This window comes from Hyphomonas sp. CY54-11-8 (assembly GCF_000682735.1).
Classification (GTDB): Bacteria; Pseudomonadota; Alphaproteobacteria; order Caulobacterales; family Hyphomonadaceae; genus Hyphomonas.
On record NZ_AWFD01000037.1, the window covers coordinates 1 to 113992 of the forward strand.

111 protein-coding genes and 1 other RNA gene (1 of these 112 cut by a window edge) are annotated in these 113992 nt (G+C 62.0%); 59 read left to right on the forward strand and 53 right to left on the reverse strand.

Translation table 11 applies throughout. The annotated features are described in order from the left end of the window. Positions 1–283 precede the first annotated feature (283 nt). The 3 genes from ahcY to metK are packed head-to-tail and all read left to right on the forward strand — an operon-like array spanning position 284 to position 3760. A complete protein-coding gene (gene ahcY, locus HY17_RS17095; protein ID WP_034768926.1) occupies positions 284–1678 on the forward strand; it encodes an adenosylhomocysteinase in 1395 nt (464 codons plus the stop codon). 20 nt (positions 1679–1698) lie between these two features. Then, positions 1699–2559: a formyltetrahydrofolate deformylase gene (purU, locus tag HY17_RS17100; protein WP_034768927.1), complete on the forward strand. Its 861-nt coding sequence runs from the start codon at positions 1699–1701 to the stop codon at positions 2557–2559. Positions 2560–2578: 19 nt separating this feature from the next. Further along, positions 2579–3760 carry a methionine adenosyltransferase gene (gene metK, locus HY17_RS17105; RefSeq protein WP_034768928.1) on the forward strand — a complete coding sequence of 394 codons (1182 nt, stop codon included), beginning with the start codon at positions 2579–2581 and terminating at the stop codon, positions 3758–3760. Positions 3761–3765: 5 nt separating this feature from the next. On the opposite strand, the gene HY17_RS17110 is transcribed toward metK, so the two are convergent. The 8 genes from HY17_RS17110 to glmS form a co-directional block, all read right to left on the reverse strand. After that, on the reverse strand, positions 3766–4182 hold the full coding sequence (locus tag HY17_RS17110; RefSeq protein WP_034768929.1) for a hypothetical protein: 417 nt from the start codon (positions 4180–4182) through the stop codon (positions 3766–3768). 2 nt (positions 4183–4184) lie between these two features. Beyond that, positions 4185–6680 carry a S8 family peptidase gene (locus HY17_RS17115; RefSeq protein ID WP_155843667.1) on the reverse strand — a complete coding sequence of 832 codons (2496 nt, stop codon included), beginning with the start codon at positions 6678–6680 and terminating at the stop codon, positions 4185–4187. Between the two features lie 110 nt (positions 6681–6790). Continuing rightward, complete coding sequence (locus HY17_RS17120; RefSeq protein WP_034768931.1) at positions 6791–7717, reverse strand: hypothetical protein; 927 nt, start codon at positions 7715–7717, stop codon at positions 6791–6793. A gap of 32 nt (positions 7718–7749) precedes the next feature. Next, positions 7750–8619: a glucose-1-phosphate thymidylyltransferase RfbA gene (rfbA, locus tag HY17_RS17125; protein WP_034768932.1), complete on the reverse strand. Its 870-nt coding sequence runs from the start codon at positions 8617–8619 to the stop codon at positions 7750–7752. Beyond that, on the reverse strand, positions 8616–9500 hold the full coding sequence (rfbD, locus tag HY17_RS17130; protein WP_034768933.1) for a dTDP-4-dehydrorhamnose reductase: 885 nt from the start codon (positions 9498–9500) through the stop codon (positions 8616–8618). The genes rfbA and rfbD overlap by 4 nt, the downstream gene beginning before the upstream one ends. Further along, complete coding sequence (gene rfbB, locus HY17_RS17135; protein ID WP_034768934.1) at positions 9497–10549, reverse strand: dTDP-glucose 4,6-dehydratase; 1053 nt, start codon at positions 10547–10549, stop codon at positions 9497–9499. Before rfbB ends, rfbD begins: the two co-directional genes overlap by 4 nt. Next, on the reverse strand, positions 10546–11121 hold the full coding sequence (rfbC, locus tag HY17_RS17140; protein ID WP_034768936.1) for a dTDP-4-dehydrorhamnose 3,5-epimerase: 576 nt from the start codon (positions 11119–11121) through the stop codon (positions 10546–10548). The genes rfbB and rfbC overlap by 4 nt, the downstream gene beginning before the upstream one ends. An 81-nt stretch (positions 11122–11202) precedes the next feature. Then, positions 11203–13029 carry a glutamine--fructose-6-phosphate transaminase (isomerizing) gene (gene glmS / locus HY17_RS17145; RefSeq protein ID WP_034768939.1) on the reverse strand — a complete coding sequence of 609 codons (1827 nt, stop codon included), beginning with the start codon at positions 13027–13029 and terminating at the stop codon, positions 11203–11205. 311 nt (positions 13030–13340) lie between these two features. Between glmS and cysD the strand changes: the two genes are divergently transcribed. From cysD to HY17_RS17180, 7 genes are all read left to right on the forward strand, one after another. Continuing rightward, the gene (cysD, locus tag HY17_RS17150; RefSeq protein ID WP_034768941.1) at positions 13341–14243 is read left to right on the forward strand and encodes a sulfate adenylyltransferase subunit CysD; all 903 of its coding nucleotides are present in this window, start codon (positions 13341–13343) and stop codon (positions 14241–14243) included. Then, positions 14243–16150: a sulfate adenylyltransferase subunit CysN gene (gene cysN / locus HY17_RS17155; protein ID WP_034768943.1), complete on the forward strand. Its 1908-nt coding sequence runs from the start codon at positions 14243–14245 to the stop codon at positions 16148–16150. The genes cysD and cysN overlap by 1 nt, the downstream gene beginning before the upstream one ends. 54 nt (positions 16151–16204) lie before the next feature. Then, a complete protein-coding gene (locus HY17_RS17160) occupies positions 16205–17263 on the forward strand; it encodes a mannose-1-phosphate guanylyltransferase (protein ID WP_065383367.1) in 1059 nt (352 codons plus the stop codon). A gap of 84 nt (positions 17264–17347) precedes the next feature. Then, complete coding sequence (locus HY17_RS17165; protein WP_034768945.1) at positions 17348–19003, forward strand: NAD(P)/FAD-dependent oxidoreductase; 1656 nt, start codon at positions 17348–17350, stop codon at positions 19001–19003. Positions 19004–19121: 118 nt separating this feature from the next. Continuing rightward, a complete protein-coding gene (locus HY17_RS17170) occupies positions 19122–20636 on the forward strand; it encodes an acetyl-CoA acetyltransferase (RefSeq protein ID WP_034768947.1) in 1515 nt (504 codons plus the stop codon). 69 nt (positions 20637–20705) lie between these two features. After that, entirely contained in the window at positions 20706–21716 is a 1011-nt protein-coding gene (locus tag HY17_RS17175; RefSeq protein WP_034768957.1) for an NAD(P)H-dependent glycerol-3-phosphate dehydrogenase, read from the forward strand. 78 nt (positions 21717–21794) lie between these two features. Next, complete coding sequence (locus tag HY17_RS17180) at positions 21795–22631, forward strand: enoyl-CoA hydratase-related protein (RefSeq protein WP_034768958.1); 837 nt, start codon at positions 21795–21797, stop codon at positions 22629–22631. A 16-nt stretch (positions 22632–22647) separates the two neighbouring features. Here the strand turns inward: HY17_RS17180 and HY17_RS17185 are convergent, their stop codons facing one another. Continuing rightward, a complete protein-coding gene (locus HY17_RS17185; RefSeq protein ID WP_051600262.1) occupies positions 22648–23151 on the reverse strand; it encodes an Lrp/AsnC family transcriptional regulator in 504 nt (167 codons plus the stop codon). 175 nt (positions 23152–23326) lie between these two features. Here HY17_RS17185 and HY17_RS17190 point away from each other — a divergent pair, with 175 nt between their 5' ends. After that, the gene (locus HY17_RS17190) at positions 23327–25714 is read left to right on the forward strand and encodes a transketolase (RefSeq protein ID WP_034768960.1); all 2388 of its coding nucleotides are present in this window, start codon (positions 23327–23329) and stop codon (positions 25712–25714) included. 6 nt (positions 25715–25720) lie between these two features. Here HY17_RS17190 and HY17_RS17195 read toward each other — a convergent pair whose 3' ends face one another. The 3 genes from HY17_RS17195 to HY17_RS17205 form a co-directional block, all read right to left on the reverse strand. Next, the gene (locus tag HY17_RS17195; RefSeq protein WP_034768962.1) at positions 25721–26632 is read right to left on the reverse strand and encodes an MBL fold metallo-hydrolase; all 912 of its coding nucleotides are present in this window, start codon (positions 26630–26632) and stop codon (positions 25721–25723) included. 35 nt (positions 26633–26667) lie between these two features. Beyond that, a complete protein-coding gene (locus HY17_RS17200) occupies positions 26668–27606 on the reverse strand; it encodes a hypothetical protein (RefSeq protein ID WP_034768964.1) in 939 nt (312 codons plus the stop codon). Positions 27607–27740: 134 nt separating this feature from the next. Then, positions 27741–28151 carry a TIGR01244 family sulfur transferase gene (locus tag HY17_RS17205; RefSeq protein WP_034768966.1) on the reverse strand — a complete coding sequence of 137 codons (411 nt, stop codon included), beginning with the start codon at positions 28149–28151 and terminating at the stop codon, positions 27741–27743. Positions 28152–28283: 132 nt separating this feature from the next. Between HY17_RS17205 and HY17_RS17210 the strand changes: the two genes are divergently transcribed. Beyond that, the gene (locus tag HY17_RS17210; RefSeq protein ID WP_233348858.1) at positions 28284–29255 is read left to right on the forward strand and encodes an ABC transporter permease; all 972 of its coding nucleotides are present in this window, start codon (positions 28284–28286) and stop codon (positions 29253–29255) included. Then, entirely contained in the window at positions 29255–30166 is a 912-nt protein-coding gene (locus HY17_RS17215; protein ID WP_034768968.1) for an ABC transporter permease subunit, read from the forward strand. The genes HY17_RS17210 and HY17_RS17215 overlap by 1 nt, the downstream gene beginning before the upstream one ends. On the opposite strand, the gene HY17_RS17220 is transcribed toward HY17_RS17215, so the two are convergent. Next, a complete protein-coding gene (locus tag HY17_RS17220) occupies positions 30163–30570 on the reverse strand; it encodes a hypothetical protein (RefSeq protein WP_051600295.1) in 408 nt (135 codons plus the stop codon). The two genes, HY17_RS17215 and HY17_RS17220, sit on opposite strands and share 4 nt — an antisense overlap. Before the next feature lie 95 nt (positions 30571–30665). Between HY17_RS17220 and HY17_RS17225 the strand changes: the two genes are divergently transcribed. From HY17_RS17225 to HY17_RS17235, 3 genes are all read left to right on the forward strand, one after another. Next, on the forward strand, positions 30666–31487 hold the full coding sequence (locus HY17_RS17225; protein ID WP_034768969.1) for a LysR family transcriptional regulator: 822 nt from the start codon (positions 30666–30668) through the stop codon (positions 31485–31487). Between the two features lie 160 nt (positions 31488–31647). Then, positions 31648–32856, forward strand: coding sequence for a potassium/proton antiporter (locus HY17_RS17230; RefSeq protein WP_034768971.1), 1209 nt, complete (start codon positions 31648–31650; stop codon positions 32854–32856). 98 nt (positions 32857–32954) lie between these two features. Continuing rightward, complete coding sequence (locus HY17_RS17235; RefSeq protein WP_051600263.1) at positions 32955–33812, forward strand: alpha/beta fold hydrolase; 858 nt, start codon at positions 32955–32957, stop codon at positions 33810–33812. Here HY17_RS17235 and HY17_RS17240 read toward each other — a convergent pair. After that, complete coding sequence (locus tag HY17_RS17240; RefSeq protein ID WP_051600264.1) at positions 33809–34675, reverse strand: DUF1499 domain-containing protein; 867 nt, start codon at positions 34673–34675, stop codon at positions 33809–33811. The genes HY17_RS17235 and HY17_RS17240 overlap by 4 nt on opposite strands. Positions 34676–34961: 286 nt before the next feature. On the opposite strand from HY17_RS17240, the gene HY17_RS17245 reads away from it, so the two are divergent. Together HY17_RS17245 and HY17_RS19715 are read left to right on the forward strand one after the other, a co-directional pair. After that, a complete protein-coding gene (locus tag HY17_RS17245) occupies positions 34962–35318 on the forward strand; it encodes a hypothetical protein (protein WP_034768973.1) in 357 nt (118 codons plus the stop codon). 110 nt (positions 35319–35428) lie between these two features. Further along, positions 35429–35845 carry a cytochrome c gene (locus HY17_RS19715; RefSeq protein ID WP_065383368.1) on the forward strand — a complete coding sequence of 139 codons (417 nt, stop codon included), beginning with the start codon at positions 35429–35431 and terminating at the stop codon, positions 35843–35845. A 31-nt stretch (positions 35846–35876) separates the two neighbouring features. Here the strand turns inward: HY17_RS19715 and HY17_RS17255 are convergent, their stop codons facing one another. Further along, the gene (locus HY17_RS17255; protein WP_034768975.1) at positions 35877–36650 is read right to left on the reverse strand and encodes an SDR family NAD(P)-dependent oxidoreductase; all 774 of its coding nucleotides are present in this window, start codon (positions 36648–36650) and stop codon (positions 35877–35879) included. A 5-nt stretch (positions 36651–36655) separates the two neighbouring features. Next, entirely contained in the window at positions 36656–38281 is a 1626-nt protein-coding gene (locus HY17_RS17260) for a long-chain-fatty-acid--CoA ligase (protein WP_034768976.1), read from the reverse strand. Between the two features lie 100 nt (positions 38282–38381). Here HY17_RS17260 and HY17_RS17265 point away from each other — a divergent pair, with 100 nt between their 5' ends. Continuing rightward, positions 38382–39320 carry a glycerophosphodiester phosphodiesterase family protein gene (locus HY17_RS17265; RefSeq protein ID WP_034768977.1) on the forward strand — a complete coding sequence of 313 codons (939 nt, stop codon included), beginning with the start codon at positions 38382–38384 and terminating at the stop codon, positions 39318–39320. On the opposite strand, the gene HY17_RS17270 is transcribed toward HY17_RS17265, so the two are convergent. Then, positions 39317–39694 carry a DUF4345 domain-containing protein gene (locus HY17_RS17270; protein ID WP_034768978.1) on the reverse strand — a complete coding sequence of 126 codons (378 nt, stop codon included), beginning with the start codon at positions 39692–39694 and terminating at the stop codon, positions 39317–39319. The genes HY17_RS17265 and HY17_RS17270 overlap by 4 nt on opposite strands. Positions 39695–39979: 285 nt before the next feature. Here HY17_RS17270 and HY17_RS17275 point away from each other — a divergent pair, with 285 nt between their 5' ends. Beyond that, the gene (locus HY17_RS17275) at positions 39980–40432 is read left to right on the forward strand and encodes a glyoxalase superfamily protein (RefSeq protein WP_034769249.1); all 453 of its coding nucleotides are present in this window, start codon (positions 39980–39982) and stop codon (positions 40430–40432) included. Then, positions 40432–40863 carry a DUF1330 domain-containing protein gene (locus HY17_RS17280; RefSeq protein WP_034768979.1) on the forward strand — a complete coding sequence of 144 codons (432 nt, stop codon included), beginning with the start codon at positions 40432–40434 and terminating at the stop codon, positions 40861–40863. Before HY17_RS17275 ends, HY17_RS17280 begins: the two co-directional genes overlap by 1 nt. Here HY17_RS17280 and pdxH read toward each other — a convergent pair. Next, positions 40854–41525 (reverse strand): pyridoxamine 5'-phosphate oxidase, encoded by a 672-nt coding sequence (gene pdxH / locus HY17_RS17285; protein WP_034768981.1) that lies wholly within the window; start codon positions 41523–41525, stop codon positions 40854–40856. The two genes, HY17_RS17280 and pdxH, sit on opposite strands and share 10 nt — an antisense overlap. A 210-nt stretch (positions 41526–41735) precedes the next feature. Between pdxH and HY17_RS17290 the strand changes: the two genes are divergently transcribed. Together HY17_RS17290 and aroC are read left to right on the forward strand one after the other, a co-directional pair. Beyond that, positions 41736–42716, forward strand: coding sequence for a malate dehydrogenase (locus HY17_RS17290; RefSeq protein WP_034768983.1), 981 nt, complete (start codon positions 41736–41738; stop codon positions 42714–42716). 26 nt (positions 42717–42742) lie between these two features. After that, positions 42743–43846: a chorismate synthase gene (gene aroC / locus HY17_RS17295; RefSeq protein ID WP_034768985.1), complete on the forward strand. Its 1104-nt coding sequence runs from the start codon at positions 42743–42745 to the stop codon at positions 43844–43846. Positions 43847–43916: 70 nt separating this feature from the next. Here the strand turns inward: aroC and HY17_RS17300 are convergent, their stop codons facing one another. Both HY17_RS17300 and HY17_RS17305 read right to left on the reverse strand, forming a co-directional pair. After that, positions 43917–44414 carry a porin family protein gene (locus HY17_RS17300; protein WP_034768995.1) on the reverse strand — a complete coding sequence of 166 codons (498 nt, stop codon included), beginning with the start codon at positions 44412–44414 and terminating at the stop codon, positions 43917–43919. 239 nt (positions 44415–44653) lie between these two features. Further along, entirely contained in the window at positions 44654–45727 is a 1074-nt protein-coding gene (locus HY17_RS17305) for a class I SAM-dependent methyltransferase (RefSeq protein WP_034768997.1), read from the reverse strand. Between the two features lie 119 nt (positions 45728–45846). Between HY17_RS17305 and HY17_RS17310 the strand changes: the two genes are divergently transcribed. Beyond that, a complete protein-coding gene (locus tag HY17_RS17310; RefSeq protein WP_034768999.1) occupies positions 45847–46596 on the forward strand; it encodes a glycine zipper domain-containing protein in 750 nt (249 codons plus the stop codon). Here the strand turns inward: HY17_RS17310 and HY17_RS17315 are convergent. After that, positions 46590–47321: a TlyA family RNA methyltransferase gene (locus HY17_RS17315; RefSeq protein WP_034769001.1), complete on the reverse strand. Its 732-nt coding sequence runs from the start codon at positions 47319–47321 to the stop codon at positions 46590–46592. The two genes, HY17_RS17310 and HY17_RS17315, sit on opposite strands and share 7 nt — an antisense overlap. 67 nt (positions 47322–47388) lie before the next feature. On the opposite strand from HY17_RS17315, the gene HY17_RS17320 reads away from it, so the two are divergent. Continuing rightward, positions 47389–48036, forward strand: a complete 648-nt coding sequence (locus HY17_RS17320) for a superoxide dismutase family protein (protein ID WP_197020307.1) — start codon at positions 47389–47391, stop codon at positions 48034–48036. On the opposite strand, the gene HY17_RS17325 is transcribed toward HY17_RS17320, so the two are convergent. After that, positions 48029–48916 (reverse strand): aminoglycoside phosphotransferase family protein, encoded by an 888-nt coding sequence (locus tag HY17_RS17325; RefSeq protein ID WP_034769003.1) that lies wholly within the window; start codon positions 48914–48916, stop codon positions 48029–48031. The genes HY17_RS17320 and HY17_RS17325 overlap by 8 nt on opposite strands. A gap of 84 nt (positions 48917–49000) precedes the next feature. Here HY17_RS17325 and HY17_RS17330 point away from each other — a divergent pair, with 84 nt between their 5' ends. The 4 genes from HY17_RS17330 to HY17_RS17345 all read left to right on the forward strand — a co-directional run bounded on the left by HY17_RS17330 (position 49001) and on the right by HY17_RS17345 (position 56045). After that, positions 49001–50539 carry an amidase family protein gene (locus tag HY17_RS17330; protein WP_034769005.1) on the forward strand — a complete coding sequence of 513 codons (1539 nt, stop codon included), beginning with the start codon at positions 49001–49003 and terminating at the stop codon, positions 50537–50539. Between the two features lie 12 nt (positions 50540–50551). Continuing rightward, the gene (locus HY17_RS17335) at positions 50552–51541 is read left to right on the forward strand and encodes a zinc transporter ZntB (RefSeq protein WP_034769007.1); all 990 of its coding nucleotides are present in this window, start codon (positions 50552–50554) and stop codon (positions 51539–51541) included. Between the two features lie 185 nt (positions 51542–51726). Then, the gene (locus tag HY17_RS17340; protein ID WP_034769009.1) at positions 51727–52803 is read left to right on the forward strand and encodes an efflux RND transporter periplasmic adaptor subunit; all 1077 of its coding nucleotides are present in this window, start codon (positions 51727–51729) and stop codon (positions 52801–52803) included. Beyond that, positions 52800–56045 carry an efflux RND transporter permease subunit gene (locus HY17_RS17345; RefSeq protein ID WP_034769011.1) on the forward strand — a complete coding sequence of 1082 codons (3246 nt, stop codon included), beginning with the start codon at positions 52800–52802 and terminating at the stop codon, positions 56043–56045. Before HY17_RS17340 ends, HY17_RS17345 begins: the two co-directional genes overlap by 4 nt. Positions 56046–56219: 174 nt before the next feature. Here HY17_RS17345 and HY17_RS17350 read toward each other — a convergent pair whose 3' ends face one another. Beyond that, the gene (locus HY17_RS17350; RefSeq protein ID WP_034769012.1) at positions 56220–58562 is read right to left on the reverse strand and encodes an ATP-dependent helicase; all 2343 of its coding nucleotides are present in this window, start codon (positions 58560–58562) and stop codon (positions 56220–56222) included. Between the two features lie 122 nt (positions 58563–58684). Between HY17_RS17350 and HY17_RS17355 the strand changes: the two genes are divergently transcribed. Further along, a complete protein-coding gene (locus HY17_RS17355; RefSeq protein ID WP_034769014.1) occupies positions 58685–59191 on the forward strand; it encodes a cupin domain-containing protein in 507 nt (168 codons plus the stop codon). Positions 59192–59495: 304 nt separating this feature from the next. On the opposite strand, the gene HY17_RS17360 is transcribed toward HY17_RS17355, so the two are convergent. Beyond that, on the reverse strand, positions 59496–60602 hold the full coding sequence (locus HY17_RS17360; protein WP_034769017.1) for an NADH:flavin oxidoreductase: 1107 nt from the start codon (positions 60600–60602) through the stop codon (positions 59496–59498). Positions 60603–60729: 127 nt separating this feature from the next. Continuing rightward, positions 60730–61218: a DUF3291 domain-containing protein gene (locus HY17_RS17365; RefSeq protein WP_034769019.1), complete on the reverse strand. Its 489-nt coding sequence runs from the start codon at positions 61216–61218 to the stop codon at positions 60730–60732. A 176-nt stretch (positions 61219–61394) separates the two neighbouring features. Between HY17_RS17365 and HY17_RS17370 the strand changes: the two genes are divergently transcribed. Next, positions 61395–62441: a hypothetical protein gene (locus HY17_RS17370; RefSeq protein ID WP_034769021.1), complete on the forward strand. Its 1047-nt coding sequence runs from the start codon at positions 61395–61397 to the stop codon at positions 62439–62441. A 3-nt stretch (positions 62442–62444) separates the two neighbouring features. Here the strand turns inward: HY17_RS17370 and HY17_RS20640 are convergent, their stop codons facing one another. From HY17_RS20640 to fumC, 7 genes are all read right to left on the reverse strand, one after another. Continuing rightward, on the reverse strand, positions 62445–62570 hold the full coding sequence (locus tag HY17_RS20640; RefSeq protein WP_255342777.1) for a hypothetical protein: 126 nt from the start codon (positions 62568–62570) through the stop codon (positions 62445–62447). A gap of 70 nt (positions 62571–62640) precedes the next feature. Beyond that, on the reverse strand, positions 62641–62835 hold the full coding sequence (locus HY17_RS17375; RefSeq protein ID WP_034769023.1) for a DUF4169 family protein: 195 nt from the start codon (positions 62833–62835) through the stop codon (positions 62641–62643). A 9-nt stretch (positions 62836–62844) separates the two neighbouring features. Further along, entirely contained in the window at positions 62845–63435 is a 591-nt protein-coding gene (locus HY17_RS17380; protein WP_051600266.1) for a GNAT family N-acetyltransferase, read from the reverse strand. A 3-nt stretch (positions 63436–63438) separates the two neighbouring features. Continuing rightward, positions 63439–63735, reverse strand: coding sequence for a hypothetical protein (locus tag HY17_RS17385; RefSeq protein ID WP_034769254.1), 297 nt, complete (start codon positions 63733–63735; stop codon positions 63439–63441). Between the two features lie 99 nt (positions 63736–63834). Then, entirely contained in the window at positions 63835–65472 is a 1638-nt protein-coding gene (locus HY17_RS17390) for a SulP family inorganic anion transporter (protein WP_034769025.1), read from the reverse strand. A gap of 116 nt (positions 65473–65588) precedes the next feature. Next, positions 65589–66398 (reverse strand): SDR family oxidoreductase, encoded by an 810-nt coding sequence (locus HY17_RS17395; protein ID WP_175354521.1) that lies wholly within the window; start codon positions 66396–66398, stop codon positions 65589–65591. A 91-nt stretch (positions 66399–66489) separates the two neighbouring features. Next, entirely contained in the window at positions 66490–67884 is a 1395-nt protein-coding gene (gene fumC / locus HY17_RS17400; RefSeq protein WP_034769026.1) for a class II fumarate hydratase, read from the reverse strand. A gap of 175 nt (positions 67885–68059) precedes the next feature. Here fumC and HY17_RS17405 point away from each other — a divergent pair, with 175 nt between their 5' ends. Both HY17_RS17405 and HY17_RS17410 read left to right on the forward strand, forming a co-directional pair. Continuing rightward, complete coding sequence (locus HY17_RS17405) at positions 68060–68377, forward strand: ribosomal protein L7/L12 (RefSeq protein WP_034769028.1); 318 nt, start codon at positions 68060–68062, stop codon at positions 68375–68377. Continuing rightward, the gene (locus HY17_RS17410; RefSeq protein WP_034769030.1) at positions 68374–68733 is read left to right on the forward strand and encodes a RusA family crossover junction endodeoxyribonuclease; all 360 of its coding nucleotides are present in this window, start codon (positions 68374–68376) and stop codon (positions 68731–68733) included. The genes HY17_RS17405 and HY17_RS17410 overlap by 4 nt, the downstream gene beginning before the upstream one ends. A gap of 9 nt (positions 68734–68742) precedes the next feature. On the opposite strand, the gene HY17_RS17415 is transcribed toward HY17_RS17410, so the two are convergent. Then, a complete protein-coding gene (locus HY17_RS17415) occupies positions 68743–69765 on the reverse strand; it encodes a GSU2403 family nucleotidyltransferase fold protein (RefSeq protein ID WP_034769032.1) in 1023 nt (340 codons plus the stop codon). 89 nt (positions 69766–69854) lie between these two features. Continuing rightward, positions 69855–70379, reverse strand: a complete 525-nt coding sequence (locus tag HY17_RS17420; protein WP_034769034.1) for a DsrE family protein — start codon at positions 70377–70379, stop codon at positions 69855–69857. 118 nt (positions 70380–70497) lie between these two features. Between HY17_RS17420 and hemN the strand changes: the two genes are divergently transcribed. After that, positions 70498–71847 (forward strand): oxygen-independent coproporphyrinogen III oxidase, encoded by a 1350-nt coding sequence (gene hemN / locus HY17_RS17425; protein ID WP_034769036.1) that lies wholly within the window; start codon positions 70498–70500, stop codon positions 71845–71847. A 140-nt stretch (positions 71848–71987) separates the two neighbouring features. Here the strand turns inward: hemN and fghA are convergent, their stop codons facing one another. Continuing rightward, complete coding sequence (gene fghA, locus HY17_RS17430; RefSeq protein WP_034769039.1) at positions 71988–72833, reverse strand: S-formylglutathione hydrolase; 846 nt, start codon at positions 72831–72833, stop codon at positions 71988–71990. Between the two features lie 160 nt (positions 72834–72993). Between fghA and HY17_RS17435 the strand changes: the two genes are divergently transcribed. Both HY17_RS17435 and HY17_RS17440 read left to right on the forward strand, forming a co-directional pair. Further along, positions 72994–74085 carry a glutathione S-transferase family protein gene (locus tag HY17_RS17435; RefSeq protein ID WP_034769041.1) on the forward strand — a complete coding sequence of 364 codons (1092 nt, stop codon included), beginning with the start codon at positions 72994–72996 and terminating at the stop codon, positions 74083–74085. A 97-nt stretch (positions 74086–74182) separates the two neighbouring features. Beyond that, positions 74183–74560: a rhodanese-like domain-containing protein gene (locus tag HY17_RS17440; protein WP_051600268.1), complete on the forward strand. Its 378-nt coding sequence runs from the start codon at positions 74183–74185 to the stop codon at positions 74558–74560. Here HY17_RS17440 and HY17_RS17445 read toward each other — a convergent pair whose 3' ends face one another. The 8 genes from HY17_RS17445 to HY17_RS17480 all read right to left on the reverse strand — a co-directional run bounded on the left by HY17_RS17445 (position 74561) and on the right by HY17_RS17480 (position 79896). Further along, positions 74561–74872, reverse strand: coding sequence for a hypothetical protein (locus HY17_RS17445; RefSeq protein WP_034769043.1), 312 nt, complete (start codon positions 74870–74872; stop codon positions 74561–74563). It abuts the gene before it with no gap. 13 nt (positions 74873–74885) lie between these two features. Next, entirely contained in the window at positions 74886–75377 is a 492-nt protein-coding gene (locus HY17_RS17450; protein WP_034769260.1) for a RidA family protein, read from the reverse strand. 17 nt (positions 75378–75394) lie between these two features. Then, entirely contained in the window at positions 75395–75712 is a 318-nt protein-coding gene (locus HY17_RS19720; protein ID WP_051600270.1) for a hypothetical protein, read from the reverse strand. Between the two features lie 129 nt (positions 75713–75841). Further along, on the reverse strand, positions 75842–76219 hold the full coding sequence (locus HY17_RS17460; RefSeq protein WP_034769045.1) for a VOC family protein: 378 nt from the start codon (positions 76217–76219) through the stop codon (positions 75842–75844). Between the two features lie 83 nt (positions 76220–76302). Continuing rightward, the gene (locus tag HY17_RS19725; protein ID WP_175354522.1) at positions 76303–77469 is read right to left on the reverse strand and encodes an acyltransferase; all 1167 of its coding nucleotides are present in this window, start codon (positions 77467–77469) and stop codon (positions 76303–76305) included. Positions 77470–77745: 276 nt separating this feature from the next. After that, a complete protein-coding gene (locus HY17_RS17470; RefSeq protein WP_051600272.1) occupies positions 77746–78270 on the reverse strand; it encodes a DUF1993 domain-containing protein in 525 nt (174 codons plus the stop codon). A 22-nt stretch (positions 78271–78292) separates the two neighbouring features. Next, the gene (locus HY17_RS19730; protein WP_051600273.1) at positions 78293–78790 is read right to left on the reverse strand and encodes a thioredoxin family protein; all 498 of its coding nucleotides are present in this window, start codon (positions 78788–78790) and stop codon (positions 78293–78295) included. After that, on the reverse strand, positions 78790–79896 hold the full coding sequence (locus HY17_RS17480) for an S-(hydroxymethyl)glutathione dehydrogenase/class III alcohol dehydrogenase (RefSeq protein ID WP_034769047.1): 1107 nt from the start codon (positions 79894–79896) through the stop codon (positions 78790–78792). Before HY17_RS17480 ends, HY17_RS19730 begins: the two co-directional genes overlap by 1 nt. 180 nt (positions 79897–80076) lie before the next feature. On the opposite strand from HY17_RS17480, the gene dapB reads away from it, so the two are divergent. The 7 genes from dapB (at position 80077) to HY17_RS17510 (ending at position 85105) form a co-directional block, all read left to right on the forward strand. Beyond that, entirely contained in the window at positions 80077–80913 is an 837-nt protein-coding gene (gene dapB, locus HY17_RS17485) for a 4-hydroxy-tetrahydrodipicolinate reductase (RefSeq protein ID WP_034769049.1), read from the forward strand. A 92-nt stretch (positions 80914–81005) separates the two neighbouring features. Continuing rightward, the gene (locus HY17_RS17490; protein ID WP_034769051.1) at positions 81006–81410 is read left to right on the forward strand and encodes a PTS sugar transporter subunit IIA; all 405 of its coding nucleotides are present in this window, start codon (positions 81006–81008) and stop codon (positions 81408–81410) included. A 23-nt stretch (positions 81411–81433) separates the two neighbouring features. Next, positions 81434–81727, forward strand: a complete 294-nt coding sequence (locus HY17_RS17495; RefSeq protein WP_034769054.1) for an HPr family phosphocarrier protein — start codon at positions 81434–81436, stop codon at positions 81725–81727. A 61-nt stretch (positions 81728–81788) separates the two neighbouring features. Beyond that, entirely contained in the window at positions 81789–83480 is a 1692-nt protein-coding gene (locus HY17_RS17500) for a M20/M25/M40 family metallo-hydrolase (protein WP_081813215.1), read from the forward strand. A 36-nt stretch (positions 83481–83516) separates the two neighbouring features. Next, positions 83517–83880, forward strand: a transfer-messenger RNA (tmRNA) gene (gene ssrA, locus HY17_RS20070). 93 nt (positions 83881–83973) lie between these two features. Beyond that, the gene (locus HY17_RS17505) at positions 83974–84618 is read left to right on the forward strand and encodes a DUF5671 domain-containing protein (RefSeq protein ID WP_034769056.1); all 645 of its coding nucleotides are present in this window, start codon (positions 83974–83976) and stop codon (positions 84616–84618) included. After that, positions 84608–85105 carry a hypothetical protein gene (locus HY17_RS17510; protein WP_139069003.1) on the forward strand — a complete coding sequence of 166 codons (498 nt, stop codon included), beginning with the start codon at positions 84608–84610 and terminating at the stop codon, positions 85103–85105. The genes HY17_RS17505 and HY17_RS17510 overlap by 11 nt, the downstream gene beginning before the upstream one ends. 5 nt (positions 85106–85110) lie before the next feature. On the opposite strand, the gene HY17_RS17515 is transcribed toward HY17_RS17510, so the two are convergent. After that, the gene (locus HY17_RS17515; RefSeq protein WP_034769060.1) at positions 85111–85782 is read right to left on the reverse strand and encodes a glutathione S-transferase family protein; all 672 of its coding nucleotides are present in this window, start codon (positions 85780–85782) and stop codon (positions 85111–85113) included. A gap of 189 nt (positions 85783–85971) precedes the next feature. Between HY17_RS17515 and HY17_RS17520 the strand changes: the two genes are divergently transcribed. After that, entirely contained in the window at positions 85972–86982 is a 1011-nt protein-coding gene (locus HY17_RS17520; protein WP_034769273.1) for an LLM class flavin-dependent oxidoreductase, read from the forward strand. On the opposite strand, the gene HY17_RS17525 is transcribed toward HY17_RS17520, so the two are convergent. Together HY17_RS17525 and HY17_RS17530 are read right to left on the reverse strand one after the other, a co-directional pair. Next, the gene (locus tag HY17_RS17525) at positions 86979–87404 is read right to left on the reverse strand and encodes a hypothetical protein (protein ID WP_034769062.1); all 426 of its coding nucleotides are present in this window, start codon (positions 87402–87404) and stop codon (positions 86979–86981) included. The genes HY17_RS17520 and HY17_RS17525 overlap by 4 nt on opposite strands. 390 nt (positions 87405–87794) lie before the next feature. Continuing rightward, entirely contained in the window at positions 87795–88526 is a 732-nt protein-coding gene (locus HY17_RS17530) for an endonuclease/exonuclease/phosphatase family protein (protein WP_197020308.1), read from the reverse strand. A 62-nt stretch (positions 88527–88588) separates the two neighbouring features. On the opposite strand from HY17_RS17530, the gene cls reads away from it, so the two are divergent. After that, the gene (cls, locus tag HY17_RS17535) at positions 88589–90052 is read left to right on the forward strand and encodes a cardiolipin synthase (protein WP_034769064.1); all 1464 of its coding nucleotides are present in this window, start codon (positions 88589–88591) and stop codon (positions 90050–90052) included. 10 nt (positions 90053–90062) lie between these two features. Here the strand turns inward: cls and HY17_RS17540 are convergent, their stop codons facing one another. Continuing rightward, positions 90063–91301, reverse strand: coding sequence for an aspartate aminotransferase family protein (locus tag HY17_RS17540; protein ID WP_034769066.1), 1239 nt, complete (start codon positions 91299–91301; stop codon positions 90063–90065). A gap of 129 nt (positions 91302–91430) precedes the next feature. Between HY17_RS17540 and HY17_RS17545 the strand changes: the two genes are divergently transcribed. From HY17_RS17545 to HY17_RS17595, 11 genes are all read left to right on the forward strand, one after another. Next, on the forward strand, positions 91431–91613 hold the full coding sequence (locus HY17_RS17545) for a hypothetical protein (RefSeq protein ID WP_034769068.1): 183 nt from the start codon (positions 91431–91433) through the stop codon (positions 91611–91613). A 177-nt stretch (positions 91614–91790) separates the two neighbouring features. After that, positions 91791–92264: an SspB family protein gene (locus HY17_RS17550; protein WP_034769070.1), complete on the forward strand. Its 474-nt coding sequence runs from the start codon at positions 91791–91793 to the stop codon at positions 92262–92264. A 9-nt stretch (positions 92265–92273) separates the two neighbouring features. Further along, positions 92274–92732 carry a PaaI family thioesterase gene (locus HY17_RS17555; RefSeq protein WP_034769072.1) on the forward strand — a complete coding sequence of 153 codons (459 nt, stop codon included), beginning with the start codon at positions 92274–92276 and terminating at the stop codon, positions 92730–92732. After that, positions 92729–93160: a PaaI family thioesterase gene (locus HY17_RS17560; protein ID WP_034769074.1), complete on the forward strand. Its 432-nt coding sequence runs from the start codon at positions 92729–92731 to the stop codon at positions 93158–93160. The genes HY17_RS17555 and HY17_RS17560 overlap by 4 nt, the downstream gene beginning before the upstream one ends. A 72-nt stretch (positions 93161–93232) precedes the next feature. Continuing rightward, positions 93233–94462, forward strand: coding sequence for a cytochrome P450 (locus HY17_RS17565; RefSeq protein WP_034769076.1), 1230 nt, complete (start codon positions 93233–93235; stop codon positions 94460–94462). A 5-nt stretch (positions 94463–94467) separates the two neighbouring features. Continuing rightward, positions 94468–95295, forward strand: coding sequence for a class I SAM-dependent methyltransferase (locus tag HY17_RS17570; protein WP_034769078.1), 828 nt, complete (start codon positions 94468–94470; stop codon positions 95293–95295). 131 nt (positions 95296–95426) lie between these two features. Then, entirely contained in the window at positions 95427–97493 is a 2067-nt protein-coding gene (locus tag HY17_RS17575; protein WP_051600299.1) for a DEAD/DEAH box helicase, read from the forward strand. 179 nt (positions 97494–97672) lie between these two features. After that, positions 97673–100099 carry a DNA topoisomerase (ATP-hydrolyzing) subunit B gene (gyrB, locus tag HY17_RS17580; protein WP_034769080.1) on the forward strand — a complete coding sequence of 809 codons (2427 nt, stop codon included), beginning with the start codon at positions 97673–97675 and terminating at the stop codon, positions 100097–100099. 271 nt (positions 100100–100370) lie between these two features. Continuing rightward, entirely contained in the window at positions 100371–100553 is a 183-nt protein-coding gene (locus tag HY17_RS20310; protein WP_034769083.1) for a DUF3008 family protein, read from the forward strand. A gap of 120 nt (positions 100554–100673) precedes the next feature. Next, positions 100674–101369 carry a pirin family protein gene (locus HY17_RS17590; RefSeq protein WP_034769085.1) on the forward strand — a complete coding sequence of 232 codons (696 nt, stop codon included), beginning with the start codon at positions 100674–100676 and terminating at the stop codon, positions 101367–101369. Between the two features lie 78 nt (positions 101370–101447). Next, positions 101448–101933 (forward strand): hypothetical protein, encoded by a 486-nt coding sequence (locus HY17_RS17595; protein ID WP_034769087.1) that lies wholly within the window; start codon positions 101448–101450, stop codon positions 101931–101933. Between the two features lie 13 nt (positions 101934–101946). Here the strand turns inward: HY17_RS17595 and HY17_RS17600 are convergent, their stop codons facing one another. From HY17_RS17600 to queC, 3 genes are read right to left on the reverse strand one after another with little or no spacing between them, the layout of a single operon-like run. Then, entirely contained in the window at positions 101947–102366 is a 420-nt protein-coding gene (locus HY17_RS17600; RefSeq protein WP_051600274.1) for a 6-carboxytetrahydropterin synthase, read from the reverse strand. Then, entirely contained in the window at positions 102321–102968 is a 648-nt protein-coding gene (gene queE / locus HY17_RS17605) for a 7-carboxy-7-deazaguanine synthase (RefSeq protein ID WP_034769091.1), read from the reverse strand. Before queE ends, HY17_RS17600 begins: the two co-directional genes overlap by 46 nt. After that, positions 102965–103684 (reverse strand): 7-cyano-7-deazaguanine synthase QueC, encoded by a 720-nt coding sequence (gene queC / locus HY17_RS17610; RefSeq protein ID WP_034769093.1) that lies wholly within the window; start codon positions 103682–103684, stop codon positions 102965–102967. Before queC ends, queE begins: the two co-directional genes overlap by 4 nt. A 230-nt stretch (positions 103685–103914) precedes the next feature. Here queC and HY17_RS17615 point away from each other — a divergent pair, with 230 nt between their 5' ends. The 3 genes from HY17_RS17615 to HY17_RS17625 all read left to right on the forward strand — a co-directional run bounded on the left by HY17_RS17615 (position 103915) and on the right by HY17_RS17625 (position 110886). Further along, positions 103915–106491, forward strand: coding sequence for a TonB-dependent receptor (locus HY17_RS17615; RefSeq protein WP_051600275.1), 2577 nt, complete (start codon positions 103915–103917; stop codon positions 106489–106491). Positions 106492–106714: 223 nt separating this feature from the next. Further along, positions 106715–109624 (forward strand): TonB-dependent receptor, encoded by a 2910-nt coding sequence (locus HY17_RS17620; RefSeq protein WP_034769095.1) that lies wholly within the window; start codon positions 106715–106717, stop codon positions 109622–109624. A 125-nt stretch (positions 109625–109749) separates the two neighbouring features. Beyond that, a complete protein-coding gene (locus HY17_RS17625) occupies positions 109750–110886 on the forward strand; it encodes a PQQ-dependent sugar dehydrogenase (protein WP_051600276.1) in 1137 nt (378 codons plus the stop codon). Positions 110887–110892: 6 nt separating this feature from the next. On the opposite strand, the gene recR is transcribed toward HY17_RS17625, so the two are convergent. The 3 genes from recR to ctrA form a co-directional block, all read right to left on the reverse strand. Next, on the reverse strand, positions 110893–111501 hold the full coding sequence (recR, locus tag HY17_RS17630) for a recombination mediator RecR (RefSeq protein WP_034769097.1): 609 nt from the start codon (positions 111499–111501) through the stop codon (positions 110893–110895). 81 nt (positions 111502–111582) lie between these two features. After that, positions 111583–112977 carry a hypothetical protein gene (locus tag HY17_RS17635; RefSeq protein ID WP_034769099.1) on the reverse strand — a complete coding sequence of 465 codons (1395 nt, stop codon included), beginning with the start codon at positions 112975–112977 and terminating at the stop codon, positions 111583–111585. Between the two features lie 350 nt (positions 112978–113327). Continuing rightward, on the reverse strand, positions 113328–113992 hold the 3' portion of the coding sequence (gene ctrA, locus HY17_RS17640) for a response regulator transcription factor CtrA (protein ID WP_034769101.1). It continues 49 nt past the right edge of the window; the window shows 665 of its 714 coding nt (coding positions 50–714); its start codon lies beyond the right edge, outside the window; its stop codon occupies positions 113328–113330.

The window sequence follows — 113992 nt, forward strand, 5'->3', positions numbered from 1 at the left end:
CCAACCGCCGACTCTAACTCTACGGTTGGACTAGTCCGATTGGGCAAGCCACCCTCGCGGTTGCGGTCACCGCCGGAGTCGCGGGCGGCTTCCGCAAGGCGGCTGACTAAGCCCGGCAGCATTCCTTCTCCTGTTTTGACCGCGCCGGCCCCCTTCTTCGGAGGTCTATTCATGGTTTTATTCATGGTGTTTTGGCCGCCCGGCGCACCTTCGGCCGCGCATGCGCGTTGCCTTTTGCCACGCTGCATGCTAGGCGCGCACAAACACATAAAGGAATGTTGATATGGTGAAGACGTACCACGTCAAGGACATCACCCTCGCAGACTTCGGACGCAAGGAAATCGCGATCGCCGAGACGGAAATGCCGGGCCTGATGGCTGCGCGCGAAGAGTTCGGCGCCGAGCAGCCGCTGAAAGGCGCCAAGATTGCCGGCTCGCTGCACATGACCATCCAGACCGCTGTCCTGATCCAGACGCTCGAAGCCCTCGGCGCCGAAGTTCAGTGGGTCTCCTGTAATATCTACTCCACACAAGACCACGCCGCCGCCGCGATCGCCGCCAATGGCACGCCGGTCTGGGCCTATAAGGGCGAGACGCTGGTGGAGTATTGGGATTACACCGACCGCCTGTTCCACTGGCATGACGGCACCGCCCCGAACCTGATCCTCGATGATGGCGGCGACGCGACGCTCTACCTCGTCCTTGGCGAAAAGGCTGAAGCCGACCCATCCATTCTGGACAAGCCGTCTTCCGAGGAAGAGACCGCCCTGTTCGCCCAGATCAAGAAGCGGATGGAAGCCTCCCCCGGCTGGTTCGCCAAGACGAAAGCCGGCATCAAGGGCGTCTCCGAAGAGACGACCACAGGCGTCAACCGCTTGTATCAAATGGAAAAACGCGGCGAGCTGCCCTTCCCGGCGATCAACGTCAACGACTCTGTCACCAAGTCGAAATTCGACAACAAGTATGGCTGTAAAGAGAGCCTCGTCGACGCGATCCGCCGCGGTACCGACGTTATGATGGCCGGCAAGAAGGCCTTCGTCGCCGGCTATGGCGATGTCGGCAAGGGCTCTGCCGCCTCGCTCTCAGGCTCCGGCGCACGCGTCTCGGTTTCCGAGATCGACCCGATTTGCGCGCTGCAGGCGGCGATGGACGGCTACGAAGTCCTCACGATGGAACAGGCTGCGCCGAAGTTCGACATCTTCGTCACCACGACAGGCAACAAGGACATCATCACCGTCGACCACATGCGCGCCATGAAGGACATGGCCATCGTCTGCAATATCGGCCACTTCGACAACGAAATTCAGGTCGAAGGCCTGCGCAATTTCGAATGGACGAACATCAAGCCGCAGGTCGACATGATCACCTTCCCGGACGGGAAACGTATCATCCTCCTGTCCGAAGGCCGCCTTGTGAACCTCGGCAACGCCACGGGCCACCCGTCCTTCGTGATGTCGGCCTCGTTCACCAACCAGACGCTCGCCCAGATCGAACTGTGGACGCGCGGCCACGAATACGAGAACAAGGTCTACACCCTGCCCAAGCATCTGGATGAGAAGGTCGCCATGCTGCACCTTGAAAAACTTGGCGTTCAGCTGACCGAACTGTCCCGTGAACAGGCCGACTATATCGGCGTGAACACGGTCGGTCCGTTCAAGCCTGAACACTATCGCTACTAGGGCCCGGACGGGGACGCAGCATGACATCCGGCGACCACATTCTGACTTTGTCCTGCCCGGACCGGGTGGGCATCGTCGCAACGCTGGCACGGCTCATGGAAGCGCATGAGTGCTTCATCGCGTCCTCGCGTACCTTTGGCGACACCGAGTCCGGGCAGTTCTTTGCCCGGCTCGTGTTTCGCGCACCGGAAGGCGGAACAGTGCCGCTCAGCCTGCTCGGCGATATCGAGGAAGCCGCCGAAGAGCTGGAAGCCGACTGGAGCGTCGCCCCGGTAAGCCAGCGCATGAAAACGCTCCTGCTCGTCTCCCAGTCGGACCATTGCGCCAACACGCTGCTTTATGCTTCCCGCCGGAAGGAACTGCCGATCGACGTGGTTGGCATCGTTTCGAACCATGACACGCTGAAGGACCAGTTCGCCCATTTCGGCCTGCCCTGGTTCCACATCCCGGTCACCTCAACCACCAAGCCGGAAGCCGAAGCGCGCCTGTTCAACGTGATCGAGGAAACCGGCGCGGACCTCATCGTGCTCGCCCGCTACATGCAGGTGTTGAGCGACAATGCCTGCCGGGAACTTGAGGGGCGGTGCATCAATATCCACCACTCCTTCCTACCCAGCTTCAAGGGCGCCCGCCCCTATCACCAGGCCCACGCCCGCGGCGTGAAGGTGATCGGCGCGACCGCCCATTATGTCACGGCAGACCTGGATGAAGGCCCGATCATCACCCAGGTCACCGAAACCATCGACCACACCTACACACCCGCCGACATGATCGAGACCGGCCGCCATCTGGAGGGCACAGCCCTCTTGCGCGCCGTCAAAGCGCATGCAGAGCATCGCGTCTTCAGCCATGCCGGACGCACCATCGTCTTCGCCAGATAAGCCTTCAGAGGAAACTGCCATGAAACTTTCCAGCCACGAATTCACCTCCGAAAGTGTATCGGAAGGGCATCCCGACAAGGTCGCAGACCAGGTTTCTGATGCGGTTGTCGACCTGTTTCTGGCAAAGGACCCGACGGCCAAGGTCGCCGTGGAAACCCTGACCACGACCAACAAGATCGTGCTGGCAGGCGAAGTCCGCACCAACAATGGCGCGGTGGTCACCGAAGACGAAATGAACGAGGCCGCCCGCGCTGTGGTGAAGCGGATCGGTTACGAGCAGGAAGGCTTCCACTGGCAGAACCTGAGCATCGACAATCTCGTCCACGGCCAGTCCGCCGAAATCGCCCAGGGCGTTGAAGCGGGCCAGGGCCTGTTCAAGGAAGAAGGCGCCGGTGACCAGGGCATCATGTTCGGTTACGCAACCAACGAGACGCCGGAGCTGATGCCAGCGACGCTGGTCTACTCTCACCAGATCCTGCAGAAACTGGCTGCGCTGCGCCATTCCGGCGCGCGCCCGCAGCTGGAACCGGACGCGAAGAGCCAGGTCACGCTTCAGTATGAAGGCTCCCAGCCGGTTGGCGTGAACGCAATCGTCGTCTCCCACCAGCACGGCAAGGATGTCAGCCAGGACGAACTGCGCGAAATCATCCGCCCGGTCGTGCAGGAGGTGCTCCCCGAGGGCTGGTTCCCGCCGGAAGACAAGTTCTATGTGAACCCGACAGGCAGCTTCTACATCGGTGGACCGGACGGCGACGCAGGCCTCACTGGCCGCAAGATCATCGTAGACACCTATGGCGGGGCCGCCCCGCATGGCGGCGGGGCCTTCTCCGGTAAGGATCCGTCGAAAGTCGACCGTTCGGCTGCCTATGCCACGCGCTATCTTGCCAAGAACGTCGTCGCTGCCGGCCTTGCCGACCGCTGCACGATCCAGGTCAGCTACGCCATCGGCGTATCACAGCCACTGTCGATCTATGTCGATACCCACGGCACCGGCAAAGCGGATGAAGTCCGGATCGCGAAAACCCTGCGGGAACTGTTCGATCTGTCGCCGAAAGGCATTCGCACGCATCTTCAGCTGAACCGTCCGATCTACAGCCCGAGCGCAGCTTACGGCCATTTCGGCCGGCAGCCCGGCGACAATGGCGCCTTCAGCTGGGAAAAGACGGACCTGACGTCAGAGCTGGTGCGCCTCATCAACTAGGCGGCCTACTGCACGATCATCACATCATCGATGGTGGCGACCTCGCTGCCCCGGCACAGGATGCTTATCTTTGCCGGCAGCGGCGCGGGCGCCATCTGGCGATAGCCGACGGTACCCGGCACAGCAGACCCGCCGGGTTTCAGGTCCAGGATCAGCCCCTGTGCTGCTGGCATATCCAGCGGTGTCAGGAACCAGCTGTCCTTGCTGTCCACGCGCAGCATAACGATCATTTTGGTCGGTTCACTGCCGATCGACGGCATCCGATTCACCCAGGCTTCGGCCTTGGTCACGGCCGGGCAGGACGGCGCAAACTCTGTTTCGGCAACAGCGTCAGGTTCGCCCTGGTCATTCGCTACTTGTGGCCAGAAGCACTGGCATCCGGCCAGTATGCCGAAGCAAGCCAGCGTGGCGGCAGCACGCATGACTACCAGTCCGTTGAAAGCCTGAACCACAGGGCACTCTCCTCTTCCGCGCCAGCGATATGGTTCGGCGATGTCGACACAACGGCCGCTGCCTCTCCGGTCCAGCTTTCTGCCAGCTGGAAGCCATAGCGCGTCTCGAAGTCGACCTGCCGTCCACTGGGCGTCAGGCCCGCATTGACTGTCTGATGGATCAGTGCGCCGCGGACATCGATTCCCACCGGCGCGTTGAGCGCGATGGACCCTGTCTCGGCCCGCCATGGCTGAGCAACGATCAGGCTGAGTCGCCCCGGTCCGGCAGGCCGGCTGGCGCCAAGGGACCAGCGGCTGGTCCAGACATCACTCACGTTTACGCCCGGCAAGTCCACGCTCGCCATCTCAACCCCGGACGACAGTGTCCAGCGCCGCCCTGCCAGCCATGCACCTTCCAGCGCATAGGCGGTCATCTGTGTCTGGTCTTCCGCGCCGAAGCGTTCCTGTACCGATCCGCCAAGCGCGGTGTTCACGTCTTCCACAAAGGTCGCGCCGAAACGGTAGGACCAGCGCGGCTTGTCCCGGCCGAACCGGAAGCCTGACTGGCTGCGGCCGCTCTGCTCCGCCGAGAAGAAATCCATCACAAGGCCCTGCCCCAGATGGTGGCTGAACTTCGCCCAGGCACCGCCGGTGGAAAAAGCGTTCCCCACGCCCGGTTCGTTCAGCAGCGACACGTCCGGCGCAAGCCGGGTGAGCGATCCGCCCCGGCCGACTTCCACCTCATTGGCGCCGAAGCTGTAGCGCATCTGGAAGGTCGATTGCGGGTCTTCCTGGTAAGGTGCTGTCGGGTCGTCATAGAGGCGCGCCTGCGTCCAGTTGAAGGACAAATTGCCGGCCCGCACCGAATGGGTCTCGCCCGCAGCCCAGTCAGCTCGGGTCTGAAAGTTCACCATCCGGGCACCGGCCAGGCCATCCGGCAGCTGGGCGGAGACAGCGTCGGCATCCAACACGAAGCCACGTTCATATTTGTCCTGGAAGACAAGACCATTCAGCGCGCCTGAATTTGTCGCCCAGTCCCCGAACGCGCCGCCACTTGGCGCAAGCACCGTCCCGATGGAAACCTTCTCCGCGCCGAAATCCAGCGTCTGTTGTCCCTGTGGGGAAAAGGCCTGGGCAAGATTGAGAGTACCAACACCGGATACCTCATCAGCACCGGCGCCTGCCGCCGTACCCGTGATCGGATCGAGCGCCGTATCGACATAGTCATCGGCCGTATCCAGCAGGATCTGCAGCGCGACTTCAGGCTTGTCCTTCAGGTTCGGAAAGGTCTGCAGCATCAGTGCCAGGGCGCCCGCAACGTAGGGCGCCGAGAAGGACGTTCCGGATACGCTGTAATAGTCACCAATCGTGTCGGCATCGTTCGTCAAGTCGCCCGGAAAGACGATGTCATCGTCGGGTCCTGTGGTAACGACGCGCTCTCCCGGAGCCAGGATGTAATAGTTTTTCGCGTCATTTCCCGCACGGTTCGAGAAATCGGATATCTTCATGTAATCCGGATTGGGGTCGGTAACCGTCGGCTCCACAATGTTCAGAGACCCCACCGCCACGACCCGGCCGAGCGAGGCGGCTTCACCCGCAATATAGGCTGGCTCCGTTGGTTCCGCGCCAACCGCGGGTGTGATGTTCCCCATCCCGTCATCAATGGCGGGCGCTGCTTCGTTGCCAGCCGAAATAACCACCAGGACTCCCGCCGCAGCAGCAGCGCGAACAGCATTTTCAAGATCCTGATTGGCATCGATCTCGCCCCCCAGCGACATGTTGATGACGCTGGCACCCTGATCCACCGCATACTGGATGGCGCGCACAAGAGCGGAGTCACTGAAATTGCAGCCTTCATCTGCGCCTGTCAGGGCGCAGCTGCCGGGGCTGTCGGCACGGATCGAGATGATCGAGGATTCAAAAGCGATACCCTGAATGCCCGAGCCTTCGTCGATCACCGTCGTATAGTCGTCCTGACGGCGCGCCGCGACAACACCGCTCACCATCGTACCGTGCCCGCCCGTATCGATGTCGTCAGGCTGACGGGTGATCGTGACCGGATCCCCGTTCGTATCGTAACCGCTGCAGGCCGTGTCCGCACAAACATCGAAAGTCTGCACGATCGCACCCTGCAGATCCGGGTGGTCGTCGATTGTGCCGGTATCGATGACAGCGACCTTGATGCCGGTCCCGGTCGCACCAATGGCGTAAGCCGCTGACGCCCCGATGACCGGCAACCCGGCCGTCTGCTGGTATTCGCGCGTCTCGAAAGCGGATGCCGGAGCGATCTCGCTCGGAAATGGCGGCGGGGGTGGAGGTGGTGGCGGCGCCGGAGGTGGTGGAGGGGGAGGTGACGTCGGCGTAATGGCCGATCCGCCACCACCGCCGCCCCCGCTGGCACATGCCCCGAGAAGGCCGAGCGCCGGGCCGGCCAGCGCCACAATCATGGCGGCTTTCAGGTAGCGCGACCTCTGTGTCCTCAATTGCATGGCCTTAGACCTCCGGCTTGGGCACCTATCCCAGGAATTCGCTGTTATGATGCCGCGTCATCCTGCCCTGACAATCGTGAACGGAACACCAACGCGCCATGGGTAGCAAATCACGAAAATTCCACGCGTTCCTGCGAAAAATGGAACAGTGACCGGGCTTCTTCATCAATCGAGTCGCCGGGCACGTTCAGCAATTGGTGCATCGCGTTCTTTCGGTCTTTTAGCGCATGATCGAAATCCTGCTCGATCAGCCTGTCGACCCCCGTCCGGACCATCGCATCGCGCACTTCCATGTACAGCGTCAGCGATCCGCCAAGGAACATGGATTCATAGGCAATCTTGCTCGCGATCTTGTCATGAATATCCGTGTACTGGAATTGCCGCTCCATGACCGATTTGCGTTTGCAGATGAAGTCGATTTCATGCCGGTATTGCGGGTGGCGCAGGTACAGGCTCTTCAGGGCGGTCATCTCGCTGTCGATGCGGGTCTGGATTTCGTCCGGCAGTGACTCGCTGAGGATGATAACAATATCGATATCCGACCCCTTCACCATCTCGCCGGAGGCGACGTGCTCGCGTGGCTCATTGTGGGCCAGGAAGTAGGCAAGGTCCCCGGCGATGAAAGCGCACAGCTGGCTGCGCACTTCGCGGCCAAGGCTAACGAACAATTGCTTCATCACCTGCTGGGCCACGCTGATTTTTTCGCGGCTGATTTCGCGGTGCATGTTCGACAGCGTGCCCTGCCGCTCAATCATCTGATCGCGCTGCCCTGGTAGACCGAACAGGGAGAAGGACAGGAAATCCCGCTGGATCGACGGGCTGAGCCGCACCTGGTCTTCGCGCGTAATGTCATAGCGCAGGTAGTAGCTGGCAAAGTGCGACACATGGAATGTGCGGCTGCGATAGCAGGCCTGCCACAGCGCGAGCACCGGAACCTCCGGCATGGCTTCAGCCAGCTCCTTTCCGATCAGCGGACCCTCTGCAGCAATCAGCTGCACAATCCGGCTTTCGATTTCCTGAAGGTCGGGCGTCGCCAATCTCTGCTCCTCTTGTGCAGGCTTGCGCCAGCTTAACCGGGCTGGTCCAGCAGGGACAACAAATAGTCGCGGTATTCATTGTTGAACGCCGCCGCGAGGTCCCGCATCTGGCCATCAGAAATGAGCCCGCGCCGCCAGGCCACCTCCTCGATGCAGGCGACCTTCAACCCCTGGCGTTTTTCAACGGTTTGCACAAAGTGCGATGCTTCCAGCATGCTGTCGAATGTCCCGGCATCAAGCCAGGTGATCCCGCGCGGCAGGCGTACAACGTTCAGATCCCCCCGCTCCAGATAGGCCTGGTTGACCGACGTGATTTCAAGCTCACCTCGCGCGGACGGTTTCACCGACCGGGCTATCTCCGTCACATCCGGTCCATAAAAATATAACCCGGTCACGGCCCAGTTCGCACGCGGGTGGGCCGGCTTTTCCTCAATTGACAATGGTTTGCCATCTGCGCCGATTTCAACAATGCCGAACCGCTGCGGATCATTGACCTGGAATGCCATCACCGACGCGCCTGATTTCAGTCCGGCCAATTCCTGCAACATTCCTGTCAGGCCCGCACCATAGAAAATATTGTCTCCGAGCGCGAGCGCGCAGGAATCACCGGCAATGAACGTTTCACCGATCAGGAAGGCTTCGGCGATACCGGCAGCCGTTTCCTGCTCCGCATAGGAAAATTTCACGCCCCATTGCGAGCCATCCCCCAGAAGGGCCTGATATGACGCTGCCTGTCCCTTGGCGCTGATGATCAGGATCTCCGTGATGCCCGCAAGCAGGAAGGTCGAAATCGGATAGTAGATCAACGGCTTGTCATAGATCATCAGCAGGTGTTTCGACACAGCCCGCGTTGCCGGATAAAGGCGGCTGCCCTTCCCCCCTGCCAGAATAATGCCCTTCATTCTTCAGAGAGCTCCTCAATCAATTTGCCGACTGTCTTTTCCAGTCCGATTTTCCAGTCCGGCATTTCAATGCCGAAGACACGGCTCGTTTCCGACATGTCGAGGCGGGCGTTCAAAGGCCTCTTCGCTGGGGTCGGATAATCCGCTGTTTGAACGGGGACGACGTCCGCGAAGGGGCCACCGAGCCGCTGACTGCAATCGAAGATCAGCTTGGCCATCGTTGCGCGGTCCGTCTCCCCCTGCCCGGCCAGATGGTACACACCCCAATCGGAGAAATCCGGCGCCGCCGTCTGCCGGGCCATGTCGAGCAGGCCCGCAGCGAGTGCTGGCGCGTAAGTAGGGCACCCAAACTGATCGCAGACAACAGTCACCGACGAGCGCGTCTGCGCGAGCTTCAACATGGTACGGACAAAATTGTTTCCGAATTCGGAAAAGATCCACGACACCCGCACCACCAGAGATTTCGGCGCTAAATCCCTGACAGCCTGCTCACCTTCCAGTTTGGTGCGTCCATAGGCACCCAGCGGATGAGCCGCATCATCCGGTGCATAGGGCTCAGGCTTGGTGCCGTCGAAGACACAGTCAGTCGACAAATGGATCAGCGGGATCTGTCTTTCGGCACAGGCAGAAGCCAGGTTGCCCGGGCCGGTCACATTCAGGGCGCGCGCCGCTTCCGGCTCGCTTTCCGCGCCATCGACGGATGTGAAAGCCCCTGCATTAATCACGGCGACCGGGTTGGTCGCGTCAAGTGTGCGTGAGAGGGAGGCCGGATCCATCAGGTCTGCTTCCGGCCGGCCGGCGCATAGAACGCCGGATCCACCAATGGACGCCAGGGCCTGAGCCACCTGACCGGTCTTCCCGATGACGAGAACCGGGGTCATCTGACCTGCCCGAGTCGTTGGCCCTGATAGCGTTCTTCGCGGATCGGGCGCCACCAGTCTTCATTGCCCAGATACCAATCCACAGTCGCAGCGAGTCCTGCCTCGAAATCGTGCTCCGGCGCCCAACCCAGCTCACGGTCGATTTTTGCCGGGTCGATCGCATAACGGAAGTCGTGCGCCGGCCGGTCTTCAACAAATTCGATCAAGGCCTCGTGCGGGGCCCCTGCGGGCCGGCGTTCGTCCAGGATCCGGCAAATCGTCCGCACGATCTGCAGATTGGTCCGTTCGGCACCGCCACCGACGCAATAGACTTCACCGGGCACACCTTCCTGCGCCATGAGAGACAGGGCACGGGCATGGTCTTCCACATGCAGCCAGTCCCGTACATTCGCGCCATTGCCATAGATCGGCAGGCGCTTTCCTTCCAGCCCATTCAGGATCATCAGGGGGATGAGCTTTTCCGGGAACTGGCGCGGCCCGTAATTATTCGAGCAGTTCGAGACAACGACCGGGAGGCCGTAAGTGCGCTGCCAGGCCCGCGCGAGGTGGTCCGCGCCAGCCTTGCTGGCAGAATAAGGAGATGACGGGTCATACCGGGTCGTTTCGGTGAACACCCCCTCCGGCCCAAGAGAGCCGAAGACTTCATCCGTAGACACATGAACAAATCGGAAAGCATCCCGCCTGTCATGCTCCAGACCGGACCAGTATTCCCGCGCCGCTTCAAGCATCGCGTAAGTCCCGACAAGATTGGTCGTGATGAAATCGGCAGGTCCATCGATCGAGCGATCCACATGCGTTTCGGCAGCCAGATGAAACACAGCGTCTGGCTCTGAAGCCTTCACGGCATCGCGCATGGCCTGCGCATCGCACACATCTGCCGCAACATGGCGAAACCTGTCATGGGTTTTCAACGCTTCAAGCGTCGCCGGATTGGCTGCGTAGGTCATGCGGTCTATGGCGACCACTTCCGTTTCCGCATCGGACAGCAGAAGATGACACAGCGCCGATCCGATAAAACCGGCGCCGCCTGTCACGACATAGCGCTTCATTTGACGGCTGCCATTGCAGTGCCGGATTTCAGCGCCGACAGGCCGGGCCAGTGACGGTCCCGTTCGGACAGGGTCATGTCACTTGGAGGAAACGGCCACTGAATGCCGAGCTCGGGATCGTCGAACGCCAGTCCGAATTCCGCTTCCGGCGAGTAGTATTCACTGACGCTGTAGATGATCTGTGTGTCGTCCTCGAGCGTGCAGAAGCCGTGCGCAAAACCTGCGGGAACAAATAGCTGGCTGCCGGTCGCGGCTGACAGCTCTACGCTCGTATGCTGGCCGAACGTCGATGATCCCGGACGGATATCCACCACCACATCGAGGAGGCTTCCAGCGATGCACTGTACCAGCTTGGCCTGCGCATGAGGGGCCTTCTGGAAGTGCAGACCTCTCAGCGTGCCTTTGCTTTGGGAGAGGGAATGGTTCGACTGCACGAACTGGCAGTCGATGCCATGAGCCGCGAACTCCGATTGCCGGAATGTTTCAGCGAAGAAGCCGCGCTCGTCACCGATACGCTTCGGATGAACGAGGATAAGCCCTTCCAGTCCGCCGATTTTTTCGAATCTGGCCATACTCTGCCCTGACAACCCGACCGCCCCCGCAGCCCGACTCCGGCTATAGCATGCCCGATTTTGACCGCAACACGCGAAGGGTTACTCGACTGTAACCGATTTGGCGAGGTTTCGGGGCTGATCGACGTCCGTGCCTTTCGCAACTGCGACGTGATAAGCCAGCAACTGCAGGGGGATTGCCGCCAGGATCGGCAAGGTGAAACCGTCCCCGTCCGGCAGGCGGATCACGTGATCGGCGCGGTTACCCGCCAGGGCGATACCGGCATCATCGGAAATCAGAATCACTTTCGCGCCGCGCGCACGGATCTCCTCGACATTGGAAATCGTCTTCTCGAACAGCTCGTCCTTAGGTGCCACGACCACCACTGGCAGTCCCCGCTCGATCAGGGCGATGGGACCGTGCTTGAGTTCGCCGGCGGCATAGCCCTCGGCGTGGATGTAGGACACTTCCTTCAGCTTCAGGGCGCCTTCCAGGGCCAGCGGATAGTACCGCCCCCGGCCCAGGAACAGGACATCTTTGGCCTGCGTCAGCGTCTTCGCGATTTCGGCAACCTGCTCCTGCGATTCCAGTGCCTCGGTTACCTTGCGCGGCAACGCCAGCAGGTTCTTGATTGCAGTCGCTTCATCGCCCGGCAACAGGTGTCCGCGCGCCCGGGCCGCCGCAAGTGCCATGACCGCAAGAACGGACAGCTGCGCCGTGAAAGCCTTGGTTGAAGCCACGCCGATCTCCGGCCCTGCATGGGTCGGCACCACGGCACCTGCCTCGCGCGCGATGGAGCTTTCCGGCACGTTCACGATGGCCACCGCCGTCGTCCCGTTCTGGCGGCAGTAGCGTAATGCGGCCAGCGTGTCGGCCGTCTCGCCCGACTGGCTGACGAACAGCGCCGGGCCGGACTGCGGCAGCACCGGCTGACGGTAGCGGAATTCGGACGCGATATCCGTTTCGAGCGACAGACGCGCCACCTGTTCGAACCAGTACTTCGCGGTGAACGCGGCATAATAGGCCGTGCCGCAGGCAATCGCGACCGCGCGGTCTGCTGCGGTGAAGGACGCCGTCGCCACCGTGCCGATATCCAGCGTACCGGCCACCTGGTCCACATAGGGCATGATGGACCGGGCGATCGACTCCGGCTGCTCGTGGATTTCCTTGAGCATGAAGTGGTCATATTCACCGCGCTCGATCAGCGCATCGTTCACGGCGGAGGTGACGCGCTTGCGGTTCACACGCTCGCCGCGCGCATTGCGGATATCGAAGCTGTCGGGCGTCAGAACGCACCAGTCACCTTCTTCCAGATAGGTGACGTCGCGGGTAAGCGGGGCCAATGCGATGGCGTCGGAACCGAGGTACATCTCGCCTTCGCCATAGCCGAGCACCAGCGGACTGCCCCGCCGGGCCCCCATCATCAGGCCCTCCTGGCCTTCGAAGATGACAGCCAGCGCGAACGCGCCATGCAGCTCAGCCAGTGTGGCTTCGAAGGCATCGACCGGATCTGCCCCGTCGCTGATCTTCTGGTCCAGCAGCTGCGCGATCACTTCGGAATCGGTTTCCGACTCGAATTTGCGGCCGGCAGCCTGGAGCGCGTCCCGCAATTCGCGGAAATTCTCGATGATGCCATTGTGGACGATTGCCACGCCGCCGGACATGTGCGGGTGGGCATTGCTTTCGTTCGGCTGCCCATGCGTGGCCCAGCGTGTGTGCGCGATGCCTGTGGTGGCATTCATCGGGTGTTCGCGGAGCCGTGTTTCGAGATTCACGATCTTTCCGGGCGCACGCCGACGGTCCAGACCGCCTGCGGCCGACACCGCGATTCCGGCACTGTCATAGCCGCGATATTCCAGGCGCTTCAGCCCATCGATCAGCCGATCGGCAACAGGCTCTTTTCCTGAAATCGCAACAATTCCGCACATAATCCACTCCGCTCTTGGCTCAGCGTCTCTTAGATCGCGGCAAAACGGCAGAACAATGAAACTTTGTGAGCAAATGCGACAAGATCTGGCCCCGTATTTGCCGGATCCTCAATACTTCCGGGCAAACCAGCAATCCGAACATGACGGAGGCGAACGCTTTGCCGGCGGGAAATAGCAGTTGGAGGACTGCCTCAATGTGCCAGCGGACCCGTAGAAGATACTCCCATCAGCGCATCTGAATGCTAGATTAAGTTCAAACTTCGCCCTGTCTTTGCATATAGGCCCCAGCAAGTACTACGGAGCCCGATCTTTTGCCCCAACTGACTCACCTCGACAGGCTGGAAGCCGAAAGCCTTCACATCATCCGCGAAGTCGCCGCCGAATGTGAAAACCCGGTGATGCTGTACTCCGTCGGCAAGGATTCGGCGGTGATGCTGCATCTGGCAATGAAGGCGTTCTATCCGTCCCGTCCGCCCTTCCCGCTGATGCATGTGGATACGACGTGGAAGTTCCGCGAGATGATCGAGTTCCGCGATCGTAAGGCCGCCGAGATGGGCATGGACCTGATCGTCCATATCAATGAAGACGGCGTACGCGAAGGCGTTGGCCCCTTCTCGCATGGCTCCGCTGTCCATACCGATGTCATGAAGACCCAGGCGCTGAAACAGGCGCTCGACAAGTACAAATTCTCCGCTGCGTTTGGCGGGGCCAGACGCGATGAGGAAAAGTCGCGCGCCAAGGAACGGATCTTCTCCTTCCGGTCAGCCGAGCATCGCTGGGATCCCAAACGCCAGCGCCCGGAGATATGGAACCTCTACAATACCCGGATCCATCCGGGAGAGAGCATCCGGGTCTTCCCGCTGTCGAACTGGACCGAGCTCGACATCTGGCAATATATCCGCCGCGAAGGCATTGAAATCGTGCCGCTCTACTTTGCTGCCGAACGGCCGGTGGTGAACTGGAACGGCGTGGACATCATGGTGGATGACGACCGGATGCCGGAAGACCTCGCCAAGACGGCGATCCTGAAATCCGTCCGGTTCCGGACGCTCGGCTGCTACCCACTGACCGGCGCTGTCGAAAGCACGGCCACCACGCTTGACGACATCATCCAGGAGATGCTGCTGACCACGACTTCGGAACGGCAGGGCCGCGTCATTGATGTCGACCAGTCGGCGTCCATGGAGAAGAAGAAGCAGGAGGGCTATTTCTGATGCGCCTCACTGACGACCTCATCGCCACCGATATCGGCGCTTATCTCGAAAAGCACGAGAACAAGTCGCTGCTGCGCTTTATCACCTGCGGCTCTGTGGATGATGGCAAGTCCACGCTGATCGGCCGCCTGCTGTACGACTCCAAGATGATCTTCGAGGACCAGCTCGCTTCGCTGGAAGCGGATTCAAAGAAAGTCGGCACACAGGGAGAGAACATCGATTTCGCGCTACTCGTCGACGGCCTCGCCGCTGAACGGGAACAAGGCATCACGATCGACGTCGCCTACCGCTTCTTTGCAACCGATAAGCGCAAATTCATCGTCGCCGACACGCCCGGTCACGAACAGTATACGCGCAATATGGCGACCGGCGCCTCGACGGCAGATGTCGCTATCCTGATGATTGACGCCCGCAAAGGCATCCTCACCCAGACGCGCCGCCATGCCTTCATCACGACGCTGCTTGGCATCCGGCGCCTCGTCCTAGCAGTAAACAAGATGGACCTCGTCGACTATGACGAGACGATCTTCAACGACATTGTCGATGACTTCTACGCCTTCGCTGATGAGCTTGCGACAGATCTCGAAATCCAGCCGATCCCGATGTCGGCACTGGCCGGGATCAACATCACAAGCCGGTCGGATGAAACCGACTGGTACGATGGCCCGGCCCTGATGGAATACCTTGAAAACGTCCCTGTGGGTGACAAGCGCCGCAATGCTTCGTTCCGCATGCCAGTCCAGTGGGTGAACCGTCCGAACCTCGATTTCCGCGGCTTCTCCGGACAGATTGCCTCCGGCACGGTGAAGCCCGGTGACCGGGTGAAATCCATGCCATCCGGCAAGCAATCGACCATCGCGCGGATCGTGACGGCCGACGGCGACCTGCCCGAAGCCGTGGCCGGCCAGTCGGTGACGCTGACGCTGGCGGACGAGATCGACGCCTCACGCGGTGATGCCATCGTCACGGCGGATGATCCGACAGAGGTGTCCGACCAGTTCCAGGTCCGCATCCTTTGGATGAACGAATCTCCGCTCCTTCCGGGCCGGCGCTACCTTCTCAAAGTCGGTGCCAAAACGGTCACCGCGACCGTGAATGCCCCGAAATATGGTATTGATGTCAACACCTTGTCGGATGTTCCCGCAAAGACGCTGGAACTCAACCAGATCGGCGTCACGACGATCTCGCTCGATCAGGCAATCACGTTCGACCCCTACGACGCCAACCGCAATCTCGGCGGCTTCATCCTGATCGACCGGATGAGCAATGATACGGTTGGCCTGGGCCTCATCGACTTTGCCCTGCGCCGTGCATCGAACATCCACTGGCAAGCCATGGATGTGGACCGCGATGCGCTGGCCGAACAGAAAGGGCAGCGGCCCGCCGTCCTCTGGTTCACGGGCCTGTCCGGCTCCGGCAAGTCGACGATTGCCAACGCACTCCAGAAGCGCCTGTTCGCCCTTGGCAAGCACTCTTTCTCTCTCGACGGTGACAATGTCCGTCACGGGCTGAACCGCGACCTCGGCTTTACCGATGCGGACCGAGTGGAAAACATCCGCCGCGTTGCAAATGTGGCCAAGCTGATGTCCGATGCCGGCCTGATCACGCTTGTCTCATTCATCTCCCCCTTCCGGGCCGAACGGCAGATGGCGCGGAACATGATGGCAGACGGTGAGTTCATCGAAATCCATGTCGACACTCCGCTTGACGTGGCAGAGCAAAGAGACGTCAAAGGCCTCTACAAGAAGGCACGTTCAGGAGAGATCAAGAATTTCACCGGCATATCGAGCCCCTATGAAGCGCCCGAGAACCCAGAGCTCCGGATTGACACGGTTGATCGTAGCCCTGATGACGCTGCCGAGGAAATTCTTGACTACCTCCGGGAGAACGGCTTCCTCGGCGCCTGATACCAGGTGCCGGCCGTTGAAATGGCCAGGACTTGGGGCGGCGAAAGGAAGACGATGCGGATTTATCCCGTAATCATGTGCGGCGGCGCAGGGACGCGCCTCTGGCCGGTGTCCGTGCAGGCGCATCCGAAACAGTTCCACCGGCTGGTGACCGACAAGACCGTCTTCCAGGACACCGTGTTACGTCTGACCGGCGAGGATTTTGCGCCGCCCGTGGTTATGTCAAACCAGCGTTATGCCAGCCTCGTCCGCGAGCAGCTGGCAGAAATCGGCGTCGAGCCTGGGGCTGTTATCCTCGAACCGATGGTCCGCAATACAGCTGCCGTCGCCGCCGTCGCAGCGCGCCATGTCGCTGAGCAGGATGCAGAAGGCCTGGTCCTGCTGCTGCCATCGGACCATTTCATCGGCCAGCCAGATGTGTTCATCGCCGCGGTCACCGAGGCTGCCCGGATGGCGAAATCCGGTTACATCACCACGTTCGGCATCAGGCCCGACCGGCCTGAAACGGGCTTCGGCTATATCCAGCGCGGGGACGCCATTGGCGGATCACTTTATGCGGTGACGGAATTCCGGGAGAAGCCGAATCTCGAAACGGCAATGAAGTACATCTCAAATCCGGCCTTCAGCTGGAATGCCGGCATTTTCCTCTTCCCTGCTTCGCTGATGGTCGACGAGTTGGAGACCCACGCGCCGGACATCCTGGACGCCGCCACCGCCGCGCTGGAAGCGGCAAGCGATGTCGACGGGAATATCCTGCTCGATCCGGAATGCTTCGCCGCAGCGCGCTCCACCTCGGTGGACTACGCAGTGATGGAGCAGACCTCCAAAGCGGCCATCTATGCACCGCTGGACTGCCAGTGGAACGACATCGGCACGTGGAGCATGATCGGCTCGATCCGTCAGGGCGACAGCGAAAATCCGCCGATTGCGATTGATTCGGTGGGCTGCACTGTTCTGTCAGACGCGGATCACACGGTCGCGCTGGTCGGTGTGCAGGATCTTTGCGTCATCGTGGAAGGCGGGCGCATCCTGATCACGTCGAAAGACCGGACGCAGGATGTCGGCAAAGTCGTCTCCGCCTTGCGTGAAACAGGCCGTGAAGACCTCCTCTGAACGGGCTGCCCCTGCGTGACCGGCTCCAAAAACTGAATCCTATGCTAAATTCCATCTCGCTGTAGTGCAGCGGGAGGAAAAATCATGCCGGAAGCCAAAGGTGCCGGTGCAGATAAAAAATCTGCCAAAACAATCAACTACGATGCCGTAATTGTCGGCGCCGGATTCGGCGGCATGTATATGCTGCACAAGCTGCGCGGCATGGGATTGAACGCGCATGTCTTTGAGGCCGGCAGCGGCGTCGGAGGCACCTGGTTCTGGAACCGCTATCCCGGTGCCCGTGTGGACATTGAAAGCCAGGAATATTCCTTCTCCTTCTCCAAAGAGCTGGAAGAAGAGTGGCAATGGTCTGAGCGCTACGCGCCTCAGGGCGAATTGCTGGACTATGCCAATCACATCGCGGACCGGTTCGATCTGCGCCGCGATATCAGCTTCAACACCCGTGTTGAGTCCGCACAATACGATGACCAGGCCGGACTATGGCGGATCACGACGGACCAGGGCGACACCATCGAGGCACGCTATTGTGTCATGGCGACCGGGTGCCTCTCGGCAGCCAAGACGCCGGACATTCCGGGCGCCGGAAACTTCAAGGGTGAGACCTATAGCACCGCTACCTGGCCCGAGGACGCCGATCTCTCCGGCAAGCGGGTCGGCATCATCGGCACCGGCTCGTCCGGTATCCAGACCATCACCACCATCGCACCAGTGGTCGGCGAGCTCTACGTCTTCCAGCGTACACCGAATTACAGTGTGCCGGCGCATAACCGTCCGCTGGATCCGGCGGTGCGGGAAGACTGGCTGGCCAACCGTGAGGACTATCGCCAGCAGCAACGGGAATCCGGCATCGGAATCGTGGCGCTGGAAGCGAGCGAAGAGTTGGCGCTGGAACAATCGGAGGAAGACCGCCTTCGTGAATTCGAGCGGCGCTGGGCGAAGGGCGGTTTCTGTGTCGGCGCGCCTTATGCCGATACCGGTGTCGACCCGGCGGCCAACAAGCTGCTGGCAGATTTCGTTGCTGGCAAGGTCCGCGAAATTGTGAAGGATCCGGAGACGGCAGACCTGCTGATCCCCAAGACCTATCCCTTCGGCACGAAGCGCCTGGTCGTCGATACCGGCTATTTCGAAGTCTACAATCAGGACAATGTCCACCTGATCGATCTCAACAAGACACCGATCGAAACCATCACCGAAACCGGCCTTAGCACCAGCGAACGCGATTATGAGTTCGACGTGCTGATCTATGCCATCGGCTTCGATGCCATGACCGGTGCGCTGGAACGGATCGACATCCGGGGCCGGGACGGCCTGAAGCTGAAGGACAAATGGGCAGCCGGTCCGCTGACCTATCTCGGCCTCACCGTGTCCGGCTTCCCGAACATGTTCATGATCACGGGCCCCGGCAGCCCGTCTGTCCTTTCCAACATGATCGTTTCCATCGAGCAGCATGTGGACTGGATCGCGGACTGCATCCACGACATGGGTGAGCGCCAGCTGACTGTCGTGGAAGCAACCCCGGAAGCCGAGGCTGAATGGGTGGCCCATGTGAACGAGGTCGCGTCCGGAACGCTCTACCTGCAGGCCAATTCCTGGTATCTCGGCGCCAACGTCCCCGGCAAGCCGCGCGTGTTCATGCCTTATGTGGGCGGCGTCGGCGTCTACCGCGAAGTCTGCGACGAAGTCGCCGCGAATGACTACAAGGGGTTCACCCTGACCCGCGCGCCTGCGGAAGCGTCCTGAGACCGGCCTGCGGTTTGACCGCAGATTGACCCTAGGGGTTTCCCCGGCGTCCCATCTCGAATCCTGCCTGATCCCGCGATAAGCAGGGATCAGGCATAAATATATTCGGGAGCGAACGATGGCCAAAGGGGATCTTCCTGTTCTTGTCGGCGTAGGCCAAAGCCTCAGCCAGTGGGACGGCTCTGCCGGTCCAGCCGGGGCCCCCTCCCCGCTGTCGCTGATGGTGGACGCTTCCAAGGCGGCGCTTGCCGACACGGGCGCGGCAAGCATCGCAGACGCCGTCGACACGCTCGCCGTGGTCCGGATCTTCGAGGACTCGGTGCGCAACGCCCCGCACCCGCACGGACACAACACGAACCTGCCCGGCACGCTGGCGCGCGACATCGGGGCCTCTCCTGCCAACCTGATCTATGAGACCGTCGGCGGCCAGAGCCCGCAGGCGCTCGTCAACGAAATGGCTGCGAAGGTCTTTGAGGGCGAGATCGAATGCGCCCTGATCTCCGGCTCCGAAGCCAACCGCGCCTCCAAGGGCGCGCGCCGCCATGGCGTGGAGATCAACTGGGCCGACAGCGCCGACGCCGAATATGAAGACCGCGGCACCGGCCCGATGATGCTGAGCCGTGAAGAGATCAAGCACGGCATTGTCGCCCCGGCCTATTTCTACGCCATGTTCGAAAACGCCATCGCCGCCCGCGAAGGCCGCTCGCGCAGCGAACACCGCAAGGCCATGGCGCAGCTGTTCCAGCCCTTCACGGCTGTGGCCGCGCAGAACCCCTGGTCACAGTTCCCGGTGGAGCACTCTGTCGAGTTCCTGTCGACGCCGTCCAAGGCGAACTACGAATATGCCGACCCGTTCCTGAAATGGTTCATCGCGCAGGACGCCGTGAACCAGGGCGCCGCCGCCATCGTGATGAGTTCGTCCAAGGCTGATGAACTCGGCATTGCGGAAGACAAGCGCGTTTACCTGCACGGCGCAGGCGAAGGCTCGGACGATTTCATCTCCGTCCGCCCACGGCTGGATGGCTCCTTCGCGATGGAAGCCGCGATCTCCCGCGCACTGGAACAGTCCGGCAAGACGGCTGCCGACATGGCGCATTTCGACCTCTACTCCTGCTTCCCGTGCGCCGTGTTCTCCTCGACGCAAGCGCTCGGTGTCGACTGGAAAACCGACAAGCGCCCGCTGACGCTGACTGGCGGCCTGCCTTTCTTCGGCGGTCCGGGGAACAATTACTCCCTGCACGGAATTGCAGAGATGGTCGCGAAACTGCGCGGCGACGCCGGCGCCTTTGGCCTGGTCCTCGCCAATGGCGGCTGGATGACCAAGGAAGCCGTCGGCGTCTACTCGACCGCCAAGCCGGCAGAGTTCACACCGGTCGCGCGCTATGCCCGGCCGACCGAAGAAATTGATGTGTGCACAGAGAGCTGCGCCGCGAAACTCGAAACCTTCACCGTCACGCACGGCAAGGAAGGCCCGAACAAGGGCATCATCTTCGCCCGCTTGCCGGATGGCCGCCGCGCGCTCGCCAATGCAAGCCCCGCTGCCCTCACCGTGCTGCGCGAGGATGCCAGCCCCGTTGGCCGCAGCGTGAAGATCACGGTGGAAGGCGAAACCGGCACGTTCGACTTCGCCTGATCACGGCAGTGAACCCGCCTCTGATCTCTGCGGCTTGCCCAGACTGACGGATTCGCCCAAATTCCGGGCATGACAACGCATTTCAAGAAGTTCGGCGTGATCGGCGGCGGGGCCTGGGGCACCGCCATCGCACAGATGCTGACCCGCGAGGGGCAGGATGTGCTGATCTGGTGCCGCGAGACGGATGTGGCAGAGGCGATCAACACCGCGCACGAGAACACCGTGTTCCTGCCCGGCGTGCCGCTCAAGCCTGCCCTGAAAGCGACGAGTGAGCTTGCCGACCTTGCCGGTATGGACGCCGTCTTCGCCGTCGCCCCGGCCCAGCACACGCGTGCCACGCTGAAGGCGCTTAAAGGCACGCTGAAGCCCGGCACGCCGGTCGTGCTCTGCTCCAAAGGGATTGAACTGGCGACCGGCGAGTTCATGACGCAGGTGCTGAAGGACGAACTGCCGGATGCGGTGCCGGCGGTGATGTCCGGCCCGAGCTTTGCCATCGATGTCGCCCAGGGCCTGCCGACAGCAGTGACTTTCGCCATTGAGGACGAAAAGCTTGGCACCGAACTGATCGCCGCAATCTCGACCCCCACTTTCCGGCCCTATCTCGCGCATGACCTGCTGGGCGCCGAAGTCGGCGGCGCGGTGAAGAATGTGCTGGCCATCGCCTGCGGCATTGCCCTCGGCAAAGGCCTCGGCCGTTCGGCCCATGCGGCCCTGATTGCCCGCGGCAGCGCGGAGATGACCCGGCTCGCCCTGAAGCTCGGCGCGGAGCGGGAAACGCTGACAGGCCTCTCGGGCCTCGGTGACCTCGTGCTGACCTGCTCCTCGGAGACCAGCCGCAACATGAGCTGCGGCATGGCACTCGGCAAAGGCGAGTCGCTGGAGAGCATCCTCGGCGCGCGGAATGCGGTGACCGAAGGCGTTGCCACAGCACCAGTGCTCCGGAAGCTGGCGGCGAAGCATGGCGTGGAAATGCCGATTTCAGATGCCGTCGCCGCCGTGATCGAAGGCGAGATCAGCGTGGACGAGGCCATCGTCCGACTCCTGATGCGGCCGAACCGGGCCGAAGCCGTCACCGCCTGACCTTTAAACCTGACCCGCCGTCATGTCTGGCCGGGCCGGGGCCCGCTGCTAAGGTTCCTTCCAAACAGGAGGAAACGCATGGCCTACGAGTGTTTTGAAGTCACCATCGAAGACAAGATCGCCCACATCCGGATGAACCGGCCTGAGGCGCTGAACACGATGAACAAGGCGTTCTGGAATGAACTGCCGGAAATCATCCACGACATCGACAACAATGCCCGCGCGCGGGTGATCGTGATCTCGTCCACCGGCAAGCACTTCTCCGGCGGCATGGACACGACCGTCTTCACCGGCGACCGCGATGCACCCAAGCATGACCGCTACATCATGGCCGAGGCCCTGCGGTCCAACATCAAGCACATCCAGCACAGCTTCAGCTGCATGGAAGAGGCCCGCATGCCGGTTCTGTTCGCGCTGCACGGCGGCGTGATCGGCGGCGCGGTGGACATGATCTCTGCCGGCGACATCCGCTGGTGCACCAAGGACGCCTTCTTCTCCATCATGGAAACCAATATCGCCATGACGGCGGACGTCGGCACCTTCCCGCGCCTTCAGCGCTACATCCCTGAAGGCTGGGTCAAGCAGATGGCCTATACCGGCATGCGCCTGCCTGCCGCCAAGGCGAAGGAAATCGGTCTCGTCAATGACGTCTTCGACACGCATGAAGAGATGATGGAAGCCGTGATGGGTGTCGCGCGCGAGATCGCCGCCAACAGCCCGCTGGCCGTCACTGGCTGCAAGGTGCTGATCAATTATGGCCGCGACCACAACACTGCCGACACGCTGGACTATATCGGCGTCTGGAACGCCGCGATGTTCCCGCCGCCGCACATGGCCGAGGCCTTCAAGGCCCGGATCGAAAAGCGCGATCCGGAATATCCGGAGCTCTCGGAACTGCGCGACACCGCGATGTAGGCCGCGCTGCGGAATCTCACTTCCGCGCCTGGGTCTGATTTGCCTGCACCTGCCGGGAGAGTTCCGGCGGGCGGCGCTTCTGCACCACAGGGCGCAGGGCGAAGCTGGACTTGATGCTGCGCACTTCCGACAGGCCGGCCAGCCGCTCAGTCAGGAAGCGCTCGAACTCGTCCAGCCCGTCCACGGCGATGCGAAGCAGATAATCGTCGTCTCCCGTCATGAGATAGCAATCCATGACTTCAGGCGATTCCTCCATCGTCTTCTCGAAGACGGACAGAGTCTCGCGCTTCTGATCGACCAGAGACACCCAGGTGAAGACCGAGAAGGCGCCGCCCAGCAGCGCCTCTGACAAGTGCGCCTGGTAACCCTGGATCACACCCATCTCTTCCAGTTTGCGAATACGGTTCACCGTCGGCGTCTGCGACAGGCCGACCGCGGAAGACAGATCGGAAATACTGATCCGGCCCTGCTCCGTCAGGGAATCGAGAATTCTGATGTCAATTTTATCCAGAGCAGTCATTTTAACCTCAGAAATAAATATTCATAGGTAAATACATAGCCAGACGACCAAAAGGCAATGTGAATTAGTGGGATTTCCTACGGCACAGATGGTAATCTTCCCAAGCACAATGGCCCGGACACGACAGAACACCCGCCGCGTCCAATGGGCGGTTATGTGGTAAAGGGAAACGGACATGCCGAACGAGCTGGATCATCTGAAAACCCTCGAGCAACGCCTGCTCTGGCTTTCAGCCTGGATGGTGCACAATGCCAATCACCTGCGCCCCAAGGGCGAAGGCGATGTGAAAGTGGGCGGGCACCAGGCCTCCTGCGCGTCGATGGTTTCGATCATGACCGCGCTCTATTTCCACACGCTGCGCCCGGAAGACCGCGTGGCGGTGAAGCCGCACGCCTCGCCTGTCTTCCACGCAATGCAGTACATCATGGGCAACCAGACGCTGGACAAGCTGAAGAGCTTCCGCGGCTATGGCGGCGCGCAGTCCTATCCCAGCCGCACGAAGGACGTGGACGATGTGGACTTCTCCACCGGCTCCGTCGGCCTTGGCGTGGCCGAGACGGCCTTCGCCTCCATCGTGCAGGATTATCTCGCCGCGAAGGACTGGGCGGACGAGCGCCCGCTCGGCCGGATGGTGGCCCTCGTCGGCGATGCGGAGCTGGACGAAGGCAATGTCTATGAGTGCCTTCAGGAAGGCTGGAAGCATGAGCTGCGCAACACCTGGTGGATCATCGACTATAACCGCCAGAGCCTCGATGGCGTAGTGCATGAAGGCCTCTGGGAAAAGATCGAGTCGATCTTCGAGGCTTTCGGCTGGCGCGTCGTTGTGCTGCGTCACGGCGCCTTGCAGCGGGCCGCCTTCGAGGAGCCCGGCGGCGAAGCGCTGAAGGCCTGGATCCAGTCCTGTCCGAATGCGGACTACTCCGCGCTGACCTATCAGGGCGGCGCGGCTTGGCGCAAACGCCTGATGGACGACCTTGGCGATCAGGGCGACGTCTCCGCCCTACTTTCGAAGCGCAGTGACGAGGAGCTGAACGCCCTGATGAACAATCTCGGCGGCCAGTGCCTCGAAACGCTGACCGGGGCGTTCGACAGTGTCACCGACGACCGCCCGACCGTCTTCCTCGCCTACACGATCAAAGGCTGGGGCACGCCGCTGGCAGGCCACAAGGACAATCATGCAGGCCTGATGAACCCGGCCCAGATGGCGGACTTCCAGAGCCACATGGGCGTGCCGGAAGGCGAGGAATGGGAGAAGCTGGCCACCGTCAAAGACAAGGACGCGCTGGAGACTTTCCTCGGCCGCGTCCCCTTCTTCGAGGCGGGCCCGCGCCGCTTCACCGCGCCCAAAGTGGAAAGCCCAGGGCCCATCTTCCTGGATGACCGGACACTCTCCACACAGGCAGGGTTCGGCAAGATCCTCGACACGCTGGCCAAGGGTGAAAGCCAGATTGCAGACCGCATTCTGACGACCTCTCCGGACGTCACTTCCTCGACCAATCTCGGCCCATGGGTGAACCGGCGCTCCCTCTTTGCCCGGACGGAAAAGGAAGACACGTTCCGCCAGCAGCGCATCCCCTCCACGCAGAAATGGCAGTTCTCCCCCGCAGGCCAGCATATCGAGCTCGGTATTGCCGAGATGAACCTGTTCCTGCTGCTCGGCGCGGCGGGCCTGTCCCATTCACTGTTCGGTGAACGCCTCATCCCCATCGGCACGGTCTACGATCCGTTCGTGGCACGCGGCCTCGATGCGCTGAATTATGCCTGCTACCAGGACGCGCGCTTCATCATCGCGGGCACGCCGTCGGGTGTGACGCTGGCGCCGGAGGGCGGCGCGCACCAGTCCATCGGCGCGCAACTGATCGGCATGAGCCAGGACGGCCTTGTCAGCTTCGAACCGGCTTATCTCGACGAGCTCTCCATCATCATGGACTGGAGTTTCGACTATCTCCAGCGCAGCGGCGAGAACGACCCGGACGAACGCACCTGGCTGCGCGACGAAACCGGCGGCTCGGTCTATCTCCGCCTCACCACGCGCCCGCTGGAACAGCTGGACCTCAAGGCGCGGGACGATCAGGCCTTCCGCCAGGGCGTCGTTGACGGCGCTTACTGGCTGCGCGAACCGGGACCAAATTGCGAAGTCGTCATCGCCTATCAGGGCTGTGTTGCCCCGGAAGCCATTGAGGCCGCAGGCCGCATCGGAAACGACCGGCGCGATATCGGCGTGCTGGCGATCACCTCAGCCGACCGATTGAACTCCGGCTGGACGGCGGCGCGCCGGGCGCGTGCCCGCGGCCACCGGGAGGCGACGAGCCAGATCGAACGTCTGATGGCGGACGTTCCACGCGACGCGACGCTGATCACCGTGACCGATGGCCACCCCGCGACACTTGCCTGGATCGGGTCTGTGATGGGTCACCGCACCGCGCCGCTGGGCGTCGAACATTTCGGGCAGACCGGCACGATCGACGATCTCTACCGGCACTTCATGATTGATGCGGATTCCATCGTGGCCGCCGCAAATTATCTTTCGGCAGGAAGACGGATCGGTCTCAGCGTGCGTTAGGCAGGATCAGGCCGCAGAACGCACCAGCTCGAAGTGGGAACGCACGGTCGGCTTTTCGTCCGGTGTGCTCACGCGGCCGGTTTTCACCAGCTCGATCATGTGGCCCAGCACCGACATGGCCGCCGCCGGATGGAGACGCTTGTCGACGTCCTTGTACATCTCTTTCACCATTTCGGGGATGAGGTTCTCCCCTTCGGAAAGATGGTGCAGGATCGCACGTTCACGCTCGCGGCGGTGCTCGGCATATTCGGTGATGAAGTGTTCGACGAAATCCTTGCCCTTCACCGGGTCGCCATGCGTCGGGTAGAGCGAGTCGAACTTCATCCCACGGATCTTCTCAAGGCTGCGCATATAGTCACCCATGTCGCCGTCCGGCGGCGCGACGACTGTGGTGGACCAGCCCATGATATGGTCGCCCGACAGGCAGGCATTCTCTTCGCGCAGGCCGAAGCAGAGATGGTTGCAGGTGTGACCGGGCGTTTCGATGACATCCAGCGTCCAGCCAGGGCCTGAGATGACATCGCCGTCGCCAACCTTCACATCCGGCATGAAGCCGAGATCGTCTGCACTGCCCAGCTCGCCCTTGGCCGTCGGCACACCGCAATTCTTCGCATAGGTCTTGCAGCCTGCCCATTCGGCCAGCGGCTGCGCCAGCGGCGAATGATCGGAGTGGCCATGGCTGACCAGCACATGGGTAACCTTTTCGCCTTCCAGCGCCTTTTTCAGGGCTTCGAAATGCTCTGGCTGCTCCGGCCCCGGATCGAGCACGGCCACTTCACCATGGCCGATAATGTAGACCCCGGTACCGACATAGGTGAACGGGCCGGGATTGTTCGCGATCACGCGGCGGATCAGCGGGGTCATCTGCTGGACGACGCCGTATTCGAATTCGATATCCTTGATATAAGGGATGGCCATGTGCAGTCTCTCGATATTCAGCCTGCAGACATATCCTATCGCCGCTTCGGTGCGAACCGTGTACCGAAGGCCTGCGCCATACGACGGGTCGCTCTCAGCTTGGAACCAAGCTTCAAGGCAACCGGCGGGCCCATGTCGGTCTTGTTCGCATCGACGATATAGAGTCGTCCGCTGTTGCGATCACGTAGACAATCAATGCCGCCCCAGTCCAGTCCCATTTCCTTCGCAAAGCGTTCGATCACGGTGATTTCATCCGCCGTGTAACAATTGCGAGGTTCGTCGAGCAGCACCTCTGCATTCTCGTTTGCAAAACGCCGTTCCAGCGGCCTGCGCTTGCGGAAGACAACGACCGGAGACCCGTTCACGAGGCAGCAGCGGAGGTCTTCCACCAGGCCACCTTCAATCTCGTTGTCGACGAGGACCTGATAACACTTGCCGGGCACCGCCTCGTCCAGCGGCCCCTCCAGAACCCGCCCGTCATGGGCGGCGTTCAGTTCGGATTTTTCCACCATCCGGCCCGTGTAAGTCGTCGGATCAACTGCGAGCGAATAGCCCGCGGCCTTTTCGAAGGCGACGCCGACCTTTGACTTGGACACGTCATGGCATTCGAAATTGACGAGGCGTGCGCCTTCCTTGACGTCCGGCAGCTTGTTGTTCGTTTCGGTACAATCGTCGAACTGCATGACAATGTCGGCCCTGGTGACATCGTCGATCAGCTTCGCACCGGAAACGTGCATCACTGGCCAGATAAAGTACCAGGGGCGTGGCTTGTCCGGGTAGAAAGCGATGGTCGGGCGCTTGTGGCCCTCGATCCGGCGCCAGATGCGCCAGGATTGTGCCGCTCCGTAGAATGCCAGCCAAGTGAAGACGTCGTTGATCAGCGACAAGGTGAGCGGAATGCGGGCACCGGTTTTCTTCACCAGCATCGCGCCGTCATCGTACTTGAAATCGGTCAGCCACAACCGGTCTGTCATTCCGTACTCTCCTGACTGGCGAACAGTACACTTAAGCACGGTTCGCGGCCGGTTTCCTGCCTCGCACGCCGCCAGCTCACTGACAACACACTTAATGCGGCGCATTTGTGATCACCGGCCATACGGAACTGCCCTTAGAGCAGTGATTCGATACTGGAAAGATCGTAGCCCGCACCTGCAGCAGCGTCGACGATTTCCTGCCCGGTGCCCTGACCCGCATGGGTCAGCGCCCAGGCCGTGATGCAGCGCGTTCCGGTGCGGCAATAAGCCAGTACAGGCTGAGGGGCCTCATTGAGGATTCCGCCCATGCGCTCGACGATTTCAGGCGTCGGAGCGCCAGAAAACGGCAGCGCGACGAAGGTCAGCCCAAGCGCTTCAGCCTTCGCCCGGATCGGCCCCATGCGCGGCTGTTCGATGCCGCCTTCCCCGTCCGGCCGGTTGGCAATGATGGTCTTGAAACCGGCTGCAGCGATTTCCTCAACGTCTTTTTCGGAAATTTGCGGAGCAACGGCGAATGCGTCTGTAACGCGGCGAATATCAGCCATTTGGGAGGGTCCTGTCTGTTGAGACGGTCTTGATCGATTCGGATACCTAGCTAAGGAAGGATATCCGTTCTGCCAAGGTTTTGGCGGAACACCTTTTCGCTATGGCCCTGCAACAACGACGGAAATTTGCCCTTGTCCACCCTGCAGCGCGCCCTCAGCCGGATCCCGTGGGGCTACACCGCCCGCCGCCTGCTGATCGCCATTCCCACCATGCTGGCCATCATCACCATGGCCTTCCTGATGATGCGTGCGGCGCCTGGCGGGCCATTTGACGGGGAACGCAAGCTCCCAGCGGCCACCGAGAAGGCCATCGCCGCCAAATTCGGCTTCGACAAGCCTCTGCATGAGCAATATTTCGACTATGTCGGCGGCGTCCTTCAGGGCGATTTCGGCCCCTCCTACAAGACGCTCGGCAAGAGCGTGAATGACCTGATCGCCGACGGCCTGCCCATTTCCCTGGCTATCGGCTCCCTGGCAATGATCCTGGGCATAACACTTGGCACATTGCTGGGCGTATTTGCGGGGCTCAGGCAAAACTCCTCGGCAGATTATGGCGTCATGGGCCTCGCAATGTTCGGAATATCCATTCCGACCTTTGTGACCGGGCCGATCCTGATCCTTATTTTCGCGCTTGGTGCCGGCATATTTGCCGTGGGCGGCCTCGGCACTTACCCCAATATCGGCATGAGCTGGCACAACATGACCCTGCCGGTCATCACGCTGGCCCTGCCGCAGATTGCCATCATCTCCCGCCTGATGCGCGCCTCGATCATCGAGACGATGCGCTCCAACCATATCCGCACCGCCCGCTCCAAGGGCCTGTCAGAGCGCCAGGTGATCGCCCGCCATGCGCTGCCTGCCGCGCTGCTGCCTCTGATCTCCTATGCCGGCCCGGCCATGGCGCGGGTCATGACCGGTTCGGTCGTGATCGAGAAAGTGTTCGGCCTGCCGGGGCTCGGCTCCTACTTCGTCAATGGCGCGCTGAACCGTGACTATACGCTCGTGATGGGCGCGATCATCGTTTACGCCGGCCTGATCGTGATCCTGAACCTCGTCGCCGACATCCTCTACGCGGTGCTCGATCCGAAAGTGAAGTACGACTGATGAGCCAGGCTGACCAGCTTCTCGATCCCACCGGCCGCGTGGAACCTGTGAACCAGGCCATCGCCGGCGGCCGCTCCCTCTGGGATGACGCCCGCGCGCGCCTCTTCCACAACAAGGCCGCTGTGGCCTCCATGTGGGTGCTGGGCGTGCTGGTTGTCATCGCAATCATCGGCCCGATGGTCTGGGTACACGACTATCGCGCGATCTCGGGCGCACGCGCGATTGCCCCGACTTTCGAGAATATGCACATCCTCGGCACGGACCTGCAGGGACGCGACCTGATGGCCCGCCTGATGATCGGCCTGCGCATCTCGCTCATGGTCGGTGTTGTCGCGACCGCGGTCAGCCTCGTCATCGGCGTCACCTGGGGCGCCACCGCCGGTTATCTCGGCGGCCGGGTCGACAATTTCATGATGCGCATCGTGGACGTGCTCTACGCCCTGCCCTTCATCTTCTTCGTCATCCTGCTGCTGACCGTGTTCGAGCGGAACATCTTCCTGATCTTCGCCGCCATCGGCGCGATTGAATGGCTGACCATGGCACGGATCGTTCGCGGCCAGACCCTCGCCATCAAAGGCAAGGAGTTCATCGAGGCCGCCCGCGCCGCCGGTGTCAGCCGCCGCGCGATCATCCTGCGCCACATCCTGCCCAACGTGATCGGCCCTGTGGCCGTTTACGTGACCCTGACCATCCCGGTCGTGATCCTGGCAGAGAGCTTCCTCTCCTTCCTCGGCCTCGGCGTGAATGAGCCGCTGACCTCGCTCGGCGTGCTGATTTCCGATGGCGCGGCGCGGATGGAAGAGAAGCCCTGGATGCTGCTCGCCCCGGCCGGAACGATGGCCGTCACCCTGCTCTGCCTGAACTTCATCGGCGACGGCCTGCGCGACGCGCTGGACCCGAAGGACCGTTAGACGTTCACAATATTTGTCACGGTCTCACGGAAGAAATCCAACATGCCGTCTGTCTCATGTGAGATAATGAACGTAACGCTGGTCACATCGCGCTGTCTTTCACCGTAAAAGAAGCGCTGATTGAAGCGTGTCAGATGCCAGCCATCTCCCAAAGCGAAGACATCAATTCCCAGCGCTTCAGTGCCTTTTGGAAAGACGTCCTGGCTGAGTTGGACCATCACACCCATCAGGGCTTCACGGGAATTTGCCAGCTGCCAGCTCGTATCCGCTTCGTCGCGGAAGTGGTCGATGCGGAAATCGACGTCGTCCGCAATCAGTTCGAAGAGTGACGGATCGCCGGCAGCGAACCTGGAAAGTACCTGCCCAATGGTCGTCTCTGCTGTTTTGGTAAGGGTCGGTTGCATGATCAAAGCTCCTTTCGCTGTGATGCCTTCCATATGCGACCGCGCAGAAGTCTAGGCTATTGCTATTCTATATATGTTTGACATAGTTATTGCCTATGATTGATCTGACCACACTGCGCTACTTCACCAGTGCCTTCGAGACCGGCACCTTCAGCCAGGCCGCCCGCGCAAACGGCGTCAGCCAGCCGACCGTGTCCGCGGCGATCCAGAAACTGGAAGAAACGCTGAGCGCCCCTTTGTTTCAGCGGTCGAAATCCGGCCTGACGCCGACGGCGCTGGCACGCCGGCTCTATTCCGATGCCGAGCAGAGCGTCACCCATCTCTCGACATTGGAAGACCGCCTGCGCGACCTGCCGCAGCAGACCGTCCGCTTTCATTGCGCGCCTGATGTTCTGGTTCACGGGATCGCGCCAGACCTGAGCCGCGTCCGCCGCAAATCCGCGACGTTGACCTTCAGCTTCACCGAAACCGCAGAAGACAGCGATATCGCCTATTTGTCCGAAGCCTGCGTTCCGGGAAATCATGCGTTCATCCCCCTGACGGAAGAACCCTTCTGCGTTGCTGTTGCGCGTTTCCACCCACTCGCCTCCCTGTCCGGGTTGCATCTGGCCGATCTGCAGGAGTATCCGCTGATCCACCGGCCCTATTGCCCGAATGCGGATCATATGCAGCTCGTCCCGTCCCTCGCATCTCCTGTCGCGCAGGCCATGAATGACAGCCAATTGCTGGAGCTGGTGGCGGCCGGGCTCGGCATCGCGTTTGTGCCCCGCTCGCATGGAGACGGGCGTGACGACATCACGGTTTTGCCCCTGCGCGACGTGGAAACAGGCACACGCAAGGTCGGCATCTCGCATCGCAAGACAGCCTTCGCCAAAGGACTGGCTCAGGAGCTGACACTGACCCGTCCGGCGACCTGATAACGCCGGACGCGAAGCGCTGGCCCCGAAAGCGCCCTCAGCTGCAGAATTTTGTGTTCTGCCGGGCACATACTGACCTGAAACACCCCTGACGGGATTGGATTTTTCCTGTGGGTGTCCCATCTCTCCAGTATCCCGAAATCCGAGAGAGGCGGCCCGGTTGGCTCTATTTCTGTTCCTTTGCAGCCTGGTCGTCTTTACCAGCTTTGCCATGATGCCGCTGGCGCGCCGGGCGGGTGCGCCGTTCCTGCTCCTGGCCTTGGTCATCGGCATGCTGCTTGGGGAAGATGGCCCGGGCGGAATACAGTTCAGCAATTTCGGTCTGGCCTTTGATCTGGGCAGTGTGGCGCTCGCGGTCATCCTGTTTGCCGGCGGACTGGAGGCCGAGCGTTCGGTCTTCCGCACGGCGGGCATTCCCGCCATCAGCCTGGCTACGCTCGGTGTACTGATCACGGGCGCCGTGACAGGAATTGCCGCCATCTTCATCCTGAACCTGCCCTGGCTGCAGGGCCTGCTGCTGGGCGCCGCCGTTGCCTCGACAGATGCCGCGGCGACCTTCCTTCTGGTGCAGCAAAGCGGCGTGAACCTGCGCCGGAAACTGCGGGACACGCTGATGCTGGAGTCCGGGATCAACGACCCGATGGCCATTTTCCTCACCGTCTCGCTCACCATGCTGGTCGCAGCCCAGCCTGCAGGCACGGCAACGGACCTTGCCGGTTTTGCCCTCTTCCTCGCCCAGCAGGCCGGGATCGGACTTGTGGCAGGGCTTGGCGGCGGACGGCTCCTCGCCTGGCTGACAGACCGATTGAGCCTGCCAATGGGCACCTATCCGGCGATGACCCTGTCCGGCGCGCTGACCATCTATGCGGGCACCACCCTTCTGGGGGGCAGTGGATTCCTGGCGGTCTACCTCGCCGGGTTTATGCTGAAGGCCTATCTGCGCCGTCCCATCGACCGGATCGAGGATTTCAACGAGGCCTTCCAGTGGCTATGCCAGATGGTGCTGTTCCTGATGCTCGGCCTGCTGGTGACACCGAGCGCGCTGCTCAAGGATTTCTGGCCGGCGATTGCCTGCGCCGGAGTGCTCATGCTGATCGCCCGCCCGCTGGCCGTGTTCGCCAGCGTGAGCTGGATGGGCTTTTCGCTGAAGGAAAATTTGTTCCTCAGCTGGGTGGGCCTGCGCGGAGCGGTGCCGGTACTGCTGGCGATCTATCCCGTCATCGCACCCGGGCCGGTGACCGTCGGCTTCTTCAACATCGTCTTCGTCATCGTCACGGTGTCTCTCATTACACAGGGCTGGACGATTTCCCAGGCGGCGCGCTGGCTGAAGCTCGGCGATACAGCGGAGCCCCAGCCCGCAAAGACCTAGCCCATCCGGGCTTCCGTGGAGAAGCCCGTGACGGCTCCGCCGGCCTCTTGCCTGACCTGTGAAGGCCCGGCACACTCCCCGTAACGGGAGGACAATCCATGCGCCGGAAAACAGCCATCAGCGCTGTCATGCTCAGCCTTGCGCTGACAGCCCAGCCAGCCGCATGCGCCTCCCCGCCAGTGGAGACCGAGATGACAGCCCCCAAGACCCATGCCTTCCAGTCGTTTGACGGCACCACCATCTCCTATCTTGAGCTTGGCGACGGGCCGGTCGTCCTGTTGCTGCACGGCTTCACGGCGAATGCGGACACGAACTGGGTCCGGCCGGGCATTGCGCAGAAGATTGCGGACGCAGGCTATCGCGTCATCGCGCCGGACATGCGCGGCCATGGCGCCTCGCCGGTGCCGGACGATCCCGCCAGCTGGCCGCGTGATGCCATCGCCCGCGACCAGATCGCGCTGATGAAACACCTCGGCGCCGCACCCTATGCCGTGGTCGGCTATTCCATGGGTGCGATCAGCGCGCTGCGCTATGAGCTCCTGACAAGATCCAGCAACCGGCTTGTCCTGGGCGGTGTTGGGGACTCCGTCGCTGATGAGAGAAATTCAAGCCGCAATGACGGCTTCCGGGCGGCCATAGAGTCCGCGATGCGCGGAGAAGATACACCCGGTGCAAAAGCCATCCTCGCGCGGGCGAAAGCCACCGGCGGCACGCTGGAAGGCTATCTCGGCGCGCTGTCGTCCCGGGTCTATACCGGGCGGGACCTGCTGGAGACATTCGACCTGCCCGTCCTGGTGGTCACAGGCGATCAGGATACGGACAATGGATCCGGCGAAGCGCTGGCACAGATCATCTCCGGCGCACGATACCAGCAGGTCACCGGCACCCACGTATCCGCCGTGGGTGACCCGGCGCTGCCGGAGGCGATCATCGCCTTCCTGAATGAAGGGCGCTAGAGCCGCGCTTCGAAATCTTCGAGGAACAGTTTCACACGCTTGGCGTTGGCGCCGAGATCCGACAGGCCGACGCGGCTGACAGAGCGGACATCCACGCGCGAGCCGCCTTCGCCTTCCGGCATCACGCGGATCATCACGTCGTCCTTGAACTCGAACCAGAAGGTCGTGTCGGTGGCTTCGATCCGGCCCTCTTCAGGCTCTGCCGTGACAATGGTCCAGCCCCGGTCGTTCACTGTTTCCAGCGCAGCCTGATAGGCCATGTCGAACGGTACGGCCGGCAGGATCACCGTCTCCAGCTGCGGGTAAGGCGCCGCGACTTCTTTTTTCTGAGTGTCAGGGTCGAACTCGGCCTGTTCCTGCACTTCGGAGACAAGGCGCCCTTCCATGCCCGGCCAGTTGCCTTTGGCACCGTCGGAAATGACGGGGGCTTCCTCGATTTCGTTATAGGCGCCTGTCGAGGCCCGGGCCGAGAGCAGCGCCGGGGTCGGCATGATTGGTTTTGTCCAGTCGGTCTGGATGTCGTGCAGCGGCGGCAAGCGCTTGGCGTTCTCGCCAGCAGCAAACAGGCGTCCCATGGAGAGACCGGACACAAGCAGGGCTGCCAGCGCCAGGATGAAGGGCCGTTTGCGCGGCGCCATGACCAGCGAAACGATGATGGCGATCATGGAGACCGCGAGCGCCGCCATGACGATTTTCGGGCCCCAGCCCATGGTCAGCGTCCCAAAGCCAGTCCGCCAGTCCCAGAGGCCGAGCTTTGTGCCGCCCGCGGCGATGAAGAACCACAAGACTCCGAATATCGCGAAAGCAAGCGCAAAAGCCGAAAACCGGCCGCGCCAGCCGCCATTCTGCGAAATATCTGACATGGGCTTCCCTCTCCCTGTTGGTCTGCCGAGGCATACAGCGCCTATACGGCCTTGTCGCCCTAATTGGATCAAAACTGCGTGAGTTGCGTTCCAGCACCTTCGCCCACAAGCGCCGGTCGCGCTCGGGCAATTCTCCTGATTTCTGAGTGGCCCGGCTCGTGTCGGGGAGAGGCGATGAGGGACTGGCGCAGGAAGTCCGGCCTTTCCGCCGGGCCGTAAACCTTCTCAATTGCCGGAAGGGCGTTTCTCTGAGACACTGAGGCCATATTTAACGGGAGGTATCATAATGCGTAAACTGAGTATCATTCTCATTCCGCTTGCACTCGCCGGGTGCGAAGCGATGGAAATCCGCGAATCCCAGAAGGCACCGCTGTCCCAGCAGATCGACGAGGGCCGCGGGGTTGCCTCTGCCGTCTGCGCCAACTGCCACGGCCTCGACCAGCAGGACGCGCTGCGCGCCGACACGCCGGCCCTGCGCCATGTGCTCAACAATTACGATGCCGACACGCTGCACGACAATTTCGAGGAAGGCCTGAAGGTCGGCCACCCGGACATGCCGCAATTCCATTTCGGCCCGCTCGGCGCCGACGTGCTGCTGACTTACTTGAAGAGCATTCAGGAGCCTGAGCCTGCAGACGGTTGACCGGCTTCACCTGGCTGGAACCACAGCCGGGTGATATCCGTAACATTCACGAATTGCGTTCGGCGTCGCATCGCGCGATCATGGGTTCTTGTCCGGTAAAGGAGAGCGCCATGCGCCGCCTGATCTATGCACTTGTTCCGCTGTCCCTGCCCCTGATGGGCTGCGTGCAAACCTCGCCGTATGAAGCGGAAATCGCCGAGGTGACGGCAGAGGAGAATCTGGGCCTGACCGGCCTGCCCGTCGCCGAGGAGGTCGAGCTCGGCCGCCAGATCGCCTCGTCCCAATGCGCCGATTGCCACGGCATCGACAAGGAAGATCCACGCCGCACCGACGCCCCGGCGCTGCGCTATATCCTCGCCGATTATGACGGCGATGCGCTGGCCGAGGATTTCCGCGACGGCCTGAAAGTCGGCCATCCGGACATGCCGCAATTCCAGTTCGGCCCGAAAAGCACCGACCTCTTGCTGAGCTACCTGATGAGCATTCAGGAGCCGGACCCGTCGATCCACGTGACCGACGAGGGCTGACCGCCTTTACCAAACCCTATTTCGCCATTCCCTACTTCGTCTGACCGCCATCCACCGGCAGGATGGCGCCGGTGATGAAGCTCGCCAGCGGGCTCAGCAAATAAGCGGCGGCAGAGCCGATCTCGTCCGGACGCCCGAAACGCTGCAATGGCACTTCACGGCGGATCCAGCGGTTCCACGCATCGCCGCGCGGGCCAGTGGAGCGCTCTTCCCAGTCCCCGCCTGGGAAGATGATGTTGCCCGGCGCAATCGCATTCACGCGGACGCCCGAAGGCCCCGCCACGCGGGCCAGCTCCTTGGCGAGATGGTTCATCGCCGCCTTCGACGTGCCATAAGTGACCGGCGTACCGAGCGCACCAAGGCCCGCAATGGACGAGAGCATCAGGATCGAGCCCTCTCCGCGCGGCTCCATCTTCCGGAGGCTTGAGCGAGCGAGGCGGAAGGCGCTGTCGAGGTTCTGCTGAAGACCGGCCGTCCAGGTCTCGTCGTCCACCTCATAGCCAGGCGGGCACGGATGCAGGCCGACATTGGCGACAGAGCCCCAGAGCGGATCGAACTCATGCTCGATCGCCTCGACCATCTCGTCGATGGTGCGGCTGTCGCGCAGATCCCCTGCCCGGGCCCAGACCTTGTGCTCACCATATTGGGCCGCGAGGCGGGCGCGCTGGGCTTCCAGCGCCTCCTCCCCGCGCGCCGCCATGGCGACCTTTGCGCCTTCGGCCAGCAAGGCCTCGACAATCCCAAGGCCAATGCCGCGGCTCGCGCCGGCGACAAAGACCACCTTATCTGTCAGGCCGAGATCCATGACGCTTACGCCGTCGGCAGCTTGTAGTCTTCAAACGTCTTGCGCAGGGCCAGCTTGTTGATCTTGCCCGTGGCGCCCAGCGGAATGTCGTCGACAAAGGCGATATCATCCGGGGTCCACCATTTGGCGATCTTGCCCTCCAGCGCCGCGAAGATTTCCTCCTTGGTCGGATTTTCACCTTCGACCGGCTGGATGATCAGAAGCGGACGCTCGTCCCATTTCGGGTGATAGATGCCGATGGCAGCTGCGTTGGCAACTTTCGGATGGCCGACAGCGATGTTCTCGATGTCGATGGAGGAGATCCACTCACCGCCGGACTTGATGACATCCTTGGCGCGGTCGGTGATCTGCATCGTGCCGTATTCGTCCATATTGGCGACGTCGCCGGTATCGAAATAGCCGTCTTCGTCCAGCACATTGCCGCCGGCACCTTTGAAGTAGGCGCCCGCAATGGCAGCGCCGCGCACCAGGAGGCGGCCGGAGGTCTGGCCGTCCCAGGCGAGTTCGTTGCCTTCATCGTCCTCGATCTTCAGCTCCACGCCGAAAGGCGGGCGGCCTTGCTTCAGCTTCTGCTTCATGCGGGTGTCGATGTCGGCATCCACCATGTGCGGCGGCAGCGTGCCCAGCGTGCCGAGCGGCGAGGTTTCCGTCATGCCCCAGGCGTGGACGACGTCGACTTCATAGTCTTCCTCGAAGGCGCGCAGGATCTTCTCCGGCACGGCCGAACCGCCGATGATCACCTTTTTCAGGTGCGGCAGTTTCAGGTCGTTCTGCTGGAGATGCGTCAGCAGCATCAGCCAGACGGTCGGCACGGCAGCGGTGATGGTCACTTTTTCGGTGTCGAGCAGCTCATAGATCGAGGCGCCGTCCATCTGCGCGCCGGGCATCACCATGTTCGCGCCCGTCGCCGGGCAGCTGAAGGTCAGGCCCCAGGCATTGGCGTGGAACATCGGCACCACCGGCAGAACGACATCGTTCGCGCCCATGCCGATGGCATCGCGCTGCATGGTGATCATCGTGTGGAGCACGTTGGAGCGGTGCGAGTAGAGCACGCCTTTCGGGTCGCCCGTCGTGCCGGATGTGTAGCAGAGGCCGCAGGCTGTATCTTCCGGGAAGTCACCCCAGCGCACATTGGTGGAGCGGCCGTCAATCCAGATGTCGAACGGCACGGCGCCCAGCGTGTTTTCCGGCATCGTGTCGGCGCCGGCATAGATGACGAACGACTTCACCGTCGGGATCGTGTCCTTGATGGCCTCGACGACGGGCAGGAAGGTCTTGTCGAAGATCAGCACCTTGTCTTCGGCGTGATTGATGATCCAGGCGATCTGCTCCGGGTGGAGGCGCGGGTTCACCGTGTGCAGCACAGCGCCGATGCCCATCGCGCCATACCAGGACGCCATGTGGCGTTCGGAGTTCCAGCCAAGCGTGGCGACGCGGTCGCCGAGGCCGATGCCTTCATCCTTCAGCGCGGTCGACACTTGCTTCGACATGTCGAACAGGTCGCCATAAGTGATGCGCTCGATGTGCCCTTCCACGCGGCGCGTGACGATCTCACGGGTCGGATTGACCCGTTTGGCATGCTCGAGAATTTTGTTCGTCGTGAGCTGCCAGTCCTGCATCAGGCCTTTCATGCCATGTCCTCCATTTGCGCCTTACGTGGCGTCATTGTGCTCTAGCGGAAGTGTGTGTATGCGCGCGGATGACGCGAGGCAAGGAATTGAGGGTCGCACCATGAAAACTTTTGCATTTTCCGTGATGTCGCTGGCCCTGACGGCCTGCGGCGCAGCTCAGACAGGCCCTCAGCAAGCCGGCGGAGAGACCGCAAATATTTCCTCCACTGCGCTTCCTTTGCCGGAATATTTTGACTGCCTGCGCAAGAATAAGGGGATGGCTATTGCCGCCCATCGCGGCGGGCCAGACGCAGGCTTCCCCGAGAATGCGATCGAAACCTTCCAGCACGGATTCGACAAGGGCATCCGCGTGTTCGAGATCGACATCGCAGAGACCCGCGATGGCGTGCTGACGCTGATGCATGACGACCGGCTGAACCGCACCACGACCGGCTCCGGCTATGTCTCCGACACCGACTGGGAGACGATGAGCGGACTGGAGCTGGAAGACAATGACGGCCGCCGCACCGGCTTCCATCCGCCGAAATTCACCGACGCGCTGCTCTGGGCAAAACAGACCGGCGCCGTGCTGGAACTGGACAAGAAGCCGACCACGAGCTTCCGCAACATCGCTACCGCCGTGAAAGCCGCAGATGCCGTAGAGAATGTGATCTTCATCACCTATAATGACGACCAGGCCGCCGAAGTCGCCGCGATCGACCCGGGCTTGATGATGACCGCCTCCGCCTATGGCGACCGGGATGTGGCGAAGCTGGAAGGCCGCGGCATCGACCGCACCCGCCTGATCGGCTGGACCGGTGTCGACGCGCCGAAACCCTATGCCTGGGAAAGGCTGATGAAGGTTGGCGTCGAGCCGGCTTTCGGCACGCTTGGCCGGCCGGGCGAACGGCTGGATGACGTCTATCTCGCCGATGGCGATGCCAGCGAATACGACGCACTTGCCGCCGACGGGCTCGTCCTGCTCGCCACGGACGAGCCCTATCGCGTGGCTGACCTGATCACCGCCGACGATGTCGGCCGGGAGGCCTGTGGGCGCTAGGCCTTCGCAGCGACCGCGCGCTGCCAGACCACGAAGAGCACCGGCACGACCAGTTCGATGCCCATGCCAACCATCAGGTCCTGAGAGGGCGCGCCCATCGTCATGTAGGAGACGACGCGTCCAAGGCCGCCAATGAAGATCGCCGCGCTGATCAGGAACAGCGTGCGGCCATGTTTCTCAATGGCCGGGATGATTGACCAGAGCAGGAAAGCGACCACAAGGTACATGCCGGAAAAGTACCGGTACTGATTGTCGAGATCGATGGTGACGCCTTCGGGCGACAGGCGCCCTGCCCCGTGCACGAAGCCGAGAATGGCGAACACGACCGGAATGATGGAAAAGACGCCGAGAAAGACCTGCAGGCCACGTTTCATGGATACCCCCTGAGTTAAGACGGCCCGGTCATAAATTGCCATGCCGACTGCCAATTCCTAGCCCGGACCCGCCGGACATGGCAATGATTGACGTTGCGACCCGAAAGGATTATGTGACGCTCCGGGCTCTGGGACGCCCGCCGCTCGCGAGACAAATGTCTTACGGTGAAGATCCCCCGGCGCGAAAGTGTCGCGACGCGTAAAGACGGAACACCGGTCCAGCCGGCAGTCCCGCGGCAAGGCGAGCCCCGCTGATAAGTGACTGCCCGGACAAGGATGATTCCGATGTCTTATCTATCGATCTCAAATCGCGACCAGGCGAAAGCCCGTGCGCGTGAATTGCGGGCAGAACTGGCAGCGGCCGGAACGCCCATCTCTCATTCCGAGGCACTGGAATGCGTCGCGAAAGAACTCGGCTATCGCGACTGGAATACGGCCTCGGCCCGCCTGTCGAACATGCCCGAAGTTGTGTTGCAGGTCGGCGACCAGGTGGCTGGGCGCTACCTGAAGCAGGCGTTTGATGGCCGCGTTCTTGCGGTTCGCGAAATGGCTGGCGGCTCGGCGTTTGAAGTGACGCTGGAATTCGATGACCCGGTGGATGTGGTCGAGTTCGAAAGCTTCTCGGCCTTCCGCAAACGGGTCACCGCGACGGTTTCCTCCGCAGGCGTTTCGTTCTCGAAAACCAGCGATGGCGTGCCGCACCTCGTTGTGGAACGCACTTCGATCGGACTGGTCTGATGGCCTATCTTGCTCCGACGCAGGAACTCGGCCGGCGCTTCGTGATGCGGGGCCTGACCGGGACTGTCATCATGCTGAACCTGATCCGCTTGCGGACAGTCGCCGACTATTCGGACTTTCCGGACCTTGTGCCGGAAAGTCCGATCAGCGGCCGGGCGGCGTATGAACTCTATATCGAGCATACGCTGCCCTATCTTCAGAAAAGCGGCGGACGGCTGGACTTTCTGGCGGAAGGCGGCAGCTGGCTGATCGGCCCGGAAGACGAACGCTGGGACCTTGCCCTTCTGGTACGCCAGAAGGACATGGAGACTTTCTTCGGCTTCGAGCAGGACCCGGACTATATGAAAATCCTCGGCCACCGCACAGCAGCCGTCGAAGATTCACGACTTCTGCCTCTCGCTGAACTGCCGACATCCGCGAATTACGGATAAAGCCGACCGGTCTCCCAGGCATCACCCTTCCGCGCGAACCGTAGCCGGTCGTGCGAGCGGAAGGCCTGATCCTGCCAGAACTCGATCTCGACAGGCGTCAGGCGGAAGCCGCCCCAGAATTTCGGGCGCGGAATATCCGGCCCGTCACCATAGATTTCGGACAGCTCAGCAATGCGCTGTTCGAAAACGGAGCGATCCGGCAACGGGCGCGATTGGTCGGATGCGATGGCGCTGATCCGGCTCTGCGCCGCGCGGGTAGCAAAGTACTCATCCGCCTCGGCGTCGGTGACCCGTTCGACCGTGCCGCGGATGCGGACCTGGCGACGGAGGCTCTTCCAGTGGAAGCCGAGCGCTGCCACCGGGTTCGCCTTCAGCTGCTGGCCCTTGGCGCTTTCAAGATTGGTGAAGAAGACGAAGCCGGCTGGCGTCACTTCCTTCAGCAGTACGACCCGCACATCCGGCATGCCATCAGCGTCCACCGTAGCCAGCGACATCGCGTTGGAATCGTTCAATTCCTTGGCGCGGGCTTCGGCCATCCAGTCATTGAACAGGGCGAACGGATCCGTCACGTTGGGGATCAGCGGCTTGCCCGTCGGGTCCGTGGCATAGTCTGAAGCGCTCGGGCTTGGGGGAATAACGGCCTTGTCGGTGGTACTGGTCATGACGGGAATGTCCCTTTGTGGCGGCCTTTTACGGTCTGAATCTGCTGCCGATATAGGCCATCAGGGGCGGAATGCCCACTGTGACACCTACGTATAAGGGCGGCAGGTAGACTGGTCATCTGCGGCATCCGCGCAGCACGGCTTGCCCTCCGGCGACAAATTCGCCATGTGGAGGCCACAGAATTCAGCTCTGCAAGAAGGACCCTCCCTGTGAAACAGCCTGTCAAAGTTGCCGTCACTGGTGCCGCTGGCCAGATCGGCTACGCCCTCCTCTTCCGCATCGCCGCCGGCGACATGCTTGGACCGGACCAGCCGGTCGACCTGCAGCTGCTCGAAATCACCCCGGCCCTCGGCGCGCTTGAAGGCGTGATCATGGAGCTGAAAGACTGCGCCTTCCCGCTGCTGAACAATATCGTCGCCACCGACGATCCGAACGTTGCCTTCAAGGACGCGGACTTCTGCCTCCTCGTCGGCGCCATGCCGCGCAAGCAAGGCATGGAGCGCAAGGACCTCCTGTCCGCAAACGGCGGCATCTTCGGCCCGCAGGGCAAGGCGATCAACGACCACGCCTCGCGCGATGTAAAAGTGCTCGTCGTCGGCAACCCGGCCAACACCAACGCCCTCATCGCCCAGCAGAACGCACCGGACCTCGATCCGAAGTGCTTCACAGCCATGGTCCGCCTCGACCATAACCGCGCGATGAGCCAGCTGGCCGAGAAGACCGGCACGCACAACACCGACATCAAGAACATCGTGATCTGGGGCAACCACTCGGCCACCCAGTATCCGGACATCCACCACGCCACCGTCAAAGGCGCAGCCGCCAAGCCGATGGTCGACGATGCCTGGTACCAGGACACCTTCATCCCTGACGTGCAGCAGCGCGGTGCGGCCATCATCAAGGCGCGCGGAGCCTCCTCTGCCGCTTCGGCTGCCTCGGCCGCCATCGACCATATGCGCAGCTGGGCGCTCGGCACGCCGGAAGGCGAATGGGTGTCCATGGGCATCCCGTCGGACGGTTCCTACGGCATCGCACCGGGCGTGATCTACGGCTATCCATGCACCTGCAAGGACGGCAAGTACGAGATCGTGCAGGGCCTCGAGATCAACGACTTCTCGCGCGCCAAGATGGACGCCACCGACGCCGAACTGCGTGAAGAACGCGCCGCCGTCGAGCACCTGTTCAGCTAAGCGCTGACTGGCCATCAAGGGCAGCCATGTCTCACAACACGTTCGGCCATCTCTTCCGTGTGACGACCTGGGGCGAAAGCCACGGGCCGGCCCTCGGATGTGTGGTCGATGGCTGCCCGCCCGGCCTGCCGCTGGATGAAGCCTTCATCCAGCAATTCCTGGACAAACGCCGCCCCGGCACCTCGCGCTTCGTCACGCAGCGCCAGGAGCCGGACGCGGTGAAAATCCTCTCCGGCGTCTTCGAGGACGACCGGACACTTGAAGAATTTGGTGGCCCGGTTACCACGGGCACACCAATCTCGCTGATGATCGAGAACACCGACCAGCGATCCAAGGATTATGGCGAGATCCGCGACCGCTACCGGCCCGGCCATGCCGACTATCCCTATGACGCCAAATATGGCGTGCGCGACTATCGCGGCGGTGGGCGTTCCTCTGCGCGCGAAACAGCCGCCCGGGTCGCCGCTGGCGCTGTGGCCCGCCGCGCGCTGGGCGATGGCATCGTGATCCGCGGCGCGGTCGTACAGATCGGCCCGCATGCGATCAACCGCGACAACTGGAACTGGGACATCGTCGAGGACAATCCCTTCTGGTGCCCGGATGCGGACATGGTCCCGAAGTGGGAAGACTTCCTGGACGCGACGCGCAAGGCGGGCAGCTCCACCGGCGCTATCGTCGAAGTGCAGGCCAACGGCGTGCCTGCCGGCTGGGGCGCGCCCATCTATGGCAAGCTCGACGGCGAACTGGCCGGCGCCATGATGAGCATCAATGCCGTGAAGGGCGTCGAGATCGGCGCGGGATTTGGCGTCGCCGTCCTCTCCGGCGAAGAGAACGCCGACCAGATGCGCGCGGGCAATGACGGCCCCCTCTTCCTGTCGAACAATAATGGCGGCGTCGCTGGCGGCATCTCCACCGGCCAGGATCTGATCGTCCGCATCGCCATCAAGCCCACATCTTCCATTCTGAACGAGGTCCAGTCCGTCACCCGCGACGGCGAGAATGTGGATGTGCGCACCAAAGGCCGCCACGACCCTTGCGTCGGTATCCGCGCCGTGCCGGTGGCCGAGGCCATGATGGCCTGCGTACTGGCCGACCAGAAACTGCGCCACCGCGGCCAGACCGGCAACTGATCAAAAAACAAAAAAGTCCCCGGTGCCGCAGCACCGGGGACAGCGTATTCCCGTTGGAGAGGTGGGAAGCTTAGAATTTCATGATGCCGCCGATGGCAATCACGTCGGCATCGGTGTCGTCGCCCTCATAGCGGGTGACGTCTGCGCGCACGCCGAAGCGGTCGTTCAGATAGACCTTGCCGCCGACGCCGTAAGCGAAGCCATCATCGCTGCCGGATGCACTGCCGAGGCCCGGGACATCGACATTGTAGTCATTGCTGGCGTAACCGGCGCGGGCGAACAGGTCGACGCGCTCGGCGACCGGCATCTGGACGACACCGAAGGCTGCCAGCGAATTGTCGAGTTCGACTTTGGCTGCGCCGACATTGTCATCACCAATACCGACCGAGGCTTCGCCTTCCACACCGACATGCGGGTTGAAGAAATAGGTGCCGCGCGCGGTGAGTGCGTCGAGGTTAGCACCGTCTGCATCGAAGTGCGAATAGCCGAGGCCAAGCTCGACATTTCCTTCGGCAAAAGCGGGGGCCACGACAGCGAGGGCGGCAATTGAAGCAAGTGCAAGTTTCATTTTTTACTCCTGTTTCCGCAAGATTGCGTGGGCATGAACTAGGCCCATTTCAGCTGAAAAGAAGCTTACGGAAACAGCATCTTCGCATGCTGTGATCCGCCTGTGGCGGCGCCACAACACTTTGTGAAACCTCGGTAATTTACTGAAATGTGAGTGGCAGAAACCTTGTGAACACCTATGCCACACGGCTGCCACAAACCGGTCACGCATCGATCACAGGGCTTAAACGAAAGGCCTCGTCAGTCAGGCCGCCGCCAGGTTGTAACTTTCGTCAGGAAAGCCAGCTGTTCACGTTCTTTGACAAAGCCCTGCGCGGTGGCCGCATCGGTCACATCCCAGGCGAGGTAGGAGTTGTAGTAAGGCTCATGGAAGCCGTGCGGGAAATACTCGAGCACACTGTCGACCCCGTCATAATCTCCGAACTGAAGACTGTCCGCCAGCACGAACAGGCCACCTGGCTTCAGTACACGGAATACCTCCGCCAGCACCGGCGCACGCACTTCCGGCGGTAGTTCGTGGAACAGAAAAATGGAGACGACAATATCGCGCGAGGCATCCGGTAGCGGCATGGCTTCTGCGGCTTCGTGGAAAACCTCCACCTGCTGCCAGGGCGCAAGCCGCTTGCGAGCAGCGTCCGTATAGTTCGGGGACAGATCAAGTCCGGCGGCCTGCAGTCGCGGCCAGACATTCATCACCGTCTTCAGGAACCGCCCATTGCCACAGGCGACATCCAGCAATGAAACGCCTCGCTGATCCTGGCCTTTCAGTTCGCGCGCAATCTCGGCCAGCGCTGCGCGGCGCATCGCGTCTGCCGTGCCGGTGAACAGCGCCTCGACCTGCGTATCGTAGAGTTCGGCGCTGTCATCGCTGAACCAGCCGCCGGACTGGTAGTGGAAATTCTGGCGGTAGTATTCAGGATAACGGTTGGATTCTTCGGGCAGCTCTGCCTGCACCTCCGTACCGTTCCGTTCCTGCCGGCGGCGTTCCACCGCTTCGACATCAGCCTGGAAAGCACGGGCGGATTTCAGCGCATTGGGAAGCTGTGCGATGCTCACATCGCGCGGCGCGGGATAGAGACCCGCCTCCACATTCCGCCGGTCCTGCAGGAACAAATCGAAATAGGCCTTGCGCAACCGGGCCATGTCCGGCTTGCCACGTGTCGGAGCGAAATCCGGATCATCCGGCCGGTAAAAGCCGGTCGTGCGGGATTTCGCCGCCCGCATCTGCGCCGCATACCAGGCCGAGCGCATCCCCTGCGCCGCCGCATAACGGGCGCGTCCTGCTGCAAGGGCGGCACGATTGAACAGTCCCATGACCTGAATATGTGGGCACTGCTGGCGCGCGTCCAGCCTTCAGGTCCGGTTCAGGTTGGCTTTGCCAGTGTGGCGCTCAGACTGGTGGTCCTGCGGCCACCGGAGAAGGAGAACATGAGATGGTGAAGTCTCTTCTGATCGGCGGTATCGCCCTGGCGGCCGTCAGTGCTGCTCCCCTCGCGGCTTCGGCGCAGGCCTATGGCTACAACACGCCCTACAATTCGGCCTGTGAGCGCCAGAACAAGGACAACAAGGCTGCTGGCACGGTGATCGGCGCCATTGTCGGCGCAGCAGCCGGCGGGGCCATCGGCAACAATATCGGCGACAATGACAGCCGCTGGCACTACAACCGCTATGGCCGTCACGGCCGCTACGGCTATTGGGACAAGGGCAACAATGACGGCGAAGTCGTCGCCGGCGCGCTGCTCGGCGCGATTGTCGGCGGCGTCGCCGGGAATGCGATGGCGTCCAGCAGCTCGACGCCGTGCCAGGTCGCCACGCCTTATGGCGGCAGCTACCGCGCTGACTATGGCGCCTATCCCTACATCGCATCGGAATATTCCGGCAGCTCGATCCCGCAAACGACGGAAGGCCTCTATGGCAGGCCGCAGGACCTGCGTACGCATCCGCGCGCAACAGCGCCCGCACCGGCCAGCTACCCCTCCTCTTATCCGAGCTATCCGGAAACTCCTGCGCCGCGCGCGTCAGCGCCGGCCCCTGCCCCTCAACCTGAGGAATGCCGCACCGTCTGGCGTGAAGTTGAACTGCCGGACGGCCAGGTGATCCGCGATCCGGCCACAGCCTGCCGTGAAGGCTATAATGGCGAATGGGAAATCATCGACGAGGACGAGCTCTACGGCGGCTACTGAGTCTTCACCGCATGAAACAGGCGCTCGGCATTGCCGTCGCCGCCAGAAATCGGGCTGGCCGTCCAGGCATGGATGGGCCAGCCTTTTTCTTTCATCCAGGCCTCGAACCGCTCTGCCGCGGCATCGGCGACCGCGATGTCCGTGACGATGCCGCCCTTGCCAACATGATCCCGGCCGACCTGGAATTGCGGCTTGAACAGGCCGACGAAATCCGCCCCCGGCGCGGCAAGCGACATCGGCACCTCCAGCAGCTTTTCGAGCGAGATGAAGCTCGCATCGCAGACGAGCAGCGACGGCGGCTCCGGCAGCATCTCCGCTGTCAGGCTGCGCGCGTCGGTCGCCTCGTAATTGGTGACACGTGCGTCCCCGGCAATACGCGGGTGCAATTGGCCGCGCCCGACATCGACGGCGATAACATGGCTTGCACCGTTCAGAAGAAGCACTTCTGTAAATCCACCGGTCGATGCGCCGATGTCGAGGCACACGCGCCCAGCCGGGTCGATGCCGAAGGCCTCCAGCCCTTGCGCCAGCTTCAGTCCGCCGCGCGAGACATAAGGGTGGGCCGGGTCCGCCTCGATCACGGAGTCGGCTGAAATGTCCTGCGCAGGCTTTGTGACCTGCACACCATCCACGCGCACAAGGCCTGCTTCGATGGCGGCGCGGGCACTGGCGCGGCTTTCGAACAGGCCAAGTGCTACCAGCAAGCGATCGGCACGATCTTTCATGGAACAGGTCTTCCCGACACACGTTGGAAGCATGCTATAGCAAAGACCTGTAAACAGGAGACTCCCCATGATCAGCCGCATTGCCCTTCTCGGATCCGCCATCGCCCTCGGCGCCTGTGCGAGCGTCGCCCAGGCAACGCCGCAGGAAGCCGGTAGCGAGACTCCTCCCGCCGCCACCGAAGACGCCGCACCCGCCATGCCGATGGAAATGATGGACCATGAGGGCATGATGCCTGACATGCCGGGCCCGGCCGACGGCGTCTTCCCGACCATGGCCCGTGGAACGGCCGACATGATTGGCCTCGAAGGCCAGAGCATCGGGTCTGCGAACCTGCTGGACGGACCGAATGGACTTATGATCCGCCTCGAACTGGCCCCTGGCAGCCTCGCCCCCGGCTGGCACGGCATTCACCTCCACGCCACGGGCGATTGCTCGGATGTCGGCATGTACAAGATGTCCGGCGGCCATGTCGGCAAGATGGAAGGCGGACACGGCCTGCTGAACCCGAAAGGGCCCGAGAATGGCGACCTACCAAACATCTGGGCGGCCGCCGACGGCTCGGCCGGCTATGAAGCCTTCACCACGCTCGACACGCTGAGCGCCCTTGTTGCCGATGACGGCTCAGCCATCATCATCCATGAAGGCGAAGACGACCACATGACCCAGCCGATCGGTGGGGCTGGTGCCCGCGTTGCCTGCGGCGTGATCAAGTAAGGTCCGCGCTCAATCTGCGGAGCGTGTCGGCGCCCATCTTCGCATGGCGGGGATGGTCGTGCCGGCCCGTCTCCAGCAGCAGGACGCCGTACATGACGGCCCAGCCCCGCGCACGGGTGAGCGTCGCATCACTCATGCCATATGCCTCAATGGCTGCGCGCCGCGCGTCGGCAGATTCGAACAGGCCCCAGATGGAGGCGAGGTCACTCGCCGGATCGCCCGCGCAGATGTCCCCCCAATCGATGAACGCGGCAAGTTTCCCATTCCGCACAAGGACGTTTCTTGCATGTACATCGCCCGCCACCCAGAGGCGCGGCAGGTCAATCGGCGCGGCAAGTCCCGCGCCCCATGCGTGCCGGATCTCCGGTGTGATCGCATTCGTTTCCTCAGCAAGCAAAGCCATGCGCCGCCCTATGTCCTCAAGCTTGTTACTGAGCGGACATCCCCGCACATTGCTGTCAGGCGCCTCATCAGGGGCGAGCCTGTGCAAGGCCTTCAGGAAACCCGCCAGAACCTGGGCTTCTGATGGATCCGATGGCGCCAGGTCTGCGGTCTCCCCTTCGATCCAGTGCAGTACGCTCCACACATAAGGGTATCCGTCTTGCGGCTGGCCTGTCCGCAGCGGGACCGGCACAGGTAGCGGCAACTGGGGCGCAAGCTCTGGCAGCCATCGCTGCTCGTTGCGCAGCAGCTGGTCGGCCACGGCGCGTCGCGGCAGGCGCAGGGCAAGGTCTGGTCCGAGGCGAACCATCACATTGTCCCACCCTTCCCCGGCAATCTCTATCGGCAGGTCAGCAAGGTCCGGGTGTTGCGCCTGCAACAGGTCACGGATCAGGTCCTCAGTAATATCGACCTCTGCGGCCGGCGTTCCACTTACCATCCCTCTCTCTCCTCTTGCGCTGCGGGGCGCTCCGTTACACCTTGCCCGCCCACAAAGCAAAAAAACAGAATCGGAGCGAAACACATGGCACGGATCACGAGACGGGGCGTCTTGCTTGGCGGCGCCGCAATGGGCGCACTGGCCGCCTGCGGCCAGACAGGAACCCAGACGGCACCGGAAGCCGCCGTCGGCACTGCAGCAACACCGGCCGCCGCGCCCGTCGCCCCCACCTCGTCCGTACCGGCTGGCTGGATCGACGGCACGGAAATGGCCGCGCGCATTGCCAGCGGCGAAACGACCTCGCTGGCTGAAGTCAACGCCGCCATCGCCCGCACCAATGCAATCAATGACAAGCTCAATGCCGTTGTGACCGAAATCTTCGATACGGCCCGCGCTGAAGCGGGCCACACACCGGCCGGTCCGTTCCAGGGCGTGCCGACCTTTATCAAGGACCTGCACAACTGGAATGGCGCCGAAACCTGGTATGGCAGCCGGGCGTTCAAAGGCTACAACCCCGGTACGGACGATCCGCTGCCCGCAAAGTGGCGCGCTGAAGGCGTTGTCGTGCTCGGCAAATCCACCTCTCCGGAAATGGGCCTGATGGCGTCCAGCGAGGCGCTGGTGACCGGAGAGACCTGCAATCCGTGGGATACGACGCGCATTGTCGGTGGGTCTTCCGGTGGCGCAGCGGCGCTTGTTGCCGCGCGCGTCGTGCCGTTTGCCCATGCCAGCGATGGCGGCGGCTCGATCCGTATCCCGGCCAGCACCTGCGGTGTGTTCGGCCTGAAGCCGTCCCGCGGCCAGCTGCCCGCCCATGGGCCGGAAGCCCCGCCGGTCGACATTTCTGTCCAGCATGCGGTCACCATTTCTGTTCGCGACTCCATCAGCCTGTTCCGCGACACGCAGGTGAATGACGGCACATATGCGCCGCTCGCTGCAGACCTGAAGCCCGTCGGCCGCCGCCTGAAAATCGGATTCACGACCGACGCCTATGCCGGCACACCGGTCGCCCCGGAAACAAAAGCCGCCCTGGAAGACGTTGCCAAACTCTGCACCGACCTCGGCCACGAAGTCGTCGCCTGGAAGGCGCCCTTCTCCGGCGAGGAATTCATCGACCGCTTCCTGCTCTATTGGGCCGCCGGCGCCGCCGAATTCGCCCAACAGGCGAGTGACTTCTCCGGCAAGCCGGTCGGCCCGGACATTGTCGAACCCTGGACACTCGGCCTGACCAACATGTTCCTGTCGCGCCAGGACGAAATGGACGCGACCGTCGCATGGCTGAAGAATTTCGAGTCCGTGTACGACACCGGCTTCTCCGACATCGACGTATTGCTCACGCCGACGACCGGCAGCCCGGCCGTCAAACTCGGCGAACAGGCCCCAACGGTCGATTATGAAATCCTGTATGACCGTATCATCACCTTCGCGGCGTTCACGGCGCCGATGAACGTGTCGGGGGCTGCCTCCATGAGCGTACCTCTGGCCTGGACCGATGGCGGCCTGCCCGTTGGCGCGATGTTCTCAGGCAAGCGCGGTGACGACCAGTTGCTCTTTGAACTGGCACTGGAACTGGAACAGGCACGGCCCTGGGCCGGCAAAATTCCTCCGGTTTCCGCTTTCTAACCGGAGATAGTGATGGAGCCCGGAAACAACGAACCGCTTCTCTTCGGCTTCGGTTTCGACGAGGCCGGGCACCACACGCCCCTGACCTGGGATGAGGTTCTGGAGGGCGGGCACGCGAAGTTCAAGCGTGTCTGGCTTCATCTCAACCGGCACTCCGCCCAGGCACAGGGCTGGCTCTACCGCAAGAGTGGCCTGGACCGCGTGACCGTGCAGGCGCTGCTGCAGGAAGAGACGCGTCCGCGCGCCGCACGTCACGGGCACGGCTACTTGATCAATCTGCGCGGCCCGAACCTCAATGAAGGGGCAGATGTCGAAGACCTCGTCACCCTGCGTATGTGGGCCACTGAGGACGTTTTGATCACCCTGCGTGCCCGGCCGGTGCGCTCGGCCTCGGACGTCCGCAAGCTGGTCGAGGCAGGAGAGATCGACACTTCCACTGGCGCACTGGTCGCTGGCATTGCCGACCGGCTGACCGACCGTATGGAAACCGTGCTGGACGATTTCGACGACGAAGCCGACCGGTATGAAGACGAACTGCTGGACCCGAAAACACATATCGACCGGTCCGTATTGCCGGATTTCCGGCGGCGGGTCCTGCAGGTGCGCCGCCACATCATGCCGCAACGCGAGGCGTTGAGTACGCTGGTGCGGGATGGCGCACAGTCCGGCCTGTTCAGCGAACAGGACCTGCTCTTCCTGCGCGAATCCGCGGACCGGATCACGCGGCTCACAGAACTCGTTGAAAACATCCGGGAACGATCCACCGTCCTGTATGAGGAAGCGATCCAAAACAGTACGGAAGAAACCAATCAACGCCTGTTTGTGTTGGCGATCCTGTCGGCCGTTTTCCTGCCGATCAGTTTTGTGACCGGACTTTTTGGCGTTAATCTGGGCGGGATTCCCGGTGCCGGCAGCCCGGCAGCCTTTATCACGCTGGTCGTGGCGCTGGCTGTATCGGTCGTTGGCACGCTGGCCCTATTGCGTTGGCAACGCTGGATTTAATCCGCGACGGATTTCCAAATTCCCTACGTTAGAGATTAACCAACGCTTGCCGCTTGTTGGTAAACTGATCCCGTCTGTTTGCCGTATGGCAAGATGGGGGGTGTTAAGGAAATTTGCGTGCGGCGGTTCTTCATGCGACCTGCCGCCCTATATTTGCTATTCGTCCGCGGGAAGGACATCCAGACGTGAACCGTTCGACTATCATCGCCGCAACGATCCTCGTAGTTATCGTGGCCTATTTCGGGCTGCGCAGCGTAATGCGCGGAAGTATTTCTTCTCACAAGGAAGAGCCCGTGGCCGAGCGCACCGATGATGTGCCGTCTGCCGTGATTGAAGCGCTGAGCGCCGAACCGCACATGATGCGGATCAATGCCAAAGGCCGCACAGAGCCGGACAAGAGCGTCACCGTGAAAGCCGGAACCACGGGTACGGTCATCTCGACGCCGGCCCGCGAAGGCAGCTTCGTGAAAGCCGGAACCCTGCTCTGCGGCCTCGACGTGGAAGCCCGGGCGGCCCGCGTGGAAGAAGCCAAGGCCCAGCGCGCTTCTGCTGCAGTCAGCTATGAAGCAGCCGCCAGCCTCGCCGAAAAAGGCCTCGGCCCGGCCAACCAGGCAACCGCCGCCAAAGCGCAGCTCGATGCAGCCGAAGCCGCTCTCAACGCCGCAAAAGTCGAACTCGGCAAGACGCAGATCCGCGCGCCGTTCGACGGAATTTACGAAACACGTCTCGCGGAGGCAGGTGATTTCCTGTCGCCCGGTCAGGCCTGCGGCGTGCTGGTCGACATGGATCCGGTGATCGTTTCGGTTCAGGTCTCCGAAGCAGAGGCAGGCAAGCTGAAAGTCGGCATGAGCGGTGAAACGCTGCTGGCCGATGGCCGCCGTTTCCCGGCCACGCTGCGCTACGTCGCGCGGACGGCTTCCGGTACGACGCGGACTTTCCTGGTTGAAGCCAAGCTGGAGACCGGTGATGCCATTGTCGCGGCCGGGGTGACGTCGCAGCTGATCATTCCGGTTGGGGATGTTCAGGCAACGAAGATATCCGCCGGCCTGCTCACCCTGTCAGATGCCGGACAATTGGGCGTGCGCTATGTCGACGACACAGACACAGTCCGCTTCGCGCCTGTCGCTGTGATCGACGAAACACCGAATGGCGCCTGGGTTACGGGCCTGCCGGATCAGGCAAATGTCATCTCGCTGGGCCAGGACTATCTGTCTGAAGGCGCCCAGGTCGAACCGGTGCCCGCCAGCGGAGCCCAGCCATGACGAGTATCGTCGACGGCGCCATCGGGCGGGCACGTATGGTGCTCGCCATCCTGATCTGCGCAGTCATCGCGGGTGCCGTCACTTATGCCAAGCTTCCCAAGGAAGCCGACCCGGACATTCCGATCCCGTTTGTCGTGATCACCGTACCGCTGGCAGGTGTGACACCGGAAGACGCCGAACGCCTTCTGGTGCGACCGATCGAACAGGAAATCCAGTCCATCGAAGGCCTGAAAACCTTCAATGGGTATGGCTCTGAAGGCGCAGGCACGCTGCTGCTGGAGTTCGAAATCGACGTCGATGTCGATCAGGCCGTGCTGGACGTGAAAGACAAGGTGGACCTCGCCAAGCGCTTCTTCCCGCAGGACGCGCGCGAGCCGGTGATCCAGGAATTCAACGCCTCGCAATTCCCGGTCATGGTGGTGAACCTCTATGGCGAAGCGCCAGTGCGCGGTCTCAATGACATCGCCGAGAAGCTGCAGGACAAGCTGGAGCGCAATGCCGGTATCCTCGAAGCCCGCATTCAGGGCCAGCGCGAGGATGTGCTGGAGATCGTCATCGATCCGGCCATGCTGGAAACCTACAACATCTCCTATCAGGAGATTTACAACATTGTTTCGTCGAACAACCAGCTGGTTCCGGCGGGCGAGATCGACACCGGTGACGGCAGCTTTGCGGTCAAGGTGCCGGGCCTGATCCGAACGGCCCAGGACGCGTTGAACCTGCCCATCAAGCGCACGGAAAATGCGGTCGTCAGACTGCAGGACGTTGCCGAAATCCGCCGCACCTACAAGGACGCGACGGGCTTTGCGACCTTCAACGGCAAGCCGGCCATGCTGATTGAAGTGGTGAAACGCTCTGGCGCGAACGTTCTGGATACGGCCAATTTTGTCCGCCAGACGATTGCCGAGGAACAGGCCAACTGGCCTGCAACGGTCCGGGCAACGGTCACCTCTGACACGTCCGAAGAGATCGGCAACCAGCTCGGCCAGCTGCAAAGCTCCATCGTTACCGCCGTGCTGCTCGTGATGATTATCGTCGTCGCCGCGCTTGGCTGGCGCTCTGCCCTGCTGGTCGGCATCTCGATCCCGGCCTCTTTCGTGATGGCTTTCCTGCTGCTCGGCACGTTCGGGTTCACGATCAACATGATGGTCATGTTCGGCATGGTGATCGCCGTGGGTATCCTCGTCGACGGCGCCATCGTCGTGACCGAATATGCCGACCGGAAAATGGCCGAAGGACTGGACCGCAAGGACGCCTATGCCATGGCCGGCAAGCGCATGTTCTGGCCCGTCGTCTCGTCCACGCTGACGACGCTTGCTGCCTTTGTGCCGTTCCTGTTCTGGAACTCCATGCCCGGCAAGTTCATGGCCTATCTGCCGCTGACGCTGATCTGTGTCCTGACGGCGTCTCTGGTGATGGCGCTTATCTTCCTGCCGGTTCTGGGTTCTGTCATGGGCGCGCGTCCGGAAGGCACGGACGCAGACCTCGCGGCCCTCGCCGCAGATGCAGACCCGGCAAAGGCCACAGGCTGGCTCGGCTCGTACGTGCGTATCGTCAAATCCCTGATCGCCCGTCCGTGGATGGTGACCGGCGTCGCCATCGGCTCTGTGATCTTCATTTTCATGTGGTTCGGCTCCACACCGCACCGCTCCGAATTCTTCCTCGATATCGAACCTGAACAGGCCTTCGTCTTCGTCCAGGCGCAGGGCGCGCTTTCGGCCGAGGAAGAGAAGGAACTCGTCCGGCGCGCCGAACTCGCAGTCGCGGACATTGATGGCATCGAGTCCATCTCGTCCCGCTCAGGCTCTTCCGGCGGCAGCGGCGGTGTCAGCTTCGACGGTGCCAATGACCAGCCGCTCGACACGATCGGTCGCCTGTTGCTGGACCTTGCAACGGCCGACGGTTCCCATGACGGACGCAAGACTCTTGAAGCCGTGCGTGAACGCCTCCAGCAGGTGCCAGGCCTTCGCTTCCAGATCCAGGCTCGCGAACAGGGCCCGCCCGCGGGCAAGGATCTGCAAATTGCGCTCCTGTCGGACAATCAGGCCGCCCTCGACGAAGCAACGGCCCGGCTGCGCACCTATGCCGAAAACCGCGGTGATTTGCGCGAGCTTGACGATACGCGTCCCCTGCCCGGCATTGAATACCGTCTCGAAGTGGACCGGGCCGAAGCCGGCAAGTACGGCCTCGACGTCGCCCAGATCGGTGCAGCGGTGCAGCTCGTCACGAACGGCATTCTCGTTGGCCGCTACCGGCCGGACGATGCCGATGATGAAGTCGATATCCGCGTGCGCTTCCCGAAAGACAGCCGCAGCGCGTCTGCCATCGACACACTCCGTGTCGCCACGGCCAACGGCAATGTGCCGCTGAACCTCTTCGTCGAGCGCGTGCCTGCGCCGCGCGTCAGCCAGATCGAGCGGCTTGACGGCAAGCGCGTCTACTATGTCCGCGGCAATGCAAGGGAACAGGGCGCCGGTGCCGCGATCGTGCAGGAAGTGCGTGACTGGATCGACCAGGCGGGCTTCAGCTCCGACGTCGAAGTTCGCTTTGAAGGCGCTGACGAGGACACCAAGGAAGCCAATGCCTTCTTCGGCGGGGCCGCCATGGCTGCCCTGTTCATGATGGCCGTGATCCTTCTCTGGGAGTTCAACAATTTCTGGCAGGTCGTGCTGACCCTGTCCGCCGTGATCATCTCGACCTCGGGCGTGCTGGTCGGTATCCAGCTGGTGCTGCCTTATATGTCGATCCTGATGATCGGTACCGGGATCGTTGCGCTGGCGGGCATCGTGGTGAACAACAACATCGTTCTGATCGACACCTACAATCGCCTCCGTAAGGATGGCCGCAGCCCGGAGGAAGCCGCCATTGCGACGGCCGCCCAGCGGATCCGTCCCATCCTTCTGACGACCGGCACGACGATCTGCGGCCTGCTCCCGATGGTGTTCGAGATGAGCGTGAACTTCGGCGAGGGCGCCATCAATTTCGGCGGCTCTGAGGCCGAATGGTGGGTTCAGCTGGCCACGGCGGTCGTGTTCGGTCTCGCCTTCTCGACCATCATGATCCTGCTGGTCACGCCGGTCTGGCTGCTCGTGCCGCACCGGACGGGCAACATGATCCGTCGGATCGCGGCCCGCGTTCGCGGCCAACGCCCGGCAGACGAAGTGCGGCTCCTGCAAAATGGCGAACCGGCCAATGACAAGTCCGACGAAAAGCCGGACAGCGCCCTGCCGGCAGCGGAGTAAACAGCCTCACAAGCTGAGCGGAACATGAACGCGGCATTCGGCATGCGTTCGGCCCGGCCATGCCAAACAGGACCTGCAGCGCCGGGCACGCCACGCGTTCCCTCCCTGACGCCCCGCCTGGTCCTCCCCTGACAGGCCGCCCGGCGCTGCCCTCCTGAACTCAGGCGCTGGAAATCAGGCTTGCGAGACGAAGGTCGCGATGACTTTCTTTCGGCCGGACTTTTCGAAATCGACGGTCAGCTTGTTGCCCTCGCTGAAGGCAACGCGGCCATAGCCGAACTTGTCGTGGAAGACGCGCTGGCCTTTCCGGAAGGCTTCCGGTCCGCCGCTGGTGGCGGTGAGGTTCGAGGCATCGCGCGGGGCCCCTGTGCTCGGATATTTGCCCGCGTTCTCCTTCAGGCGCTTCCAGCCGGGGCTGGAATAGTCGCTGCGCTCGCCGAGGTCTTCGATGGAACCGCTGAAGGCATCCTCCCCACCCGGCATGCCGGAATAGCCGGTTTCAGAGATCACTTCGACATTCTCATGCGGCAGCTCATCGACAAAGCGCGACGGCATCACGCTTTGCCAGCGGCCATAGATCTGCCGGTTGGCGACAAAGGAAATATAGGCGCGCTCGCGCGCACGGGTGATGCCCACATAGGCCAGCCGGCGCTCCTCCTCGAGGCCCTTCAACCCGCTCTCGTCCAGGCTGCGGCGCGAGGGGAACACTTCCTCCTCCCAGCCCGGCAGGAAGACGACCGGCCATTCAAGGCCCTTGGCCGCGTGCAGCGTCAGGATCTGGACCTGATCCTCGTCGGCCCCGCCAGTGGAAGCATCCATGACCAGTTCCACATGTTCGAGGAAGCCTGCGAGCGTATCGAATTCGCCCATGGCGCGGACCAGTTCCTTGAGGTTGTCCAGCCGCGTCTGCGCCTGCGGACTGCGGTCTTTCTGCAGCATGTCTGTGTAGCCGGACTCTTCGAGGATGACCTCAGCCAGCTCTGTGTGCGGCATGCCATTATTGAGACGGTCCCGCCACATATTGATCTGGTCAATGAACTGGGTGAGGCCACGCCTGGCCGCGCCTTTCACCTCGTCAGTCTGCAGCACCATCGGCGTCAGCACGAACAGGCTGCGCCCATCCGCCCGCGCATAGGCCTGCAGTTTCGCCAGAGTCGTGTTGCCGATCCCGCGCTTCGGCTGGTTCACCACGCGCTCGAAAGCAAGGTCGTCATCCGGCGAACGGATCAGGCGCAGATAGGCCATCGCATCGCGGATCTCTGCACGCTCGAAGAAGCGCGGGCCGCCGATTACACGGTAAGGAATGCCGAGCAGGATGAAGCGTTCCTCGAACGCCCGCATCTGCCAGGAGGCCCGCACCAGCACGGCGCAATCGTCATGCTTGCCGCCGCCGCGCACCCAGCTTTCGATATCGTCCGCGATCAGACGGCTCTCGGCCTCGCCGTCCCACAGGCCACGCACTTTCACCTTGTCGGCATCAATGTTCTCGATCGCGTTGTCGTCACCGACATAGAGCGTCTTGCCGAGGCGGCCGCGATTGTGCGCAATCACGGATGAAGCTGCAGCGAGGATGTGTTTGGTGGACCGGTAGTTCCGCTCCAGCCGGATCACTTTCGCGCCCGGGAAATCCTTCTCGAAGCGCAGGATGTTGTCCACCTCCGCCCCGCGCCAGCCATAGATGGACTGGTCGTCATCGCCCACGCAGCAGATATTCTGCGAGCCCTGTGCCAGCAGGCGCAGCCAGAGATATTGGGCGACGTTCGTGTCCTGGTACTCGTCCACGAGGATGTAGCGGAACTTCGACTGGAAATCCTTCAAGAGGTCCGGGTTCTGCTGGAAGATCGTGATGTTGTGGATCAGCAGGTCACCGAAATCGCAGGCGTTCAGAACTTTCAGGCGCGCCTGATAGATCTCGTAGCATTTGATACCCTTGCCGTCCGCGAACTGGAACGCCTCGTCGGCAGGCACACGCTCCGGCGTCAGGGCCCGGTTCTTCCAGCCATCGATCAGGCCGGCCAGGAAGCGCGGTGTCCAGCGCTTCGGATCGATATCCTCAGCCACGATGATCTGTTTGCACAGCCGCACCTGGTCATCTGTGTCGAGAATGGTGAAGCTGGATTTCAGCCCGACGAGTTCGGCATGCTGGCGCAGGATCTGCGCGCTGATCGAGTGGAATGTGCCGAGCCAGCGCAGTCCCTCCCCTGCATCGCCGATCAGGCGCAGGGCCCGCTCGCGCATTTCCCGCGCGGCCTTGTTCGTGAAGGTCACGGTCAGCGTCTGCGACGGCCAGGCAAGCCGGGAGGCGATGATGTGCGCAAGCCGCGCGGTCAGCACGCGGGTCTTGCCCGTGCCCGCCCCTGCCAGCACCAGCAGCGGGCCTTCCGTGGTCATCACCGCTTCGCGCTGTTCGGGATTGAGGCCATTCAGGTACGACGCATCCCCCTGCGGGACAGGCGGGCGCGGCGCAGCCATCTGGCTGATCGAGGGACGATTCGGATTGGAACTCATCAGGAACATATAGCAGGGATTGGCCGGTTGGGCAGGGCTTGAGGCAGATCACATGCTCCCTCAGGAAATCGAGTCCGGTCTGACCCGCGAATGTATTGATCTGCAGCCCTGCATGGAGGCATAGCAACGTGATGATAAAGAAACTGAATCCCGTCGCACGGCTGGACGAGCTGCCGCTTGAACCTTTCGAACAGGGTGAGCATTATCGCTCGCTTGATGCCGATATTTCAGACCGCGTGGGTCTCACGCAGATTGGCGCGGCGCTCTGCATCGTGCCACCCGGCAAGTCCGCCTGTCCTTTCCATAACCATCACGCAGAGGACGAGATGTTCGTCATTCTGGAAGGCGAAGGCATGTATCGCTTTGGGCCGGACAGCTATGCCGTGCAGGCAGGCGATGTGCTCGGAGCCCCGCGCGGCGGCCCGGGCCATGCCCACAAGCTGACGAACACCGGCAGTGTGCCGCTGAAATATGTCGCCATCTCGAGCAAGGCCGATACGGAAATCTGCGAGTACCCGGACAGCGGCAAATTCCTCGCGACGACGCGCCTGCCCGGCAAGCGCGAGCGGATGTTCCGCTATGTCGGACGCCAGGAAAGCGAAGTCGATTATTGGGAGGGGGAAACCTCCGCCGACTAGGCTGCGCATAAAAAAAGCCCCGCCACGGCGCGCGAGAGTGAGAAAACGCCGGTGGCGGAGCCAGAACGGGGACGCTGGTGTGATGCGCATCCCGAGGGAGACTTCAGGCGCTCCGGCCCCTCAGTCAGGCATCACTCCAACAAACGTGGCACAACCAGCCGGGTTCATTCTCCAAGCACAGAATGCCCCACCCAGCCTTCTTCGCCACGCCCGGAAGTAGTGGCCGACAGAAGGCCGGAGCGTCCGAACGCTGCAACGTCAGGAAGCCACAATTTCCCGCTCATGGCAAGGCGGCTTTCTCTCTTTAGTAGAGAGTCGCCAGGGCAGCCGCGTCGTAGTCGCTGATCTCGCTGATGCGGCCTTCTTTCACCTTGGTCGCCCAGTGCGGGTCCTGCAGCAGCGCCCGGCCAACGGCGACGAGGTCGAACTCGCCGCGAGACAGGCGCTCTTCAAGGTCCTCCAGCGAGCGCTGGCCGGAACCCTGGCCCTGGAACGCACCGATGAAGTCACCCGACAGGCCCACAGAACCGACGGTGATGACCGGCAGGCCGGTCAGCTTCTTCGCCCAGCCAGCGCCGTTCAGGCCGTTCTCGCCGTCAATTTCCGGGAATTCCGGCTCCCAGTAGCGGCGCTGGGAAACGTGCAGGCAGTCGACGCCGGCATCGACGAAGACTTTCAGGAACTCTTCCAGCGCCTGCGGCGTGGTCGCGAGGCGGGCGGTGTACTCCTGCTGCTTCCACTGGGAATAGCGCAGGATGATGGCCATGTCCGGGCCGACCTTCTTGCGCACTTCGCGGATGATGTCGGCGGCAAAGGTCGCCCGTTCCGCCAGCGAGCCGCCATAACGGTCGGACCGCTTGTTCATCACCTCCCAGAAGAATTCGTCGATCAGGTAGCCATGCGCGCCGTGCAGCTCGATACAGTCGAATCCGACCCTTTGCGCATCTGCAGCGGCCTCGGCAAAGGCCATGACCATGTCATCGACTTCCGCCGTCGTCGGCTCCGGCAGGACCTGCTTGCCGGTGTGGGTAACGCCTGACGGGCCATCGGTCGGTGCGTCCGGCTCCGGGCCCGACCCGGGCTTGCGCATCATGCCCTGGTGCCAGATCTGCGGTGCGATCTTACCGTGATTGGCGTGCACTTTTTCGACGACGTTCTTCCAGCCGGCCAGCGCGTCGGCCTTGTAGAGGTTCGGCACGTTCGGATCGTTGGAGGCCCCGCCCCGGCGTACTGTGGTGCCTTCGGTGACGATCAGGCCGACATCAGACGCGGCCCGGCGGGCGTAATAGTCCGCGACATTCTCCCCCGGCACGCCGCCCGGTGATTTCGACCGGGTCATCGGTGCCATAACCACCCGGTTGGGCAGTTCCATGTTTTTCAGCTTGAACGGGGTGAACAGCGGACTTGTCATTGGGCTTCAGCCTCCTCAGCAGGACTGCAGGACAGTTGGAGGCGGATGACGCCCCCGTCAAGCAGCGCTGTGGGTGGCAGAAGTAAAGGGTCGCATGAGCGGATGTTAACAGTGTACGCTTTCGGGCTCAGGCCGCATCCGTCCGGCAGCCTCGGGAGCGCCACAGGCGTGCCTCCTTAAGGTAGGACCAGCCAAACGCGTCCTCTGAATCCCCGATCCGGTTCAGCAGATCCAGCCGTTCCAGCGCTTCGTCCAGCGTCGGCTCGTGGCCCGGCTCGATCCACCACATGACAAAGTGCATGCTGCCCAGGACTTCAAACCATTCCTCGCGGCGCTCGTAGAACTGACGATGCACCGTGTTCCAGACGAAATTCTCCAGCGTCTCGACCGATTCCCACACCGTCAGGTTGGAAACAAACTGCGGGTCGCCGCCGATCTTTGCCTCGGTGTTCCCGGTGCCCGGCTCTCCTGATCCTTCCATCATCCAGACAAAGCCCGGCATGCGCTTGCCCATGCCGTTGATCAGGTCCAGCGCATTCATGAACTCCGTCACACGCGGGTCGTCCGTGGGGGCCAGCAGCCGGCCGATATTGAGCTCTGCAAGATGACGGGTCATGAAGGTCTCCTGTGTCGGGCTTCCTGATATTGGACCACCCCCACACCGCCGCCAGCCCGAATTCGCCCCGGAACGGATTTTTCTCTCCCCTGCCGCGATGTTAATCTGAGGTTCAGTCCAAAGCGGCAGGAATTGCCCTGTTATTTCAAGGCCCGTTCTTTTGAGGATCGAATCGCATGCGCCGTCACTTCTCTGCCTGCCTGCTGCTGGCCCTGCCCCTGATGGCGGCCTGCACAACGCCCGGATACGACTACCGCGCCCGGATGGTGCCGACCTTTCCGGAAGCTGCGACCTACCGCGATGTGCAGGTCGGACAGTTCAGCGGGCCGGCCGGCAACGTCGCCGAGGAAGAATTCGCCCGCATGCTGGGGGATGTCGTGCTGGACGGCGCCTACTGGTTCGGCGTTGACGGGTCCGGCCGGCCGCAAGGCGTCTATGAAGGCGAAGTCGACATCGACAATTGGGAAGGCGAAACGCGTTTCGAGCGCAAACGCAAATGCGTCGAATATGACGGCCTGTTCGATTGCGAACACCGCGCCATCGTCGAAACGGAATGTACCGAGGAAACCGTCGAAGTGATCGTCACGGCCCGGCTGATCGATGCTGACACTGGCCGCGTGGTCTTCGCTCACAACCAGGGCGGCGGTGCCAATCAGGAATCCTGTGTCGATATCCGCGAGTATGAGGATGACGGCCGGGAGCTTGGCACCTGGCAGGATCCTGTCCGCTCAAGCTACGATCCGCGCGATGCCCCTTATGGCATGATCGTGGATGCCACCGTGGAAGCCGTCCGCCGATTCCGCACTGACATCGCGCCCTATGATGCAACCATCCGTGCCGAGATCATGACCGAAGGCCTGATCCCCGAAGAGCAGAACGATCCGCGCTTTGAGGCCGCCGTGCAAGCCACCAAGCGCGGTGAGATGCTCGGCGCCTGTGCGCAATGGGATGAGCTCGGCCGCGAATGGCCGGACGCCCCGGCTGTGCTGCATAATCTCGGCGCCTGTGCCGAAGCACGCGGCGACATGGAAACAGCCCAGCTGCGCTATGCCCGCGCCGCCGAACTGGCGAGCCGCATTCCCCTCCTGAAAGACAAGAAGGCGCGTCCGATTTTCGATGCGCTGGAGCGCGTCTCAGGCCGCCGGATGGATGACACATTCCTGGACAGTGTCACCCATGAGCCAGACTGGCCCATGGCAGAAGAAGACGAAGTGGGGAGCTGAGGCCTACTGTCCGAGCAGCAGGTGCGTCAGGGAGCCCTGATATTCCGCGGCTTCCGCGATCAGGCCCCATGCGATACCGGCACCGAACGATGCGGCACAGAAGACGAGTTTCTTTGCGATCCCAGCCATTTGGGTCCTCCCGGATTGGAACAGCGTTTCCGGGAGTGCTGCAAGGCGCGGGCCGCGCCTTCAGGCGGAATTAACCATCCGCCTCGGGCGTGTCTTTCAGGCGATGGCCTTCGGTGAGCTTCGACAGCTTGTCGGCGCGGGCCTTCTCCAGCTGCTTTTCTGATTTCGTGCGGCCGAATTTGGCGCGGTTTTCCTTCGCCTTCTGTTCCTTTTCGGCCTTCGTTTTCGCCTTTCGGAACTTGTTCAGATTGACCGGCTCGTTCATCACCTGCCCCTATTCGAACGCTGCTAGCCGTGCATCGAGGCCCGCTTTCACGGCCGGCCATTCGCCTGAGAGAATGGAGAAGACGACGGTGGAACGCAAGACGCCGTTCGGCAGGATACGGTTGTCCCGCAGGACGCCTTCCTGCACGCCGCCCAGTTTCTTCACGGCTGCCTGGGACCGCTGGTTGCGCTGGTCGATATTGAATTGCACGCGCACGGCACCCTGCTCGAATGCGTGCCCCAGCAACAGGCGCTTGGCGGCGGGATTCACCTCCGTGCCCTGAGCATCCGCCGTGTACATCGTCATGCCGATTTCGACATTCCGCGAAATGGCATCCGGACCGAGATAGGTGGAGATGCCGGCAAACCGCCCATCCGGACGCGACACGCGAAACGGGATCAGTTTGCCGTCCGCCATACGCGCCTCGATATTGGCGAGCCAGGCACCGATCCAGTCCGATGGCGGATTGTAATAGGGCCAGGTCTCGATCCGCTCTCCGAGCGTTTCGGCCATGGTCCGCAGGTCTCCGCCGTCCCGGGCCACATCGAATGGCACGAGCGTGACGTGCTGGTCCGACAATTCATCGGCCCGCAGGTCCATCCCCTATTCCTTGTGCGTTTCGCGCCACTGCTCCATGGCGAGCGAGATCGCAAAGGTTTCGCGGTATTTCGGGCTGGAGGCTGGGCGCGGCGGCTTGGCAGCGGTCAGCGCCATGATCTCGGCCAGCTTGTTATGCGCCGCGCCGGACTGGCCCGCGCCGATATAGGCATGCAGCTCCACCAGCGCCGAGGACAGCGGGTCATGCGCGCGGATCACGAAATAAGGCTCATCGGCCCCCAGCTTGTCGATCACGTCGAACTGGGACGGGTTGGCCTTCGAGCCGACGGGAGGGTTTGCCATGATGATCAGGCCTTTCTTGGCGGGAGTGATTCTCTCGCGCAAGGATACAGCCTTAAGGCCGCCCGCGTCAGTCCCTGAACTGGAGGCGCCTGTGGAGCGTCAGTGACCGCCGCCAAAGACGCCGGTGCGGACGGAATAGTCTACAGCCAGCTCGTAATCCGGGTCATCGTCGGAATCGACCATCAGCTGTCCGGCCTTGGCCAGCAGCTTGTGGCAGTCGCGGGACAGGTGGCGCAGGCGCAGCGTCTTGCCGAGCGCGGCATATTTCGCCGCCAGGTCTTCGATCGCCTGCAGGGCCGACTGGTCGACCACGCGCGAGCGCATGAAATCCACGATCACGACGTCCGGGTCGCTCTCCGGGTGGAACAGCTCGGCAAACTTGTCGGTCGAACCGAAGAAGAGCGGGCCTTCGATCTCATACACGTGTGCCCCTGGCGTACGGACGCTGTCGCGTTCGATCACATGAATGCGGCGGGCATTGTTCCAGGCATAGGCAAGCGCCGAGACAATCACGCCGACGATCACCGCCGTGGCGAGGTCATAGGCCACGGTCACACCGGTCACCAGGACGATGACGATCGCATCGGTCAGCGGGATGCGGGTCATGATGCGCAGGCTGTTCCAGGCAAACGTGCCGATCACGACCATGAACATCACGCCCACCAATGCCGCGAGCGGGATCTGCTCGATCAGGCTGGAGCCGACCAGGATAAAGGCCAGCAGGAACAGCGCCGCCGAGATGCCGGAGAGACGCGTGCGGCCGCCGGATTTCACATTGATCATGGACTGGCCGATCATGGCGCAGCCGCCCATGCCGCCGAAGAAGCCGGTGATCACATTCGCCGTACCCTGTGCAACGCATTCCTGGCTCGCCCCGCCCCTTTTGTTGGTCATCTCGCCGACGAGGTTCAGTGTCAGCAGGCTCTCGATCAGGCCGATGGCCGCGAGGATGAACGCGTAAGGCAGGATGATCTTCAGCGTCTCCACATTCATCGGAACGCTTGGAATGTGGAATTGCGGCAAGCCACCCTTGATGGACGCAAGATCGCCGACGCGGGGCACGTCGAGGCCGAAGCCGATCACCACGGCCGCAACAATACCGATGCCGGCCAGTGGTGCCGGAATGATCCTCGTAATCTTCGGCAAGCCCCAGATAATCGCCATTGTGAGACCCACCAGCGCCAGCATCAGGATAAGCGGCGTTCCACTGAGCCACTCCCCGCCCGCCATGCCATGCCCGGCGGCTTCCCCGCTGCCGGGCACCTGGAACTGAGTCAGCTGCGCCAGGAAGATCACGATGGCGAGCCCGTTGACGAAGCCCAGCATCACCGGATGCGGCACAAGACGGATGAACTTCCCCATCCGGAAAATGCCCGCCGCAAGCTGCAGGATGCCCATCAGGACGACCGTCGCGAACAGGTATTCCACGCCATGGGTCGCCACCAGCGAGACCATCACAACGGCCAGCGCCCCAGTCGCGCCGGAAATCATGCCCGGCCGGCCGCCGATCAGCGCGGTCACAAGCCCAACGATGAAGGCCGCATAGAGGCCCACCAGCGGGTGCACATGTGCGACGAACGCAAAGGCCACGGCTTCCGGCACAAGGGCCAGCGCCACGGTCAGGCCGGCCAGAAGGTCGGTCTTGATCTGGGCGGGCGTGTAGGCCTTGAAATCGGGCTGTGAGAGCCCCTGCGCGCCGAGACGTTCGGCGAACGCTGCAAAAGTCGATCTTACCACGGGAATATCGTCAGTTCTGTTTGAGGGAGCTGGCTTCAGGCGCCCCTATGGCCGCGTTCATGCTGCGGGGCAACACGAACGCGGCCAAAATGGCTGACTTTTCTGCCCCTGACGGGTCAGCTCGCAGCGACGATTCCGCCGTCGCACGGGATGGTGTGACCGTTGATATAGGCCGAAGCCTGGGACGACAGGAACATGGCGAGACCGGCAATGTCTTCCGGCTTGCCGACACGGCCCGACGGGCTGCGCGAGCCGATGGCATCCCAGTCCACACCCTCGGTTTCGCCTTTGTAGCCGACACCGGTGGACAGCATGTAAGTCGGAAACGGGCCCGGCGCGATGCCGTTGACGAGGATGTTTTCCTTGGCCAGCTGCGAGCCCATGAAGCGCGTCAGGTGGATCACGGCGGCCTTGGACGTGCCGTAGCAGTACCCGCTCATCGGCGAAGTGTGCATGCCGTCGATGGAAGCGATGTTGATGACGCGGGCCGGGCTGTCGGCGCTGGCCGAATTGCGCAGCAGCGGCATCAGTTTCTGGGTCAGGAAGAAGACGCCCTTGACGTTGACGTCCATCACCTTGTCCCAGCCATGTTCCGGGAATTCGTCCAGCGAAGCACCCCAGGCGACACCGGCATTGTTGATCAGCACGTCGACCTTCTCTTCGCGCTTCGCGATCTCGCTGGCGAGGTGCTCGATACCGACCATCTGGCCGACATCGGACGGGATGGCATAGATCTCGCCGCCATATTCGCCTTTCAGGCGCTCAACGGTTTCTTCGCAAGCCTTTTCCTTGCGCGAGGAAATGATGACTTTCGCGCCATTGGCCAGGAACCCTGCCGCAAGCATTTCCCCGATCCCGCGCGACCCGCCCGTGATGACGACCGTCTTGCCTTTGACCGAATAGAGATTGCTGAAATCAATGCTCATGGGTGTCTCCTCCTAAAAACAACCGGCCCCTCGTGCAGGAGGGGCCGGTCAACAGCAAGAAAAAACTTAAGAGAACGAACCGAATGCAGCCTTAGCGCGGATCCGGCCCGATCATTTTCTCCGGACGCACGATGGCGTCGAAGTCTTCTGCCGGGATACCGTCCTTGATGGCTTCTTCGCGCAGCGTGGTGCCGTTCTTGTGGGCGGTCTTGGCGATCTTCGCCGCGCGGTCGTAGCCGAACTTCTCTTTCAGCGGGGTCACCAGCATCAGGGAGTTCTTCAGGCCCTTCTCGATATTGTCGAGGCGCGGCTCAATGCCAACCACGCAATTGTCGGTGAAGCTGATCGCGGCGTCTGCCAGCAGACGCACCGACTGCAGGAAGTTGTAGGACATCATCGGGTTGAACACGTTCAGCTCGAAATGGCCCTGGCTTCCGGCAAAACCGATAGCGGCATTGTTGCCGTGGATGTGGGCGCAGACCTGGGTCAGCGCTTCGCACTGGGTCGGGTTCACCTTGCCCGGCATGATCGACGACCCTGGCTCGTTCTCAGGCAGCGCCAGCTCACCGAGGCCAGACCGCGGGCCGGAGCCGAGGAAGCGGATATCGTTGGCGATCTTGAAGCACGACATGGCGACCGTGTTGATCGCGCCATGCGTCATCACGAGGGCATCGTGCGCGGCCAGCGCCTCGAACTTGTTCGGGGCGGAGGTGAACGGCAGGCCGGTGATCTCGGCGATTTTCGAAGCGACCAGATCTGCAAAGCCTTCCGGCGAAGCGAGGCCTGTGCCGACGGCCGTGCCGCCCTGCGCCAGTTCCATCAGCATCGGCAGCGTCATCTCGATGCGCTTGATGCCGTTCTCGATCTGCTTGGCATAGCCGGAGAATTCCTGGCCGAGCGTGACGGGCGTTGCGTCCTGCGTGTGGGTCCGGCCGATCTTGATGATTTCGGTCCAGGCCTTGGCCTTGGCGTCCAGTGCGGCGTGGAGGTGCTTCAGCGCCGGAACGAGGCGGTGCACCGTCTCTTCGGCAGCCGCGATGTGCATCGCCGTCGGGAAGCAGTCGTTCGACGACTGGGACATGTTCACATGGTCGTTCGGGTGAACCGGCTTCTTCGAGCCCTTCTCGCCGCCCATGATCTCGATCGCACGGTTCGAGATGACCTCGTTCGTGTTCATGTTGGACTGGGTGCCAGAACCCGTCTGCCACACGACCAGCGGGAAGTGATCGTTCAGCTTGCCCTCGATCACTTCACCGGCGACATCGACGATCACCTTGCCGATTTCCGGATCCATCTTGCCGAGATCCATGTTCGCCTGCGCGGCCGCCTTCTTGACGATTCCGAGGGCGCGGATCACCGGCTCGGGCTGTTTTTCCCAGCCGATCTTGAAGTTTCCGAGGCTGCGCTGGGCCTGGGCGCCCCAGTAGACATCATCGGCGACCTCGATCGGGCCCATCGTATCGGATTCGGTGCGGGTATTGGCCATGAGGGCAAAGCTCCTTGATCTGCTGGCAGCGGACTAGCCCCAAGCCGGGCCGCAATCAACTGTTCCCGCCGCCGCAGCAGGCGATTCAGCCCGATCCGCCTGATCCGCGCCCCCTCGCCCTCACCGGCGGCTTCGTTTAAGGAGGACCATCGCCTGCAACCATGGGGAGGCTGGTATGGAAGCCTATTTCGACAAGATCCTGCAGCCGGAAGTCCTGTTCACCCTGTTCGTGGTGTTCCTGATCGGCCGCGCGACCGCTGGCGGCAAGAAGAGGGAGAACAGCCTCTCCCCCATTCCGCCGACACCCGAAGAGGTCGACGCCGCGCTGGAACGGGTCACCATGTCCAAATGGCTGGAGATCGATGCCGAGCTGGACGCCCGCAAGAAAATCCGCGCTATCAAACTGCTGCGCCAGACCACCGGCCTCGGCCTGAAAGACTCCAAGGAAGCTATTGAGGCGCGCGAGCGTAAGCGCGACCTGAGGCTGCATTGAACAGCGATTGGGTAAAATCGGGAAAGGTTCAGGCACGCATCACGGAGGATGGCGCGCTGGAAGTGCGTTGCACGGGCCTCACCACACAGACAAAATATTACAAGACGCTGCTGAAGGAATTCTTCCGCAAGGAGTTCCCACCGCTACGCCCCGGCTATGGCGAATATTCCGTACACATCATGATGGAATATTCCGGCGACCCGCCCTGGATGGACCTCGACAATCTCGCCAAGGCCCTGCTCGACAGCCTCACCGGCAATGTCTTCGACGACGACCATCAGGTCGCCCGCCTGCTGGTCGAACGCCGCCAGGCGGAGCGTGAAGGCATCTGGCTCCTTGCCGAAGCGATGGGTTGAACTTCTTCCTCAACCCAGTTCTTCAGCTAATGCCGTCAATTTCGCCGATCTCTTCAGCGTCATTTCGATCGCCTTACGCCACTTCGGCCCAATTTCTATGGCGATCTGAAATGCTTCTGCGAGTTCTGCCGGCCGGTCTTCGAGAAGCACTTCGAACAGGATCTCCGCCTGAGCAATATCCTTTTTCGCCTTTAGTGCTGAAGAGGTGCGCCTGCGCGCTGCAACGATCAGTTTGTGCACAGCATAGCGCTCGGGTCTTGGCACCTGAACCAGCACGCCCGAACGGTATAGCGCGACAGCGGCAATGGGCTCTGCAATCAGAAAATTCAGGAACGGCAATGCCTGCGCATATACGCCCAGCGGCTCCAATTTCAGGATTTCGCTGTCTTCGCGCATGCGCGGCACAAGAAATTCAACCTCGGTTCCACCCTCCCCACCCATGACCCACCTTGTCGGCCGGTGCCTACGGTCGAGCCCCGCCGCAGGCTGAAGGTTCAGATCCCTGAACGTTTCCGGTAAGGCAGGATCGGCCTCGTCTTCAATGACCAGTTTCAGATTTTCGAAGGCTGCAATATCGACATCTTCTGTCACAGCCAACGAATCATCGAACTGTACACCAAGCTCTGCGCTATAGAGCCGGAACGCATGCGTCCCAACCAAGGTGCCACCCAGGCGAAAAACACCTGCTTTCTCCATGGCATGCAGCAATTTGCCCGAATTCCTATCCAGGGTCGGCACGCCTGCAGCACGCAGCTGGGCGACCAGACTTGCGCAACGGCGTTCAAATGCCTTGCGTTCGGACCTGGCCGTTTTCGCCATGTCGATCCGCTGGCGAATATCCGGCGTGTCGGGACCTATGTATTTCTGCACAGTCCTGTCGCCGATCCGCTGGCGCGCGTACCAGTACTTACCCTTTTTCCCCATATCTCGCAGGAATGGAAGGCCCGGAATATCCGAAACCGCCTGAACCAGATGCGCCTGCAACAGGTCCTGATAAGTCGTATGAACCGAAAGAGGAAAGCTGCGCACCATGCTATTACACCACAATAGTTGTTATTGTGGTGTAATAGCATTGTTACACCACAATAACAACTATTGTGGTGTAACCAGAGCCTGGGCTGTCAGAACGGGTTCAGCGTGTAGCCTTGCTGCTGCAGCAGGGCGTGCGTCGACATTGCCGACAGGCCGATGGTCACGCCCGGCAGCAGGTCTTCCGGTGCGATGTCCCGCATGGCCGACGTCTGCCCGCACAGTTCGATGGTCGCACCCGCGGCCAGCAATTCCGCAATCAGGCCGGCATTCGGATTGGGCGCGCCGCGTGCCTCATCCGTCATCAGGTCCTTGCCGGCCGCGCCGTGCACGATCAGCGCAACGTGCAGGTTCGCCGGATCAACGCCTGCGGCGGCATGCATGTTCAGGAACCGGGCCGGCGTTTCCAGGCTGCGGCTGATGCCATCTTCCGGCCCAGCCTGCCCGATGTCGAACGCGACCTTCATGACCGTGTCCGCCGGCAGGGTCACCCCGTCGATCATGGCGACCTTCCCATAGTCCGGCACCACCGTGCCCGGCTGGAACGCTTCCGGCCCCGCCAGCGCGGGCATGGCAAGGGTAAACAGGGCGGCGGCGCAGGCGGCGGTACGGATCATGGTCTCTCTCCTCTTGATGCGCCGACCCTACGCCCGCCCGGCGGCGCCGTCGAGACAGCGGATGCGTACGGGATTCTGCGTAATCCGGCGGCCTGCCAACGCTGCTAAGACGCGGATCATGAAACAGGCATGGACCACTTTCGCAACGCGGCCCGTTCCGCGTTACACGAGCTACCCGACGGCGGCGGATTTCAGTCCCCGCGTGGCCGAAGATCAGGCACGCATCTGGGCGGCCTCCGTCAATCCGGATGAGCCGATCTCTGTCTATATGCACGTGCCTTTCTGCGAGAAACTCTGCTTCTATTGCGGCTGCGCCACCAGCGTGCCGAACGGTTACCGCCGGATCGGCACATACCTGGAAACGCTGCATCAGGAGATCGACGTCTGGGCCAAGGCACTCGGCCCGCATGCCGGCATGGCGCACCTGCATTTCGGCGGCGGCTCCCCGAACGCGCTCTCGGCGGAAGACTTCAAAGGTCTCGTGTCGCACGCCATCGACGCCTTCGGAACACAGCCCGATATCGAGATCGCCGTCGAAGTCGATCCGCGTACGCTGACACCGGATTTCATCCAGGCCATGGCGGACGCCGGCGTCTGCCGGGTCAGCTTCGGCGTGCAGACCCTTGCCCCGAAAGTGCAGGAAGCCGTCGGCCGCATCCAGCCGAAGGAGCTGCTGGTGGACGGCATCGAACGCCTGCGTGCGGTCGGCATCCACGCCATCAATATGGACTTGATGTACGGCCTGCCCTTCCAGACCGTGGAAGACGTCGTCGAAGCCGCCCACTTCGCTGCCGAAATGGGCGCCGCGCGCGTCTCCTTCTTCGGCTATGCCCATGTGCCCTGGTTCGCCAAACACCAGGCCGCCATCGATGAATCCGCCCTGCCGGGCCTTGAAGAACGCTTCCGGCAGGCAGAGGCTGGCGCTGCCACGCTGACGGGTGCCGGGTTCCACGCCATCGGCCTTGACCACTTTGCCGCCCCGGACGATCCGCTCACCCGCGCAGCCCGCAGCGGGACACTGCGCCGGAACTTCCAGGGCTATACCGACGACCCATGTGAAACACTGGTCGGCATCGGCTCGACCTCGATCTCGCAATTTCGTCAGGGCTATGTGCAGAACTTCAAGGCGCGCACCGCTTGGGCGGCCGCTGTCGAAGACGGCCGTCTGCCCTCAGAGCGCGGTATCGAGCTGACCGAGGATGACCGTCTGCGCGCCCGCGCAATCGAAAAGCTTATGTGCCAGCTATGGGTGGATGTGGACGCAACCTGCCGCGAGATGGGCGCAGACCCCGGCGCGCTGGACGACGCGCTGGAAACTGCGCGCTTCCTGCAGTCCGCCGACCTCTGCCGGATAGACGGCGATATCATCAGTGTACCGAAGGAAGCGCGCCTCCTGCTGCGCACGGTCGCCCAGTGTTTCGACGGCCGGTACAAACCGGTCGAGGCGCGCCACGCCAAGGCGGTGTAGCGCAGACAAGATTCGCAGGTGCCGGTGTCCCACGCCGGCATTCATGCAAGGTCGTGTGCTTGCAGGGCACAGGGAAGCGGTCGCGCATGAACCCCGATACCCAACGGGGCCTGCGGACGCATTCTCTCTTTTTGAGGCGCTCAGGCTTTCAGGCCGGCCGCGTGATGGGCGATATGATCGTCCATGAAAGTGGCGATGAAATAGTAGTCATGGCCATAGCCTTCGCGCATCCTGTAATCGAGCGCCTGGCCGTTCGCCATGCAGGCATCAATGAAGATCTCCGGCTTCAGCTCCTTTTCGAGGAACGTATCCGCGGTGCCGGTGTCGACCATGATGCGGGCGCGGCTCTGGCGTTCCTTCACCAGTTCAGTTGCGTCGTACTGCTCCCACGCGATGGAGGCCGGGCCGAGATAGGCGGTGAACGCCTTCTGACCCCACGGCACGCGCGCCGGACTGGTGATCGGGCTGAAGGCCGAACAGGTCTTGTAAGTGTCCGGATATTTCAGGTGCAGCGTAATCGCCCCATGCCCGCCCATGGAATGGCCGAAGATCCCCTGCTTTCCCATGTCGGCATTTTTGATCTCTGCTCCGACCAGCTTTGGCAGCTCATCGGTGATGTACTGATCCATCTTGAAATGTTTCGCCCACGGCTCCTGCGTGGCAGTCAGGTAAAAGCCCGCGCCCTGGCCGAGATCATAGGCCTCGTCATCCGGAATGCCTTCGCCGCGCGGGCTGGTATCCGGTGCGATCACCATGATGCCATGCTCGGTCGCGGCGCGCTGCAGGCCGGACTTCTCCATCACGTTCGCCCAGCTGCAGGTGAGGCCGGAGAGATACCACAGCACCGGCACCGAGCCGTCAGCTGCCTGCGGCGGCGTGTAGACCGCAAACCGCATCTTGCAGCCCAGCACCGCAGATTCATGATCGTACACGGAAAGGTTTCCACCAAAGGATTTCCAGGAAGAGACAGAAGTGAGCTGGGTCATGGGCGCGTACAGGGTCCTGCGGCTGGTTGGAACGGATTGCCCCACGGGCAACACGATTGGGCGCGGCACGTCAAGCACTGTCCTTTACGGGATAGCAGCCTTGCGCCCGCGGGCAATCCTGCGGCACAAAGCCCGCCACAAAGGGACAGGAAAACGCATCATGCCAGCATACACGCTCTACGGCGCCGAGGTCAGCTATTTCACTGGCAAGGCCCGCGCCTATCTCCGCTGGCGCGGGGCAGACTTCGAAGAACAGATCGCCACACAGCAGGTCTATCGCGACATCATCCTGCCGAATGTCGGCTGGCCCGTGATCCCGGTGTTGAAGATGCCGGACGGCAGCATCGTGCAGGACACCGCTGACATCATCGAACAGGTCGAGGCCGCCGAACACCGCGAGCCGCCTGCCCTGCCGGCGACACCGCTGCAGCGCTTCGTGGCGCTCCTGCTCCAGCTCTATGGCGATGAATGGCTCACCCTGCCCGCCATGCACTATCGCTGGACCTATAATGAGGACTGGGCCTATTCCGAATTCGGCGCCCTCTCCGCCCCCCAGCTCAGCCGGCCGGAACAGTATGAGATCGGCAAGAAGAACGGCCAGCGCTTCAAGGGCGCCCTGCCAGTCCTGGGTGTGCATCCGGAAACCATTCCTGGTATCGAGCGGAGCTATGAGGCCTTTCTCCGCGAGTTTTCCCAGCACCTTGAAGCCCACCCCTTCCTGCTGGGCGAGCGCCCCTGCCTCGCCGATTTCGCCTTCATTGGACCGCTCTACGCACACCTCTACCGTGACCCGGAATCCGGCGTGCTGATGAAACGCCTTGCCCCGCGCGTGGCGGACTGGGTTGAGCGCACACATGCGGGCGACGCGGGCACGGGTGACCTCGCCGCTGATGATGGGATCCCGGAAACGCTGCTGCCGATCCTGAAGCGCCAGATGCGCGAGCAGCTGCCGGCTCTGAAGGCCACCAACGACCTGTTTGCCGGTTGGGCCGCGGTGGCTTCATCAGGCGATGCCGTACCGCGCGCTGTGGGGCAGATCGAGGTCTCCATCGAAGGCTTCACCGGACCGGCGGCCGCGCGGACGTTCCCGCTCTGGCGCCTGCAGGCTGTGCTCGATGCGTACGGCGCCATGGACACAGACGCGAAGGCCCGCGCCGATGCGCTGCTCGCCTCGGTTGGCGGTCGGGCGCTCGCCTCGTTCGAACTGCCTGCCCGGATGGCACGGAAGGATTGCCGCCTCGTCCTCGCTTGACGGGACGCCGTGACTGCATCTGTCGCAGGCGCCGCATCTATGGCGGCTCCTGCCCGGATGCTAAATCTCAGGCCGTAACGGCAATGAGGCGCGATCCATGGGATTGTTTGACAAGCTATTCGGCGGCAGCAGCAGGCCCGCCATCCCGCAGATCGATCCGGCAGACGCGAATGACCGCGTGCGCAAGAAGCAGCTGATCCTTGTCGATGTCCGCACCGAAAGCGAATGGGAGAGCGGCATTCCGAAAGGCGCCCACACTGTCACCCTGGGCGATCCGCGCATGGTCGACACGATCTATGGGTTCATGAAGGAAGACGCCTCGGCGCCGGTGGCGGTGATCTGCCGGTCCGGCATGCGGTCCGGCCGGGCGGCGAAGCTGCTCGCCGGGGCCGGGTTCACCGACGTCAGCAATGTGCGCGGCGGGATGATGGCCTGGACGGCAGCCAACCTGCCGGTCAAGCAATATCGCAAGTGATCATCCAGGCCTGGTCTGAGGCCGGGGCCGCGGGAAGGACACGGCAAAACCGTCTTCGATGAAGCCCTCGTCCGGTTCGTTATGGGGCGAGCCCGCATCCTCGTAATATTCGAGCGCCGGATACTGCGCTCGGATGTCGGCCTTCAGGCCCTCGCTCAACCCCCGCTCCATATGCGCCACCAGCGCCTTGGTCCATTGGGAAAGCGAGGCGACCCGGTTGCCGTCTTCGATGGCCCGCTCGATCACCCGGCGGATCGTTTCCGACCCGACGGGCGACAGGTCCACCGGGGCATCCGGGTCGCGCCATTCCATTGTGGCCGGTCCTTTACGGACGGATGGCGAGGCACTCGATTTCGAGTTCCGCGCCCAGCGCCAGGCCGCCTGCCCCGAACGTGGACCGGGCCGGCTTCGGATCCGGCAGCGCCGCGTCATAGGCCGCGTTCATTTCGCCATAATTCTGCATGTCGCCCAGGAAGACGCTGCATTTGACGATGTCCGACAGATCTGCATCGAATTCGTCCAGCGTGGCTTCGATATTCTTGAAGATCTGCGTTGTCTGCGCGCCCGTGCCGCCCGGCGGGAAGGTGTTCGTTGCCGGATCGATGCCCAGCTCTCCGGACAGGTAGATCGTGTCACCCACGCGCACGGCCTTCGAGAACGGCAAATCCATTCCGGCCACAGTCGGGGCGGAATAGTATTCGACATCCGGCTTGTACATGGCCTCAACGCCTTCGACATCGGCGATGACACAGCCGCCAAGGCCCGTTGTGGCCATCACCAGCGCGGCAATGCCGCCCATCCTGAACATGTTTTTCATGCAAGTCGTTCCTGTTGTCAGTGGATCCATCTGGGGCGCTCTTCCTCGCCCGCCTCATCTTCCTCGTCCTGCGAATAGGACGTGAACTGAATATCATAGCCGAAGGGTTCGTCGTCGGCGGGTTCGTCGGGGTCGGTCACGAACACCTGCAGCTCGCCATCGGGCTTGAAGCCGAGGCGCTGTCCGATGGCGACGATCATGTCAGCCGCCTGGTCCGGATCTTTGGCCCAGACTTTCATGGCCATGATATATCGCCCGCATTCGGTATCGAAATCCGCATTCGGCGAGAACACCTCTCCGTCGGCCAGCAAAGTGTAGTGGGTAAACTCGGTCATCTCGGTCGCCTCCCTCCAGCCCCTGTGCCGGGGCATTATCGGCGTCTGTCAGAGCAACAGACTACATAAGGTCGCCCGAATGCGAAACCGCCCCTCCTGATTTGGGAGGGGCGGCCTGGGTATTTGCCTTTAACCGCGGCACATCGCGCAGATCTTGTTTCCGTCCGGATCGCGCAGATAAGCGAGGTAGAGCTTCATGCCGCCGCCTTCGCGCCAACCCGGCGGGTCCTCGATCGGCGTGCCGCCCGCCGCAACGCCTGCAGCGTGCCAGGCATCAGCCTGTTCCGGATTCTCGGCGGCGAAACCGATCGTGCCGCCATTGGCGTGCGTGGCCGGCTGGCCGTCGATCGGCGGGGTCACCAGGAAGGTGCCGCCATTGTGCAGGTAGATCAGACGGCCTTTCGGATCGGTGATGGCCTCCCGGCCGCCAATGGACGTGAACAGGGCGTCGTAGAACGCCTTGGCTTTTTCAAGGTCGTTCGTGCCGACCATGACGTGACTGAACATGCGTGTTCTTCCTCCTTGATTGGTGCCGCATGTGTGCCCCAGCCGCACGGGCGGCGCCAGAGGAATTCCCGCCTCTCGCTGCGTCAGGTGGACAGGCTCGTAGGTCGCAACCGGCCTGCGATCTTGCTCCGCAAGAAGGCGGTATGGTTTTCCGTCATCCGGCTGAAGCCCCAGCCGACACCGAACAGGACGAGCGTGAGCGAAAGCGCCACGAACAACGTCGTGAGGTTCACCCCGAATGTGCTGAACTGCTGCAGGATGGCGATCGCCATCAACATGGCGGGGAAGTGACACACATAGAGGGAGTATGAGGCGCCCGCCCCATAAACGGCGCCGGGCCGCGCCAAAGCCGGGATGCCAAGATCGAACAGGATCACCGCACAAAGGAAGACCCCGAAGCCGGCGCCAACGACAAGGCCGTCCATAAGCCAGCTGGATTCCACGACTCGGGTGAAACCAAGCGCGGACAGGAAGACGAGGCCAGCCAGGCCACCAAGGCCATAGCGTGTCACCATCGGCAATTGCCGCAATTGCCCGCCGACAAACTCGGTAAAGACATAAACAGCCGACCCGATCAGCCAGATTCCGAAGGCTCCGCTGACATTGGAGTCGAAGAACAGAATGAAGGTGATGAAAGCCATGAGGCCCGGAATGACAGCGCGCTGGCGCAGCAACAGAATCAGTGCCGGGAACCAGAGATAATACCAGAACTCATTCGCAAGGCTCCAAAGCGGGAAATTGGAACCGAACGTGTCGTAAAAGATGTTCTGGAGGAAAGCGATGTTTCCGAGAAAGGCCGGGACCGTCAGCCGCTCGCCAAGGTCAATCGGCGCCTCATCGAGAATGGCGTAGTTGGAATAGATGCTGAAATCGAAAACGTACCGGCCAAGAATATCCAGCAGGCCACCCAGCAGCAAAGCCGGCACGGCAACGATCCAGAGGCGCGTCAGCCGGTCGGTCAGGTATGATGACCAGCTCCATCGATCTGCCGCAATGCGCCGCAACACCGAGCGGGTGATCCAGTACCCGCTGATCACAAAGAAAATGCGGACCGCATCCTGTCCGAAACTCGCGGTCAGAAAAACCGCACGCCACAACGGGCCCATTTCAGGTGTCAGATTTGGCGTGATGACAAGCCAGACATGGGACCAGGTTACCTGGGCTGCCGCCAGGAAGCGTATCAGATCGATGGTTTCAAAAGCGCGGGTTGGGACCAGATCCACCCGCCTCGATGCAGTAATACTGGTCACTTGAGAGCTCTTTCCTCGGGATTGGCACACCAGACGCATCCCACCCGCAAACGATGTGCCAGAATCGCTGAAGGTGCAAGCCAGCAGGAAGCCGGCAAGTTCGATCAAGGCGCCGCAAGGAACACCCTCCCCCTCTTTCCCAATCAGCCAGCCAGGTCCGTTTGACAGACCCTCTGCGGGTCATGTCGGAGACGTGGTCAGCAAACAAAAAACGGGCGGCAATCGCCGCCCGCAGGAAATTCCAGATACCTGTGTCCAGTGCCGGACTGACTACACTCAACCAGCCGCCGCGAGCAGCGGGCGGAGGTGGCTCATATAGTCGGCCTTGCCAATGGCCAGCCCTTCTGCCCGCAGGATGTCGTAGGCCGTGACGAAGTGGAAATAGAAGTTCGGCGTCAGCCACTCGTCGATATAGTCCTGCCCGGAGATGGAGAGTGTCGGAAAGCCGGGGAGCTCCAGGATCGTCTTCCCTTCGGCGAAATCTTCCTTCGTGTCAGTCTGTGCCTCGATCCGCGAAATCGTCTCGGCGACGAGCGCCTTCAGGTCCGCAAAGCTCGCCTTATCGCTCTCGAATTCCTTCACTGGCGCGGCGTTCAGCTTGCCCAGCAGCAGCTCCGCCTGACGGCAGGTGAACCAGACCTGGTTCGGCAGTGGCAGCATGTCCTCGGCCAGCCGCGCCGTCAGCAGCGCGGTCTTCTCCGGATCATCCGGCAACAGTTCCGCTTCCGCCCGTCCGAGCATGTTCTTCAGCGACACAAGACGTGTACGGTAAATTTCGAGATTGCGTTTGACGATGCCCATCTGAGTTTCCTTCCAAACCGGTTCAGTTTTTGCGCCAGCGCTCTGCAAATTCCAGCATGCGCGTGCGATTGTATCCTTTGCCTTCTTCCAGCTCGGCTGTTCCCTGCGAGGCAAGCAAACCGCCGTCAGAGTCCAGCACATAGAAATGCGGATAGCCTTCGGCCTCCGGAAAGCCCCCCAGGAATTCCGTGTTCGGATGCTCGCGGCTGAAATTGATCTTCACGATCATGAAGCTCTCGCCGAACGCCTCGCGGACATCGGTATTGTCTTCCAGATATTTGTCGAGAATCTTGCACCAGACGCACCAGTCCCCGCCGACTTCCAGCAGGATGTGCCGGCCATCGGCCTCTTCGATTGCCCGTTGAACATCCGCCGCTGGGTCGGCGGTCTCGTTATATGAGTCCGACAGGTACAGCTTCGCTTCTGGCGCCTCTTCCGCCTGCGCAAAGCCCGCTGCCGAGACCAAAGCCAGCCCCAGCGCCGCCGCGCCAAGACAATGGCGCACGCCGCGGCCCCGCATCAGTAAACCACCACAGACCGGATACTCTCGCCCGAGTGCATCAGGTCGAAGGCGTCGTTGATCTTGTCGAGCTTCATGACGTGGGTGATCATCGGGTCGATCTGGATCTTGCCGTTCATGTACCAGTCGACAATCTTCGGCACATCCGTGCGGCCCTTGGCGCCGCCAAAGGCCGTGCCGCGCCAATTGCGGCCCGTCACCAGCTGGAACGGCCGTGTGCTGATTTCCTTGCCGGCTTCCGCCACACCGATGATGACCGAGGTGCCCCAGCCGCGATGGCAGCATTCCAGCGCCTGGCGCATGACGTCCGTGTTGCCGGTGCAGTCGAAGGAATAGTCCGCGCCGCCATCGGTCAGCTCCACAAGATGGGCGACCACATCGACGGTGTTCTTCGGATTGACGAAATGCGTCATTCCGAATTTCTCGCCCCATTCCTTCTTGGAGTCGTTGATGTCAACGCCGACGATCTTGTCGGCCCCAGCCATCTTTGCGCCCTGGATCACATTGAGTCCGATGCCGCCGAGACCAAAGACGACGACGTTGTCACCGACCTGAACCTTCGCCGTATTGACGACGGCGCCAACGCCGGTCGTCACGCCGCAGCCGACATAGCAGGCCTTGTCGAAGGGCGCGTCCTCGCGGATTTTCGCAACGGCGATCTCCGGCAGGACGGTAAAGTTCGAAAAGGTCGAGCAGCCCATGTAATGGTAGATCGTCTGGCCCTTGTAGGAGAAGCGGCTGGTGCCGTCCGGCATCAGGCCCTTGCCCTGCGTGGCGCGGATCGCGGTGCAGAGGTTCGTCTTGCCGGAGAGGCAGCTTTTGCACTGGCGGCATTCCGGCGTGTAGAGCGGAATGACATGGTCACCCGGCTTCACGCTGGTTACGCCCGCGCCGACCTCGCGAACGATGCCCGCGCCTTCATGGCCCAGCACGCTCGGGAAGATGCCTTCAGAATCGAGCCCGTCCAGCGTGTAGGCGTCCGTGTGGCAGATGCCGGTGGCCATGATCTCGACCAGCACTTCGCCGGCCTTCGGGCCTTCCAGATCCAGTTCGACGATTTCGAGCGGTTTCTTGGCCTCAAAGGCGACGGCGGCGCGGGTTTTCATAGCGGGAGGCTCCTCGGCGTATCAATGGTGTATTCACGGTCCATACATGGTGTTGTTCATGGTGGGCCGCAGGCACAGACGGGCGGACCATTTCAGCTTCGCTTCCCCGGCGCAAGAGGCGGACTCCCGTCAATTACGCATACCCGTTTCCCTGGGCCAAAACCCGGTTATAAGGGCGCCATGACAGACCAGACTTCCGAATCCTTCGCCGTCGCCATTGCAGGTGTCGCAGGCCGCATGGGCCGCCAGCTGGCCGCCGTCTCCCACCGCCACGGGCTGACGGTCGCGGGTGGTACGGAAATCGCGGGCTCCCCTCACCTCGACACGGCTATCGGAGACCTCGCAGGGATTCCGGGCCTGAATGTGAAGCCGGCCTCCGACCCGGTCACCGCCGCCGCCAAGGCCGATGTCTGGTTCGATTTTACCCGGCCCGCTGCCACGATCGCAGCGCTGGAAGCGCTGAAGCACACGCCTGTACGTGTTGCGATTATTGGCACGACAGGCTTTTCGCCCGCAGAGGAAAAGGCACTTGAGGCAGCCGCAGGAGACCTCGCCATCGTGAAATCCGGCAGCTTTGCGCTTGGCATCAAGCTGCTGGAAATGTTGATCCGCCGCGCCGCCGCCAGCCTCGGTCCGGACTGGGACATCGAAGTGCTGGAAACCCACCACAACAAGAAGGTGGATGCCCCGTCCGGCACGGCCCTGATGCTCGGCGAAGCTGCCGCTGAAGGCCGCGGCGGCACGCTGGATCAGCTGCGCACAGGTCCCTATGACGGGCCGGACGCTGCCCGGGAGCCGGGCAAGATCGGCTTTTCCGTCCGCCGCATGGGCGGGGTGATCGGCGAGCATTCGGTCAGCTTCGGCTCGGAGACGGAAATCGTCACCCTCAGCCACACATCGCTGGACCGCTCGATGTTTGCAGAAGGTGCGCTGAAAGCGGCGTTCTGGGCCATTAACCAGAAACCCGGCCTCTACAGCATGGACGATGTGCTGGGGCTTTCAGGCAACGGCGCCTGAGAAAGCGACACACCGCACAGCTGAATCCGGGTTGACGGCCATACTCGCCATGGCAGCATGACAAATTCGTCACGTAACCTGAAAGGGGCGGCATGATCGGCATCGTCGTCGTCAGCCACGGCAAACTCTCGAAGGAACTCGTCGCCGCGACAGAACACGTCGTGGGCGAACAGATGCGATTCAAATCGATATCCATCGAAGCCGAAGACGATATCGAGGCCCGCCGCGAACAGATCCGTGACACGGCGAAGGCCTGTGACGTCGGCCTGGGGGTGATCATCCTCACCGACATGTTCGGCGGCACGCCATCGAACCTCGCCATGTCGATCATGGGATCCGGCAATATCGAAGTCATCTCGGGCGTGAACCTGCCCATGCTGATCAAGCTGGCCGAAGTCCGTGACGAGCTTCCGCTCGCCGACGCAGCCCAGACGGCTGCAGATGCAGGCCGGCGCTACATCAATATCGCCTCCGAACTCCTCGCCAAATCCAATTGACCCGGAGCCCTGTGCAGAACGCCGTGACCGAAGCCCGCCAAAGCGTGACCATCGTCAACCGCAAGGGCCTGCACGCGCGCGCTTCGGCCAAACTCTCGAAGCTCGCGAACGAATTCGAGTCCAGGGTGGTAGTCAGTCATGAAGGCCAGGAGGCGGATGCCCGCTCGATCATGGACCTGTTGATGCTTGTCGCTGCTCAGGGCTGCGAAGTGGAACTCGCCGCCAAGGGCCCCGACGCGGCCGAAGCCGTCACCGCCATCGCCAGCCTTATCGCCGACGGCTTCGGTGAAAGCGGCGAAAGCGACGTGCTTTACTAATCCCCCCCTCCTTGACCCCCGGCCGGATGACTGGCCACGCAAACCCCGAAGAGTAGTGCAAATGATCAGAGCGATTTTGGCATCCGCAAGTGCAACCCTGATGCTGGCGGCCTGTACGCCTGCCGCTGACACCGGAAGCGCCAACAGCTCCGAAAGCGCGCCTCCGATCAGCACTGAAAACATGTCCGAGACGGTAAAGGTGCTCGCTTCCGACGAATTCATGGGCCGCGCGCCCGGCACTGAAGGCGAGACCAGGACCGTCGCCTACCTGATCGAGCGGTTTAAGGATCTCGGCCTTGAACCTGGCGGACGGGACGGGAAATGGACAGATCCGGTGACCCTGAAGCACTCCGTCGTGAATGATATTCGCACACTCAATGTCAGCCATGGCGAGACTGAGATCCCGCTCAGGCAAGGTCTGGACGTCAACATCAGCTCTCCCAATCCACGCGAAGACATCGTCATCAAGGATGTGCCGATCGTGTTCGTGGGCTTCGGCGCCAGCGCGCCGGAACGTGACTGGGACGATTATGGGGACATGGACCTGACCGGCAAGGTCGCCCTCTTCCTCGTGAATGACCCGGATTTCGGTGTGGCGGAAGATGACCCCGTCGCCGGCATATTCGGTGGCCGACGGATGACCTATTACGGCCGCTGGGCCTACAAATACGAGGAGGCCGCCCGCCGCGGCGCGGTTGCCGCCTTCGTGATCCATGAAACCCAACCCGCGGGCTATGGCTGGAACGTCGCCGCCTCCTCGCCGGGCGAGAATTATGCCGTTGCCAGCAAGGGCCCTGCAAAACCGGCGCTCGACCTGCGCGGCTGGCTGCACGAGGACATGGCCCGGCAATGGCTGACACAGGCCGGATACAACCTCGACGAACTGAAAACCGCCGCCCGCAAGCGCGATTTCGAAGCTTTCACCCTTGATGACCTGCGTTTCAATGCAGATCTGGGCCTGTCTGTGGAAACGGTCGAAAGTCAGAACGTACTCGGCAAGATCACCGGGACAAAGCGGCCGGATGAAACCATCATGCTGTCCGGACACTGGGATGCCTTCGGGATCGGCATTCCGGATGCGGAGGGCCGCGTCGTCAGACCCGGCGCAAACGATGATGCGCTCGGCCTTGCCGGCATCATGGAAATTGCCCGTAACCTGAAGGCCCGCCCCGCGCCGGAACGAACGGTCGTGGTCGCCGCCTGGACCGGCGAAGAGAGCGGCCTGCTCGGCTCGGAAGCCTATGCGCAGGACCCGATCTATCCGCTGGAAACAACGGTCGCCAATTTCACGCTGGACATCCTGCAGACGGCGGGTCCGGCAAAAGATGTCATCCAGGTCGGCGAGGGCCAGAGCGAGCTTGAGGAGATGATGGCGGCGGCCGCCGCCAAACAGGGCCGCACGGTGTCTCCGGAAGGTCTGCCGGAGAACGGCCTGTTCTACCGGGCAGACCACTTCTCCCTCGCGCGCCGCGGCGTGCCAGTATTGCTGATCATGGGGATTGCCGGCGGACCGGACCTTGTAGACGGCGGGCGGGAAGCCGGGATCGAATGGGTCGCTGGCTATATTGCCAACCGCTACCACAACCAGAACGATGCCTGGGATCCGGACTGGGACCTGCGCGGCGCAGCGCAGGATGTGGAACTCTTCCTGGACATGACCGAAGACCTCGCCAACTCCACGGCATGGCCCGACCTGAAGCCGACATCGGAATTCAAGGGCCTGCGCGACGAGAGTGCCGCCGCACGGGAGTGACCTTCCCCACCTTCATGGGGCCCCACCTTCATGGCCCCCCTTTCATCAGCGGCGCTGTGCCCCTATATTGGTGGGGTCTTCGGACTATGGCGATAAACGCGCGTGTAATAAGCGGCTCGGACCCGGGGGCGGTACCCGGCGGCTCCACCAAAAGCAGGTTCAGGCCTTTTCACCGGGCCTGTTTCTGACGGGGCCGAAATAGGATCGACGGACGTGTAAAGACGAGGCCTTCGCCGGATTGGGCCCCCTCAGAAGCCCAAATCAACATAGTTGCAAACGACAACTTTGCTGAAGGTGAACTGATGGCTGCGTAAGCAGTCGGATGATTACCGAACTTAACTCCTAGGGGTTCAGATCCCTAGGCGGGGCCCGGAGGCGCCTGGCAACAGAAGCCTCCACTTTCCCTCCCCGAATTGCTTGCCAAGCGAGGCTCTCCGCCTCAATCTCGGCGCGTGCATGACATGCCTCTGAGCAGGCAGGGAGGAAACCGCCCATGGCGAACAGCACATTGACCCAGTTTGTGAAAGAGGCCCTTGAGAAAGGGCAGGACCGGAGCGGCATCCGCGCCGCACTCCTCAATGCTGGCTGGCGGGAACAGGAAATCGATGAGGCTCTCGCGGCCTATTCCGATGTTGCCTTCCCCATCGCCGTACCAAAACCGGCCGCCTACCTCTCTGCCCGGGAAGCCTTCTTCTATCTCCTTTTCTTCATCCTGCTCGGCGTCGTCGCCTTCAATCTCGGCTCGCTCCTGTTCGCGCTGATCGACGCGCTGGTCCCGGATATCCTGGAGGAAGAGACCTATCGCGCGAGCGCACAGGACCGCCAGATCCGCGGCGCGATTTCCGGCCTCGTGGTGGGTACGCCCCTATTCCTGTGGCTCGCCCGCATTCTGCTGAAGGCCCGCCACGAGAACCCGGCGCTGCAGAGATCCCGCATCCGCAAATGGCTGATTTATATCAGCCTTGTCATTGCCGGCATTATCCTGGTCGGGGATGCGATTTCCCTCGTTTACAGTTTCCTGAATGGGGAGCTGACCTGGCGCTTCACACTCAAATCGTTTGTCGTCGCGGCGATCGCCGGTGGTATTTTCGGATATTTCATTACCCATGCCGAACGGGATGAAGCCGATGGCATATAGCCAACACACATTGTATGGCAGCGTCCTTGTCGGTGTGATCATCGCTGCCAGCCTCGCTGGGATCGTAATTACCGGCGGCCCGGGTGAAGCCCGCAAGGAACGGGAAGATCTCGCCCGCCAGCAGGCACTCTCCGAAACGGCGCTGGCGCTGGCCTGCTACCAGCAAGCGTTTGGCGAGATTCCCGAAGACCTGACCATTGTCGAGAACGAACTGGCGCATGTCACGTCCGAGGCGCGCCAGCAAGACGCCTGCTCTCAGGCCGAAATCCGGAAAGATCCGGTCTCGGACGAACACTTCCGGCTGGAACGGCAGCATGGATCGGTCACCCAGATCTGCGCTGAATTCGCAACGGGCAATTCAGAGGCCCCATACAACAGCTACCGATATGCGCCCTCGCGTGCTGTCATTCTGGATCTGGACAAGCCCCGCGAGACCGCAGGCGAATATTGCTACGAACTGAACCTGTCGGCCAAGCTGGAATACTGATCTGCCTAGAGCAGGATCGTCCCCTTCCCGTCCTTCTCCATGGCGCGGATGTAGGACGGCGTTTCGCGCATCTGTTTGAGGAAGCGGTGCGCGTTGGGGAAGTTCGCTTCGTCCATGCCGGCCCGGTGCGCGGCAAGCTCCATGGAATATCCCATCACCATGTCTGCCGCGGTCAGGTTTTCACCGGCGAACCATTTTGTCCGGCCGAGCTGTTTCTCGATCTCGCCAAGCAGCGCATTCAGGCGCGGGGTGAAGAAGGCCTGGTCGAGGCCGTTCACCATTGCCTTTGCGACCGGCCGCATCAGGAAAGGCGCGCGGGCCGACATGGCCATCATGACGAACTTATTGGTCAGCAGCGGCTGAAGGCTGCCCTGTGACGTGTGGAACCAGAACAGGTAGCGCACACGCTCCTGCGTGCCGGGCGCCGGGCGCAGGCGGCCGCCATCATGCCAGTCGAGAATATAATCCACGATGGCATTGGTCTCGGCGAGGGTCACATTGCCCTCCGTGATCACCGGCGCCGTGCCGAGCGGCGAGACGGCCTTGTACTCTGCGGGAGCCAGCCGGGTCTGCGGATCACGGTCGTAGAACTTCACCTCGTAAGGCACACCCAGCTCCTCCAGCAGCCAGAGGATGCGGATGGATTGTGACTTCTCGAGATGGTGCAGAGTGATCATGGCGGGGCCTTTCCGGTTTCGAGCAATCCGACTGTTACGGTCCAGCAGTGTGTTCGGATCAGATGACGTTGCGTGAAGGGCGAGATTTTCTCCATTCCCGGTTCAAATGCCCTCTCAGACGCGTCTGGGGGTGTCGCCGCACGGGTCGCGGCCCCATATGCCCTCAGACAGGACAAAGGAGCCAAGCTGATGATCCCGTATTCGGTCCTCGATCTTTCACCAGTGCCTGCGGGCTCAACCCCCGCGCAGGCCCTGGCCAATACGGTGGACCTTGCCCGCCATGCCGAACGGCTCGGCTATCATCGTTACTGGATGGCGGAACATCACAACATGACCGGCATTGCCTCGGCCGCGACGTCGATCCTGATCGGCCATGTCGCGGGGGCCACTTCGACCATCCGCGTCGGCGCGGGCGGCATCATGCTGCCAAACCATGCGCCTCTGGTCATCGCCGAACAGTTCGGCACGCTGGCGACGCTCTATCCTGACCGGATCGACCTTGGCCTCGGCCGGGCGCCCGGCACCGACCAGCTGACCATGCGGGCCCTGCGCCGGGGCCAGCAAAGCGCTGACATGTTCCCACAGGACGTTGTCGAATTGCTCAGCTATTTCGAACCGGCAGAGCCCGGCCAGCAGGTACAGGCCGTGCCGGGCGCGGGCACGCATGTGCCGGTCTGGATCCTGGGATCGAGCCTGTTCGGTGCCCAGCTCGCCGCGCATCTGGGCCTGCCCTATGCCTTCGCGTCGCACTTTGCGCCGGACGCTTTGGAACAGGCGATCGAGATCTACCGTGCACGTTTCAAACCGGGAGTGACACAGGCGCCGCGTTTCATGCTGGCGATCAATGTGCTCGGCGCCGATACCGATGAGGAAGCCGTCCGGCTCAGAACCTCCGTCCAGCAAGCCTTCGTCAATCTGCGCACCGGCCGGCCGGGGCCCTTGCCGCGCCCCGTCGATGACATCCGGGATGTGGCCCCTCCGGAACTGATTGCGCAGGTCGAGCGGGCGCTACGCGTCTCGGCGACGGGCAGCCCTGAGAAGGTCACCGCAGAACTGTCTGCCCTGATCGACCGACACCGGCCGGACGAGGTCATCCTGACCGGTCAGATCCACGATCACGCCGCGCGCCTGCGTTCATTCGAAATTGCCGCCGAAGCCATGAAGGCTATCGGCGCACGCTCGGGCGCTGCGGCCGGCTAGTTTTCCAGCCGGTCCATTTCTTCGCTGAGCGCGTCCATCAGTTCCGGATGTTCTGACTGGATGCGGATCATGGAGGTCGCGACCCGGCCCTGCACTTCGATCAGTTCGGCATACCGCCCGCCAAAGATCTGCATGCCTTTGACGCCGGAAATCTCGCCATCGAGCTCTTCGGACATCTGGTTCAGGCCATCCACTGCCACCTGGATCTTCTTCGCGGCCGCCTTGGCGCTTGCTTCGTCGTCGACGGTTTCCAGCGCGTCGGCGATGCGCGTCATCTCATTGATGTAGGCTTCACCGATATCGCTGGCGGAAGACTTCGCGGTGATGTCCTCACCGGTCTTGCCCTGAACATCGTCTTTTCCGCCGCAGCTCGTCAGCATCAATGCCGCCGCGAGGCCGGCTACCAGAAATCCATGTCTCATACTACGTCCCCTGACTGTGTTTTCAGAAGCACATTCTTAAACCAAGTTCCAAGGCAGGACTATGGCCGCTTGTCATCTACCGCAGGCTGACCTAAGCGGACCACCCCGCACCGGACGTGCGTCCTATGAACCCTCGACGATGAAAGGAGATTGGCAATGACCACAACCCGCTTCTCCAATTTCATCATGACAGGTTCACATGACACGACGCATTCTGCGGCCTCTGGCGGCCGCCCTGTTCCGACTCAGCGGCCGGACCGAAAAAACTGATAACTTATCACAGCGGGACCGGCGTATCGCGGCCCGTTCCCTGAAAACAAAACTGCCTGCCCACCTCCTCCGGGACATCGGCGCGGATGATGGATGATGCCCCGCTCTGACATTCAGGGTTCAGGCGAGTTCCATCTCCGCCGTCACATTCAGATGGTCGGAACAGATTTCCGGCCCCGGCTGGTACTGGCCGAGCTTCAGAGCCGGTCCGGTGAGGATGTGGTCATAATCCCGCAGCGGCCGCCACGAGGGATAGGTCGGCTCCGGCTGCCGGTCAGAATGTGCCTGCATCCGCTCAAGAAACGCCTCCGCCGGGCTCGCATGCAGGCTGCAATTGAAGTCCCCCATGACCACCCAGCGCCCATGGCGCGGCAGGTGCCGGGAGAGGAACTCCAGCTGCAGCGCCTGATCGCGCCTGCCAAGGCTGAGATGGACGCAAGCCACATCAAAGTGCATGGCGGCCTCGACCGTCGCAAGCAGGCAGCCGCGCCCCGGCACCCTGCCCGGCAGTTTCAGGTCCCGCACATTCGACAGCGGATGCCGGCTGAGGATCGCATTCCCGTGGCGCGACACACCGCGGATCACCCGGTTTTCCTGAATGGCCAGGTGATCATGGCCGGCGCGTTCGGCAATCGCGTTCGCCTGACAGCGATACCCGGCCCGCCGTCCGCCGAGATCCACCTCCTGCAGGCAGACGAGGTCGGCGCCGCGGATTGTTTCAGCGATGGTTTCCAGCGTGCTGGCCTTTGCCTGCGTGTGGAAAACCTGCCGGTGCGCACGCGTCAGATAGTCGGAGAAACGGGCCGTCCCGATGGCGGCCTGAATGTTCCATGTCAGCAGTTTCAGAGGCACGGGCTTCCTTTGGCGGTTCAGACGGGACAGGGTAAGGCGTCACGAATTGTCAGGCTGGACACATGATTCCTCTTCTCAGTTCCATACCCTTTCTCGTGCACTTCTCCCTGTCGGTGCTTGCAGCAGTGCGTCTGCTTTACCGCAAGCTGGCCGTGAACACGACCCTGGCATGGCTGTTCCTCCTGTTCGGCCTGCCCGTGGTTGGCGTCGTATTGTACGTCCTGTTCGGGGACCACCGGCTGAGTGGACGCCGCATGAAAATGGGCGAACGCCTGCGCAGCTTCTTCATGCAGGTTTTCGACATAACCGACGCCAGCATCCCGCCGGACATAGCAGGCGTTCCCCGCTACGCCGCCCTTTCCCGGTCCATCCAGGCCGATACCGGTTTCCCGGTCCTCACCGGCCTGTCTCCGAAATTCTTCTCCGACGCGGGCGACCTCTATGCCGCAATGCAAACCGACATCGATGCCGCATCAGACAGTGTCTGCCTCGAATTCTACATCCTTGATCCCGCAGGCCGCGTCGGCGATGTGCTGGCTGCCGTCGAACGCGCAGCGCAGCGGGGTGTAGTTTGTAAGATCCTGGCGGATGATTTCGGCTCCAAACCCTTCTTCCGCTCGCATTGGCCGAAACGGCTGAGAAAGGCGGGCGTACAGATCGTCCGCTCCCTGCGGGTCAATCTGTTTTCTTCCTTCTTTCGCCGGTCCGATCTGCGAAACCACCGCAAGATCCTCGTCTGCGACCAGCAGGTCGGCTATGTCGGCAGCTATAATCTGGCCGACCCGAAACTGTTCAAGACCGATCGCGGCGTGGGCCAGTGGGTCGACATGATGATGCGCGTCGAAGGCCCGGTCGTCGATGCCCTCACATCGGTCTGCCTGTCGGACTATCTGTTTGACCGCATCGGCCACCAGATCGGCCGGGCCGACCTCAACGCCCTGCCCATCAAGCAGCGCTCCGAGACCGGCGAAGGCACGCCTGTCAGCATGCAGGTGCTGCCGTCCGGCCCTGAAATGCGCAATTCCACGATCTATGAAGTGCTGGTCTCGGCCATCTTCAGCGCGCAAAAGCGGCTGCGCATCGTCTCGCCCTATTTCATACCAGATCCGGCGGTCCAGCTTGCCCTCGTCTCCGCGGCCAAGCGCGGGGTGGTGGTCGAGATCATCCTGCCGGAACGCATCGATTCCCGCCTCGCGCAATTCGCCAGCCAGTCTTCCTACACGGAGCTGCTTCGCGCCGGCGTGCGCATCACCCGGTATCGCGGCGGGCTGCTGCACACGAAACTGATCCTGGTGGATGACGAGATCGCCCTGTTCGGGACGGTGAACATCGACATGCGCAGCTTTCACCTGAACCTGGAGCTGACCATGGTCATCTATGATTTCGGGACCAGTGCCACATTGTGGCAGCACGCCGATACCTACCTCGCGGACAGCGAGCCACTTGATCAGGCGCGATGGGAACAGCGCCCGGAATGGCACAAATTCCTCGAAAACATCCTGCGCCTCGCCAGCCCGATCCTCTAGGCGCCGCTGACTAGCTGTAGCGGGCTTCGACTTTCGGGCCCGCTTTGCCCGCCTTCACCGCCGCGAGGCTCGCTTCAAGATCGGCGAGGTAGGCATCCGCCACATCGGCATGCTTGGGCGACAGCATCAGGTGCAGGCTGGGCGGTTCCTTGGTGACGGAGGTGAACCAGCCGCGCCGGAAAATTTCGCCATAGACCGCGAAGGCGTGGACCTCCGGATGGGAGAAGGCCATCAGGCCCAGCATGGGCTGGCCGACGATCTCGAAGCCGAGCCGCTTCACGCCCTCTTCGATCCTCTCGCGCGTTGCGCAGACCTGCCCTTGAAGGCGTTTGTAGCCTTCGACGCCCAGCGTGTTCATCACGCCCCAGGCGGCCGAGATTGCCCCGCCCGGCCGCGTGCCCGCCAGCGTCGGCGTCTTCATCGGCGCGCCGCTCCAGCCGGCCATGTCGAACGGCATGTAATTGTAGAGCTCCTCCGAGCGGAACAGCACGGTCGATGCGCCCTTGGCGCAATAACCGTATTTGTGCAGGTCCGCGCTCATCGAATGGACGGCCGGAACTTCGAAATCGAAGGCCGGTACCGGCACGCCGTTCATCCTCGCAAACGGCGCGAAGTATCCGCCGACGCAGGCATCGACATGCAGCCAGACGCCCTTCCTTGCGGCGACCTCTCCCAGCTCGGCGATCGGGTCGATGATGCCGTGCGGGAAGTTCGGCGCGGAGCCGACCATCATCACCGTCGCTTCATCCACCGCCTCCCCCATCGCGGCGGGGTCTGCCTGATAGCTGCCGTCGGTCTTCAGCGGCACGCGGCGGATTTCGATGTCCATCAGATGCGCCGCCTTGTCGAAAGCGAGATGCGCCGATTGCGGCAGCACGACATTCTGCCCTTCGCGTGGGCGTCCCTGCGCGCGGGCATAATCGCGTGCGGTCTTCATCGCCATGGTGATGGAGTCCGTGCCGCCGGACGTCATCGCACCGGTCGACCCTTCCGGTCCGTGCAGCAGGCCGAGGCCCATGCCGATCACTTCCTTCTCCATCTGGGCAAGGCTCGGGAAAGCCATCGGGCCAAGCCCGTTCTCTGCCATGTAGAGCGTGTAGGCTTCCTGCTGGACCTGTTCGACATCATGACCGGCATTGAAGACGTAGACCGCCGTGCGCCCGTCGCGCCATTGCGCATCGCCGCCGCCGCGCGTGATCATTTCCTGGCGCACATCGGCCCAGTCGCGTCCCTTCTCCGGCATCTGCATGGCTGTTCCTTCCCTAGATGTTCTGTCTGGCGTGAAACCTAGGCGGGCCGTCCCGGCTTGGCCATAGGGCGCAACTTTTCATCGTCTCGCACGTTGGTTTTCTACTCCCCATGAAAGGAGGAGACTGAAATGACTGTCCTTGAGAATGGCAAGACACCCCGCACCGACAAGAATCACGACACCGAAAAGGTAGACCGGGAGATTCGCCCGGCCGGACCGGAAAACATGGAAGACCCGCCGGAAGAGTGGGACAAAGTCGACGAAGAAAGCGACGAATCCTTCCCGGCAAGCGACCCGCCTGCCAATTACTGACCCGTTTCCCCGGCTAGAGCGTTGCAATTCCGGGGCATTCCCGGAACCAGGTCCGCCTGTGCGCGAAGTGCAGCTTTTTGCTCGCGCATTGTGCGAAGCCCGTTGCCCGCTTGCGGCCGTAGGAATATTGTGACGGATAGAACAAACAAGAATATTGATGGGGACCAGCACCGGGCCATGACGGATTATATCGGTTACGAAGCGCTCACTCAGGCTGCCATGCGCGGTGTCGTCCGCGAAGCACTGAAACGTGCGAAGGCCAATGGTGGCCTGCCCGGCGACCATCATTTCTACATCACCTTCCGCTCCAAGGCGCCGGGCGTGCGCATGGCCGACTACCTTGTGGAGCGTTTCCCCGTCGACATGACCATCGTGGTCCAGCACCAGTTCTGGGACCTGGAAGTCCATGAGGGGCATTTCGAGATCATCCTGAAATTCTCCGGCGTGCCCCAGCACCTGTTCGTGCCTTATGCCGCGATCACGCGCTTCGTCGATCCGTCCGTGAATTTCGGCCTGACCTTCGAGGCGCAGGACAAGGACACGACCGTCATCGCGCCGGCTTCCGCACTGGAAGACACGCAGGATGACACGCCCACCCCGGCCAGCGATGCCGGAACGGTCGTGAACCTCGACGCCTTCCGCCGCAAATAGGCTGGACGATTGGCAGATACCGAGAAACCCCGCCTCAGCGACGCTGACATGCTGGCCCGCTTTCAGGGCTCCAGGAAACGTCCGCCCTGTTCCGACACGCTGGGCATGAAGCTCATTGAAGTCGAGCAGGATGCCATGCGCATACGGATGGAGTTCGACGTTAGCCCGTCCTTCGCCAACCCCACCGGCGCGGTGCAGGGCGGTTTCATCTCCGCCATGCTGGACGAAGCGATGAGCACCTGCGTGATCATCGCGTCCAACGTCACCATGACGGCCCCGACGCTGGAGATGAAGACCAGCTTCCTGACCCGCCTTATGCCCGGCAAGGCCTGGGTCGATGCGCGCATTGTTCGCCTCGGCAAGTCCGCCGCCTTCATGGAAGCGGAATGTTTCGACCCGGACGGCAGGATGGTCGCCAAGGCCTCCGCCACCGCCCTGCCGATGCCGTTCAAGCGGCTTGCCAAATGAGCTTCGACAAGCGCGCCTATTGGGAAGGCGTGCTGGGTGATGGGACGCGCCCGCCTGCAACCGATTTTGTCGGCTTCGAACTGATTGCCTTCGACGAGAAGGAAGGCTGGGCCGAGGCCGCATTCTGCCTGCCGGCCGAGGCCACCAATCCCGGCGGCACCGCGCAAGGCGGCTTCGTCACGGCAGCACTCGACGAGGTGATGAGCGTTGCCGGATCAATCGTCCAGGATGGCCCGGCCATGGCGCCGACCCTTCAGATGACAACCAGCTTTATCCGCCCGGTTCCGGTGGGCGTCCGCCTGATAGGGCGCGGCGAAGTGGTCCGCAAGGGCCGTCAGGCCATCTTCACGCAAGGCGTCCTCTCCGCAGAAGACGGCACGCTACTCGCTCAGGCCACCGCCAGTTGCATCCCCCGCTCGCTTGCCTGACGCTGCGGCAGGCTGCGCGCGGGTGCCAGTCTGTGCTATTCTTCCGGAAATATAAAAATCCGGGAGGAAACAATGGCCGACGATCTGGGCTCAAGCCCGAAGGTGCCGCAATCCATCATCGAAGTGACGGCCTTCATGCCGGAGGCGCGGCGCGACCCGCACCCGCCCCTGAAAGCCCTGCGCGAGCAATGCCCGGCGATGCGCGACGAGATGGCGAAGGCCTGGTTCCTCACGCGCTATGGCGATGTTCGCACCACGGTGAATGACCGCAGCTTCGTGCGTCATCCGCTGAATGCGGAGGAAGGCTCGATCTCCCGCCAGCTGGTCGACGAGGAAAATCCGCGCCGCACCTCGATCCTCTTCATGGACGATCCGGATCATGCCCGCGTGCGCCCGCCGCTCGCCAAGGCGTTCTATGCCCGCATCAACAAGATGAAGGACCAGATCGAAGCCATCGTCGATGAGACGATCGACGCGGCGCCTGCCTCCGGCGTGTTCGACCTGATGGCAGACATCGCGGTGCCGATCCCGGTGACAGTGATCGCGCGCATCCTCGGCGTCGACGAAGAACGCCTCGCCGAATTCCGCGACTGGTCCGAAGCCGTGATCCTCGGCCTGAACCCGGTCCGCACCCCGGAGGAGACCGAACGCATGATGTCGGGCGGCGCCGCGCTCGATGCCTATTTCACCGAATTGATGGAGCGTCGCCGCAAGGTCCCCGAAGACGATCTCATCACGGACATGGTCCAGCTTCAGGCCTCCGGAGAAGCTCCGCTGTCGGATGATGAAGTGCGCATCAATCTTCAGGCCCTCCTCGTCGGTGGCAATCTCACCACGACGGACCTGATCGGCAATGGCGTCTGGCTGTTCCTGACCCATCCGGAACAGCTCGCCGCACTGAAATCCGATCCCGGCCTCGCCTCTCAGGCGGTCGAAGAAGTGCTGCGCTATGAGGCGCCGGTCTCCGCCACCTCCCGCATCGCCGAAGCCGACAAGCAAGTTGCCGGCTGCCCGGTGAAGGAACACCAGGTCATCTTCTGCTCGCTCGCCTCGGCCAACCGGGATGCGGAAATCTTCGATGCACCCAACCGGTTCGACATCATGCAGAAGCGCCCCAGCCATGTTGCCTTCGGCGGCGGGCCGCATATCTGCATCGGCGCGCCGCTCGCCCGGATGGAAGCAAAGCGCGTCTACCAGAAACTGTTCGAACGCTATCCGGACATGAAGCTGCCGGAACAGGACATCGCCTGGCGCGCCTTGCCCTTCTTCCGCGGAATCGAAACCCTGATGGTCGAAGTCTGACCTGCATGAGCGAGACGGTCAGCACCCATTATGATGCGCCGGACCTGATCGCCCGCATCAAGGCGGCTTTGTCCGATGCCGGATTGTCGCCGGAAACGGTCACGGCAGACCAGCTCGCCCCGATCGAAGAATTCCATGTCGGCGGCCGCATGGCGACAGACGCCCTGTTCCGCGATCTGGATATCCGGCCGGGCGAACGCGCGCTGGATGTCGGCTGCGGCACGGGCGGCACCTCGCGTCATGCCGCCGCACAGTTCAGCTGCATGGTCGAAGGCATAGACCTGACTGAGAGTTTCATCCGAGCGGGCCGAACGCTGACGGACTGGCTGAAGCTGGACGGAAAGGTCCGGCTGCATTGCGCCAGTGCGCTCGACATGCCGTTTGAAGCGGCCAAATTCGATCTTGGCTGGATGCTCCATGTCGGCATGAACATCAAGGACAAGCAGGCCCTGTTCGCCGAAATCTTCCGGGTTCTGAAACCGGGCGGCCGCTTTCTGGTCTACGACATCATGCGCGGCGAGGACGAGACGACACCGCTCGCTTTCCCGGTTCCATGGGCCGGCCGTCAGGCTGACAGTTTCGTCCGCTCGCCGCACCAGTATGAAGCCGTCCTACGCTCTGCCGGGTTCGCCACGATAAGGACCGAACCGCGCCGTGACATCGCCGACGCCTTCTTTGCGCAGGCCGCCGAACAGGCCGGAAAACCGCGCCCCGCGATCAGCCTCGCCCTGATCATGGGCGAGACCGCCCGCGACAAGTTCGCGAACCTGAAGCGGAATTATGAGGCCGGACGCATCGTGCCGGTCGCCATTTTCTGCGAAAAGCCGCGCTAGGGCTGCTTCGCCGCCTGCGCGCGCCCATGGTGCAGCGCGCAAAAACGTGTCATAGGGCCGCAAAATCCCTCTGACAGGTCGATCGTGCCTCGATGACGATCCCTGACAGCTTAACCCCCGAAAGCCTTTACATGTCCGCTTATCCGTCCGTTCCCTCGGCTCTCGCCGAAGCCCTTTCCAATAAGGGCTATGAATCCCTCACCCAGGTCCAGTCTGCCGTAATCGAGCCTTCGCTCGCCGGGCGAGACCTGCTCGTCTCCGCCCAGACCGGCTCCGGCAAGACCGTTGCCTTCGGCCTCGCCATGGCTGGCGACCTGCTGGGCGAGGAAGACCGCCTGGCCCGTGCCGACACGCCGCTCGCCCTGATCGTGGCGCCGACACGCGAACTGGCCATGCAGGTCGCCCGCGAGCTGACCTGGCTCTACGGCCCGGCCGGTGCCCGCATCGCAACTTGCGTCGGCGGCATGGACATGCGCGACGAGCGCAAAGCCCTCGCCCGCGGTGCCCACATCGTTGTCGGCACGCCCGGCCGCCTGTCGGATCATATCAAGCGCGGTTCGCTGGATACGACCGGTATCCGCGTCGTCGTGCTGGACGAAGCCGACGAGATGCTCGACATGGGCTTCCGCGAGGAGCTGGAGCACATCCTCGAAGGCACGCCGGAAACCCGCCGCACCCTGATGTTCTCCGCCACCGTGCCGAAAGGCATCGCGAACCTTGCCGCGCGTTACCAGAAGGATGCCGAGCGCGTCCGCACGGAATCCGAACAGCGCCAGCATGGCGACATCGAATACCGCGCGCTTCTGGTCGCACCAGGCGATGAAGAGAACGCCATCGTCAACATTGTGCGTCACTCCGACAGCGAAAGCGCGCTCGTCTTCTGCACGACACGCGCTGCCGTGAACAAGCTGATGAGCCGGATGGGCAATCGCGGCTTCCCGGTCGTCGCCCTGTCGGGTGAGCTCAGCCAGAAAGAACGCTCCAACGCCTTGCAGTCTCTGCGCGATGGTCGCGCCCGCGTCTGTATCGCCACCGACGTCGCCGCCCGCGGCCTTGACCTCGACAATCTGGGCCTCGTCATCCACGCAGACCTGCCGCGCGATCCGGCGACGCTGCTGCACCGCTCCGGCCGGACAGGCCGCGCCGGGCGCAAGGGCGTCAGTGCGCTGATCGTGGCCCCGAAGGCCCGCCGCCGCGTCGAGCGCCTTCTGGGCGACGCAAAGATCGAAGCGACCTGGGGCACGCCGCCGTCCGCCGACGAGATCAACGCGCTGGACGATGCGCGCCTGCTGGCCGATCCGTCCCTCACTCGCCCGATCCATGAGAGTGAGCGCGCCATGATCAATGCGCTCATCGAACAGCACGGCGCCGAACAGGTGGCCGCCGCCTTCCTGCGCAAGCAGCGCGAGGGCCGCTCCGCCCCGGAAGACCTGCGCGAAGTGGACACGACCCCGCCGAAGCGCCGCGAACGCACTGAACGCGGTGACCGCGGAGATTGGGCCGATCGCGAACCACGCGAGAAGCGCGGCAAGTCAGAGCGCAAGGGCTTCGACGATGCGGTCTGGGTGCAGCTGAATGTCGGCCGCAAGAAGAACGCGGAAGCCCGCTGGATCCTGCCCGTCCTCTGCAAGGCGGGCGGCCTCTCCCGCGACGATATCGGCGCGATCCGCATCAACCCCTCAGACACGCATGTGGAACTCACGCGTGAGGCCGCAGCGCGCTTCTTCGAGACGATCGGAGAGGGGGGCACGGTGGAGAAGGGCCTGCGCGCTGAGCCGCTGGACGGCGCCCCGTCAGCACCGGCCCGCTTCGACCGCAATGACCGCAGCGACCGTGACGAGCGCCCGGCCCCGCGCCTGCGCAAGAAGCCATACGATCCGGATGCCCCGCGGCACCTCTCCGGCAAGAAGCCTTACAAGAAGAAGTTCTCGTCCGAGGACAACACCCCCGCAGAGTGCGCGCCCTCCCCGCAGACGGATTACATCCAGGACGACCGCGAAAAGCCCGCACGCCCGGCGAAGAAGTTCTCCAAGGTGCACGCAAAGGACGGCTGGAAGCCGCCGATGCGCGGCAAAGCGAAGCCCGGCAAAGGCGCACCCAAGGCCGCCGGCAAAGGCGGCCCGAAAAGCGGAAAGCCGTCCTTTCAGAAGGGTGGAAAACCGCTGAAAAAGCACCGGAAGCCGGCCCCGAAAGCCTGATCCGGCCCATATCCGGGAGGGGGCTGCAAAAAGGCCCATTTTTACCCCCGCATATCCTTGTTTTTAAAAGGATAATTTGCGCTCGCATTAAGCTGTAAAATAACCCCCGTTTCGGTTCCCTCTGAGGGGTTAATCCCCTATATTTGAAGGCGAATCTCAAGAATCGACGGGGAAGCCTCATGGCTGAAGAAACGCAGGGCGAGAATGCCGAGTACGGCGCAGGCTCCATCAAGGTCCTGAAGGGCCTCGAAGCCGTGCGCAAACGCCCCGGCATGTACATTGGCGACACCGATGACGGCTCGGGCCTGCACCACATGATTTACGAGGTGGTGGACAACGCCATCGATGAGGCGCTGGCCGGCCATGCCGACCGCGTGACGGTCACGCTCTACCCTGACGGCTCGGCCGAAATCACAGACAATGGCCGTGGCATCCCGGTCGGCATGCACCCGACCGAGGGCGTCTCGGCGGCCGAAGTCATCATGACCCAGCTGCACGCCGGCGGGAAGTTCGACCAGAACTCCTACAAGGTGTCCGGCGGCCTGCACGGCGTGGGCGTCTCGGTTGTGAACGCCCTGTCCGACTGGCTGGAACTGACCATCCACCGCGAAGGCAAAGAACACTGGGTCCGCTTCATCAATGGCGGCCATGTCGAGGCGCCGCTGGAGACGCGCGGCGACTCCCCAATGACGGACAAGGGCAAGCCCTATACCGGTACGGCGGTGCGCTTCCTGGCCGCTTCCTCCACGTTCACGATGACGGATTATGACCGCAAGACGCTGGAGCACCGGCTGCGCGAGCTCGCCTTCCTGAACTCGGGCGTGCACATCATCTTCCGCGACGAGCGTGAGGCCGAGCCTTACGAGATCGACCTCATGTATGAGGGCGGCGTGAAGGCGTTCGTCGAACACCTCGACAAGGCCAAGGGCAAGCTGATCCCGGAGCCGGTCTACGCCATCGGCGAGAAGGACGGCATCACCGTGGAAGCGGCGCTGGAGTGGACCGACAGCTACCACGAGAACGTGCTCTGCTTCACCAACAACATCCCCCAGCGCGACGGCGGCACACACCTGGCCGGCTTCCGCGGGGCGCTGACGCGGATCATCAACAAATACGCCAATGAGACGGGCCTGGCGAAGAAGGCCAAGGTCGAGATCTCCGGCGATGATGCGCGCGAAGGCCTGACCTGCGTCCTCTCCGTCAAAGTGCCGGATCCGAAATTCAGCTCCCAGACGAAAGACAAGCTCGTCTCCTCCGAGGTGCGCCCCGTCGTCGAGAGCATGATGGGCGAGAAGCTCGCCGAATGGTTCGAGGAGCATCCGAAGGAAGCCCAGGAAATCATGGGCAAGATCGTCGAAGCTGCCGCCGCGCGCGAAGCTGCCCGCAAGGCCCGCGAACTGACGCGCCGCAAGTCTGCGCTCGACATCACCTCCCTGCCCGGCAAGCTGGCCGACTGCCAGGAGAAGGACCCGGCGAAATCCGAACTCTTCATCGTCGAGGGCGATTCCGCTGGCGGCTCGGCCAAACAGGGCCGGTCACGCGACAACCAGGCCATCCTGCCCCTGCGCGGCAAGATCCTGAACGTGGAGCGCGCACGCTTCGACAAGATGCTGTCGTCCGACCAGGTCGGCACGCTGATCATGGCGCTCGGCGCCGGCATCGGACGCGACGAGTTCGACATCAACAAGCTGCGCTATCACAAGATCATCATCATGACCGATGCTGACGTCGACGGCGCGCACATCCGGACGCTGCTGCTGACCTTCTTCTATCGTCAGATGCCGGAGATTATCGAGAAGGGCTATCTCTACATCGCCCAGCCGCCGCTCTACAAAGTGACGCGCGGGCGCTCGGAACGCTATGTGAAGGACGATGGCGAACTCGAAGCCTATCTCATCGGCGAAGGCACCGACGGGGAATCCCTGATCCTGCCCGACGGCACCATGATTGCGGGGGAAGACCTGCGCGACCGCGTGCGCCAGGCCTCGAACTTCCAGGCAAACCTCCGCCGTCTGGCGCTCCGTGCCTCTGGCGAGCTGATCGAACATGCCGCCCTTGCCGGGGCGCTGGCCGCCGGCGCGGGCGACGCCGAAGCCGCGAAGACGGCCGAACGCCTGAACCGCTTTGCCGAGGAAGGCGAAGACACCTGGGCCGGCCGCTTCGTGGAAGGCGCCCTCGTCCTTCAGCGCACGGTGCGTAGCGTGGATGAGACGATCACCCTGCCCCCGGCCCTGATCGCCAGCCAGGATGCCGTGCGCCTCGCCGAACGTGCGGCCGGCCTCGCCGAATTGTACGAACAGCCCGCGATCCTGCGTCAGGACAAGGGTGGCGAAGTGACCGTACACGGACCAAGCAGCCTGCTGAAAGCGGTGCTCGACAGCGGCCGCAAGGGCCTGAAAGTCCAGCGCTATAAGGGCCTGGGTGAAATGAACGCCGACCAGCTGTGGGAAACCACACTGGACGCCAACGCCCGCACCCTGCTTCAGGTCCGCGTCGACCATATGGAAGAAGCCGACGACATGTTCACCAAACTTATGGGTGATGTGGTTGAGCCGCGCCGCGAGTTCATCGAAGAGAACGCGCTGGATGCGGAGGTGGATGTTTAGAACGCACTTGCACCGGGCGGCTTGAGCGGAGCGATACCCATCGTCCGAAGAAGCAGCCTGTTATGTCAGGTGGGTCACGCATCAGGCTGACCCAACCTTCCTATACATGATGTATACATGGTCCTTTCACCGTCCCATTCATGGTCTGACGGGTCACTTCTCCCCGCCATTATCCACCAGCTTATCCCCCCTGCCATGCCGGGCGAAGGTGCTGGATGGAACACGCGGCCGCCCTTCCGCGTTGGTGTTCCACCCAACAAAGGAGGCCGAAATGTCTGCACAACAGATCCCCGAACAGCAGGCCGCCGGACTTGCGCTTTCCGCGCGCCGTGGCCGCACATCGAAATGGCACCTTCAGGGTCGGGCCAGAGAGATGTATGACACGCTCAGCATGGAAGAGCTGAAGGCGATCGCCGAGCCGGACGAGGACCGCGAAACAGGGCAAAACCCCTGATAATCCGGGCACTTATTCCGTGGCGGCATAAGTCTTCTCCGCCGCCCTCCCCTACAGCGCCGCGCGCTTCACGTCATATTCGCTGCAACAAAAGCAATACGGCACCTGAAGGAGCCAGCCATGATTGAACTGCGCCCGTTCGACCGCCTCGGCCGTTTCCGTAACGAATGGCTCGACGCGAACTATCACTTCTCGTTCTCGGGGTATCACGACCCGCGCCGCATGGGCGAAGGCGCCCTGCGCGTCTGGAACGATGACACGATCCAGCCGCACACCGGCTTCCCCCCGCATGGGCATCAGTCCATGGAAATCATCACCTATGTCCGCAAGGGGGCCATCACCCACAAGGACTCCATGGGCAATACAGGCCGCACTGAAGCCGGCGACGTCCAGGTCATGAGCGCCGGCGCCGGCGTGCAGCATTCGGAATGGAATGCCGACGATGAAACCTGCCAGCTGTTCCAGATCTGGATCCTGCCGCGCGAACAGGGCGGCCAGCCGGGCTGGGGCACGCGCCAGTTCCCGAAAGGCGACCGCTCCGGCAAGTGGACCGTGTTCGCCGCGAAGGATGGCGAAGGCGATGCCCTGCCGATCAAGCAGGACGCAAAGGTCATGGGCGCAACGCTCTGCACCGGCGATACGCTGGACTATGAAGTCACCCCCGGCCGGCATGGCTATCTCGTGCTGGCGGCAGGCTCGGTCAGCCTGAACGGCCAGGTGCTGAAGGCCCGCGACGGCGCCGCCATCACGGGTGCCGAGACGATCAGCCTGAAAAGCATCGAGGATGCCGAGATCGTGTTTGTGGACACGATTTAACCGGTTTCACATCAGCGTGACTTCAGGAACACGAAGGGTGATGGTAAGTTGATGGAAGACCCTAACGGAGGTTCTGACATGAAACTTGTTCCCATCACCGCCATCGCCCTTCTCCTGGCCCCCGCCGCCATGGCCGCGGAAATCAATGTGACCGTCTCGGAGGATTTCCAGACCAAGCTGCAGGATGACTACGGCACCCGCGAGGGCGAATATCTCTCCAAAGAGATCAAGGAAGACCTGACCCGCGAACTGGAAAAGGCTGGCGTGGATGTCGCCCGCATCGATGTCACCATTGTCGATGCCCGCCCGTCCAAGCCGACCTTCAAGCAGCTGGGGGACGAACCCGGCCTCGACTATGGCGCCTCGCGCAGCACCGGCGGCATGAAACTGACCGCCACCGCCTATGACGCGGACGGCAACAAGGAAGGCGAGTACGAGTATTCCTGGTACGAAACCGACATCCGCATGACCGGCATCACGACCTGGTATGATGCCAACAAGGCCTCAAACCGGTTTGCCCGGAACTTCGCTGAAGAAGTGCAGGAAGGTACGTTGGCCAACTAGAGCCCATCCTTGCTTAAAGGACGAGTTCACACCGCTCGTTGAGGCTGGGGCGCGCCAGAGCGACGCGCTTCAGCCCCGGCAGCGCCTCGCGCAGGTCTTCGGCGACCCAGAGGCAGATCCGCTCCAGCGTCGGCACTTCCAGGCCGTCGATCTCGTTGAGCAGCTTGTGGTCCAGCTTTTCGGCGGTCGCATTCAGGCAGGCCGTCAGGTGGGAGAAATCTTCCACCCACTGCTCCCCCTCTTTCACGACGCCCGCAACCGTCGCTTCCAGGCGGAAGGAATGCCCGTGCATGTTCCGGTAAGGATGGCCTTCCGGCTTGCCGCCCATGAAGTGCGCCGCCTCGAAATGCACCGCCTTGGTGATCTCGAACACGCGGCCCTCAGGGCTTAAGGAAGCCCGGTCAGTTTGTGTGTTTGCAAGCTCAGTCGCCATTGCGGATTCTTCAGACAGTAAGCAGCGGCAACCTGCACATTGCGGGCCGCCTCGGAATTGTCCTTCGGTTGCAGGAAAAAGTGCTGAAAGTCCAGTTCCGTGAACCGTTCGGGCTGCGCTTCGGGCTCGTCCTGCGGGTAGACCAGCTTGAGTTCATTGCCCTTTTTCAGGACGAGGTCGGCATTCGCCTTGGGACTGACGCAGATCCAGTCCAGCCCGTCCGGCGCCGCGATCGTGCCATTCGTCTCCACTGCGATCTCGAAGCCTTTGCCGTGGAGCGCCGCGATCAGCGGCGGATCCAGCTGAAGCAGCGGCTCCCCGCCTGTGCAGACGACATAGGGTTTGCCGGCCGTATCTGCGTTCGCGCTCCAGATGGAGGCGACCAATTCAGCGACTTCTTCCGGCGTCTTGTACTTGCCGCCATTCTCCCCATCGGTGCCAACAAAGTCGGTATCGCAGAACTGGCAGATCGCTTTGGTCCGGTCGCGCTCCAGGCCGCTCCACAGATTGCAGCCGGCAAAGCGCAGGAAGACGGCGGCGCGCCCGGTCTGCGCGCCCTCCCCCTGCAGGGTGTAGAAGGCTTCCTTGACCGAATAGGTCATCGCGAAGCCTGCCAGCGCTCCCAGCCGGCCGAACGCAGTTCGCATGCCGGGCAGGTGCCGCAGCCATACCCCCAGTCGTGCCGGTGGGAACGGTCGCCGAGATAACAGGTGTGCGTGTCTTCCACGATCAGGTCGACCAGCGCCTGGCCGCCCAACTCGTGTGCCATCGCCCAGGTACCTGCCTTGTCGATATACATAAGGGGCGTCTCGATCGACATTGGTTTGCCCAGACCAAGGCGCAGGGTTTCGGCCTGCGTCTGGATCGTATCGTTCCGGCAATCCGGATATCCGGAATAGTCGGTTTCGCACATGCCGCCGACGAGAACGGAGATGCCACGCCGGACGCCCAGCGCCCCGGCGAGGGTCAGGAACAGGAGGTTCCGGCCCGGGACGAATGTCGATGGCAGCCCGGCTTCTGTCGTCCCGATGGCGACGTCATGGGTCATGGCCGTTTCCCCAAGGCTCTTGAGCACAGTCGCATCGATCATGTGATCGTCACCAAGACGCGCGGCCCAGGACTCCTTGAGGCTCGCCATGCCGATCCGAACTTTCTCCCGGCAGGTCAGCTCCACTGCATGGCGCTGGCCATAGTCGAACCCGATCGTTTCCACGGCATCGAACCGGTCCAATGCCCAGGCGAGACAGGTCGCGGAGTCTTGCCCGCCGGAAAAAAGAACCAGCGCCCGGGTTACGGAGGGTGAAGTGTTGGAGGTCATGCCGCGCCTCTACCAGCCCGGGAAGACCCGGCCAAGAAGGGAAAACTGTGTGCTTTTGCGCACGCAATCAAAAATAGTCGCTCATTTACGCGAGGGTAGCCGGTTGACAGAAGGGGCGGCCCCTCTTTTCGTAGTATTCGCAGTGTTCCTGCCAGAAGAGCACGCAAATAAACCAAAACCATCAACCAATAATCTTGTCCACAAAGATTGGACGAGGGGAGGAATTTGACTTGAAACTGAACCGACAACCTAAGTGCGTCCTGCTGGCAGGTGCCTCTGCCGCCGTATTGAGCCTGATACAGGCCCCGGCGCTGGCACAGGAAGCAGACGCACAGAACACCGCCACCACCGTTGAAGAAGCTGCTCCTCCCGCCGCCTCCACTCCCGCCGCAGAAGAAGACAAACGTCTCAGCGTCGTGAAAGTGACCGCTACGCGCCGCGAGGAAAGCATTCTCGATGTGCCGCTGGCCGTGACCGCTATCAGCCCGCAGGAAATCGAACGCCAGGGGGTCGCCGACCTTCGTGCGCTCGACAATCTTTCAGCGAGTTTCAACATGAACTCGACGCAAACGGAATCGCAGGGCACATCCATGCGGATCCGGGGCGTCGGCACTACCGGTAACAATATCGGCCTCGAAAGCGCGGTCGGTGTGTTCCTGGATGGCGTCTACCTGTCGCGTCCCGGCGTGGCCCTCGGTGACCTCGTTGACCTGCAACAGGTCGAGGTCCTGCGCGGTCCGCAAGGCACGCTGTTCGGCCGCAACACATCTGCAGGTGCACTGAACATTACGACCAAGGCACCGAACCTTCGCGAACGGGATGGCTTCGCCAACGTGACCGTCGGCAATTACGGGCTCGTGAATGTGCAGGGCGGCATCAGTGCCCCCATCGCCGAAGATAAGTTCGCCGTACGCCTGTCGGGAGCCTACCGCACTCGTGACGGCCTGGTCGAAAGCACGACCGGGGCGGAAAGCCATACGCGTGACCGCTGGATGGTCCGCGGGCAAGCCCTCTGGCAGATCACGCCGGATGCCAAACTTCGCGTGATCGCAGACTACTCCGATGCGGATGAACAGTGCTGCGACGCCGTCGTCACGGTCGATCCGCTGGGAGAAGCCGGGATCTATGCCGCAGTCGGCCTGCCAGCAAATGGTGGTGTTTCGGCCTTCGGCCCGGGCGCACTGGACAGCCTGACGTCCAATGGCGAGCAATTCCAGAACCCGTTCCAGCAGGAAGGCATCTCTGCCCAGCTGGACTGGAACCTCGGTTTTGCCGATCTGGTCTATATCGGCTCATACCGCGACTTCCACGCTGAATCCATTCAGCACTCTGAATATGTCAGCCTCGACGTCTATGCTGTGGGCGATAACACAACGCCATTCGCAGCACCGACCGTACGTCCGTCTTACGACGACATCAAGACGACCACGCATGAGCTGCGCCTGCAGGGCCAGGCCCTCGATGGCCAGCTCGACTGGCTCGTTGGCGCCTACTATTCGGATGAGGACATCGAAGAACGCGCCGTGATGACCCTCGGCGGCGACTATGGCCGTTACGTCACAGCCCTTCTGGTGCCTTCGCTTGGTGCTCAGGCGATCAGCCTGGGATTTGGCGGTAACGTGCCAGCCGCGCTCGGCGGGGTCGATCCGGCCGGGAGCTATGCTGACAACAAGTTCAATCAGCAAGGCGAGTCGCTCTCGATCTTCACGCACAACGTCCTTGACCTGACGGATCGGATCAACCTGACCGTCGGCCTGCGTTATGTGGAAGAAACGAAGGACGGATCGTTCGAACAGATCTCGGCATCTTCGCCGGCTTGTACGAACATCGCCAATGCCATTGTGGCCAATGCCTACCCGGCCAATGTCGCACCGCTGGCTCCGACCGCGATGGCAATTACCTGCTTCCCGTTCGCGACTGAAGCCGACCTTCCGGCCTCGGCTTTCCTGCCGCTGCCGCAGACGTTCGACAACACGTTCGAGGATGAGGAACTGGTCTACACGGTGAAACTTGGTGCCAAGGTGACCGACAGCCTGAACTTCTATGCTGGCTTCACGCATGGCTTCAAATCCGGCGGCTTCAACCTCGACCCGACCGCGGCGGCAGGTGGCGCAGATCCCCGCTTCGATTCCGAAAAGGTCGATGCCTCCGAGCTCGGTCTCAAGGGGACGTTCAATGGCGGCCGCGGCCGGTTTGACCTCGCCCTGTTCCATCAGGAAATGGAAGACTTCCAGGTGCTTGAATTCACCGGAACACAGTTCCAGACATTCAACGTGCCGAAGGTTGTCAGCAAGGGCGCTGAACTGGAAGTCCAGACCCAGCTGACCGAGAATCTCAGTGCAAACGGCGCAATCACCTATACCGATGCGTATTATCCCCGCGATTGCGCACCGGGCGGCTTTGATCCGTCCAACCCGGTGAACCGCCTGTGCGGCTTCTCGCTGACCAACGCGCCGGAATGGGTCGGCCTGATCGGCCTGACTTGGGAAAACACGCTGGACAACGGCATGCCCTACTTCCTGACCGGTACGGTACGCAGCGAATCGGAACGCCGTACATCGACCCAGGCGGTCGACAGTGCGGGTGTCCCGCTTACCGACGATATCCAGGACGCCAACACGAAGGTGAACCTGCGGGCTGGCATCAGCACCGCGGACGACCGCTGGACGTTCGAGGTCTGGGGAAACAATGTGACGGACGAGCAAACGAAGAACGTCACGTTCAACATGCCGCTCCGCGGAACGGCGCGCGGCGTGTTCATCCAGGATCCCGCAACTTATGGTGTGACTTTGAGGACACGGTTCTAAAGTCTCGTAAGGCACAATTTTGCATCCAGAGCGGTGTCCGGGCCCGGACACCGCTCATTTTTTGCCTTTACGTAGCGTCCACCCGGCCAATCCTTCCAACTGAAAATATTGACTTTCCATCGCGGCTGCCATTCGATGGATTCTGAAGCACGTCCGCAAAGAGACGGCTCAAAGAACAGCTCGAAGCCAGCAATCCCGCCGGCCCGAGGGGAGGAAAATTTAAATGACCAAAAACAGAGACTCGAAATGTGTCTGGCTGGCTGGCGCGTCAGTGCTGGCCATGGGGCTGCTGGCACCTGCTGCCGTCGCCCAGGAGGACGGTGAAAGCACCCGGACACTTTCCACCGTGACCGTGACCACCCAGAAGGTCGAGGAATCGATCCAGGACGTTCCGATCGCGGTTTCGGCGTTTGACGAAGAAGCGCTCAACCGCCTGCAGCTGACCGGCGGTCCGGACCTCGTCAAATCCATTCCCAACGTGACCTTCACGAAGGGCAACTTTTCCGGGTACAACTTCAAGATCCGCGGCATCGGGGTCGATGTGGTTGCCCAGTCTGGTGATGCAGGGGTCGGTATCCACCAGAACGACGTACCGCTGACAGCCAACCGTCTCTTCGAAGCTGAATTCTACGACATCGAACGCGTCGAGGTCCTGCGGGGTCCGCAGGGTACGCTTTATGGCCGGAACGCGACTGGCGGTGTGTTCAACCTGATTACCGCCAAGCCTGTGCTGGGCGAGTTCCAGGCAGACGCCGCGCTCACCTACGGCAATCACAACACCTTCAAAGCCAAGGGCATGATCAACGTGCCGCTCGGTGACAAGGCTGCCCTGCGTGTTGCAGGCTCCCTGCTCCAGCGCGACGGCTACGTGAAGAACGTCGTGACCGGCAACGATATCGATGACCGCGATCTTTCCAGCATCCGGGCAACGTTCGCGATTGAGCCGACAGACAATCTGCGCGGCTGGGTGTCGTATGAGCACTTTGAAGAAGATGACAGCCGTCTGCGTTCCGGCAAGCAGCTGTGTAAGAAGGATCCCGGCTTCGATACATTTGCCGGCATAGCAGTCAGCGCAGCCGACCAGCTCTACACATCCCAGGGCTGTGTGGACGCTCCGCTCAGCCAGTCCAATGAGCGGGTGAATTCCCAGGCCACGCTCGGCGGCGGTCTCGGTATTGCAGCTGGCCTGCTGAACGGCGATGCCTTTACGGCGCCCGTGATCCGGGACCTGCGCAAGATCGAATCGGCGTTTGATCCGATCTACCAGGCCGATCAGGACCTGATCACCTGGAAAGGTGAATGGAACGTCACTGACAGTCTGCTGTTCACCTATCTAGGCAGCCACAACGAAACGAACTCGCATTCTGTTGAAGACTACAACAAGATTGCACCGAACGTGGCGTTCAATGACCTGAGCGGGATTCCAGCAGGCATCAGCCCGGCGGCGGACCTTTACAATGCCCTCTTCCCCGGGGGTGTCGTCAGCGATCCGGAACTGGGTGCATCGAACGTCTTCCGGACATTCGACAGCTCCGGCGGCGGCAGCGAACAGGATTCACACGAAATTCGTCTGCAGTCTGACTTCGATGGTCCGTTCAACTTCAACCTTGGTGCCATCAAGGTCGACTTTGAAGCCATCGATCCTTACGACAACCACGCTGGCTACTATGTCCTTTCGAACACACTGACGGCCCTGACGCAGTTCAACAATGCAACGGGCGGCGGTGTCTTCGGCGGTATTGTGCCGCTCGACTCCGGCAGCACAGACCTGAACGGACTGTTCAACGACACGCTGAATGGTGATGGCGGCAACTACTTCCGCTCGCTCTCACCGTATCGCCTGGATTCAACGGCTGTCTTTGGTGAAGCGTATTTTGATGCGACAGATTCACTGAAGTTCACGCTTGGCCTGCGGTACACGGACGACAAGAAGGAACAGGACGTCATCCCGACCTTCCTGTTCACGCCGCAAGCGCCAGGTGCTGATCCGTTGCAGCCACAGCCGATTGTTGGTGCATCACCGGACAATGGCGGCGACGGTTCGCTGAACACCCATGACAAGGAAACCACCGGCCGTCTGGGTGTCGACTGGAAACCGGATTTCAGCTTCACAGACGATACGCTGATCTACGGCTTCTATTCCAAGGGCTACAAGGGTGGCGGTATTAACCCGCCGCAACCTGCAGGCGCCGGCCTGTACGATCAGACCTTCAAGCCGGAATTCGTGGACTCCTACGAAATCGGTACGAAAAACACGATCCTGGATGGTACAGCCCAGCTGAACGTCACTGGCTTCATGTATGACTACCAGGACTATCAGATCACGCAGATCATCAACCGGTCTTCGGTGAACGTGAACGTGGATGCTGAGATCAAGGGTCTTGAAATCGAAGCCCTCTGGACGCCGGCGGACAACTGGCTGCTGACAGCAAACCTCGGTTTCCTCGACGCGAAGGTGGTCGACACCTACGGCATCGACCTGATCGACCGCGCCAATGGCCGGAGCGATCTTGTTGTCCTGAAGAACGCCGCAAACTACGCAAACTGCGTTGTTTCGGCAGCAGGTTATGCAACCGTTCTCGGTGCGATCGATGCCGGTATCGGTGGGCTGACTGCGGGCGACACCGCTGGTCTCTGCCTCGGCGCCTTTGCGGGCCAGGAAGCAGCCTTCGGTCTTGATGGCGTCACCGTGTCCTACACGGATGCTAACGGCAACGCGCAGACGGCAACGGCTCTCCAGCCGTTTGATGGTGACGCGAAGAACCTGGACGGCAACACGATGCCGGGTGCTCCTGACACGACCGTCAACCTTGCCGCCGAATATACCCTCGGTGGGCTGGGCGGTTCCGGTTGGGACATGACGATTCGCGGGGACTATTACTGGCAGGCAGAAACCGTCAGCCGGATCTGGAATACGCCGCGCGATCAGCTCGACTCCTGGTCCAACGTGAACCTGTCGCTGCTCTTCAACAATGAAGACACCGGCTGGGGCGTGGAAGTGTTCGCCAAGAACCTGACAAACGAGGAAGTCATCACGGGTGCCTACCTGACCGACGACTCCTCCGGCCTGTTCACCAACATCTTCCTGACAGAACCGGCGCTCTACGGCGTCACGGTCAAGAAAGCCTGGTAACAGGTTCAGGAACAAACGATTTGGGGCGGCCCTGCCTGGGCCGCCCCTTTTTATTTGGTCCTTCGCACAGCCTGACCTATGTTGCCCGCAACATTCCCTAACCTTCCAGACTCTGGAGACGCCCAATGCGCCTGACCTTCGTCGGCTTTGTTTCTGCCTTCGCCCTTTTCGCATGTAGTGCCAGCTCCGCCGCCGGGCCTTCCGTGCCGGAGGTTACCAGCGATCTCGATGTAACTTTGACCCCGGTCGTTGAAGCGGAGTTTCCCTGGGGGCTGGCCTTCCTGCCCAACGGCGACCTCCTGTTCACCGAGAAAGACGGCGGGCTGAATTATGTTGCAGGCGGTGAAGGAGAGGCCGCGCCTGTCGCAGGGATGCCCCCTGCCCTGACTGAAGGACAGGGCGGTTATTTCGGGATCACACTGGACCCCGATTTTGACACCAATCGGCTGATCTATGTCGCTTATGCCCAAGGCACCGAAGCCGACAATGGGACCGCAGTCGTGCGGGCCCGGCTCAGCGATGACAACACCGCATTGGAAGACCTGACCGAAATCTTCCGCGCCGATTCGCGTGACACAGCCTATCACTTCGGCGGCCGCCTCCAGTTTGCCAATGACGGAACGCTGTTCGTCTCGCTTGGTGAAGGCTTCAAATACATGAAGGACGCCCAGGATCCGAAGATCACGCACGGGTCTCTGATCCGCATCAATTCCGACGGAACCATTCCGGCTGACAATCCGTTCGCCGACGGCGTGGACGGAAATCCGGCCGTCTATTCCTATGGGCACCGCAACATTCAGGGGCTCTACTACGACAAGGCGGAAGGCACGCTGTACGAAACGGAACACGGGCCGAAAGGTGGCGACGAGTTCAACATCATACATCCCGGCGCGAACTATGGCTGGCCGGAGATCACCTATGGCGTCAACTATGACGGCACGATCATCACGGAGCAAACCGAGAAAGAGGGCATGGAGCAGCCGCTCACCTATTGGGTGCCGTCGATTGCGCCGTCTGGCCTCACCCGCCTTACCAGTGATGTCTATCCTGGCTGGAAAGGCGATTTCTTCGCTGGCGGCATGAACGGACCTGCGGGCCTGGAACTCGTCCGTATCCGGCTGGTAGACGGAACGGTGACCGAGCGTGAAAACCTGTTCAAGGACGAGTATGCGATCCGGGATGTTGTGCAGGCGCCGGATGGCCACCTCTATGTCGCAACCAAGGATCTGGACGGCATCTTCCGCGTCGACGTCGCGGAATAAGGACGTCTACTCGCTTGTCCGCCGCGCCCGCAGCGCGGCGGCGAGCGTGCCATCATCCAGATGATCAAGCTCTCCGCCCACCGGCACGCCGTGGGCGAGATAGGTGATCTGCACGCCCTTTCCAGCAAGCTGATCTGCCACATAGTGAGCCGTGTTCTGGCCTTCGAAGGTCGCGTTGAGCGCCAGGATCACCTCACGCACACCGCCTGCATCCACGCGTGAAATCAGCGAAGGAATGTTGAGATCGTCCGGTGTGACCCCATCGACGGCGGACATGACTCCGCCCAGCACGTGATAGCGCCCGCGATAGGAGCCGCCCCGCTCCAAGGCCCACAGGTCCGGCACGTCTTCCACGACACAGATCAGGCCTTCATCGCGTCCGCCGGACTGGCAAACCGCGCAGGGCTGAAGCGTGTCATAATTCCCGCAGATTTCGCACTTCTCGATCCGGTGGCCGGCATCGGACATCGCCTCCGCCAGCGGCAACAGTAGCGCGTCGCGCCGCTTCAACAGGAACAACGCCGCCCGCCGCGCCGAGCGTGGCCCAAAGCCCGGCAAGCGGGACATCAGCTCGATCAGGCGAAGAATCTCAGGGCCGGCAGAACGCTGTGACATTCCCCCAATGTCAGGCATTTGCGGAGCGTTGCAAGCACCGACGTGCAATTCCAGGTCAGCTGACCTCTGGGCCGACAGCGCCTATGGCGTCAGCTCGACCATTGTGACCGTACCGGTCCGGGTCTGCGTGAGTACAAGTGCATCGCTTGCCAGATCAAGCCCCCAGGAATGCCGGACACTGGAAGTCCAGAACGGCGCCGGCAGGTATTGTAGCGGAGCGTAGTCCGGGCTGTACGTACCGAGCATCACGTCTTGCTCATCATCGATAAAAATAAGGTACGGGATATCTTCCAGAGCGATCAGGACATCCGATTGGATCGAGGCGTCCATCGAATTCGTGTCTTCTATGATGATGTCCGAAGGCACTCCCTTGGTCCACGAGTGCACATTCGTGTTGACGATACCCGGGTTCATATTCTCGTTCGAGTAAATGTGCACCTCATGATGCCCATCATGAGCACCATCGGAGAAAACGAACGCAGCCGTAAACGTATTCGCTCCCATTGCGTGCAGCTGGAATGCGGCCCCGACGAGGTCCAGTCCTTGTGGTTGGGCAATTGGCAGGCTCGCCCCTTCAAAGGGGGCTGCTCCGGATTGGGTGGTCCAGAAGCGCAGGGATTGCGTCGATGGATCATAAGCGACCAGGTCGTTGCCTTCCCCGCCCACATAACAGTACTCGCCAGAAGCTTCGATCACCGTGCTCGGTTCGAGGTTCATTCCACTGACATCATCGAACTTGAACAACCGCAAACCATTGTCCCGGCTGCCCACGACCAGATCTGACAAAACCGGAATGTCCTGAGAACGGAGCGACGCCACGGCACAAGGCTTTTGAGTGGTCAAAACCTGCTCATATGCCTGCAGGAGATGAACGCGATTGCTTTCTTCCAGTGCGATGAGGACTGTCTGGGCTCCACTGCCAAAAAATTCACTGCTCACAATCGCGTTTTCACTCGCGATGCTTTCCGGCAGGTCATTCTCGACGACTGGAACAAATTCTTCGGTCGTCAGATCATTTTCGTATCTGAATGAAAGGCGCCCGGTATCGTCTGCCTTGTCCGCCACACCTATCAATCCAGAAGTCAGCGCGCCGAATGGCTGGGAAAAGAAGTCGGCGCCGACCGGATTCCGGAAGTTGGCAAAGCTGGCAATATTGTTGCCTACAATGCCGCCGACAGGCGACAAGACGATATTCTGGACGGAAATAGTCACGTTCTCTGTGGTCGTATCTTCTCCGTCCGAAACCGAAATTTCAAACTCCATTGCAGAATCTGCGTTCACTTCCGGAGCACGGAACGCGAAGACCCCCGCGCCAGTCGGCACGTTTTCGAACCATGGCACATTGCTGGGAGCCGGGCCGGAGAGCTGAGTGACCGCAATGGTCAGCGCGTCACCATCCGCATCCGTCGAACCGCTGGCATCGATCCAGAATGGCTGCTCTTCATCCGGGCTCGATGAGCTGAGCGTGTAGCTCACTTCCGGCGGTGTATTGGCGGGCGGAGGTGGCGGCGATGGTGGAGGCGGCGCCGGAGGTGGCGGTGAGGCTATTGGGTCCTGTCCGCTACCTGTACCGCCGCCACCTCCACCACATGCCGTCAATGTCAGTGCCAAAGCGCTTGCGGCAGCCACAGCCGCCGTTCTGAACCGCATCCCCTTTACCCCGAAGTCTACTTTATGGAGTTTTCAATATTGTCGGCACCTGCAGCAGAGACAACAGACTTCTCATCAAAAGAGAGACAGAGGTGATAATTCTATCAATTACTGGCTGAAACAAGAAAACCCCAGCCGTTAGGCCGGGGTTTCTGTTTCGATCGACGGGAAAAGGCTTATGCGGCCTCTTCGACCTCGCTCGTCTTCGAGCTCGGGCGTGGATCGCGAAGCACATAGCCGCGGCCCCAGACCGTTTCGATATAGTGGTTGCCGCCGGTGGCCTGCTGCAGCTTCTTGCGGAGCTTACAGATGAAGACGTCGATGATCTTCAGTTCCGGTTCGTCCATGCCGCCATACAGGTGGTTGAGGAACATTTCCTTGGTCAGCGTCGTGCCCTTCCGAAGGGAAAGCAGCTCGAACATCTGGTATTCCTTGCCGGTGAGGTGCACGCGGTCGCCGTCCACTTCCACCGTCTTCGCATCGAGGTTCACCAGTATCTCGCCCGTGCGGATCACGCTCTCTGCATGGCCTTTGGAGCGGCGCACAATGGCGGTGATGCGGGCGATCAGCTCGTCCTTGTTGAATGGCTTGGTGAGGTAGTCGTCAGCACCGTAGCCCAGCGTACGGACCTTCGCCTCGATATCCGGGTTACCGGAGAGGATCATGACCGGCGTGTTCACGCGGCCCATGCGGAGCTGTTTGAGGACTTCGTAGCCGGAGATGTCGGGCAGCGACAGATCGAGGATGATCATGTCGTACTCGTACACTTTCCCCAGATCGACACCTTCTTCACCGAGGTCAGTGGTGTAGATGTTGAAGCCAGCAGACTTCAGCATCAGCT

What these genes read in the sequence shown, in the direction of transcription:
- ahcY (WP_034768926.1), top strand. Translation starts at nt 284, where the DNA reads ATGGTGAAGACGTACCACGTCAAGGACATCACCCTCGCAGACTTCGGA.
- purU (WP_034768927.1), top strand. Translation starts at nt 1,699, where the DNA reads ATGACATCCGGCGACCACATTCTGACTTTGTCCTGCCCGGACCGGGTG.
- metK (WP_034768928.1), top strand. Translation starts at nt 2,579, where the DNA reads ATGAAACTTTCCAGCCACGAATTCACCTCCGAAAGTGTATCGGAAGGG.
- HY17_RS17110 (WP_034768929.1), bottom strand. Translation starts at nt 4,182, where the DNA reads ATGCGTGCTGCCGCCACGCTGGCTTGCTTCGGCATACTGGCCGGATGC.
- HY17_RS17115 (WP_155843667.1), bottom strand. Translation starts at nt 6,680, where the DNA reads ATGCAATTGAGGACACAGAGGTCGCGCTACCTGAAAGCCGCCATGATT.
- rfbA (WP_034768932.1), bottom strand. Translation starts at nt 8,619, where the DNA reads ATGAAGGGCATTATTCTGGCAGGGGGGAAGGGCAGCCGCCTTTATCCG.
- rfbD (WP_034768933.1), bottom strand. Translation starts at nt 9,500, where the DNA reads ATGACCCCGGTTCTCGTCATCGGGAAGACCGGTCAGGTGGCTCAGGCC.
- rfbB (WP_034768934.1), bottom strand. Translation starts at nt 10,549, where the DNA reads ATGAAGCGCTATGTCGTGACAGGCGGCGCCGGTTTTATCGGATCGGCG.
- rfbC (WP_034768936.1), bottom strand. Translation starts at nt 11,121, where the DNA reads ATGGCCAGATTCGAAAAAATCGGCGGACTGGAAGGGCTTATCCTCGTT.
- glmS (WP_034768939.1), bottom strand. Translation starts at nt 13,029, where the DNA reads ATGTGCGGAATTGTTGCGATTTCAGGAAAAGAGCCTGTTGCCGATCGG.
- cysN (WP_034768943.1), top strand. Translation starts at nt 14,243, where the DNA reads ATGCGCCTCACTGACGACCTCATCGCCACCGATATCGGCGCTTATCTC.
- HY17_RS17160 (WP_065383367.1), top strand. Translation starts at nt 16,205, where the DNA reads ATGCGGATTTATCCCGTAATCATGTGCGGCGGCGCAGGGACGCGCCTC.
- HY17_RS17165 (WP_034768945.1), top strand. Translation starts at nt 17,348, where the DNA reads ATGCCGGAAGCCAAAGGTGCCGGTGCAGATAAAAAATCTGCCAAAACA.
- HY17_RS17170 (WP_034768947.1), top strand. Translation starts at nt 19,122, where the DNA reads ATGGCCAAAGGGGATCTTCCTGTTCTTGTCGGCGTAGGCCAAAGCCTC.
- HY17_RS17175 (WP_034768957.1), top strand. Translation starts at nt 20,706, where the DNA reads ATGACAACGCATTTCAAGAAGTTCGGCGTGATCGGCGGCGGGGCCTGG.
- HY17_RS17180 (WP_034768958.1), top strand. Translation starts at nt 21,795, where the DNA reads ATGGCCTACGAGTGTTTTGAAGTCACCATCGAAGACAAGATCGCCCAC.
- HY17_RS17185 (WP_051600262.1), bottom strand. Translation starts at nt 23,151, where the DNA reads ATGACTGCTCTGGATAAAATTGACATCAGAATTCTCGATTCCCTGACG.
- HY17_RS17190 (WP_034768960.1), top strand. Translation starts at nt 23,327, where the DNA reads ATGCCGAACGAGCTGGATCATCTGAAAACCCTCGAGCAACGCCTGCTC.
- HY17_RS17195 (WP_034768962.1), bottom strand. Translation starts at nt 26,632, where the DNA reads ATGGCCATCCCTTATATCAAGGATATCGAATTCGAATACGGCGTCGTC.
- HY17_RS17200 (WP_034768964.1), bottom strand. Translation starts at nt 27,606, where the DNA reads ATGACAGACCGGTTGTGGCTGACCGATTTCAAGTACGATGACGGCGCG.
- HY17_RS17205 (WP_034768966.1), bottom strand. Translation starts at nt 28,151, where the DNA reads ATGGCTGATATTCGCCGCGTTACAGACGCATTCGCCGTTGCTCCGCAA.
- HY17_RS17215 (WP_034768968.1), top strand. Translation starts at nt 29,255, where the DNA reads ATGAGCCAGGCTGACCAGCTTCTCGATCCCACCGGCCGCGTGGAACCT.
- HY17_RS17220 (WP_051600295.1), bottom strand. Translation starts at nt 30,570, where the DNA reads ATGCAACCGACCCTTACCAAAACAGCAGAGACGACCATTGGGCAGGTA.
- HY17_RS17225 (WP_034768969.1), top strand. Translation starts at nt 30,666, where the DNA reads ATGATTGATCTGACCACACTGCGCTACTTCACCAGTGCCTTCGAGACC.
- HY17_RS17235 (WP_051600263.1), top strand. Translation starts at nt 32,955, where the DNA reads ATGCGCCGGAAAACAGCCATCAGCGCTGTCATGCTCAGCCTTGCGCTG.
- HY17_RS17240 (WP_051600264.1), bottom strand. Translation starts at nt 34,675, where the DNA reads ATGTCAGATATTTCGCAGAATGGCGGCTGGCGCGGCCGGTTTTCGGCT.
- HY17_RS17245 (WP_034768973.1), top strand. Translation starts at nt 34,962, where the DNA reads ATGCGTAAACTGAGTATCATTCTCATTCCGCTTGCACTCGCCGGGTGC.
- HY17_RS19715 (WP_065383368.1), top strand. Translation starts at nt 35,429, where the DNA reads ATGCGCCGCCTGATCTATGCACTTGTTCCGCTGTCCCTGCCCCTGATG.
- HY17_RS17255 (WP_034768975.1), bottom strand. Translation starts at nt 36,650, where the DNA reads ATGGATCTCGGCCTGACAGATAAGGTGGTCTTTGTCGCCGGCGCGAGC.
- HY17_RS17260 (WP_034768976.1), bottom strand. Translation starts at nt 38,281, where the DNA reads ATGAAAGGCCTGATGCAGGACTGGCAGCTCACGACGAACAAAATTCTC.
- HY17_RS17265 (WP_034768977.1), top strand. Translation starts at nt 38,382, where the DNA reads ATGAAAACTTTTGCATTTTCCGTGATGTCGCTGGCCCTGACGGCCTGC.
- HY17_RS17270 (WP_034768978.1), bottom strand. Translation starts at nt 39,694, where the DNA reads ATGAAACGTGGCCTGCAGGTCTTTCTCGGCGTCTTTTCCATCATTCCG.
- HY17_RS17275 (WP_034769249.1), top strand. Translation starts at nt 39,980, where the DNA reads ATGTCTTATCTATCGATCTCAAATCGCGACCAGGCGAAAGCCCGTGCG.
- HY17_RS17280 (WP_034768979.1), top strand. Translation starts at nt 40,432, where the DNA reads ATGGCCTATCTTGCTCCGACGCAGGAACTCGGCCGGCGCTTCGTGATG.
- pdxH (WP_034768981.1), bottom strand. Translation starts at nt 41,525, where the DNA reads ATGACCAGTACCACCGACAAGGCCGTTATTCCCCCAAGCCCGAGCGCT.
- aroC (WP_034768985.1), top strand. Translation starts at nt 42,743, where the DNA reads ATGTCTCACAACACGTTCGGCCATCTCTTCCGTGTGACGACCTGGGGC.
- HY17_RS17300 (WP_034768995.1), bottom strand. Translation starts at nt 44,414, where the DNA reads ATGAAACTTGCACTTGCTTCAATTGCCGCCCTCGCTGTCGTGGCCCCC.
- HY17_RS17305 (WP_034768997.1), bottom strand. Translation starts at nt 45,727, where the DNA reads ATGGGACTGTTCAATCGTGCCGCCCTTGCAGCAGGACGCGCCCGTTAT.
- HY17_RS17310 (WP_034768999.1), top strand. Translation starts at nt 45,847, where the DNA reads ATGGTGAAGTCTCTTCTGATCGGCGGTATCGCCCTGGCGGCCGTCAGT.
- HY17_RS17315 (WP_034769001.1), bottom strand. Translation starts at nt 47,321, where the DNA reads ATGAAAGATCGTGCCGATCGCTTGCTGGTAGCACTTGGCCTGTTCGAA.
- HY17_RS17320 (WP_197020307.1), top strand. Translation starts at nt 47,389, where the DNA reads ATGATCAGCCGCATTGCCCTTCTCGGATCCGCCATCGCCCTCGGCGCC.
- HY17_RS17325 (WP_034769003.1), bottom strand. Translation starts at nt 48,916, where the DNA reads ATGGTAAGTGGAACGCCGGCCGCAGAGGTCGATATTACTGAGGACCTG.
- HY17_RS17330 (WP_034769005.1), top strand. Translation starts at nt 49,001, where the DNA reads ATGGCACGGATCACGAGACGGGGCGTCTTGCTTGGCGGCGCCGCAATG.
- HY17_RS17335 (WP_034769007.1), top strand. Translation starts at nt 50,552, where the DNA reads ATGGAGCCCGGAAACAACGAACCGCTTCTCTTCGGCTTCGGTTTCGAC.
- HY17_RS17345 (WP_034769011.1), top strand. Translation starts at nt 52,800, where the DNA reads ATGACGAGTATCGTCGACGGCGCCATCGGGCGGGCACGTATGGTGCTC.
- HY17_RS17350 (WP_034769012.1), bottom strand. Translation starts at nt 58,562, where the DNA reads ATGTTCCTGATGAGTTCCAATCCGAATCGTCCCTCGATCAGCCAGATG.
- HY17_RS17355 (WP_034769014.1), top strand. Translation starts at nt 58,685, where the DNA reads ATGATAAAGAAACTGAATCCCGTCGCACGGCTGGACGAGCTGCCGCTT.
- HY17_RS17360 (WP_034769017.1), bottom strand. Translation starts at nt 60,602, where the DNA reads ATGACAAGTCCGCTGTTCACCCCGTTCAAGCTGAAAAACATGGAACTG.
- HY17_RS17365 (WP_034769019.1), bottom strand. Translation starts at nt 61,218, where the DNA reads ATGACCCGTCATCTTGCAGAGCTCAATATCGGCCGGCTGCTGGCCCCC.
- HY17_RS17370 (WP_034769021.1), top strand. Translation starts at nt 61,395, where the DNA reads ATGCGCCGTCACTTCTCTGCCTGCCTGCTGCTGGCCCTGCCCCTGATG.
- HY17_RS20640 (WP_255342777.1), bottom strand. Translation starts at nt 62,570, where the DNA reads ATGGCTGGGATCGCAAAGAAACTCGTCTTCTGTGCCGCATCGTTCGGT.
- HY17_RS17375 (WP_034769023.1), bottom strand. Translation starts at nt 62,835, where the DNA reads ATGAACGAGCCGGTCAATCTGAACAAGTTCCGAAAGGCGAAAACGAAG.
- HY17_RS17380 (WP_051600266.1), bottom strand. Translation starts at nt 63,435, where the DNA reads ATGGACCTGCGGGCCGATGAATTGTCGGACCAGCACGTCACGCTCGTG.
- HY17_RS17385 (WP_034769254.1), bottom strand. Translation starts at nt 63,735, where the DNA reads ATGGCAAACCCTCCCGTCGGCTCGAAGGCCAACCCGTCCCAGTTCGAC.
- HY17_RS17395 (WP_175354521.1), bottom strand. Translation starts at nt 66,398, where the DNA reads ATGAGCATTGATTTCAGCAATCTCTATTCGGTCAAAGGCAAGACGGTC.
- fumC (WP_034769026.1), bottom strand. Translation starts at nt 67,884, where the DNA reads ATGGCCAATACCCGCACCGAATCCGATACGATGGGCCCGATCGAGGTC.
- HY17_RS17405 (WP_034769028.1), top strand. Translation starts at nt 68,060, where the DNA reads ATGGAAGCCTATTTCGACAAGATCCTGCAGCCGGAAGTCCTGTTCACC.
- HY17_RS17415 (WP_034769032.1), bottom strand. Translation starts at nt 69,765, where the DNA reads ATGGTGCGCAGCTTTCCTCTTTCGGTTCATACGACTTATCAGGACCTG.
- HY17_RS17420 (WP_034769034.1), bottom strand. Translation starts at nt 70,379, where the DNA reads ATGATCCGTACCGCCGCCTGCGCCGCCGCCCTGTTTACCCTTGCCATG.
- hemN (WP_034769036.1), top strand. Translation starts at nt 70,498, where the DNA reads ATGAAACAGGCATGGACCACTTTCGCAACGCGGCCCGTTCCGCGTTAC.
- fghA (WP_034769039.1), bottom strand. Translation starts at nt 72,833, where the DNA reads ATGACCCAGCTCACTTCTGTCTCTTCCTGGAAATCCTTTGGTGGAAAC.
- HY17_RS17435 (WP_034769041.1), top strand. Translation starts at nt 72,994, where the DNA reads ATGCCAGCATACACGCTCTACGGCGCCGAGGTCAGCTATTTCACTGGC.
- HY17_RS17440 (WP_051600268.1), top strand. Translation starts at nt 74,183, where the DNA reads ATGGGATTGTTTGACAAGCTATTCGGCGGCAGCAGCAGGCCCGCCATC.
- HY17_RS17445 (WP_034769043.1), bottom strand. Translation starts at nt 74,872, where the DNA reads ATGGAATGGCGCGACCCGGATGCCCCGGTGGACCTGTCGCCCGTCGGG.
- HY17_RS17450 (WP_034769260.1), bottom strand. Translation starts at nt 75,377, where the DNA reads ATGAAAAACATGTTCAGGATGGGCGGCATTGCCGCGCTGGTGATGGCC.
- HY17_RS19720 (WP_051600270.1), bottom strand. Translation starts at nt 75,712, where the DNA reads ATGACCGAGTTTACCCACTACACTTTGCTGGCCGACGGAGAGGTGTTC.
- HY17_RS17460 (WP_034769045.1), bottom strand. Translation starts at nt 76,219, where the DNA reads ATGTTCAGTCACGTCATGGTCGGCACGAACGACCTTGAAAAAGCCAAG.
- HY17_RS17470 (WP_051600272.1), bottom strand. Translation starts at nt 78,270, where the DNA reads ATGGGCATCGTCAAACGCAATCTCGAAATTTACCGTACACGTCTTGTG.
- HY17_RS19730 (WP_051600273.1), bottom strand. Translation starts at nt 78,790, where the DNA reads ATGCGGGGCCGCGGCGTGCGCCATTGTCTTGGCGCGGCGGCGCTGGGG.
- HY17_RS17480 (WP_034769047.1), bottom strand. Translation starts at nt 79,896, where the DNA reads ATGAAAACCCGCGCCGCCGTCGCCTTTGAGGCCAAGAAACCGCTCGAA.
- dapB (WP_034769049.1), top strand. Translation starts at nt 80,077, where the DNA reads ATGACAGACCAGACTTCCGAATCCTTCGCCGTCGCCATTGCAGGTGTC.
- HY17_RS17490 (WP_034769051.1), top strand. Translation starts at nt 81,006, where the DNA reads ATGATCGGCATCGTCGTCGTCAGCCACGGCAAACTCTCGAAGGAACTC.
- HY17_RS17500 (WP_081813215.1), top strand. Translation starts at nt 81,789, where the DNA reads ATGATCAGAGCGATTTTGGCATCCGCAAGTGCAACCCTGATGCTGGCG.
- HY17_RS17505 (WP_034769056.1), top strand. Translation starts at nt 83,974, where the DNA reads ATGGCGAACAGCACATTGACCCAGTTTGTGAAAGAGGCCCTTGAGAAA.
- HY17_RS17510 (WP_139069003.1), top strand. Translation starts at nt 84,608, where the DNA reads ATGGCATATAGCCAACACACATTGTATGGCAGCGTCCTTGTCGGTGTG.
- HY17_RS17515 (WP_034769060.1), bottom strand. Translation starts at nt 85,782, where the DNA reads ATGATCACTCTGCACCATCTCGAGAAGTCACAATCCATCCGCATCCTC.
- HY17_RS17520 (WP_034769273.1), top strand. Translation starts at nt 85,972, where the DNA reads ATGATCCCGTATTCGGTCCTCGATCTTTCACCAGTGCCTGCGGGCTCA.
- HY17_RS17525 (WP_034769062.1), bottom strand. Translation starts at nt 87,404, where the DNA reads ATGAGACATGGATTTCTGGTAGCCGGCCTCGCGGCGGCATTGATGCTG.
- cls (WP_034769064.1), top strand. Translation starts at nt 88,589, where the DNA reads ATGATTCCTCTTCTCAGTTCCATACCCTTTCTCGTGCACTTCTCCCTG.
- HY17_RS17540 (WP_034769066.1), bottom strand. Translation starts at nt 91,301, where the DNA reads ATGCAGATGCCGGAGAAGGGACGCGACTGGGCCGATGTGCGCCAGGAA.
- HY17_RS17545 (WP_034769068.1), top strand. Translation starts at nt 91,431, where the DNA reads ATGACTGTCCTTGAGAATGGCAAGACACCCCGCACCGACAAGAATCAC.
- HY17_RS17550 (WP_034769070.1), top strand. Translation starts at nt 91,791, where the DNA reads ATGACGGATTATATCGGTTACGAAGCGCTCACTCAGGCTGCCATGCGC.
- HY17_RS17560 (WP_034769074.1), top strand. Translation starts at nt 92,729, where the DNA reads ATGAGCTTCGACAAGCGCGCCTATTGGGAAGGCGTGCTGGGTGATGGG.
- HY17_RS17565 (WP_034769076.1), top strand. Translation starts at nt 93,233, where the DNA reads ATGGCCGACGATCTGGGCTCAAGCCCGAAGGTGCCGCAATCCATCATC.
- HY17_RS17570 (WP_034769078.1), top strand. Translation starts at nt 94,468, where the DNA reads ATGAGCGAGACGGTCAGCACCCATTATGATGCGCCGGACCTGATCGCC.
- HY17_RS17575 (WP_051600299.1), top strand. Translation starts at nt 95,427, where the DNA reads ATGTCCGCTTATCCGTCCGTTCCCTCGGCTCTCGCCGAAGCCCTTTCC.
- gyrB (WP_034769080.1), top strand. Translation starts at nt 97,673, where the DNA reads ATGGCTGAAGAAACGCAGGGCGAGAATGCCGAGTACGGCGCAGGCTCC.
- HY17_RS20310 (WP_034769083.1), top strand. Translation starts at nt 100,371, where the DNA reads ATGTCTGCACAACAGATCCCCGAACAGCAGGCCGCCGGACTTGCGCTT.
- HY17_RS17590 (WP_034769085.1), top strand. Translation starts at nt 100,674, where the DNA reads ATGATTGAACTGCGCCCGTTCGACCGCCTCGGCCGTTTCCGTAACGAA.
- HY17_RS17595 (WP_034769087.1), top strand. Translation starts at nt 101,448, where the DNA reads ATGAAACTTGTTCCCATCACCGCCATCGCCCTTCTCCTGGCCCCCGCC.
- HY17_RS17600 (WP_051600274.1), bottom strand. Translation starts at nt 102,366, where the DNA reads ATGGCGACTGAGCTTGCAAACACACAAACTGACCGGGCTTCCTTAAGC.
- queE (WP_034769091.1), bottom strand. Translation starts at nt 102,968, where the DNA reads ATGACCTATTCGGTCAAGGAAGCCTTCTACACCCTGCAGGGGGAGGGC.
- queC (WP_034769093.1), bottom strand. Translation starts at nt 103,684, where the DNA reads ATGACCTCCAACACTTCACCCTCCGTAACCCGGGCGCTGGTTCTTTTT.
- HY17_RS17620 (WP_034769095.1), top strand. Translation starts at nt 106,715, where the DNA reads ATGACCAAAAACAGAGACTCGAAATGTGTCTGGCTGGCTGGCGCGTCA.
- HY17_RS17625 (WP_051600276.1), top strand. Translation starts at nt 109,750, where the DNA reads ATGCGCCTGACCTTCGTCGGCTTTGTTTCTGCCTTCGCCCTTTTCGCA.
- recR (WP_034769097.1), bottom strand. Translation starts at nt 111,501, where the DNA reads ATGTCACAGCGTTCTGCCGGCCCTGAGATTCTTCGCCTGATCGAGCTG.